At 63.1% G+C, this 95000-nt stretch carries 86 protein-coding genes, 1 tRNA gene and 1 pseudogene (1 of these 88 running past the window's edge); 32 read left to right on the top strand and 56 right to left on the bottom strand.

Annotated features, from left to right (window positions below; all coding sequences use genetic code 11):
- Nucleotides 1-548, top strand: the 3' portion of a protein-coding gene (locus tag NKI18_RS24060; RefSeq protein ID WP_352619610.1) for a M23 family metallopeptidase. 1411 nt of this gene lie to the left of the window's left edge; only the last 548 of its 1959 coding nucleotides appear in the window; its start codon lies off the left edge, out of view; its stop codon occupies nucleotides 546-548.
- A gap of 17 nt (nucleotides 549-565) precedes the next feature.
- On the opposite strand, the gene NKI18_RS24055 is transcribed toward NKI18_RS24060, so the two are convergent.
- Entirely contained in the window at nucleotides 566-2131 is a 1566-nt protein-coding gene (locus NKI18_RS24055) for an MFS transporter (protein ID WP_353020750.1), read from the bottom strand.
- A gap of 168 nt (nucleotides 2132-2299) precedes the next feature.
- Here NKI18_RS24055 and NKI18_RS24050 point away from each other — a divergent pair, with 168 nt between their 5' ends.
- The gene (locus NKI18_RS24050; protein WP_352619608.1) at nucleotides 2300-2716 is read left to right on the top strand and encodes a TMEM175 family protein; all 417 of its coding nucleotides are present in this window, start codon (nucleotides 2300-2302) and stop codon (nucleotides 2714-2716) included.
- 237 nt (nucleotides 2717-2953) lie between these two features.
- Here the strand turns inward: NKI18_RS24050 and NKI18_RS24045 are convergent, their stop codons facing one another.
- From NKI18_RS24045 to NKI18_RS24000, 10 genes are all read right to left on the bottom strand, one after another.
- Nucleotides 2954-4435, bottom strand: a complete 1482-nt coding sequence (locus NKI18_RS24045; protein ID WP_352619607.1) for a L,D-transpeptidase family protein — start codon at nucleotides 4433-4435, stop codon at nucleotides 2954-2956.
- Between the two features lie 238 nt (nucleotides 4436-4673).
- Complete coding sequence (locus NKI18_RS24040) at nucleotides 4674-5039, bottom strand: MmcQ/YjbR family DNA-binding protein (RefSeq protein ID WP_352456638.1); 366 nt, start codon at nucleotides 5037-5039, stop codon at nucleotides 4674-4676.
- Nucleotides 5040-5186: 147 nt separating this feature from the next.
- Nucleotides 5187-7793 carry an ATP-dependent chaperone ClpB gene (gene clpB, locus NKI18_RS24035; RefSeq protein ID WP_352619606.1) on the bottom strand — a complete coding sequence of 869 codons (2607 nt, stop codon included), beginning with the start codon at nucleotides 7791-7793 and terminating at the stop codon, nucleotides 5187-5189.
- 338 nt (nucleotides 7794-8131) lie between these two features.
- On the bottom strand, nucleotides 8132-9094 hold the full coding sequence (locus NKI18_RS24030) for a DUF4167 domain-containing protein (RefSeq protein WP_352619605.1): 963 nt from the start codon (nucleotides 9092-9094) through the stop codon (nucleotides 8132-8134).
- A 340-nt stretch (nucleotides 9095-9434) separates the two neighbouring features.
- Nucleotides 9435-10304 carry a peptide chain release factor N(5)-glutamine methyltransferase gene (gene prmC, locus NKI18_RS24025; RefSeq protein WP_352619604.1) on the bottom strand — a complete coding sequence of 290 codons (870 nt, stop codon included), beginning with the start codon at nucleotides 10302-10304 and terminating at the stop codon, nucleotides 9435-9437.
- Entirely contained in the window at nucleotides 10297-11376 is a 1080-nt protein-coding gene (gene prfA, locus NKI18_RS24020; protein ID WP_352619603.1) for a peptide chain release factor 1, read from the bottom strand. The genes prmC and prfA overlap by 8 nt, the downstream gene beginning before the upstream one ends.
- A gap of 8 nt (nucleotides 11377-11384) precedes the next feature.
- A complete protein-coding gene (gene ptsP / locus NKI18_RS24015; protein WP_352619602.1) occupies nucleotides 11385-13655 on the bottom strand; it encodes a phosphoenolpyruvate--protein phosphotransferase in 2271 nt (756 codons plus the stop codon).
- A gap of 181 nt (nucleotides 13656-13836) precedes the next feature.
- Entirely contained in the window at nucleotides 13837-15090 is a 1254-nt protein-coding gene (locus NKI18_RS24010; RefSeq protein WP_352471486.1) for an aspartate kinase, read from the bottom strand.
- Nucleotides 15091-15252: 162 nt separating this feature from the next.
- On the bottom strand, nucleotides 15253-17484 hold the full coding sequence (locus NKI18_RS24005; RefSeq protein ID WP_352619601.1) for a diguanylate cyclase: 2232 nt from the start codon (nucleotides 17482-17484) through the stop codon (nucleotides 15253-15255).
- A gap of 122 nt (nucleotides 17485-17606) precedes the next feature.
- Nucleotides 17607-18176 carry a putative glycolipid-binding domain-containing protein gene (locus tag NKI18_RS24000; RefSeq protein WP_352619600.1) on the bottom strand — a complete coding sequence of 190 codons (570 nt, stop codon included), beginning with the start codon at nucleotides 18174-18176 and terminating at the stop codon, nucleotides 17607-17609.
- A gap of 214 nt (nucleotides 18177-18390) precedes the next feature.
- Between NKI18_RS24000 and ubiG the strand changes: the two genes are divergently transcribed.
- On the top strand, nucleotides 18391-19140 hold the full coding sequence (gene ubiG, locus NKI18_RS23995) for a bifunctional 2-polyprenyl-6-hydroxyphenol methylase/3-demethylubiquinol 3-O-methyltransferase UbiG (RefSeq protein ID WP_023675148.1): 750 nt from the start codon (nucleotides 18391-18393) through the stop codon (nucleotides 19138-19140).
- A 19-nt stretch (nucleotides 19141-19159) separates the two neighbouring features.
- On the opposite strand, the gene NKI18_RS23990 is transcribed toward ubiG, so the two are convergent.
- Nucleotides 19160-20050, bottom strand: a complete 891-nt coding sequence (locus tag NKI18_RS23990; RefSeq protein WP_352619599.1) for a DMT family transporter — start codon at nucleotides 20048-20050, stop codon at nucleotides 19160-19162.
- A gap of 101 nt (nucleotides 20051-20151) precedes the next feature.
- Between NKI18_RS23990 and NKI18_RS23985 the strand changes: the two genes are divergently transcribed.
- Nucleotides 20152-20637: a MarR family winged helix-turn-helix transcriptional regulator gene (locus tag NKI18_RS23985; protein WP_352619598.1), complete on the top strand. Its 486-nt coding sequence runs from the start codon at nucleotides 20152-20154 to the stop codon at nucleotides 20635-20637.
- 39 nt (nucleotides 20638-20676) lie between these two features.
- On the opposite strand, the gene NKI18_RS23980 is transcribed toward NKI18_RS23985, so the two are convergent.
- Both NKI18_RS23980 and NKI18_RS23975 read right to left on the bottom strand, forming a co-directional pair.
- Entirely contained in the window at nucleotides 20677-21330 is a 654-nt protein-coding gene (locus tag NKI18_RS23980) for a Vgb family protein (RefSeq protein ID WP_352471321.1), read from the bottom strand.
- Between the two features lie 9 nt (nucleotides 21331-21339).
- Nucleotides 21340-22560 (bottom strand): helix-turn-helix domain-containing protein, encoded by a 1221-nt coding sequence (locus NKI18_RS23975; protein ID WP_353020742.1) that lies wholly within the window; start codon nucleotides 22558-22560, stop codon nucleotides 21340-21342.
- Nucleotides 22561-22740: 180 nt separating this feature from the next.
- Between NKI18_RS23975 and NKI18_RS23970 the strand changes: the two genes are divergently transcribed.
- A complete protein-coding gene (locus tag NKI18_RS23970; RefSeq protein ID WP_352619596.1) occupies nucleotides 22741-23523 on the top strand; it encodes an SDR family NAD(P)-dependent oxidoreductase in 783 nt (260 codons plus the stop codon).
- A 106-nt stretch (nucleotides 23524-23629) separates the two neighbouring features.
- Here the strand turns inward: NKI18_RS23970 and NKI18_RS23965 are convergent, their stop codons facing one another.
- Genes NKI18_RS23965 through NKI18_RS23950 form a run of 4 tightly spaced genes read right to left on the bottom strand, consistent with a single transcriptional unit; the run spans nucleotide 23630 to nucleotide 26036 of the window.
- Nucleotides 23630-24055: a DUF1178 family protein gene (locus tag NKI18_RS23965; RefSeq protein ID WP_352619595.1), complete on the bottom strand. Its 426-nt coding sequence runs from the start codon at nucleotides 24053-24055 to the stop codon at nucleotides 23630-23632.
- Nucleotides 24052-24918: a carbon-nitrogen hydrolase family protein gene (locus NKI18_RS23960; protein WP_352619612.1), complete on the bottom strand. Its 867-nt coding sequence runs from the start codon at nucleotides 24916-24918 to the stop codon at nucleotides 24052-24054. The genes NKI18_RS23965 and NKI18_RS23960 overlap by 4 nt, the downstream gene beginning before the upstream one ends.
- 10 nt (nucleotides 24919-24928) lie before the next feature.
- The gene (gene grxC, locus NKI18_RS23955) at nucleotides 24929-25198 is read right to left on the bottom strand and encodes a glutaredoxin 3 (protein ID WP_352619594.1); all 270 of its coding nucleotides are present in this window, start codon (nucleotides 25196-25198) and stop codon (nucleotides 24929-24931) included.
- A 37-nt stretch (nucleotides 25199-25235) separates the two neighbouring features.
- Nucleotides 25236-26036 (bottom strand): ComF family protein, encoded by an 801-nt coding sequence (locus NKI18_RS23950; protein ID WP_352619593.1) that lies wholly within the window; start codon nucleotides 26034-26036, stop codon nucleotides 25236-25238.
- Nucleotides 26037-26090: 54 nt separating this feature from the next.
- On the opposite strand from NKI18_RS23950, the gene NKI18_RS23945 reads away from it, so the two are divergent.
- Complete coding sequence (locus tag NKI18_RS23945) at nucleotides 26091-26963, top strand: methyltransferase domain-containing protein (RefSeq protein WP_352619592.1); 873 nt, start codon at nucleotides 26091-26093, stop codon at nucleotides 26961-26963.
- A 50-nt stretch (nucleotides 26964-27013) separates the two neighbouring features.
- Here NKI18_RS23945 and NKI18_RS23940 read toward each other — a convergent pair whose 3' ends face one another.
- A complete protein-coding gene (locus tag NKI18_RS23940) occupies nucleotides 27014-27193 on the bottom strand; it encodes a Flp family type IVb pilin (protein ID WP_352453066.1) in 180 nt (59 codons plus the stop codon).
- 126 nt (nucleotides 27194-27319) lie between these two features.
- Nucleotides 27320-27625, bottom strand: a complete 306-nt coding sequence (locus NKI18_RS23935; RefSeq protein ID WP_023677980.1) for a hypothetical protein — start codon at nucleotides 27623-27625, stop codon at nucleotides 27320-27322.
- Nucleotides 27626-28220: 595 nt separating this feature from the next.
- Here NKI18_RS23935 and NKI18_RS23930 point away from each other — a divergent pair.
- Nucleotides 28221-28718 carry a hypothetical protein gene (locus NKI18_RS23930; RefSeq protein ID WP_352619591.1) on the top strand — a complete coding sequence of 166 codons (498 nt, stop codon included), beginning with the start codon at nucleotides 28221-28223 and terminating at the stop codon, nucleotides 28716-28718.
- Nucleotides 28711-29439: a hypothetical protein gene (locus NKI18_RS23925; RefSeq protein ID WP_352619590.1), complete on the top strand. Its 729-nt coding sequence runs from the start codon at nucleotides 28711-28713 to the stop codon at nucleotides 29437-29439. The genes NKI18_RS23930 and NKI18_RS23925 overlap by 8 nt, the downstream gene beginning before the upstream one ends.
- A 315-nt stretch (nucleotides 29440-29754) precedes the next feature.
- Here NKI18_RS23925 and NKI18_RS23920 read toward each other — a convergent pair whose 3' ends face one another.
- From NKI18_RS23920 to argJ, 3 genes are read right to left on the bottom strand one after another with little or no spacing between them, the layout of a single operon-like run.
- Nucleotides 29755-30177 (bottom strand): (deoxy)nucleoside triphosphate pyrophosphohydrolase, encoded by a 423-nt coding sequence (locus NKI18_RS23920; protein ID WP_023677979.1) that lies wholly within the window; start codon nucleotides 30175-30177, stop codon nucleotides 29755-29757.
- On the bottom strand, nucleotides 30174-30953 hold the full coding sequence (locus NKI18_RS23915) for a GNAT family N-acetyltransferase (RefSeq protein WP_352593931.1): 780 nt from the start codon (nucleotides 30951-30953) through the stop codon (nucleotides 30174-30176). Before NKI18_RS23915 ends, NKI18_RS23920 begins: the two co-directional genes overlap by 4 nt.
- On the bottom strand, nucleotides 30953-32194 hold the full coding sequence (gene argJ, locus NKI18_RS23910) for a bifunctional glutamate N-acetyltransferase/amino-acid acetyltransferase ArgJ (protein ID WP_352619589.1): 1242 nt from the start codon (nucleotides 32192-32194) through the stop codon (nucleotides 30953-30955). Before argJ ends, NKI18_RS23915 begins: the two co-directional genes overlap by 1 nt.
- A 179-nt stretch (nucleotides 32195-32373) precedes the next feature.
- On the opposite strand from argJ, the gene NKI18_RS23905 reads away from it, so the two are divergent.
- Nucleotides 32374-33600 (top strand): caspase family protein, encoded by a 1227-nt coding sequence (locus NKI18_RS23905; RefSeq protein WP_352619588.1) that lies wholly within the window; start codon nucleotides 32374-32376, stop codon nucleotides 33598-33600.
- 3 nt (nucleotides 33601-33603) lie between these two features.
- On the opposite strand, the gene NKI18_RS23900 is transcribed toward NKI18_RS23905, so the two are convergent.
- A complete protein-coding gene (locus NKI18_RS23900; RefSeq protein WP_352456657.1) occupies nucleotides 33604-33840 on the bottom strand; it encodes a putative antibiotic biosynthesis monooxygenase in 237 nt (78 codons plus the stop codon).
- 110 nt (nucleotides 33841-33950) lie between these two features.
- Between NKI18_RS23900 and NKI18_RS23895 the strand changes: the two genes are divergently transcribed.
- The gene (locus NKI18_RS23895; RefSeq protein ID WP_352619611.1) at nucleotides 33951-34607 is read left to right on the top strand and encodes a TetR/AcrR family transcriptional regulator; all 657 of its coding nucleotides are present in this window, start codon (nucleotides 33951-33953) and stop codon (nucleotides 34605-34607) included.
- A 43-nt stretch (nucleotides 34608-34650) separates the two neighbouring features.
- Here NKI18_RS23895 and NKI18_RS23890 read toward each other — a convergent pair whose 3' ends face one another.
- Entirely contained in the window at nucleotides 34651-35568 is a 918-nt protein-coding gene (locus NKI18_RS23890; RefSeq protein ID WP_352456658.1) for a peptidylprolyl isomerase, read from the bottom strand.
- A gap of 253 nt (nucleotides 35569-35821) precedes the next feature.
- Between NKI18_RS23890 and secA the strand changes: the two genes are divergently transcribed.
- Nucleotides 35822-38554, top strand: coding sequence for a preprotein translocase subunit SecA (secA, locus tag NKI18_RS23885; RefSeq protein ID WP_023677972.1), 2733 nt, complete (start codon nucleotides 35822-35824; stop codon nucleotides 38552-38554).
- Between the two features lie 232 nt (nucleotides 38555-38786).
- On the opposite strand, the gene NKI18_RS23880 is transcribed toward secA, so the two are convergent.
- Nucleotides 38787-41441 (bottom strand): helix-turn-helix transcriptional regulator, encoded by a 2655-nt coding sequence (locus tag NKI18_RS23880; protein ID WP_352619587.1) that lies wholly within the window; start codon nucleotides 41439-41441, stop codon nucleotides 38787-38789.
- A gap of 142 nt (nucleotides 41442-41583) precedes the next feature.
- Here NKI18_RS23880 and NKI18_RS23875 point away from each other — a divergent pair, with 142 nt between their 5' ends.
- The 3 genes from NKI18_RS23875 (at nucleotide 41584) to NKI18_RS23865 (ending at nucleotide 42808) form a co-directional block, all read left to right on the top strand.
- Nucleotides 41584-41856, top strand: a complete 273-nt coding sequence (locus NKI18_RS23875; RefSeq protein ID WP_352619586.1) for a DUF4242 domain-containing protein — start codon at nucleotides 41584-41586, stop codon at nucleotides 41854-41856.
- 67 nt (nucleotides 41857-41923) lie between these two features.
- A complete protein-coding gene (locus NKI18_RS23870; protein WP_352619585.1) occupies nucleotides 41924-42145 on the top strand; it encodes a hypothetical protein in 222 nt (73 codons plus the stop codon).
- A 162-nt stretch (nucleotides 42146-42307) separates the two neighbouring features.
- Nucleotides 42308-42808 carry a hypothetical protein gene (locus NKI18_RS23865; protein ID WP_352619584.1) on the top strand — a complete coding sequence of 167 codons (501 nt, stop codon included), beginning with the start codon at nucleotides 42308-42310 and terminating at the stop codon, nucleotides 42806-42808.
- Between the two features lie 209 nt (nucleotides 42809-43017).
- Here NKI18_RS23865 and NKI18_RS23860 read toward each other — a convergent pair whose 3' ends face one another.
- Nucleotides 43018-43878, bottom strand: a complete 861-nt coding sequence (locus tag NKI18_RS23860) for a restriction endonuclease (RefSeq protein ID WP_353020731.1) — start codon at nucleotides 43876-43878, stop codon at nucleotides 43018-43020.
- A 13-nt stretch (nucleotides 43879-43891) separates the two neighbouring features.
- Complete coding sequence (locus NKI18_RS23855; protein ID WP_352619582.1) at nucleotides 43892-44146, bottom strand: hypothetical protein; 255 nt, start codon at nucleotides 44144-44146, stop codon at nucleotides 43892-43894.
- 219 nt (nucleotides 44147-44365) lie between these two features.
- Here NKI18_RS23855 and NKI18_RS23850 point away from each other — a divergent pair.
- The 4 genes and pseudogenes from NKI18_RS23850 to NKI18_RS23835 form a co-directional block, all read left to right on the top strand.
- Nucleotides 44366-46778 (top strand): annotated as a pseudogene (locus NKI18_RS23850) (class I SAM-dependent DNA methyltransferase); the annotation flags it as partial.
- 69 nt (nucleotides 46779-46847) lie between these two features.
- Nucleotides 46848-47153 (top strand): type IIL restriction-modification enzyme MmeI, encoded by a 306-nt coding sequence (locus tag NKI18_RS23845; protein ID WP_353020753.1) that lies wholly within the window; start codon nucleotides 46848-46850, stop codon nucleotides 47151-47153.
- Between the two features lie 217 nt (nucleotides 47154-47370).
- Nucleotides 47371-48771 (top strand): lipopolysaccharide biosynthesis protein, encoded by a 1401-nt coding sequence (locus tag NKI18_RS23840; RefSeq protein WP_352619579.1) that lies wholly within the window; start codon nucleotides 47371-47373, stop codon nucleotides 48769-48771.
- Nucleotides 48771-50051, top strand: a complete 1281-nt coding sequence (locus NKI18_RS23835) for a GNAT family N-acetyltransferase (protein WP_353020728.1) — start codon at nucleotides 48771-48773, stop codon at nucleotides 50049-50051. The genes NKI18_RS23840 and NKI18_RS23835 overlap by 1 nt, the downstream gene beginning before the upstream one ends.
- A gap of 10 nt (nucleotides 50052-50061) precedes the next feature.
- On the opposite strand, the gene NKI18_RS23830 is transcribed toward NKI18_RS23835, so the two are convergent.
- The gene (locus tag NKI18_RS23830) at nucleotides 50062-50385 is read right to left on the bottom strand and encodes a hypothetical protein (RefSeq protein WP_352525213.1); all 324 of its coding nucleotides are present in this window, start codon (nucleotides 50383-50385) and stop codon (nucleotides 50062-50064) included.
- Between the two features lie 421 nt (nucleotides 50386-50806).
- Here NKI18_RS23830 and NKI18_RS23825 point away from each other — a divergent pair, with 421 nt between their 5' ends.
- The 3 genes from NKI18_RS23825 to NKI18_RS23815 all read left to right on the top strand — a co-directional run bounded on the left by NKI18_RS23825 (nucleotide 50807) and on the right by NKI18_RS23815 (nucleotide 52486).
- Nucleotides 50807-51412 carry a hypothetical protein gene (locus tag NKI18_RS23825; RefSeq protein ID WP_502897562.1) on the top strand — a complete coding sequence of 202 codons (606 nt, stop codon included), beginning with the start codon at nucleotides 50807-50809 and terminating at the stop codon, nucleotides 51410-51412.
- Between the two features lie 208 nt (nucleotides 51413-51620).
- Nucleotides 51621-52097 carry a hypothetical protein gene (locus NKI18_RS23820; protein ID WP_352619577.1) on the top strand — a complete coding sequence of 159 codons (477 nt, stop codon included), beginning with the start codon at nucleotides 51621-51623 and terminating at the stop codon, nucleotides 52095-52097.
- A gap of 182 nt (nucleotides 52098-52279) precedes the next feature.
- Entirely contained in the window at nucleotides 52280-52486 is a 207-nt protein-coding gene (locus tag NKI18_RS23815) for a sugar phosphorylase (protein ID WP_352619576.1), read from the top strand.
- A 93-nt stretch (nucleotides 52487-52579) separates the two neighbouring features.
- Here the strand turns inward: NKI18_RS23815 and NKI18_RS23810 are convergent, their stop codons facing one another.
- Both NKI18_RS23810 and NKI18_RS23805 read right to left on the bottom strand, forming a co-directional pair.
- Nucleotides 52580-53317: an SDR family NAD(P)-dependent oxidoreductase gene (locus NKI18_RS23810; RefSeq protein WP_352456666.1), complete on the bottom strand. Its 738-nt coding sequence runs from the start codon at nucleotides 53315-53317 to the stop codon at nucleotides 52580-52582.
- A gap of 149 nt (nucleotides 53318-53466) precedes the next feature.
- Nucleotides 53467-54285: an antibiotic biosynthesis monooxygenase gene (locus NKI18_RS23805; RefSeq protein ID WP_352619575.1), complete on the bottom strand. Its 819-nt coding sequence runs from the start codon at nucleotides 54283-54285 to the stop codon at nucleotides 53467-53469.
- 150 nt (nucleotides 54286-54435) lie between these two features.
- Here NKI18_RS23805 and NKI18_RS23800 point away from each other — a divergent pair, with 150 nt between their 5' ends.
- On the top strand, nucleotides 54436-54867 hold the full coding sequence (locus tag NKI18_RS23800) for a winged helix-turn-helix transcriptional regulator (RefSeq protein WP_352619574.1): 432 nt from the start codon (nucleotides 54436-54438) through the stop codon (nucleotides 54865-54867).
- 855 nt (nucleotides 54868-55722) lie between these two features.
- Here NKI18_RS23800 and ssuD read toward each other — a convergent pair.
- The 10 genes from ssuD to NKI18_RS23750 all read right to left on the bottom strand — a co-directional run bounded on the left by ssuD (nucleotide 55723) and on the right by NKI18_RS23750 (nucleotide 65539).
- Nucleotides 55723-56871, bottom strand: a complete 1149-nt coding sequence (gene ssuD, locus NKI18_RS23795; protein WP_352619573.1) for an FMNH2-dependent alkanesulfonate monooxygenase — start codon at nucleotides 56869-56871, stop codon at nucleotides 55723-55725.
- A gap of 42 nt (nucleotides 56872-56913) precedes the next feature.
- Nucleotides 56914-57762 (bottom strand): ABC transporter permease subunit, encoded by an 849-nt coding sequence (locus NKI18_RS23790; protein WP_352619572.1) that lies wholly within the window; start codon nucleotides 57760-57762, stop codon nucleotides 56914-56916.
- A complete protein-coding gene (locus tag NKI18_RS23785) occupies nucleotides 57759-58553 on the bottom strand; it encodes a taurine ABC transporter ATP-binding protein (protein WP_352619571.1) in 795 nt (264 codons plus the stop codon). The genes NKI18_RS23790 and NKI18_RS23785 overlap by 4 nt, the downstream gene beginning before the upstream one ends.
- Before the next feature lie 69 nt (nucleotides 58554-58622).
- The gene (gene tauA / locus NKI18_RS23780; RefSeq protein WP_352619570.1) at nucleotides 58623-59630 is read right to left on the bottom strand and encodes a taurine ABC transporter substrate-binding protein; all 1008 of its coding nucleotides are present in this window, start codon (nucleotides 59628-59630) and stop codon (nucleotides 58623-58625) included.
- A 258-nt stretch (nucleotides 59631-59888) separates the two neighbouring features.
- Nucleotides 59889-60479 (bottom strand): FMN reductase, encoded by a 591-nt coding sequence (gene msuE, locus NKI18_RS23775; RefSeq protein WP_352619569.1) that lies wholly within the window; start codon nucleotides 60477-60479, stop codon nucleotides 59889-59891.
- Nucleotides 60480-60552: 73 nt separating this feature from the next.
- Nucleotides 60553-61608 (bottom strand): aldo/keto reductase, encoded by a 1056-nt coding sequence (locus NKI18_RS23770; RefSeq protein WP_352619568.1) that lies wholly within the window; start codon nucleotides 61606-61608, stop codon nucleotides 60553-60555.
- Between the two features lie 20 nt (nucleotides 61609-61628).
- Nucleotides 61629-62576 (bottom strand): ABC transporter ATP-binding protein, encoded by a 948-nt coding sequence (locus NKI18_RS23765; protein ID WP_352619567.1) that lies wholly within the window; start codon nucleotides 62574-62576, stop codon nucleotides 61629-61631.
- Nucleotides 62554-63552 carry an ABC transporter ATP-binding protein gene (locus NKI18_RS23760; protein ID WP_353020720.1) on the bottom strand — a complete coding sequence of 333 codons (999 nt, stop codon included), beginning with the start codon at nucleotides 63550-63552 and terminating at the stop codon, nucleotides 62554-62556. Before NKI18_RS23760 ends, NKI18_RS23765 begins: the two co-directional genes overlap by 23 nt.
- 2 nt (nucleotides 63553-63554) lie before the next feature.
- Nucleotides 63555-64553, bottom strand: a complete 999-nt coding sequence (locus tag NKI18_RS23755) for an ABC transporter permease (RefSeq protein WP_352471358.1) — start codon at nucleotides 64551-64553, stop codon at nucleotides 63555-63557.
- The gene (locus NKI18_RS23750) at nucleotides 64553-65539 is read right to left on the bottom strand and encodes an ABC transporter permease (RefSeq protein ID WP_352619565.1); all 987 of its coding nucleotides are present in this window, start codon (nucleotides 65537-65539) and stop codon (nucleotides 64553-64555) included. Before NKI18_RS23750 ends, NKI18_RS23755 begins: the two co-directional genes overlap by 1 nt.
- A 316-nt stretch (nucleotides 65540-65855) precedes the next feature.
- Here NKI18_RS23750 and NKI18_RS23745 point away from each other — a divergent pair, with 316 nt between their 5' ends.
- The 5 genes from NKI18_RS23745 to NKI18_RS23725 are packed head-to-tail and all read left to right on the top strand — an operon-like array spanning nucleotide 65856 to nucleotide 72262.
- Entirely contained in the window at nucleotides 65856-67466 is a 1611-nt protein-coding gene (locus NKI18_RS23745) for an ABC transporter substrate-binding protein (protein ID WP_352619564.1), read from the top strand.
- A 60-nt stretch (nucleotides 67467-67526) separates the two neighbouring features.
- Complete coding sequence (locus NKI18_RS23740) at nucleotides 67527-68711, top strand: LLM class flavin-dependent oxidoreductase (protein ID WP_352619563.1); 1185 nt, start codon at nucleotides 67527-67529, stop codon at nucleotides 68709-68711.
- A gap of 9 nt (nucleotides 68712-68720) precedes the next feature.
- On the top strand, nucleotides 68721-69758 hold the full coding sequence (locus NKI18_RS23735; RefSeq protein WP_352619562.1) for an ABC transporter substrate-binding protein: 1038 nt from the start codon (nucleotides 68721-68723) through the stop codon (nucleotides 69756-69758).
- Nucleotides 69759-69773: 15 nt separating this feature from the next.
- Nucleotides 69774-70994 carry an acyl-CoA dehydrogenase family protein gene (locus tag NKI18_RS23730; protein WP_352619561.1) on the top strand — a complete coding sequence of 407 codons (1221 nt, stop codon included), beginning with the start codon at nucleotides 69774-69776 and terminating at the stop codon, nucleotides 70992-70994.
- Between the two features lie 5 nt (nucleotides 70995-70999).
- Nucleotides 71000-72262, top strand: coding sequence for an FAD-dependent oxidoreductase (locus tag NKI18_RS23725; RefSeq protein ID WP_352619560.1), 1263 nt, complete (start codon nucleotides 71000-71002; stop codon nucleotides 72260-72262).
- A gap of 35 nt (nucleotides 72263-72297) precedes the next feature.
- On the opposite strand, the gene NKI18_RS23720 is transcribed toward NKI18_RS23725, so the two are convergent.
- Nucleotides 72298-73389: a rhodanese-like domain-containing protein gene (locus tag NKI18_RS23720; protein WP_353020714.1), complete on the bottom strand. Its 1092-nt coding sequence runs from the start codon at nucleotides 73387-73389 to the stop codon at nucleotides 72298-72300.
- Nucleotides 73386-74744, bottom strand: a complete 1359-nt coding sequence (locus tag NKI18_RS23715; RefSeq protein WP_352619558.1) for an LLM class flavin-dependent oxidoreductase — start codon at nucleotides 74742-74744, stop codon at nucleotides 73386-73388. The genes NKI18_RS23720 and NKI18_RS23715 overlap by 4 nt, the downstream gene beginning before the upstream one ends.
- 184 nt (nucleotides 74745-74928) lie before the next feature.
- On the opposite strand from NKI18_RS23715, the gene NKI18_RS23710 reads away from it, so the two are divergent.
- A complete protein-coding gene (locus NKI18_RS23710; protein WP_352619557.1) occupies nucleotides 74929-76371 on the top strand; it encodes an FAD/NAD(P)-binding protein in 1443 nt (480 codons plus the stop codon).
- An 84-nt stretch (nucleotides 76372-76455) separates the two neighbouring features.
- Here NKI18_RS23710 and NKI18_RS23705 read toward each other — a convergent pair whose 3' ends face one another.
- The gene (locus NKI18_RS23705) at nucleotides 76456-78051 is read right to left on the bottom strand and encodes an ABC transporter substrate-binding protein (protein ID WP_352619556.1); all 1596 of its coding nucleotides are present in this window, start codon (nucleotides 78049-78051) and stop codon (nucleotides 76456-76458) included.
- Nucleotides 78052-78145: 94 nt separating this feature from the next.
- Nucleotides 78146-79741 carry an ABC transporter substrate-binding protein gene (locus NKI18_RS23700; RefSeq protein WP_353020708.1) on the bottom strand — a complete coding sequence of 532 codons (1596 nt, stop codon included), beginning with the start codon at nucleotides 79739-79741 and terminating at the stop codon, nucleotides 78146-78148.
- 342 nt (nucleotides 79742-80083) lie between these two features.
- Between NKI18_RS23700 and gcvA the strand changes: the two genes are divergently transcribed.
- Nucleotides 80084-81094: a transcriptional regulator GcvA gene (gcvA, locus tag NKI18_RS23695; protein ID WP_352619554.1), complete on the top strand. Its 1011-nt coding sequence runs from the start codon at nucleotides 80084-80086 to the stop codon at nucleotides 81092-81094.
- 31 nt (nucleotides 81095-81125) lie between these two features.
- Here the strand turns inward: gcvA and NKI18_RS23690 are convergent, their stop codons facing one another.
- From NKI18_RS23690 to NKI18_RS23650, 9 genes are all read right to left on the bottom strand, one after another.
- Entirely contained in the window at nucleotides 81126-81986 is an 861-nt protein-coding gene (locus NKI18_RS23690) for an NADPH-dependent oxidoreductase (RefSeq protein WP_352619553.1), read from the bottom strand.
- A 68-nt stretch (nucleotides 81987-82054) separates the two neighbouring features.
- Complete coding sequence (locus tag NKI18_RS23685; RefSeq protein WP_352619552.1) at nucleotides 82055-83131, bottom strand: LLM class flavin-dependent oxidoreductase; 1077 nt, start codon at nucleotides 83129-83131, stop codon at nucleotides 82055-82057.
- Between the two features lie 73 nt (nucleotides 83132-83204).
- Nucleotides 83205-84560, bottom strand: a complete 1356-nt coding sequence (locus NKI18_RS23680; protein ID WP_352619551.1) for an LLM class flavin-dependent oxidoreductase — start codon at nucleotides 84558-84560, stop codon at nucleotides 83205-83207.
- On the bottom strand, nucleotides 84557-85738 hold the full coding sequence (locus NKI18_RS23675) for an acyl-CoA dehydrogenase family protein (RefSeq protein ID WP_352619550.1): 1182 nt from the start codon (nucleotides 85736-85738) through the stop codon (nucleotides 84557-84559). The genes NKI18_RS23680 and NKI18_RS23675 overlap by 4 nt, the downstream gene beginning before the upstream one ends.
- Nucleotides 85739-85742: 4 nt before the next feature.
- On the bottom strand, nucleotides 85743-86084 hold the full coding sequence (locus NKI18_RS23670) for a DUF3088 domain-containing protein (RefSeq protein ID WP_352619549.1): 342 nt from the start codon (nucleotides 86082-86084) through the stop codon (nucleotides 85743-85745).
- A 7-nt stretch (nucleotides 86085-86091) separates the two neighbouring features.
- Nucleotides 86092-87447: an LLM class flavin-dependent oxidoreductase gene (locus tag NKI18_RS23665; protein WP_352619548.1), complete on the bottom strand. Its 1356-nt coding sequence runs from the start codon at nucleotides 87445-87447 to the stop codon at nucleotides 86092-86094.
- Between the two features lie 13 nt (nucleotides 87448-87460).
- Nucleotides 87461-88636, bottom strand: a complete 1176-nt coding sequence (locus tag NKI18_RS23660) for an acyl-CoA dehydrogenase family protein (protein WP_352619547.1) — start codon at nucleotides 88634-88636, stop codon at nucleotides 87461-87463.
- 24 nt (nucleotides 88637-88660) lie between these two features.
- Nucleotides 88661-90100 carry a SidA/IucD/PvdA family monooxygenase gene (locus tag NKI18_RS23655; protein WP_352619546.1) on the bottom strand — a complete coding sequence of 480 codons (1440 nt, stop codon included), beginning with the start codon at nucleotides 90098-90100 and terminating at the stop codon, nucleotides 88661-88663.
- Between the two features lie 644 nt (nucleotides 90101-90744).
- Nucleotides 90745-90829 (bottom strand) — tRNA-Leu (locus tag NKI18_RS23650).
- Nucleotides 90830-91286: 457 nt separating this feature from the next.
- On the opposite strand from NKI18_RS23650, the gene NKI18_RS23645 reads away from it, so the two are divergent.
- Nucleotides 91287-91874: a YqaA family protein gene (locus NKI18_RS23645; protein ID WP_023677958.1), complete on the top strand. Its 588-nt coding sequence runs from the start codon at nucleotides 91287-91289 to the stop codon at nucleotides 91872-91874.
- Nucleotides 91875-91903: 29 nt separating this feature from the next.
- Complete coding sequence (locus tag NKI18_RS23640; RefSeq protein ID WP_352570543.1) at nucleotides 91904-92422, top strand: disulfide bond formation protein B; 519 nt, start codon at nucleotides 91904-91906, stop codon at nucleotides 92420-92422.
- A gap of 150 nt (nucleotides 92423-92572) precedes the next feature.
- On the opposite strand, the gene NKI18_RS23635 is transcribed toward NKI18_RS23640, so the two are convergent.
- Together NKI18_RS23635 and NKI18_RS23630 are read right to left on the bottom strand one after the other, a co-directional pair.
- Entirely contained in the window at nucleotides 92573-93130 is a 558-nt protein-coding gene (locus tag NKI18_RS23635) for an HNH endonuclease (protein ID WP_023677956.1), read from the bottom strand.
- 129 nt (nucleotides 93131-93259) lie between these two features.
- Complete coding sequence (locus NKI18_RS23630) at nucleotides 93260-93901, bottom strand: DNA-3-methyladenine glycosylase family protein (RefSeq protein WP_353020700.1); 642 nt, start codon at nucleotides 93899-93901, stop codon at nucleotides 93260-93262.
- Nucleotides 93902-94023: 122 nt separating this feature from the next.
- On the opposite strand from NKI18_RS23630, the gene gluQRS reads away from it, so the two are divergent.
- A complete protein-coding gene (gene gluQRS, locus NKI18_RS23625; protein ID WP_352619544.1) occupies nucleotides 94024-94899 on the top strand; it encodes a tRNA glutamyl-Q(34) synthetase GluQRS in 876 nt (291 codons plus the stop codon).
- Nucleotides 94900-95000: the final 101 nt, after the last annotated feature.

Raw genomic sequence — 95000 nt, 5'->3', positions numbered from 1 at the left:
TCGACGAAAACGGCAGCAGCGCCGAGCAGTTTCTGCTGCGCAATCCCTTGCCCAATGGCCGGTTTACGTCCGGGTTCGGTGCCAGGCGTCATCCCATTTTGGGGTATGTGAAAATGCACACCGGCACCGACTGGGCAGCTCCCGTGGGATCGCCGATCATTGCCGCGGGCAACGGCGTCGTCGAAAAAGCCGGCTGGGCCGGTGGCTATGGCAAGCAGATCATCTTGCGTCACGCCAATGGCTACGAGACGTCCTACAATCACCAGAGCGCCTTTGCCAAAGGCATCGAGCCGGGTGTTCGCGTTCGCCAGGGTCAGGTTATCGGCTATCTCGGCTCAACCGGCCTCTCCACCGGTCCGCATCTTCATTACGAACTGATCGTCAACGGCACAAAGGTCGATTCGATGCGCGTCCGCCTACCGGTCGGCAAGACGCTGAAGGGCGACGACCTCGTCGCCTTCAAGCGCGAGCGCGAACGCATCGACGACCTGCTCAAGCAGGAAGACAGCAATCAGTTGAAGGTCGCGAGCGCCAAGATCGAAGGCTGAGCCGACGTTTTTCGTCGTCAGCCCTGCTGATTCGCCGTGTCGCGCGCCCATGGCAGCCGCTCGCCGGAAACCGTCGTCCACGCGGTGATTGCCGAAAACAGGCAAAGCAGCGCGGTCACCGCGGCAACGGCGGCGAATGCCGCGTCGCTGGCGGCAAGTCGTGCCGCATCGAGGCCGGGCGCCAGGCCGGCTGGCGGCGGTTCGCCGAAACCCGGAATGCCGGAGCCGGCAGCGGTGCCGAGCACGCCAGCATAGACCCAGGCCGCCAGCGATCCCATCGCCGCCACGGCAATCAGGCCGCCGATGCGCGAGACGGCGTTGTTGATGCCCGAGGCCGCACCCGTATCCTTGTCCTCGACCGCCGTCATGACTGCGGTCGACAGCGGCGATACCACCACCGCCATGCCGAACCCCATCAGAGCCATCAGCGGGAATACCCCGATCCAGAAATTGTGGATGCCCCAATAGGCCAGCAAGGCAAGTCCGGCAAAGGCAAGAGCCACAACCAGACTGCCGCTGGCGATCGGAAAGCGAGGCCCGATGCGGTCGGACCACTGGCCGACCGGTCCGGACAACACTGCGATCAATGCCGACAGCGGCAGGAAGATGAAACCGACCTCGGCCGCGCTCAGCCCCCATCCGGCGATCATGAGCATCGGCAGATAGAACAGATTGGCCGACAGCGCGAAATAAAGGAAGAAGGTCGCCACATTGGCGCCCGCGAACGCGCCGATTCGAAACAACGACAGCTCGATCATCGGCTCGCGCCGCCGGCGCTCGAAGACGATGAACACGACGAGCAAAACCGCACCGGCGGCAATACTCGGGCCGGACATCAGCCCCTCCCCGTCGCCGCTCATCGAGGTCAGACCGTAAGCGAGAGCTCCGAACGCCAATATGGCGAGTGCAGCGCCGCCGAGATCGAGGCCGCGCTTTTCCGCCGGCGCGTCGGCAGGGACCTTGGCCAGCAGAAGATAGACCGAGATAAGGCCGAGCGGCAGATTGATGGCGAAGATCGCCCGCCAGATGCCGTCGCCGAACGCCGACAGCACGAAGCCGCCCAGCACCGGGCCGAGCGCCGTCGTCAGTGCTGATGCTGCGGCCCAGATGCCGATCGCCCGGCCGCGTTCCTTTTTCGGATAGGCTTTGGCGATAATGGCCAGGCTGCCCGGCACCATGATGGCCGCTCCGACACCCTGGATAGCCCGAAACGCAATAAGCACCGTCGGGTTAGGCGCCAGCGCGCAGGCAAGCGAGGCGGCAATGAACAGGACGATGCCGGCGACGAAGGAGTGGCGCAGGCCGAAGCGATCGCCGGCGGCGCCGCCGACGAGAATGAGGGCTGAGAGTGTCAATGCGTAGGCATTGGAAATCCATTGTGCCTCGGCGAGGCTGGCGCCGAGGTCGACGCGGATCGCCGGCGTCGCAATGGCCAGGACCGACCCGTCGATGAAGCCGAGCGCAGAAGCCAGGATCGCGGCGATCAGCACGAACCGCCGCTGCGCCTGCGGACAGAACGTATCGGCGGGAAGTGAGCCGGTCAGGGGAACGGCGCCGGTACCGACTTTGGTTGGCGTGTGCATGCCGCCTTACCTAGATCGCCGGCGCGCTGGCGACAACCGGCCAGCACGCTGTTCTCGTTGAAACCAGGCCCAACCTGGCCACACAGCCAGGATCACGCCGCTCAGGGTGCAAACGGCAAGTGCCGTGCTAAGCTTCTCGCAGCGCTACAGGCAAGGGGGAAATACCGCATGAAACGACCGCTCGAACCCTCGGCGGAAGGACGCGGGCGCGTCGTCGGCATCACCGACGGCGTGTTCGCCATCGCGCTCACCCTGATCGTTCTCGAGATCAGGGTGCCGGCGCATGAAACGGTGCATTCCGAACGCGAGTTGATCACAGCGATCACAGCACTGGCGCCGCGCTTCCTGACCTATGCGCTCAGCTTCCTGACGCTGACCATCTTCTGGTTCGGCCAGCAGGCGCAACACGGGCTGATTGCAAAATCCGACCGGCGGCTTGCCACGCTGAACCTCTGCTTCCTCGGCTTCATCGCCTTGCTGCCGTTCTCGACCGACCTTCTCGCCGACTTCCTCGAATTCAGGACTGCGGTGCTCGTCTACTGGTTCAATCTTTTGATGCTCGGACTGACGCTGCTCGCCAGTTGACGCTACGCGGACAAAAACGGATTTCTGGCCGAAGGTGTCGACGCGGAGACCACCCGAACGGTCTATCTGCGCATCGTCAAGGCACAGATCCTGTGGGCCGTCGGCGCTGCACTCTGCCTGATCAGCCCGTTGCTCAGCGTCGGCTTCATCCTGGTGGTGCAGCTGATCTATGCCGCAGCGCTGCGCGCGCCACTGCTGCGCAAGGTCATCGGGTAATTCGGGCGAAGGCGTTGCGCTTTAGTCGACGAACTCCACGATAACGCCGGGCGTCACGATCTTGGCAAGCTCGCGCGCGTCCCAATTGGTCAGCCGCACGCAGCCATGGCTTTCGGTCTTGCCGATCTTGGACGGATCCGGCGTGCCGTGAATGCCGTAGGTCGGCTTGTCCAGCGCAATCCAGACCGAGCCGACCGGGCCGTTCGGCCCCGGCGGGATGGTCAGGATCCTGTCGTTTTCGCCCTGCTTGAAATTGATGTTCGGGTTGTAGGTGTAGTTCGGGTCCAATGCGACACGCGACACCGCATGTGTGCCGGACGGCGACGGCGTGTCGGACGAGCCGATAGTCGCCGGATAGGCTGCGACCAGCTTGCCCGCCGCATCATAGGCGCGGACCTGCTTATTGGACTTGTCGGCGATGATGCGCGCCACCGGCGTCGCCACCAGCCTGCCGAAATTGGCGACCTTGATGATGGTGCCCGGACGATTGAAATTGGCGTCCGGATTGAGCTTGTTCAGATAGGTTTCATCCATATGGAAGCGCTCGGCCAGCGCTTCGGGTACCGACGTGTAGCCCATCCGATCGAGCTGCGCCTTTTGGCTGTAGTCCTCCGGTATCGAGGCGACATAGGGACCGGCCGCATCCTCGGGCGTGATCGTATAGGAGGCGAAGGCATCGCCGCCGGATTGCGCCAGGGCCGCCTGGATGCCGATTGCGTCGGTCGATTTCAGATTGCTGCCGGTGATCTCATTATAGGCGGCGAGCGCCTTGTCGACATTCGAGCCGAAGCGTCCGTCGATGACGCCGGGCGATGCACCGGCACGGTCGAGCAGCACCTGCAGTGCCGCCACGTCCTCGCGGGCGCCGAGCGCAAGCGACGGGTCGACCGCCGTCTTGCCGCCAGTGCTTGGCGGCGGGGCTGTGTCTGGCGGTAAGGCCGCCTGCTCGTTCGGCACCGTCGGCTCGACCGGCTCGATCGAGGCCTCGTTGAGCGGCTGGCGCTCGATGGTGCGCGGCTTTACCGGCTGCGCTGCCTCCGGATAACCGTTGCCGTAGCCGTCATCCCGTGGCGCTTCGGGGAAGGCTTCCACCGAATTGTCGCCATAGGGGTCGTACTCGTCAGCCGGCGGTATGATGACCCTGCCCTCGTCTTCCATCTGCCTGCGGCGATAGCGCGCCATGTCCTGCGGGTCGTCGAGATAATAGGGGTCGTCCTCGACCGGTCCGAGGTTGCGCAAGCGCTCGCGGCGCAAGGCGCGGCGGTCGAGCCTGGTCTGCGGCGGCTGGATGGCGATGACCTTGCCGGTCTCCGCATCGACGATGACGCGGTTTCCCCTGGCATCGTAGTAGATATCGAGATTGCCGTTCTGGGCGACAAGAATGCCGCCGCCATTGGCGGCACGAACCACCCGTGGCGCGGTATCCACTATTGGCGAGGCCATCGCATTCGACGCCAGCAGCCCGGCAGCAAGCGCTGAAAGGGTGAAGATGGTGCGCAACATGATGGCCAAATTCTCCGGTCCGTAATTGCCGCCGCCGGCATTGTCTCTTCAAAGCGCCGCGCGTCTTTTTCGACGCGCAAAGGACGCTCTAACGCTTTAAATCTCCGCATCGTGCTTTGCGAAAATCAAAACTCGATTTCGGGCCGATGTGGTAGGCGAACCCCTTCGCCAGCAAATCAGTTGCCAACGATAAGGTTCCAATATGAACCGGGCATGAAGATGGCGGATTTCTGACCGATTAACCGGCAGCGAGTCCCAATTCCTTGCGTGCCTGCTTCGTCAGCTTCAGCACGACAAGACGGTGGCTTTCGCGCAAATAATCCTTCAGCGCGCCATCATCCATGCTTTCGCCGGTCTGGCGCTGGATCCATTTCATGCCGCGTGAGGCAAGATAGGGCGCGGGCCGAAGGCCCGGCTGCTCCCTCAGCACGTCATAGGCGATGTCGGAGCATTTGAAGGTAACGAACGGCTCCTTGCCCTCACTCCAGCCGCCGATCGCGAAGACCTTGCCGCCGACCTTCCAGACATGGGCGCCGCCCCACTGCACGACATGGGTCGCCGAAGGCAGCGAGGCGCAGAAGCTGTTATAGTCGTCCAGCGTCATCTGCGCCCCGCCAGTGATGTTGGACCATGAACCGAAGGCCGGCGTAACAAAAGGGTATGCCGGTTTTTCGGAAAGGATCATGGTCGAGATTGAAGACAGGAATTCCATCCCGATTCGATCGGGATGGAACAGGCTCTTGGCTTGAGCTCAGGCGGCTGCCTCGGTTGCCACGACCGCGGGCTTCGAGCGGAAGTTCAAGCGGTCGGAGCCGGCGGTGACCTTGACGGTTGAGCCGTCGAGGATCTCGCCGAGCAGGATCTTTTCCGCCAGGGGGTCCTGCAATTCCTTCTGCATCACCCGCTTCAGCGGCCGCGCGCCATAGGCCGGGTCGTAACCCTTGGCCGCCAGCCAGTCGATCGCCTCCTGATCGAGCGAAAGCGCGATCTTGCGGTCGACAAGCAGGTTTTCCAGGCGCTTGAGCTGGATCTCGACGATACGACCCATATCCTGCCGGCGCAGCCGGTGGAACAGGATTACCTCGTCGATGCGGTTGAGGAATTCCGGCCGGAACGAAGCCCTGACGACATTCATCACCTCGTCGCGCACGACGTCGACATCCTGGTCCTCTCCGAGATTGACCAGATATTCGCCGCCGAGGTTCGATGTCATGATGATCAGCGTGTTGCGGAAATCGACCGTGCGGCCCTGCCCATCGGTCAGCCGGCCGTCGTCGAGCACCTGCAGCAGCACGTTGAAGACATCAGGATGCGCCTTCTCGATCTCGTCGAACAGCACGACCTGATAGGGCCGCCGCCGTATCGCTTCGGTCAGCGCGCCGCCTTCCTCGTAGCCGACATAGCCGGGAGGCGCGCCGATCAGCCGGGCGACCGAATGCTTCTCCATGAACTCCGACATGTCGATGCGCACCATCGCGCTCTCGTCGTCGAACAGGAAGCTGGCCAGCGCCTTCGTCAGTTCGGTCTTGCCGACGCCCGTCGGCCCGAGGAACATGAACGAGCCGAGCGGCCGGTTCGGGTCCTGCAGGCCGGCGCGCGCACGGCGCACCGCTTTCGACACCGCCTGCACCGCCTCGCCCTGGCCGACGACGCGCTTGCCGACCTCGTCTTCCATGCGCAACAGCTTGTCGCGCTCGCCTTCCAGCATCTTGTCGACCGGGATCCCCGTCCAGCGCGACACAATATGGGCGACGTGATCGGGGCCGACCACTTCCTCGACCATGCCGGCCTTGCCATCCCTGGCTTCAGCCTGCTTCAGCTGCTTTTCGAGTTCCGGGATCTTGCCATAGGCAAGTTCGCCGGCGCGCTGGAATTCGCCCTTGCGCTGGGCAATGGCAAGTTCGTTGCGCGCCTCGTCGAGCTGCTTCTTGAGGTCGGCGGCAAGCCCGAGCTTCTGCTTCTCGGCCTGCCATTTCGAGGTCAGCTCGGTCGATTCCTCCTCGAGGTTCGAGAGTTCCTTCTCAAGCCGGGCGAGCCGGTCCTTCGAGGCATCGTCCTTCTCGACCTTGAGCGCCTCGCGCTCGATCTTGAGCTGCATGATGCGGCGGTCGATCTCGTCCAGCGCCTCGGGCTTCGAATCGACCTGCATGCGGAGCCGCGAGGCGGCCTCGTCGACCAGGTCGATCGCCTTGTCCGGCAGGAAGCGGTCAGCGATGTAGCGGTTGGACAGGGTTGCGGCCGCGACCAGTGCCGAATCCGAGATGCGCACCTTGTGGTGCTGCTCGTATTTCTCTTTCAGGCCGCGCAGGATCGAGACAGTGTCTTCGACCGTCGGCTCATTGACGAAGACCGGCTGGAAGCGGCGGGCAAGGGCCGCATCCTTCTCGACATGCTTGCGGTATTCGTCGAGCGTGGTGGCGCCGACACAATGCAGTTCGCCGCGGGCCAGCGCCGGCTTCAGCAGGTTCGACGCATCCATGGCGCCATCCGCCTTGCCGGCGCCGACCAGCGTGTGCATCTCGTCGATGAACAGGATGATGCCGCCGGCGGCAGACGTGACTTCGGAAAGTACCGCCTTCAGCCGCTCCTCGAACTCGCCGCGGTACTTGGCGCCGGCGATCAGCGACCCCATGTCGAGCGCCATCAGCTGCTTGTCCTTGAGCGATTCCGGCACATCGCCATTGACGATGCGCAGCGCCAGCCCTTCGGCGATCGCCGTCTTGCCGACGCCGGGTTCGCCGATCAGCACTGGGTTGTTCTTGGTGCGGCGCGACAGCACCTGGATGGTGCGGCGGATTTCGTCGTCGCGGCCGATGACCGGATCGAGCTTGCCCGCGCGGGCGTCCGCCGTCAGGTCGCGCGCGTATTTCTTCAGTGCGTCGTAGCCCTGCTCGGCGCTTGCCGAATCGGCAGTGCGACCTTTGCGTACGTCGTTGATGACTTGGTTCAGCGCCTGCGGCGTGACACCGGCCTTGGCTAGGATGTCGGCGGTCTTGGCCGATTTTTCCATGGCCAGCGCCTGCAATAGCCGTTCGACGGTGACGAAGCTGTCACTGGCCTTCTTGGCCAGTTCCTCGGCGGTCGAAAACACCTTTGCCAGCGGCTGCGCCAGATAGAGCTGGCCATTGCCGCCCTCGACCTTGGGCATTGCCTCCAGTGCCGTTTCGACGCCGAGCTTGACGTCACGGACATTGCCGCCGGCGCGCTCGATCAGCGACGCAGCCAGGCCCTCGTCGTCATCGACAAGGACCTTGAGGATATGCTCGGGGGTGAATTGCTGGTGGCTGCGGGAAAGCGCCATGGTTTGCGCGGACTGGATAAAGCCGCGCACGCGCTCGGAATATTTTTCAAGATTCATGCCTGTCTCCTTCCGTCACCGGCCCGCTTCGCGGCACCGGATCAGATTGCGGTGACGGACCCGCCCGTTCGAGCCGGATCCTGTTCACGCAAGATATGGGACGCAAACCACGGACCCTCAAGACTCGACACTGGCGAACGCATAATATTCCGAGCGCGCAAAACAAAAACGGCGGAGATTTCTCTCCGCCGTCTATGCATGTCGCGCAAAAGTGTGCAGCGGTTTTGCGATAACGACATGCATCAAAACAGAACCTAAAGCGCGTCGCATGAGGCCGGTCGAACGCGACGCGCTTTTGGGCTAAAGGATGCGCTAAGGTCGGCTGAACGCTTTTTCGATCAATTCTCGACGTCTGCGATCACAGCTTGACCGCCGGGGCCCTCAGCCGGCGCTGCATCGACATTGCCAGCGTCGGTATTGCCAGTCTCGGCATTGCTTGTCTCGGCACTGCTTGTCTCGGCACTGTCACGGCCGGCGTTGTCGTTGCCGCCATTTGCCTGTTCGACATCGAGCCGCGGACGGCGCGGACGCCTGGGGCGGCGTGCCGGGCTGTTTTCGGCCGCGGCTTCGTTGAGCTCGGCCTGGGCGGCGAGACCCGCTGGCGAAAGGTTTTCGAATTGCGGTGCGGGCTCGCTCACAAAGACCGGCTCAGCGGCCGGCACGGGCTCCGCCTGCGCCGGCGTCTCGTCGCGCCGTGGCTGTTCGACGCGTTGGCCACCCTGCTGCTCGCCGCGCGCGCCATACTCGCCGCGCTGGCCGTTCTGGCCGTAACCGCCATTGGGGCGACGGTCGCGGTGGCGTCCGCCATTGTTGTCGCGGCCGTCACGGTTGTCGCGGCCGCCCCGATTGTCGCGGCTGTTTTCCTGGTTCAGCGCCAGCTCGGCCGGCGTGCCATCGATGACCGGCTGCGGGCCGGCCCCGTGATTGACCGCCGAACCCGACGTCTCGTTGGCATTGTTGTTGCCGGCATTGTCGAACTCGTCGCGATCCTCGTCGCCGTCATCGTCGAAATCGTCGCGATTCTGCTGGGCGTTCTGGATCGGCATCTGCGCCTGAGCGGCTGCGATGATGCGGTTATAGTGCTCTGCATGCTGGAGATAGTTTTCCGCCATCACCCGGTCGCCGGAGCTTTGCGCGTCACGGGCAAGGGTTGCGTACTTCTCGGCAATCTGCTGAGCCGACCCGCGGATCTTCACGTCCGGGCCGTTGCTCTCGTAGTTGCGCGTCAGGGGATTCGGCCCCTTACGGTTGTTGTTGTTATTGTTGTTGCCGCCGCCGCCACTGTTGTTGCGACCGCGCATGCGCCTGTTTTGCTGTTGTGGCCTCATTAGACTCTCTTCACTTTGAAATTTTCGAAAAACTCTTCACGAACGGAGGCGCTCATGCGACCAGCCGTTTCGTTCCTTCACCGGCGTTCGCCCGCATCAATTGCGTTGGCGCCACGTGCCATCCTGTTCCGGTTACTTCACTTGCCGGACGATTCCCGCACGAAGCTTGGGCGTCGTTTGCGCAAGAAGGCAGCTATTTCCAAGGAAAACCGAATCGCTAAGAGCACTGCCTGCTTCGTCTCATCCGGTTAACGCGACCCTAGCCGCATTCCCCGGTATTGCCAAGCGCTTTTTTCGCACTGCATCACGGCTTTCACCGTTCGAACACAAGAACTCTGTCGTTTCCGCCGAGATCACGAAACACCCCGACCGAACGGTACCCGGCCGCGGAGAATATCTCCGTAACCTGTTGGTGCTGCGTATGGCCGATCTCGACCGCAATCCTGCCTTGGAGTTCCAAATACGCTGCCGCTCCCGCGGCGATCTTCCTGTAGGGGCTCAGACCGTCCACACCGCCATCGAGGGCCTGGCGTGGATCGAAACCGCGGACCTCGTCCTGCAGATTTCCAATGTCGTCTGAGGGTATATAGGGAGGGTTTGCGACAATTACATGGTACCGGCCAGAAACTTTTTCAAACCAGTCGGATTTGAGCGGCGTGAACCGGCCGGCGAGCCCCAATTCCCCGGCATTACGCATGGCTGTGGCCAGCGCCTCCTGCGAAATGTCACCGCCGGTGGCGGTCGCGGCCGGAACGGCGCTGAGCAGCGCCAGCGCGATGGCACCGGTACCGGTCCCTAGATCGAGGATGCGGCAGCCGCCCTCGCGTGCCGCCATTGCCTTGACGAAGGGCAGTATAGCCTCGACCAGCGTTTCGGTATCCGGCCGCGGCTCCAGCGTTTGCGGCGAAAGCGAAAGGCGCAAGCCGTAGAATTCGCGGTAGCCAAGGATCCGGTGTACCGGCTCGCCGGCGATGCGCCGCCGCAAGGCGGCTTCGATTACCGCCGTCACGTCCGCATCGACAGCGCGCCCGGGATCGGCGATGGCCTGCGTGCGACTGGTGCCGGAAAAATGCTCGACGATCAACCTGGCATCGAGCGCCGGATCCGCGACACCGGCTGCGGTGAGCCGGTTTCGCGCCTCCCGCAGCAGCGGCGCCAGCGTGGCGGGCAGGCTGTCAGCCATCGATGCCGATATCGGCGAGCAGCTTCGACTGGTGATCGGCGATCAGCGCGTCGATGATCTCGTCGAGTTCGCCCATCATCATCCGGTCGAGCTTATAGAGCGTCAGGTTGATACGATGATCGGTGACGCGACCCTGCGGAAAATTATAGGTGCGGATGCGTTCCGAGCGGTCGCCCGAGCCGACCTGCGACTTGCGCGATTCGGAACGTTCCTCGTCCGCCTTGCTGCGCTCGAGGTCGTAGAGCCTGGCGCGCAGGATCTGCATGGCCTTCGCCCGGTTCTGGTGCTGCGACTTTTCCGCTTGCACCACCATGATGCCGGTCGGCAGATGGGTGATGCGCACGGCCGAATCGGTGGTGTTGACGTGCTGGCCGCCGGAACCCGAGGCGCGCATCGTGTCGATGCGGATGTCATCGGCCCTGATGTCGATGTCGACCTCTTCGGCTTCCGGCAGCACCGCGACCGTCGCCGCCGAGGTATGAATGCGTCCGCCCGCCTCGGTCGTCGGCACGCGCTGCACCCGGTGCACGCCGGATTCGAACTTCAGATGGGCAAAGACGCCCTTGCCCGAAACGGTGGCGATGATTTCCTTGTAGCCGCCGACCTCACCCTCGCTGGCCGACACCGTCTCGAAACGCCAGCCATGCGCCGCGGCATAGCGCTCGTACATGCGAAACAGGTCGCCGGCGAAAAGCGCCGCCTCGTCGCCGCCGGTGCCGGCGCGGATCTCGAGGATGGCGTTCTTGTCGTCGGCGGCATCCTTGGGCAACAGCAGGATCTGGATGTCCTTCTGCAGCGCCTCGATGTGATGCTTGACCCCTGGCAGATCGGCCTCGGCCAAGGCCCGCATCTCGGCGTCGGTGCCCTTGTCGGCGAGCATCGCCTCCAGATCGGCCTGTTCGCGCTCGGCGGCGCGCATCGCCCTGATCTTTGCCACCATCTCCTGGATGTCGGCATATTCGGAGGCCATCCTGACATAGGCGTCCGCCGCCGGCCCGGCCGACATCTGCGCTTCGAGCATGTCGAAACGCTTGACGACTTGATCCATACGGTCGCGGGGCAGGTTGATCATGGCGAAGTCTATAGCGGTATAGAGCGGTCGTCGGCAAAGGCTTGCAGCAGCGCCCGCATCGGCAGGCCATGCCCCGGCGCCATCAGATTGTCGTCGAAGAACGCTTCCAGTTCGCTGAGCGGCAGTTCCGTCAGCATCGCCTTGACCGGGCCGATCGATGCCGGCGACATCGAGATCGAGCGATAGCCAAGGCCGATCAGCGCCATCGCCGAGATCGGCTTGCCGGCAAGTTCGCCGCACAAGGTCACCGGCGTCTGGTTGCGCGCCCCGGCGTCGGCAATCTGCTTCAGGACACGCAGGAACGGCGTCGAGAGCGGGTCGAAGCGGTCGGACAATTGGGTGTTGCCGCGATCCACCGCCATGACGAACTGGAACAGGTCGTTCGAGCCGACCGAGACGAAATCGACCGCCTTCATCAGTTCGTCGAGCTGGAACAGCAACGACGGCACCTCCAGCATCGCCCCAAGCTTCAGGCTGGTCGGCAAATGATGGGCAAAGCGCGACAGATGCCGCACCTCGCGATCGATGATCTCGCGCGCCTGCGCGATCTCGCCGAGTTCCGTCACCATTGGCAGCATCAGCTTCAGTTCGCGCCCGCCGCACGCCTTGAGCAGCGCGCGGATCTGGGTGCGCAGCAATCCGGGCCGGTCGAGCGTCAGGCGGATGGCCCGCCAGCCGAGCGCCGGATTTTCCTCCTGGATCGAGCCCTTGAAATAGGGCAGCACCTTGTCGCCGCCAATATCGATGGTGCGGAACGTCACCGGCTTGTCGCGCGCCGCCTCGAGCACGTCACGGTACAAGCGCTCCTGGGCTTCCGCGCGCGGAAAGGTCGAGGCGACCATGAATTGCAGCTCGGTGCGGAACAGGCCGATGCCGGCCGCGCCCGCTTCGGCCAGTTGCGGCAGGTCGACCGCCAGCCCGGCATTCATCAGAAGGTCGACCTGGACACCGTCCTTAGTCACCGACGGCTTCTTGCGCAGCTCGCGGTAGACCTCCTGCCGCCGCGCCCGGAAACGCACTTTCTCGGCATAGGCCGCCTCGAGGTCGGGCTGCGGGCGCAGATGGATAGCGCCTTCCTCGCCGTCGACGATGATGGCATCGCCGTTTTCCGCCATGGAAACGGCGCCCTTCATCTGGCCGGCGACCGGAATGCCCATGGCCCGCGCCACGATGACGACATGGCTGGTCGCCGCGCCGTCCTCCAGCACCAGCCCGCGCAGCTTGTCCCTGGGATAATCGAGCAGCTCCGCAGCACCCATGGAGCGGGCGACGATGATGGCGTCCTTGGGCAGCGAGGCCGCGACGTCCTCCGGCCCGCGCCCCATCAGCTGCCGCAGCAGCCGATTGGCGAGATCGTCGAAATCGCTCATCCGTTCGCGCAGATACGGATCGGTCATGTGCAGCATGCGGGCACGCATGTCGCTCTGCACCTTTTCGACCGCCGCTTCGGCCGTCAGGCCGTTGCGGATCGCCTCTTCGAGCCGGCGCACCCAGCCGCGGTCGTTGGCGAACATGCGATAGGCTTCGAGCACCTGGCGATGCTCGCCCTCGAAGGCGACGTCACGGCGCTCCAGCATGTCGTCGATGGAGAGCCGGAGCGAGCCGAGGGAGGCGTCGAGCCGCCTGACCTCTTCCTCGCTGTCCTCGTTGAAAAGATTGGTGACGACGATGCGCGGCTCGTGCAGCACCACATGGCCGAGACCGACGCCTTCGTTGAAGGACAGGCCGGTAAAGCTTACCGGGCGGCGCAGATCGAGCTCGAGGCCGGGCCTTGTCAGCCGCTCCAGATCGCCGGTGGCGATCATCTCGGCGATCACCATCGCCGTTGTTTCCAGCGCCTCGACCTCGTCGTCGCGATAATGGCGCATGGTCTTGTTCTGCACGACCAGGACGCCGAGTGTCCGCCCTGCCCGCAGCACCGGCACGCCGAGGAAGGAATTATAGATTTCTTCCCCTGTCTCCGGCAGGTAGGCGAAGGCAGGATGCTCCTGTGCATTGGAGAGGTTGAGCGGCCGCGCCGAGGCCGCGATCGTGCCGACCAGGCCTTGGCCCAGCCTGAGCTGCGCCAGGTGGACGGCGTTCGGGTTCAGGCCTTCGGTGGCGTAGAGTTCGAGCACCGAATCGGCGCGCAGCACATAGAGCGAGCAGACCTCGGCAACCATGTTGGAGGCGATGTCGCGCACGATTCGGTCAAGCCGCTCCTGCGGCTCCAGCGGCTCTTGCATGAGCTCGCGGAGCCGTTTCAGCAAAACGCGCGGGCCACTGGCCGAATCACGCATCGCGGCTTCTTCTCCAATAGCGTTTCAACCGGTGCAGGTTGCCCTGCACAGCGGCACAAACGCAACAACTCAATTAGAGCGCCATCGTCCAATTGGACGCATAAAGACCGCTCCAAGATTTTCGATCCGCTGCATCCTGCCTTCCGAAAATCGATTCCGATTTTCGGGCCGATGCAGTCTGCTACTGCTTATCCAGACCGTACACGGAATGCAAAGTGCGAACTGCTAGTTCCGTATAGGGACCGTCGATCAGGATCGAAATCTTGATTTCGGACGTCGTGATGGCGCGGATGTTGATCGCGCGGTCGGCCAGCGCCTTGAAGGCGGTGGCGGCGACGCCGGCATGGCTGCGCATGCCGATGCCGATGACCGAGACCTTCGACATGCCGGCTTCCGACTGCACCACGTCGTAGCCGATCGTCGCCTTCAGCCGCTCGAGCACGGCGAGCGCCTTGTCGACGTCGCCGGATGGCACGGTGAAGGTCATGTCGGTGAACTTGCCGTCCTCGGAAATGTTCTGGACGATCATGTCGACGTTGATGTTGGCCTCGGCCAGCGGCCCGAAAATGCCGGCGGCGACGCCCGGCCGGTCGCCGACGCGGCGCAGCGAAATCTGCGCTTCATCCTTGGCATAGGCAATTCCGGTGACGACCTGCTGTTCCACGATCTCTTCCTCGTCGCAAATAAGCGTTCCCGGCGGATTGAGCAAATCCCCCATTCCGGGTGCGTCGGGATCGTCGAAGGACGACCGCACAAACGTACGCACCCTGTGCACCATGGCAAGCTCGACCGAGCGCACCTGCAGGACCTTGGCCCCGAGCGAGGCCATTTCGAGCATTTCCTCGAAGGAAATCTTGGCCAGCCGCCGCGCCTTCGGCTCGATGCGCGGATCGGTCGTGTAGACCCCGTCGACATCGGTGTAGATATCGCAGCGGTCGGCCTTGACCGCTGCCGCGATGGCGACAGCGCTGGTATCGGAACCGCCGCGGCCGAGCGTTGCGATCCGGTTGTCCGGCCCGATGCCTTGGAAACCGGCGACCACCGCCACCTGGCCTTCGCCGAAGCGCTTGATCAGGAATCCGCCGTCGATATCGAGAATGCGCGCCGCGCCATGCGCGTTGTCGGTCTTGATCGGGATCTGCCAGCCTTGCCAGGAGCGGGCATGCACGCCGATATTCTGCAGCGCGATCGCCAGCAAGCCGGCAGTGACCTGCTCGCCGGACGCGACCACGGCGTCATATTCACGCGCATCGTGCATCGGCGAGGCCTCGCGCGTCCATTGCACGAGCTCGTTGGTCTTGCCGGACATCGCCGAGACCACGACGGCGACCTCATGGCCGGCGTCGACCTCGCGTTTGACATGACGCGCCACATTGCGGATGCGGGCGATGTCGGCGACGGAGGTTCCGCCGAATTTCATCACGATGCGCGCCATAGAAGCGAAATGCCTTTGACTGGATGCCGGACCGGAGGCCGAAAAGCGGAAAAATGCGCCAAGCTGTGGCCGGGCGCTCAATGCGCGGCCTCCTTAGCCAAATGATCGCGGTTTCGCAAGGCGGTGAGGATTCCGTCGCCTTGCCCGTCCATCAACCAGATTTCAAGCCACGCTCTTGGTGAGTTTTGGCTTTTGCTGCTCGACACGGGCGAGACCCGCTCCGGCGATGACGCGGTCACGGCCCTCAGCCTTTGCCTGATACAAAGCGCGATCCGCGGCATTGACGATCTCCGCCCATGAGGCGCCGAGCTCCGGGAAGGCGGCGACCCCGAACGACGCGGTGATGGTGCCGAGCGTGCGGCCGCGGTGCGTGACATGCAGCTGCTTGATCGCCTTTCGCAGAGCTTCGGCGCGATCGGCGCCATCGGCCAGTGACGTTCCAGGCATCATCAAGGCAAATTCCTCGCCGCCGTAGCGCGAAACCACGTCGCTTTCCCTGACATGGTCGACCAGCGTGGCGGCCACCTGCTTGAGGACGAGATCCCCCGCTTCGTGGCCGAACGTATCGTTGAACTGCTTGAAATGATCGACATCGAGCATGATCAACGTCAGCGGCTGCTCGGCACGTTCCAGGCGCCTGAGCTCGCGGCTGCTGGTCTCCTCAAGGTAGCGGCGATTGTAGAGCCCGGTGTTGGGATCCCGGATCGACTGCTGCCGCAACGTCTCGCGCAGACGCAGATTGCCAAGCGCCAACGCCAGCGTATCGACGACGCCACGCAGTATCTGCTGCCGTTCGGCAAGCCACTCCGGCTTGTCAACGGCATTCGGCTCGCACAGATGCAGGATGCCAAGTGTCTCTCCCTGCGCTGCTAGAGGCATACAGACATAACCGCGGCCGCCATTTTCGGTGATGTGGTTGCAGCGCGGCGTCAGCATGCCTGGACCGGCGATGTGCTCCTGGCCGCGCCGCAGCGCCCAACAACCTTCCGGTCCGAACTGGCCGACGCTCGACCGGATGGTGCCCCAATGCGCCATCTCCTCCACGAGGTTGCGCGACGCACTGGTCAGGTGAACGGTTCCGCTCAATCCGCCGAAGAAATCAGGCATGGCGGAGCCGACGACGGAAAATGCCTCGTGAAAAGTGACGCAGGCCTGAAGCAGTTCGCCGAGCTTGACCAGGCGAGTCGTGGCCTCCGATGTCTCTTTCAGTTCACGATTGAGCCTCGCCAGTTCTTCGGCACGATCGTGCACCGCCCGCTCGGCACTGCGCAGGTCGCTGATGTCGCTGAGCGTCAGCACGATGCCGCCATCGGCGCGGTTGAGCGGATTGCAGCTGACGACCACGGGCAAGGAGGTCCCATCCGGTTTTGCCAGCCTCACCTCATTCTGGTGGCGGCGGCCGGTGGTCATGGCCAGTTCGACCGGAGATGTTCCCGACGCGGGCTTGTCTCCCGACGGCCCCCTGATATCCAGGGCCGACTGCCAGTCCTGCCCCACGACCTTGTCGCTGCGCCGCCCGATGATCTCGGCTGCCGCCGGATTGACGGACACGACCTGACCCTTGCCGTCGATGACGGCGATGCCTTCGGCAACGGTCTGGACGATGTCTTCGATGTAGGCCTTCTGATCGACAAGTTGAGCGCGCGAGGCTTCGATTTCGGAGGCCATAGTGTCGAACCCTTGCGCCAACTGTCCGAACTCGTCATCGGAGGTGCGGCCGATACGTGCCCCGGCGTCGCCGCGCGCCAGCGATTCGATGCCGCGGTTGAGACCAGCAAGGCCTTTACTGAAGCCTCGCAACAACAGGAAGGCGGAGGCCGCCGCGATCAGCACGGCTGCCGCGGTACACGGGCCCACAAGCCACAGCATATCGTTCGTGCGCTGCTGTGCGGCACGCAGCAGCGGCGTGTACTCGAACAGGACGGCGCCGACGATCTTGCCGGGTGCATCCTCGATCGGCACCGCAACCAGGTCAATCGGATCGGCCACGTCGGCACTGGCCTCGACGAAGTTGCGCGGCACGCCGTCGTCAATCGTCCGGGCGATTTCATTGCCGGGATCGTAGTCGAACGTCGTGCCGATATTTTGCTCTTCTCCCGGAACGTCGGCGAAAATAACCTTGTTTTTGTCTACGATGACGAGATCGCGTTTCGAGCGGCCGTGCTGCAAAGTCACGAATTCGCGGAGCGCATCGGGTCTCTCGAATAATGAACGCGGCGCGTCCGATGCCCTGAAGGCAATAGTTTCGGCCAACTGCCGTGCGACGCTTGTCGCCTCGGCCAGCGCCACGGATTTGGTCAGCGATATCTGCGAGACGATCGCAACGCCGCCGACCAGGCCGATCAAGGCCACGGCGCTGAACAATGTCGCGACTATCTGGGTTCTTATGCGCACCGGGCTGCCCCTACTCGGACAGCAATCTAAATGCCAAACACTGACCCAACGTTAAGAAACCGCCAATATCGTAAATTTGCCGTTAAGCCACACCGGCCAGCTGCACTCCCAACGCGGGCGGTTCAGCCCGTCCGCACGATGGCCTGCCACAGCCGCGGATAGTCGAGGACGAAACCGAGCGGCGAGACCTCCAGTGTCTCGTGGTAGCCGAACATCGGGGCGGCATAGGCGTAATGTGCAGCATCGACGCGCTGATAGGTTTGCTCGAGGCGAACGAGCCTGAGTTCGGGAAATGTCAGATAGGCTGCCGGCGCGGGCGTCGCCATACCGACATCGAGGGCAAAACGGCGAAGCGCCAAAAGGTTTGTGGCGGGCGTGAAGCCGAGATCGACATCGATGAGACCGTCTACTTCCGCTTGATGCTCGCCGTTCAGCGTCCATTGGCGCTCGGTCAGCCGGTCGATCCTGTAATGCAGCTCTTGCGTGCCGAGAAAGCCGTCGGCGCGCGCCGATCGTGTATGCCAATCGGCGTCGCAGTCCGCCTCGTAGGCGATGCTGCACGGCTCGCCGTCCTGGACGAAAAGCGCGTGTCCCCTGAGGTTCCACCCGGAACTCGCTTCCGACAGAAGGCAAGCGTCGTGGCCTTCCTGGTCAAGCCGGCGCCAAAGAATGGAAGCAACCGCTCGCATCATTGCGCACTCCTCCGAACCCGATGTCTCTGCTTCGTCCGCCAAAGCCTAGGCGTTTCCTTCCGGCACACCATCAACTGACACGTGCTGACACAAATGCAGCCGGCAAAAGGCGGCGCCGGAAGGCATCGCGCCCATCGCACCACCGGCGGTGAATTTCGCGCCTTGACATTCGCAGCCTCGCGCCCGACTTCCTAGCGTCCGAGGAGACCACGCCATGCCAGAGCCCCGACGATCGACGATCGATGCCGGAGAGGTGGAACGCTTTTCCGCCCTTGCCGCCGAATGGTGGAACCCGAACGGCAAGTTCCGCCCGTTGCACAAGTTCAACCCGATCCGGCTTGCCTATATCCGCGACCAGGTGGCGGCCCGCTTCGGCCGCGATCCGCGTGCGGCACGGCCGTTCGAAGGCCTGCGCTTCCTTGACATCGGCTGCGGCGGCGGGCTTTTGTGCGAGCCGATGGCGCGGCTTGGCGCCGAAGTGGTCGGCGCCGATGCCTCCGCCACCAACATCGAAGTGGCCAAGCTGCATGCGGCGGAAGTCGGCGTGAGCGTGGATTATCGCGCCACGACCGCGGAAGACCTTGCCGATGCCGGCGAAAAATTCGATGTCATCCTCAACATGGAAGTGGTCGAGCATGTCGCCAATGTCGATCTGTTCCTGGCCAAATGCGGCGAGATGGTCAAGCCTGGCGGCATCATGTTCGTCGCCACCATCAACCGCACGCTGAAGGCCCTGGGCCTGGCCATCATCGGCGCCGAATATGTGCTGCGTTGGCTGCCACGCGGCACCCACCAGTTCGGCAAGCTGGTGCGCCCCGAGGAACTGGAAAAGGCGCTTGCCGGCGCCGGCCTGACCGTCATCGACCGCACCGGCGTCACCTACAACCCGCTCGCCGACCGCTGGCAGCGCTCGAAGGACATGGACGTCAACTACATGGTGCTGGCGGAGAAGGCATCCGTCTGAAGCTTACGCCTTCTGGCCTCTATAGCCTCTGGCTTTGCGCCTTGGTGGTGATGAACACGCCGGCGGTGATGATGACGGCACCGGCCCAGGTCAGCAGTTGATAGCGCTCGCCGAGGAAGAGGGTCCCGGCAAACAGCCCGACCGCCGCCGCGACGTAGCCGATCTGGCTGAGATAGACCGGGCCGCCGACCGCTTGCAGGCGGAAGAAGAAGGCGAACATCGCCGAGGCTGATGCCACCTGTGCCGCAGCAACCAGCGGCACGCCGCCGAGCGAGCCGAATGCATTGCCGCCAAGCAGGACCAGAATGCCGGCAAACAGCATCAAGGCTGCTGCCAGATGGCTGCCGACGGCGAGCTCGATCGGGCCGGTGCCTTCGGGCCAGTCGACGGTGCGGTAAATGTTGCCGGCGGCGAGGCTGACCGGGATGAGCAGGCCCATCGCAACCCAGAAAAATTCGGCCGGCTGGCCCGCTTCGCCGCGCGTCACCGCCACCATGACTGCGCCGACAAAACCGACGACTATGCCGACGATGCCCAGCATGGTCGGGCGCCTGACGCCGAGCAGCATCGAGAACACCAGCGTGACGACCGGCGACAGCGTGAACATGATGCCGCTGTAGCCGGCGCCCAGATGCGGAATGGCCGAAAACATCAGCAGATTGGGGATTGCATATGAGACGGCCGCGGTGACGAAGAAATAGCGCAGCCTGTGCGGCGTAAGCCGCATGCGCTTCCCGTTGAGCAGCAATGCGCATAAAAGCACGCCGCCGGCACCAAGCGAGATGACGAAGGCCCAGACCATGGCGGCCACGCCGGCCGCCGTCGCGATCTTGCCGAACGGCAGCGTCAGGCCGAGCAGTCCACCGGTGACAACCAGAAGGCCAAGCGCCGAGTCCCAGAGAAATTTCATCGCACCGTCCCGTCGCTCGTTCGCGGCACTTGGCCAATATCGCAAGCTGAGGTAAGATAAGGTAAAGATTCTTCACGTCAAGATACATAACGGTGAGAGACATGGATCGCGCAGCAAAAGCGATCGGGCAATGGAAAAGGGAACGGCCGGATCTCGATGTCTCGCCGATGGCCGTGCTCGGACGGTTGAACGAGGCCGCCTCGCTGATCGCACGAGAGCGGCTGGCGCCGCTGTTTGCAAGTTACGGGCTGCAATCCGGAGAATTCGATGTGCTGGCGACGCTGCGTCGTTCCGGGCCGCCATACGCGCTGACGCCGACGGCTCTCTACGAGGCGACGATGGTGACGTCGGGCGCGATGACCAACCGCCTCGATCGGCTCGAGAAATCCGGCCTGATCAAGCGCGGGCCGCACCCCGACGATCGCCGCGGCATTGTCGTGCAGCTGACTAAAAAGGGTCTGGCGTTGATTGACGAGGCGGTTACCGCTCACGTCGCCAACGAGCACCAGATACTTTCTGGATTAGCACGCCCGGAGCAGATCATGCTCGCACGCCTGCTCGAAAAACTGATAGCGAGCCTGAACTAACCGAACCGGCCAAGGGCCGGGCCGAGGGGATGGAAAAACTCAGATCCTGGTCGCCGAGCCTCGTTTGGGCCGGCGAACAGCTCTGATCTTGCCGCTGTTTCCGCCGCCACAGAAAAACTGGTCGCCGCCATCGGATTCGAGCCCCGACACGCCTGTTCCCGGCGGCATATCTAGCTTCTCAAGGACCTTTCCCGTTTCAGGATCGATCCGCCTGACATCGCTCTCCTCACCCTCCCAGGTGCCATGCCACAGCTCGCCGTCGACCCAGCTGACGCCGGTGACGACGCGGTTGGAAACGATGGTGCGAAGGATTGCCCCTGTCTCGGGATCGACCTGATGAATCTTTCGGCCCCGATGCTGCCCGACCCAGAGTGTTCCTTCGGCCCAGGCGAGCCCGGAATCACCGCCATTGCCGGGCGCCGGGATCGTGGCCAGGACCTGGCCATTCTTCGGATCGATCTTCTGGATACGATCCTCGGCGATCTGATAGAGGTGCTGGCCGTCGAAGGCCGTTCCGGCGTGTGCCGCGACATCGATCGAGCGCACCACTTTGCCGCTCGCCGGATCGAAGGCGTTCAATCTGTCGCCTGAGGCAAACCAGACATGCTCACCGTCGAAGGTAACGCCGTCCACGTGGTCGACACCCGGAAAGGGTCCATATTCTCGAAGGATTTCGGCTGCGGATCGTTCCATGATTCCATCCTAGTAGCCCGGCAGTGGGCCGGGGAGTAACAAGATTGTCGGGAAACCCGTCAGCGGCGGGGTCATCCAGCGACGCGCCCGTCCGCGGCCGAACGACTGCACCTTGCCGGCCTGGGCGAGCTGCTCGAGCGCTCGCTGCACGGTACGCGAACTGGCTCCAAGCGCAATCGCCAGGGCCGAACTCGACCAAGACTCGCCGTCGGCTAGGAAGGCGAGCACGGCGGCATGCTCTTCTTCGACGGGCGGCGCCAGCACGACGACCTCACCTGCGCGGCGCGGGGCCAGCGCAAAGCCCCGCTTCGTCGCGCTCACATCCGCCAAGCTCCGAAGCTCCGCGCGAAGCCGCCCGACTTCGACGCGCAATCGTGCGCGATGTGATTCGTCCGCGTCCTTTCCGCGGAAAGCGCGCGCAATGAGCGTCGATCTTGCCACGTCCCCCGGCCAGGCTTCGGCCAGCGCGCGGGCCAGCGCGAACAGCACCGGGCGGGTCGCCAGCGAGACGACGTTGTCTGCGACCCGCACGACATTGCGGCATGCATCCACCACGAGCGCCCCCGACGCCAGGAGCGCTTCGACTTCATCGAGCAGGAGGGGCCGTTCCCCGCCACGCGCGACAAGGCGCGCGGCCGGCGTGTCCAGCACCAGCGATGCGCTCTCCACCTCCGCGATCAGCGCGGGGATGCCGGACGCGCGCGCCGCCCGCGCCGCCAGGCCAAGCGCGGCGCGCGCAGGGCCGGTCCGCAAGCGGCGGATGGCGATGCCGGCGACAGCCAGCTCGTGGGCGGCCCGCGATGCCGGCGGCAGCGGCGAGGGATCGAAGCCGTCCAGCCTGCGCTCGGCTTCGTCGAGATGGCCGATCAGCAGCAGGCGCCGAACGTCGAGGTTGCGCGCATGCGCGGCATTGACGCGGTCGCCATGCTTTTCAAGCGTCGCCCGTGCGGCGTCGAGTGCCTTGGCCGGCCAGGTAAGGTCCCGCGAGACGAGCGCGATCTCGGCCTCGGCGACGATACACCGCGCGCGGGCCACAGCCTCCCTCGGGCTGAATGCGTGCGCCGCCCTCTTGAGAAGAACCTTCGCCCGAACCAGGTCGCCAAGCTGCGCCATCGCGATACCGCGCAACGCCAGTGCCGGCGCATCGTCGCGCAGCGCAACCCGCTTCAAGGCGCCGAGCGGATCGCCCGCCGCGAGCGCATGCGCCGCGGCCGTGATCAGCGAGTCCATCGGAATCCCGTCACACTTGTCACTCCCATGGCTTCGACATCCGGCGCTAAGTCCATCTCACCAACCAGTCGTATCGACAACGGCGACTGTAGCCAACCTGAGTTGCGGCGCGCCAACCTTGAGTCGCGGCTAGACTGTGCACTGAGCTCGAACGCAACGATAAGCACTAGGAGAGACGCAATGAAGATCGAAGGTTCAACCATCCTGGTGACTGGAGCCAATCGGGGCATCGGTCGGGCACTGGTCGAGGAAGCCCTGAGCAGAGGCGTAAAGCGCGTCTATGCTGCAACCCGCCAAGCCATGGCCCACCCGGACCGGCGTGTGACGTCCCTGACCATGGATGTGACCAACGCTGCGCAGATCCGGGAGGCGGTCGAGAAGATCGATGCTCTCGATATCCTCATCAACAACGCCGGCGTATCGCCCTTCGATGACCTCAGCGACCGTCGTGTGCTCGAACAACAGCTCGCCGTAAACCTCTTCGGCTCGTATGACGTTACCCGGGCTCTGCTGCCGTTGCTGGCCCGGTCGCGGGGAGCCATCGTCAACATTCTGTCGCTGGCCTCGATTGCGGCCGTGCCGTTCAGTCCGGCTTACTCGATCTCGAAGGCGGCCTCGTTCTCGCTGTCGCAGTCGTTGCGCACCCTTTTGGCCGGACGGGGTATCAGCGTCCACAGGGTCCTTCCCGGCCCGGTGGACACGGACATGACACGGGGCCTGGACATCGCGAAAGCCTCTCCGGAGTCTGTCGCGCGGGCAATCCTGAACGGCGTGGAGAACGGCGAAGAGGAAATCTTCCCCGATCCCATGTCGGAATCCCTGGCGGAGGGCTGGCGCAGCAGTGCAGTCAAGGCGCTTGAACGCCAGTTTGCAGCCTATGCGGAAGCAAGCCCGTCAGGCAGTGGGCATGAAAGAAGCAGCGAAACGATTGCCCGCGAGCCCCATCCTTGCTGCTCGGCCTAGACGCCTGTGCGGGGGTGGCGGCATCGCCGCCCTTCGGCGCCGCCCCGACCTTCACGGCGCTGCCTGGCGAAGAGATGCCTCGCTATGTACGGAGCAGGTTGACGGATCAGTTGCGGTCGTCGGGGAAACTTGGAATAGGCATGAACTCGACGCCATCCTCGGCCAGGCTCTTGGCCTCGTCCAGCGTCGCCTCGCCATAGATGCCGCGCGGATCGCTTTCGCCGAAATGGATCTTGCGCGCTTCCTCGGCAAATTTGTCGCCGACATAGTCGGCATTCTCGCGCACCTTGTCGGCCATGGCCTTGAGCTGCGCCAGCGCCTGCTTTTGCGCCTCGCCCATGGCCAGCGCGATGCTTTCGCGCTTGCGCCCGGTGGAGACGGCAGGCGCCATCAGCGCCTTCTCGACCTTGTGCGAGCCGCAGGCCGGGCAATCGACGAAACCGCGCCTCTTCTGTGTGTCGAAATCGTCGTTGCTGCGGAACCAGGCCTCGAATTGGTGCTCGTGCTCGCAGATCAGGGAAAAGCGGATCAAGAGGCGGCACCCCTGAGCGGCATTGCCTCCGCCGAACCGGCGTTTACCGCAAAATCGCGTGCGTTCTTGAGGTTCGGTATCTTCTTGCGCGCGGCGACGGACTGCGCCGGGTCGATCTCGGCGACGATCACCGCCGGCTCGTCATGCGCCGCCTCGGCGATGACGCGGCCCCAGGGATCGACGATCAGCGAATGGCCATAGGTTTCGCGGCCGTCCTCGTGCACGCCGCCTTGCGCGGCGGCGACGACATAGGCGCCGTTCTCGATGGCGCGCGCCCTGAGCAGCACATGCCAATGCGCTTCGCCGGTCTGGCGGGTGAAGGCGGCGGGCACCGAAAGCAGATCGGCGCCGGCCAGCGCCTCGGCACGGAACAGCTGCGGAAAGCGCAGATCGTAGCAGACGGCAAAGCCGAGCTTCGCGCCCTCGATTTCGGTGACGACAGCCTCGGTGCCCGGCTCATAAGCGGCGGATTCGCGCCAGCTCTCGCCATTGTCGAGATCGACGTCGAACATGTGGATCTTGTCATAGACGGCAAGGATTGCGCCGTCCGGCCCGAACAAAAGCGCGCGGTTGGCGAGCTTGCCGTCGGCGCGCAGAATGGCGGTCGAGCCGATATGCAGGAAGATGCCGAGCTCCTTGGCCAGCTTCCGCGAAATCGAGACGACGATGTCCTTGTCTTCGGACGTGAACGAAGCGGCCCGCGCCTGGCTGTCGCGGATCAGCGCGCCGGTCATTTCCGGGGTCTGGATGTAGCTCGCGCCAAGGCCTGCCGCCTCGCGCACCAGCCGTTCCAGATCGACCGCATTGCGCTCCGGGCTGGTTCCCGAACGCATCTGGATCGCCGCCGCCTTGAAAGCACCCATCGTCATGTCCCTATCTGGTCGAGCCGTTGGCGAGCAATCTGTCCAGCCGTCCTTCCGCCTCCAATTCGTGGAGATCGTCGGAGCCGCCGACATGCGTGTCGCCGATGAATATCTGCGGAAAGGTGGAACGGCCGTGGGCCCGGGAAATCATTTCCCGGCGCAGTTCCGGCGAGAAGGAGGCGTCGTGCTCGGTATAGGCGATACCCTTCCTGTCGAGCAGCCGCTTGGCCGCGGTGCAATAGCCGCACATCATCCGCGTGTAGATCGTCACATCGACCATCGGTCAGCAACCCTGCCTCGTTCCGCTGTCATCTAGGCTATATAGGCGCCGATTCGTCGGCCCGAAAGTCCCCCGGCAGCACACGCGCGAAGGTCAGTACGTCGACCGCGCCGGCACCGCCCTTCTTCAATGCCCTGGCGACCGCGCGGACGGTGGCGCCGGTGGTGTAGACATCGTCGATCAGCAGCACCCGGCGGCCGGCGATTTCGATCTCCGCCTCATCAGGCACTTTGAATGCGGCGCGAACATTTTCCTCGCGCTCCCGCCGCTCCAGCCCGACCTGCTGGCGCGTGAGTTTTACGCGCTTGATGGCTGATGGCGCGAAAGGCCGATCGCCGAGCTGCGCCACCGCCCGCGCCAGTTCCGCCGACTGGTTGAACTGCCGCCTGAAGAAGCGTCGCCAGTGCAGCGGCACCGGCACGACCACATCGGCCTCGGCGATGAGCTCGGCACCGGCGCGAAGCATCCAGCGCGCCATCCACGGCGCCAGATCGGTGCGGTCCTGGTATTTCAGCCCTTGCACCATCTGGCGGGCAACGCCGGAATAGGCGACCGCCGCCCGCGCGCGTTCGAACGGCGGCGGGTCGGCTATCGCCTCCGCCGAAAGGAACCCTTCACCCATACTGTGGGTGAACGGCGTGCCCATCACCGGGCACCATGGCCGTTCCAGCAACCTGAGTTTCGGCCAGCAGGCGCCGCACAACACGCCGGGCTGCGAGACATGGCGGCGGCAGCCGGCACAGACCGGCGGGAACAAGAGGCGCGCTGGCCAGCCCAATGCCTTGCGGGCAATGCTCTTGATCGCAATACGCTTGATCTCTGGCATGGGATCGGCCACGTGGTTGGTCCTCCGCATCACTATATCAGAGAGCGAAGCACAAGGACCTGCCCATTGCAGCCTGTAATTGACACCTCGCTCTGGCTGGCGCGCAAGCGCCGGGCACTGACCCGTCCCATCGCCGGCGCGGATTTCCTCATGCGGCGGGCGGCCGAGGATCTTGCCGACCGGCTCGCCGCCGTCGAACGCAGGTTCGGCAAGGCGGCCTCACTGTTTTGCCAGACGCCGGCAGCAGCAGAGGTGCTCGCCGAAAGCGGCAAGGTGACGGAAAACGTGCGCGTCGAGGCCGACGCCGCTTTCCTGGGCGGCCAGCCAGGACTGTTGGCGCCGTTGGAAACCGTGCCATTCGAACCGGAAAGCCTCGACCTCGCAGTCTCGCTGCTGTCGCTGCAGGCGATGAACGACATTCCCGGCATGCTGGTGCAGATCCGCCGGGCGCTGAAGCCGGACGGGCTTTTCCTCGGCGCCTTCGCCGGCACAGGCACGCTCTCCGAACTGCGCGAAAGCCTGCTTGCCGCCGAGACCGAGCTCTATGGCGGCGCCAGCCCGCGTGTGATCCCGTTCACCGACGTCCGCGACGCCGGCGCGCTGCTGCAGCGCGCCGGCCTGGCACTGCCGGTTGCCGACGTCGAGACGATCACGGTGCGCTACGATTCGCTATTTGGCCTGGTCGCCGACCTGCGCGCCATGGGCGAGACCAGCGCGCTTGTCGACCGCAGCAGGCGGCCGGGCACGCGAGCGCTGTTCGCGCGCGCCGCCGAAATCTATGCGGAGCGGTTTTCGGATGCCGATGGCCGCGTCAGGGCGAGTTTCTCGGTGGTCTGGATGTCAGGCTGGGCGCCCGATGCCTCTCAGCAAAAGCCGCTGAAGCCGGGCTCCGCAAAAATATCGCTGAAGACAATCCTGGAAAACCCCGGCGGCCCCTGAGCGGATCCTTGCGCAAAAGCTAAGCGTATCCCACGCAAAAGCTAAGCGGGTCACTGTGCAAAAGCGTTGGCAAGCTTGCTGCTGTTGTCGCTGAACAACCACTGGATGGCGCCGGCAGCCTGGCCAATACCAGCGACAATGGCAAGCGACAGCACGGCGACGATCAAACCATATTCGATAGCCGTCGCACCCCTCTCGTCTTCTAAAAATCGTTGCAACAAGATTTTCATGGGCGCCCATCCCTCTTGCCCGAACCTAGCGCCGACCCGTTAAGAAAGGTTAATGCGACAGGCTTAACGCGCGGTGAACCAGCTGCATTCTAGGAAACAGCCGAATCCTAGAGATCTGTTGAGGAGTCAGCAGTCGCCGCTGCTTCTGCCATCGGCCCGTATAACGCAGACCGAACTGGGCAGCGGCTGCAGCACGCTCTTGCGTAGCGTATAGCTATCGCGCTGGCCGATCGAGCCGGTGCTCATCGTATCAAGCCCGTCGCGGGCAAACTGCGAGCGGGTCCGGCTGTCGAGGTAGGGCGTCGCGATCAAGGCCAGAGCCACCGCGGCCGAGCCGAACAAGAGAGCGATGCGCAATATTCCCATGCCGGCATTGGCGGCGCCAGGAAGGCGGTCGGGCCAAGGCGAGTCCCAGTCCTTTTCAAGGCTCATGCAAATCGCTCCCCAGCGGTGGAATCGGCGTAACCGCCTAGCGTCAATTTTTCACGGTCAGATAAATCTTGTATTAACGCTTCATCGTAATTTGCCGTTATATCTCGCTATGTTCCAAAATACTGGTTTGGTTTTCTTTTTTGCAGGACCACACGAGACCAGCCGTCTTTGAGATCGGAATCTGCCGAGGCTGGTAATTGATTTCGAAAGCGACGGTCGGCTCAGGGTCCTGTCCATCCCAGATATGCTTCCAGCGTTGCCAAGAGCGTATCTCGGACATGACCGTGGCAATAGCCACCATGCTGATTCTTGTTTCAAACGAAGGCCTAGGTCTCGCCCCGAACAGGCTCGCAAGTACCTAGGTCAAGGAGCCTGCCAAGCCGCGCCTCTTGCCAGTTCAATGGCAAGCAGATGCAGACTGAACGTCGGGTCGTTTGCGCCGGATTTGCTGATGAAACAACGCATCCGTTCAGTTCTGCAAATTGCTTAGTTCAATCGAAAGTGACTGTAGCGAGGGCGGAATTCCAACCTAGTTTGACTACCGCTCAATGTTTGGTAGTTTTCTTCTGGGGCGATTCAACCAAAGGGTTTGGGCATGTCAGCTAAAGTGCGGATCAAAGCAGGTCCGGTAGAATTTGAGTACGAAGGCGAGACTGAACTGTCGATCAGCGACATCAAAGACCTGTTTTCGCACATCGAAACTCTGTTTACGGTCCCTACACTGGCGTCTGGTGGAGCAGCCGTCGCTGAAGACGGTAGTAGCAGCGAAGGCAACGAGGCTCCTCCACCGCCTAAGGGCGCCAACAAACTGCATGTGAATAGTATCGCAGCAAAAATCGGCGCGAAGACAGGCCCAGATGTGGCTCTTGCAGCAGCAGCCTATCTACAACTCATGGCAGAGCAGGACACATTTTCTCGGCAAGAGCTTTCGGCAACAATGAAAGCTGCAACAAAATACTACAATGCGAATATGACAGGTAATTTAACCAAAATATTAGAGGGACTTGTTGGAAGCAAATTCAATCAAGTTGGCTCTGATCAATATTCCTTGACGTCATCCGAGCATGACAAGTTGGAAGCTGCTCTTGCTTGACCAAAACGGCCTAAAAGAGTGGCTGCATCGCAAGCTCAGCCGACTGGATAAGCTGCTTCTGGTCCTTGCCTCATTTGACACGCCAACAGACTTGAATGGCATCCGCGACCGTGCCGCCAAGGCTGGCTTCAAGGTTCCACAAGGTTGGAACCTATCAGATATCCTGGGTCGCAGCGAGGGACGTGCGATCCGCATCCCCGACGGTTGGGAAATCACTGATTCGGGAAAAAGCCATCTAAGAAACCTCGGAGTAACAACCCTTAGTCCAGCCGCTGTGCAGGTGGCGGCTGATCTCCGAACACATCTCGAAAAAATCAAAAACCCCACAACACGAGCGTTTGCAGAAGAGGCGATGAAATGCCACGAAGCTCAGCTCTTTCGATCAGCTATCGTTATGTCATGGATTGCCGCTGTCGATGTACTTCATCATGAGGTGGTAGCCAAACACCTGGCAGTGTTCAACGCAGAAGCCCAGCGAGTGGATTCCAGATGGAAGCCCGCGCTCGATGCAGATGGCCTCGGTCGTATGGGGGAAGAGGATTTCCTTAATCGGATCGCAGCCATCGGGGTAGTCGGGAAGAATCGGAAAGAGGAATTGCTGAAGGCCTTAAAGCTTCGAAATGGCTGCGGTCATCCAAACAGCTTGAAAGTCGGATCGAACATGGCGGCGAGCCATCTTGAAACGTTATTGCTCAATGTGTTCGAGGAATATCAAGCGTAAGCCGTTGGGCGGGTTCCGCTCGTCTTGGCGCTGCGATCGTGGCCAATTGGATGAAACCGTTGTCTCCTGAAACGGTCCGGCATCTAATTCTTAGTCTGCCGCTTAGCTAGGTCCAGCGAGCCGTGGGCTTGGATTGGGGGACTTCTTCGCCCGCCACGACTTCCCCAATCTAACACGTGTTGGCTGCTGCCGCATCAAAGTCAAAATTCGGCTGCTGCTCCTAACTAGTCCTAACTATGGACCAGCTAAGTAGCCGTGAGGCCTTGGAAAGCTTTCGCACTAGCTAATGTTCGATTAACCCTGTGAAGGCGCAAATCACAGCAGATCGATGAGGAACTGGATCAGCGGGGCATCGGCCGGCGGCATTGGAAAATCGCGCATCTGGCGCGGCCGCACCCATTTCAGCACCTGGCCTTCCTTCGGCTGGGCAATGCCGCGGAATCGACGGCAGACGAACAGCGGCATCAGCAGGTGAAAATCATCGTAGGAATGGCTGGCGAAGGTGAGTGGCGCCAGGCAAGGGATGTCGGTTTCGATGCCGATCTCCTCGTACAATTCGCGGATCAGGCATTGTTCCGGCGTCTCACCGGGCTCGACCTTGCCGCCCGGAAACTCCCACAGGCCGGCGAGTTGCTTGCCTTCGGGCCGCTGCGCCAACAGCACGCGCCCGTCGGCATCGACCAGCGCGCAGGCCGCGACCAGGAGCAGGCGCTTGCCGATCGTATCCAAGCCGCTCATGCGCCGGGTGGCCGGCGATAGCGATAGCGATAGACTTCGTCGAATCCGAGCGAACGGTAGAGCGCCAGCGCCGGCGCGTTGTCCGCCTCGACCTGCAGCCAGGCTTCCCGCGCCCCGCGCAGCCGCGCCCATTTCAGCGCCGACCGGATGAGATGGCGGCCATGGCCCTGGTTGCGCACCGACCTGTCGGTGGCGATCTCGAACAGGCCGGCAAGGTCGCCGTCATGCACGCAGATCAACGTTGCCAGCGGTTCGCTGCCGGCCTCCAGCGCAAACAGCCCGGCCTCCGGCTGGATGGCGCCGATGATCTCCGACAGGCCGGGCCGCAGCGACACATCCGAGCCGCTCACCTTGAGCGCCGCGCCGATGAAACGGCTGATGTCCTTCAACGGAATCTGGTCCATGGCGTCGTCGAGCATAGCGTCCGCCAGCGGCAGCCGCATGACCAGCGACTCCGCGAATATGCTCCAGCCCTCGCCGTCGAGGTACTTTGAGAGATCCGGCCCCGACAGCGGCGAGATGCGAAAGGTCAGCGGCCTGCCATAGGCGTCGAACCGACGGCTGGCGCGGCCGATGCGCTCGGCAATGTGCTGGATGTCGCCCGGATCGAGCGGATTGACCGAATTCAGCCGCTTGGCCGGGTGGCCGGCCGTCAGCCGAACCACCCAGGTGCCGTCATAATGGACGGCGGCCGCCGGCCAGGCGCGAAAGCCGGCCGCCTCATAGCGGCGCACGATCGCCAACACGCTTGCCGGATGTCTGGAAGCCAACGCCATCAGCTCCGATAATCGCCGTTTATGGCGACATATTCCTTGGTGAGATCGCAGGTCCACACCGTCGCCTTGCCGCGGCCGATGCCGATATCGGCGCGAATGCGGATCTCGTCGCGCTTCATATACGCCGAAGTCGCCTCCTCGGAATAGGCGGCGTCGCGCTCGCCCTGATAGGCCAGGCGGTTGTCGCCGAACCAGATCGACAGAAGGTCGCGGTCGGCCGGTTCGCCGGCCTTGCCGACGGCCATGACGACGCGGCCCCAATTGGCGTCCTCGCCGGCAACTGCCGTCTTGACCAGCGGCGAATTGGCGATCGAAAGCGCGATGCGCTTGGCCGAGCGGGCCGATTTGGCCCCGGTGACGGTGACCTCGACCTGCTTGCGGGCGCCCTCGCCGTCGCGCACCACCTGTAGTGCCAGCGATTTCAGCACCTTGCCGAGGGCACGGCGGAAGGCGCCGAGGCGCGCATCCTTGGGGTCGGAAATTGCCGGCGCGCCGCGCCTGGCGGCAGCACCCGTGGCGAACATCAGCAGCGTGTCGCTGGTCGAGGTGTCGCTGTCGACGGTAACTGCGTTGAAGGTCTTGGCCGTGCCGCGCGACAGGAGGTCCTGCAGCACCGGCGCTGCGATCGGCGCATCGGTGGCGATGAAGGAAAGCATCGTCGCCATATCGGGCGCGATCATCCCGGCGCCCTTGGCGATACCGTTGATGGTGACCTCGGCATCGCCGAGCTTGACCGTCGCGGTCGCCAGTTTGGGATAGGTGTCGGTGGTCATGATCGCCTTGGCGGCTTCGGTCCACAATTCCGGCTTGCCGTCCTTGACCAGCCCGGCCAGCAGATGGCTGAACCTGCCGGCGTCGAGCGGTTCGCCGATCACGCCGGTCGAGGCCAGGAACACCTCGCCCGCTGTGCAGCCGGCCGCTTTCGCCGCCACCTCGCCCGTGAGTGCCGTCGAGGCGCGGCCCTTCTGGCCGGTAAAGGCATTGGCATTGCCGGAATTGACCACCAGCACGCGTGCTTTGCCAGCCACGAGGTTCAGCCGGCAGAAATCGACCGGCGCTGAAGGGCATTTCGACTTGGTGAACACGCCGGCGACGGTGGTGCCGGCGTCGAATACCATGGCCAGCAAGTCGGTGCGGTTCTTGTATTTTATGCCGGCCTCGGCGGTGGCGATGCGCACGCCCTCGATGGCCGGCATCTTGGCATATTTCTTCGGCGCGAGCGGCGAAACCTGTGTGGACATGGAAGACCCCGGGCGGGAAAAATCGCGAAAGGAACGCCGGTTTGCCCGATAGCACGCGCTGGCGCAAGGCGTTTCACAGCCGTTACGGGTGCCGGAAGCCTGACACCGCCTCATGCAGCAAGCAGGCTGTTGCAAATTTGTTGGCGTCGCTGCGACCGATAGCGCTATGATCCTGCCCCATGGGCAGGCTTGTGGTCTTGGCACTGGCGTTTCTGGGCTTTCTGCTGCTGCGCGCCGATGCGCAGACGGCGCGGCGCGTGGCGCTTGTGGTCGGCAACGGCAGCTACGCCGAAGCCGGCACGCTGGCCAATCCCGTCAACGATGCGCTCGACATCGCCGACAAGCTGCGCGCCATCGGCTTCGAGGTGATCGAAGGCAACGATCTCGGCAAGCGCGAGCTCGAACGCAAGATCGGCGAATTCTCAGATGCGCTGCAAGGTGCCGGTGCCGGGCTGTTCTACTATGCCGGCCACGGCCTGCAGGTCGACGGGCGCAACTTCATCGTGCCGGTCGACGCCAGGCTGGACATGCCGGTCAAGCTGCAGCTCGAGGCGGTGCCGATCGACGAGGTTCTCGACATCATGGAGCAGCAGACCAAGGTCAGCCTGGTCTTCCTCGATGCCTGCCGCAACAACCCGTTTGCCCGAAGTCTCAGCCGCAGCACCATCACGCGCTCGGCGACGGCTCTCGCCGGTCTTGCCCAGTTCGAGTCGACACGCGGCTCATTCATCGCCTTCTCGACTGCGCCCGGCGCCGTCGCAATGGACGGGACGGGGCGCAACTCGCCCTTTGCGGCGGCACTTTTGCGGCATATGGCCGAGCCCGGACAAAGCATCAACGACATGATGATCGCGGTGCGCCGCGACGTCGTTTCCGCAACGCGCGAGGCGCAGCGTCCCTGGGAGCAAGGGTCGCTGCTCGAGCGTTTCGAGTTCGTTCCGGGCGGAGACACTGCCCAGCAACCGAAACCGGCTGTCAGCCCGGCTCCCGCGTCGCAGGTGGCTGCGCTCGAACGCTCCGTCGGCGACAAGAGCGCCATCGAGCAGTTTCTGCGCGAGGACTATCTGGCGCCTGATGCCAGGAGAATGCGCGAAACCGTCAAGCGGCTTTACGGTGCGTCGGCCACCATCTACGGCACGCGCTACGACAGCGAGGCGATCGTCAAGGTCAAGACCGACTGGTTCGCGCAATGGGCATCGTGGTCGTTCGGTCTCGAGCCCGGCAGCCTTGAGGTGACTCCGCACGGCAAGGACCGTGCCGACGTGGTTTTCGCCATGCGCTACGACTATGTGCCGAAGGACAAATCGGCGCAGCGCCTGACCGGCAAGGCGCGGGTGACGCTGGAACTCGTGCTGGCCGATGGCGCGTGGCGCGTTGCGTCGGAAACGTCGCAAGCGCTGGAATGAACATCAGCGGACCGCTGGGTTGATGAACCCGCGAAACGCCCGCTGCACGCCCGGAATCAGCCCCCAGATCATGATCGAGACCATCAGCGGCGCGATGACCAGCGTGCGCTGCCAGATTTGCCATTCCTGCGTCAGCGGAAAAACCACGTACAAAATGGCAGTGATCAGCGGATACACACCGAGCAGCACCAGCAGGGCGAAGCGCAGGCGCGAAAAACGCGTGGCGGCGGTCGAAGTCATTGCTGTCCTCCTTATCGTTACGGAACGTTTCGTTACATATAAAACGGATCGTTCCGTTTCGTCAAGAGTTGTATATGATGGCTGCTGAAATCGCGGGTAAGGAAGAAAAGATGGGCGAAATCACCGATCCCGGGCGCAAGTCGGCTGGCGCACGGCGCAGCCCGGAAAGCGCCGATGCCATTCTCGATGCCGCCGAGGCGGTGCTGGTCGAAGCCGGCTATTCCGGCTTCTCGATCGAGGCGGTGGCGCGCCGCGCACGCGCCGGAAAACCGACGATCTATCGCTGGTGGCCAAGCAAAGCCGCCTTGCTGCTCGACGTTTATCAACGGCAAAAGCGCGTCGATAATCCCGACACTGGGAAGCTGGAGGAGGATCTCGTCGGCTTCCTGAAGAGCTTGTTCGCGCACTGGCGCGACACATCGTCGGGCAGCGTGTTCAGATCGCTGATTGCCGAGGCGCAGTCGGACGAAAAAGCCGCCGCCGCCCTCGCCGAATACGCAAGAGGGCGTCGCATCCACACCGGCCAGATGGTCGAACGCGCCAAGGCAAGGGGAGAGATAGCTGCCGACGTCGATGCCACTGTCGTCGCCGACCTGATCGCCTCGTTCGCCTGGACGCATCTTCTGACGAACCGCCTGGACGAGGACGAAGCGACGCTGCGCAGGGCGGTCGGCTATGTCTTGAAAGGCACCGTCGCTGACGATGCCGGCGACGCCACGGCGGTCCGGCGGCGGCGTCGCCGCATCATCGCTCGCCCTACCAAATAGAAGCGACAGGGCGGCAGCGCGCCCTGTCGTAGCCCAATCTGGCCTATTTGGCGCTTTCCAGCGCGTCGACCGTCTTCTTCAGGTTCGCATCGGGGATGTCGACCTTGGCGTTGGCGCGCAGCGACTTGACCAGCGCGAAATACTTGTCGCGGATGACCGCCTGGCGCGCCTGGTCCTTGACCTGGTCGAACGCCGGCGGCTGCTTGGTGCGCTTGTCCTCGACCTTGATGACATGCCAGCCGAACTGTGACTGCACCGGCTGGTCGGTATATTTGCCGACCGCCAGCGCAAACACCGCCTTGTCGAATTCCGGCACCATCTGGCCAGGTCCGAACCAGCCGAGATCGCCGCCGCTGGTCTTGCCGCTCGGATCGCTGGTGTGCTCGTTGGCAAGCTTCTGGAAGTCGGCGCCGCCGTCGAGCTGCTTGATGATGGCGTCTGCCTCTTCCTTCGTCTTCACGAGGATGTGACGGGCGTGCACCTCATTGGTGGGCGGCGTGTTGGCGATTTCCTGGTCGTAGCGGGCGCGGACCTCGGCATCGGTAACCTTGTCGACGACGCCCTTCTCGACCATTTCGCCATGCAGCGCGCGCTGCTGCAGGAAGGCCATGCGGCGCTGGAAGTCGGGATCCTTGTCGAGGCCGGTGGTCACCGCCTGAGCCGCCATCACGCGGATTTCGATCGCCGCCGACAGCGCCGCGGCGCGGCGCTGCTCGGGCGGAAGCTGCGCGAACTGCTGTGACAGCTCGCCCTCGGCAAGCCCAAGGTCTGCCTCGGTCAGCGTCTGGCCGTTGATGGTGGCGACCACGGCGTTCGGATCGACCGGCTTGGCCGCCGGAGCGGGTGCTGCCGGCTGGGCAGGGGCGGCTTCCTGCGCCATCAGCGGCGACAGCGAGAGGGCCGATAGCCCGAATGCCAGACCAAGGCTGGCGAGCGACGCGCGGCGGAACAATACTGACATTACGATTATCTCCAAAGCGGGGTAGCTAGAGCGGAATGGCTTCCAGACCAGCAGGATTGTGGCGGAATTTGGCGCGGTCGACAGGGCGAGCGCGGCGTTGACATCGAATGAGCCCCCTCTTATCTGTCCAACGACTTTGCGTCCAGAACCGTTTTCCGGGCGCTTTTTGCGTTTGTCCGCGTTCACGCGCATTTGATGGGGGCCGGCCGGCGCCCGTCGCAATGACTTGGAATGCTATCGAAAGGGCCATTGGATGGTCAGTCTCGGCGGTCTCGCCCGTAAGGTTTTCGGCTCCTCCAACGATCGTCGGGTCAAATCGACCCGGCCGCGCGTCGAGGCGATCAATGCCATGGAAAACGAGATGCGGGCGCTTTCCGACGCCGAGCTTCAGGCCCGCACGGACAAATTCCGCCAGGACATCGCCAACGGCGCCAGCCTGGACGACCTCCTGGTGCCGGCCTTCGCCACCGTGCGCGAGGCCGCCCGCCGCGTGCTCGGCATGCGGCCGTTCGACGTGCAGCTGATCGGCGGCATGGTGCTGCACAATGGCGGCATTGCCGAGATGCGCACCGGCGAAGGCAAGACGCTGGTGGCGACGCTGCCGGTCTACCTCAACGCGCTCGCCGGCAACGGCGTCCATGTCGTCACCGTCAACGACTATTTGGCCACGCGCGACTCCGAATGGATGGGCCGCGTCTACAAATTCCTCGGCCTTAAGGTCGGCGTCATCGTCCACGGCCTGTCCGACGAGGAGCGCCGCGTCGCCTACGCCGCCGATGTCACCTACGCCACCAACAACGAGCTCGGCTTCGACTATCTGCGCGACAACATGAAATACGAGCGCGCCCAGATGGTGCAGCGCGGTCACAGCTACGCCATCGTCGACGAGGTCGATTCCATCCTGGTCGACGAAGCCCGCACGCCGCTGATCATTTCCGGTCCGCTCGAGGACCGTTCGGAAATGTACAACACCATCGACACCTTCATCATCCAGCTGCAGCCGCAGGACTACGAGATCGACGAGAAGCAGAAGACGTCGATCTTCACCGAGGAAGGCACCGAAAAGCTGGAGAACATGCTGCGCGATGCCGGCCTGCTCAAGGGCGAGTCGCTCTACGACGTCGAGAACGTCGCCATCGTCCACCACGTCAACAACGCGCTGAAGGCGCACCGGCTGTTCCAGCGGGACAAGGACTATATCGTGCGCAACGGCGAGATCGTCATCATCGACGAGTTCACCGGCCGCATGATGCCCGGCCGCCGCTATTCGGAGGGCCTGCACCAGGCGCTCGAAGCCAAGGAGCATGTGGCGATCCAGCCGGAGAACCAGACGCTCGCCTCGGTCACTTTCCAGAACTATTTCCGCCTCTACAAGAAGCTCGCCGGCATGACCGGCACGGCGCTGACCGAGGCCGAAGAATTCGCCAACATCTACAATCTCGACGTCACCGAGATCCCGACCAACCTGCCGGTCATCCGCATTGACGAAGACGACGAGGTCTACCGGACGGTCGAGGAGAAATACAAGGCGATCGTCAAGGAGATCAAGGAAGCCCGCGCCAAGGGCCAGCCGACGCTGGTCGGCACGACTTCCATCGAGAAGTCCGAGCAGCTGGCCGAACGCCTGCGCAAGGAAGGCTTTAAGGATTTCGAGGTGCTGAACGCCCGCCACCACGAGCGCGAGGCGGCGATCGTCGCCCAGGCTGGCAAGCCCGGCGCCATCACCATCGCCACCAACATGGCCGGCCGCGGCACCGACATCCAGCTCGGCGGCAACGCCGACATGCGCATCGCCGAGGAGCTTGGCGACATGCCGGCCGGCCCCGAGCGCGAGGCCAGGGAAAAGGAAATCCGCGACGACATTGCCCGGCTGAAGGAAAAGGCGCTCGCCGCCGGCGGTCTTTACGTGCTCGCCACCGAACGCCATGAATCGCGCCGCATCGACAATCAGTTGCGCGGCCGCTCGGGCCGCCAGGGCGACCCGGGTCGCTCGAAATTCTTCCTGTCGCTGCAGGATGATCTGATGCGCATCTTCGGTTCCGAGCGCATGGACGGCATGCTGCAGAAGCTCGGCCTCAAGGAAGACGAGGCGATCATCCATCCGTGGATCAACAAGGCGCTGGAAAAGGCGCAGAAGAAGGTCGAGGCGCGCAACTTCGACATCCGCAAGAACCTGTTGAAATATGACGACGTCTCGAACGACCAGCGCAAGGTAGTGTTCGAGCAGCGCATCGAGCTGATGGACGGCGAGGGTCTGTCCGAGACCATCACAGAGATGCGCGAAGGCGTCATCGAGGAGATCGTCGCCAAGAACATTCCCGAAAACGCCTATGCCGAGCAGTGGAACGTCGCCGGGCTCAAGGCCGAGATCGCCGAATTCCTCAATCTCGATCTGCCGGTCGAGAACTGGGTCAAGGAAGAAGGCATCGCCGAGGACGACATCCGCGAGCGCGTCAGCCAGGCCGCCGAGGCCGCCGCCAAGGAACGCGCCGAGCGCTTCGGCCCCGACGTGATGACCTATGTCGAGCGCTCGGTGGTGCTGCAGACGCTCGACCATCTGTGGCGCGAGCACATCGTCAATCTCGACCATCTGCGCTCGGTCGTCGGCTTCCGCGGCTATGCCCAGCGCGATCCGCTGCAGGAGTACAAGGGCGAAGCGTTCGAGCTGTTCCAGGCGATGCTGGGCAATCTGCGCCAGGCCGTCACCGCGCAGCTGATGCGCGTCGAGCTGGTCCGCCAGGCGGCCGATGCGCCGCCGCCCGAGGCGCCCGACATGTTCGGCAGCCACATCGACGGCTTCACCGGCGAGGACGATTTCGAAGGCGGCGAGACGGCCGTGCTGGTCCGCCAGGAGACCAACGCCATCGTCGCCCCCGAAGACCGCGACCCGAAGAACCCGGCCACCTGGGGCAAGGTCGGCCGCAACGAGGCCTGCCCGTGTGGGTCGGGCAAGAAATACAAGCATTGCCATGGGGCGTTTGCGTAGGCGGCGCGATTTCGGCTCATTTGGTAGCTCTGCGGGACAGCGCCCCCCTCTGTCCTGCCGGACATCTCCCCCACTTGGGGGGAGATCGGACGTCACATTGGCCTTCGCCAATCACCAAGGTTAAAGAAATAGTCGCAAGCGGCGAAGCTGCCAATCTCCCCACCCGAGGGGGAGATGGCCGGCAGGCCAGAGGGGGGCGCGAAGGGTCGCCGGCCTTTGATTTATTCGCTTCTCAAATCAGCCCTGAATCGCGTGCCGCGGCCGTCGCCTCACCCCGCGAAACCGCTTCCAGCTTGCCCAGAACCGCCGAGACGTGGTGATCGACCGTCTTCGGCGAAATTGTCAGCTGCTCGGCGATCCGCTTGTTGGAGAAGCCGCGCTCGATCAGTTGCAGCACCTCCATCTGGCGCTGGGTCAGGCCGGCACGATTGGCACGCGTCGTTTGGCGCGGCCCCCTTGCAATACGGTTGACCCCATTGCGCCGCATGGTGTCGCGCAGGTGAACGGCGACGGGCCTGGCGCCGAGGCTCTCAAAAATCTCCAGTGCCGAGCGCTGCGCGGTCTCATCGCCCTCTGCCAACGCCAGCCCGCGTTCGTAGGGCGCGTTCATCTCGGCCCATAGTTCTGCCGCCGCCTGCCAGTCGCCGGCGAGCAGCAGCCGGTAGGGCGCGGCCATGCCGATGGTGTCGCCGGGATCGAAGTCCGGCGCCAGCTTCTGCCGCCACATCGCCAGCTCGCCGAAGACCGCCCGTGTCGTCGACAGGCTCTCGGCCAGCGCGATCAGGCCGAACGCCTCCTCCCGGTCGCCCTGGCCAAGCCATGCCCGCTCGGCCATCAGTGCCGCATAGGGCGCCAGCCGCTGCAATTCCAATCCCTTGTCCAGGAACTGCGTCATTTCGGCAAACAGCGGCTCGGCGGACGGGTCGCCGCGCCGTATCCGCAGCTTTGCCAGGGCCACCACGGCGGGATAGCGGACCAGCATCGTCGCCTGATCGTTGGCGATCACCTCGAGCGCCTCGCCGGCAGCCCCTTCCCATTGCCCCTGGCGCAGCAGCAACTGGGCCAGCACGCCGCGCATATAGTCGCGCCAGGTGACGAGGTCGTTTTCGACGCAATAGTTGATGCCGCGATCGAGGAACGACCGCGCGTCAGCGAAGCCGAGCTGGTTCATCTCGCTGCAGGCGCTGTTGGTGAAGGCGCGCGCCGCATGTTCCTGAAAATTCTGCTCCAGCGCGATCTCCAGGCTGCGGGCAAGGTGCAGCCGTCCGTTTGCCAGATCCAGCCACTGCTCGGCGCTGCCGACATTGTTGAGCGCGTGGCAGACGATGTCGGGCCGGTTCAGCTGTTCGGCGAGCGCAATCGCCTTGTTGCCGAGCCGCAGCGTGTCGTCGAGCCTTTCCGCCAGCATCGCCAGTTGCGAGAGGTTGGAATAGGCCATGGCGAGTTCCGGCCCGGCCGGCGCGGTCTCCAGCAGCTGAACCGCCTGCTCGCCAAGCGCATCGGCAGCCATGCGGTCGCCAAGCAGGTAGGCAAAGCGCGACAGCCACCTGAGGCAATCCCCTTCCTTCGCCGTATTCCCCTGGGCCTGATGCAGCCGGCGCGCCTGGTCCTGCGCGGCGATGGCCTCGTCGATCTTGCCGATGAGGTGGCACTCGAAGGCATATTTCTCATGGAGCGCCGTGCGCTCCTCCACCGGCAGGCTGTCGGCCTGCCGCAACACGGCTTCATAGAAGCCGGCCGCATCGCGATGGGCGCCGACGCGGGAGGCCTCGCGCGCCGCAACCGGGGCCAGTTCGCGCACTGCCTGCAGATTGTGCGCCTCCACCGCGTGATGCACGAGGCGGCCGGTGGAGACCTCACTGTTTTCGAGCAGGGCAGCCAGCGCGCGCTGGTTGAACTGCCGCCTGTGGCTCGTCGTCAACATCGCCTCGATGGCGCGGCGGGCGATCTCGTGGCGGAACGCATAGCCATCGCCCAGATCCTCCAGCAAGCCGTTGGCGACGCATTCGGCAAGCTGGCCGGCGCTGGCGACGCCGCACAGGCCCTGCAACGCCCAGGCGTCGGCCCGGCGTGGGAACACCGACACCGCGTCGAGCATCGCGCGGGCGCCGGCCGACAGGCGCTCGGCCCGCGCCAGAACCGCGTCGCGCACGCTTGCCGGCAGCGCCGTTTTTTCCTCGCATCCGCTGCACAACAGTTCGGTGACGAAAAAGGCGTTGCCCGCCGTCGCCCGGTAGATGGCATCGCCATCACGCCCCGCCGCCTCGGCCAGCGACAGCACCGCTGCCTCGCTGAGCAGCGGCACGTCGATGCGCGCGACGCTGCCTGCCGGTATCTCGCCGAGCGCGCGGCGCACCCGCATCTGTCCCTCGCTGCGATCGGTGCGCGCCGTCAGCAGCAGCAAGAGATGCCTGTTGGCGATGCGCCGGCCGAGAAAGCGGACGAAATCGAGCGTCGCATCATCGGCCCAGTGCAAGTCCTCGATCACCAGCAGGGTCGGCTGCGCCTTCGTCTCGAAGATTTCGAGTGCATCCGAAAACAGCGGCAGCCTCTGTCCTTGCCGATAATCGATCGCCTGCGGCAGCGCCCATTGCGCGTCCCGCGCCAGATCGTAAAGCGGCCCGAGCGGATCGGGTATCGACAGATCCTCGCAGGCGCTGCGGAATATGCGCGTGGCTTGCGCAGTCCGGTCGATGAAGGCCTCGACAAGCGCGGTCTTGCCGGCCCCGGCCTCGCCAGCAAGCACCGCGACGCAGCCACGGCCGCGCCCGGCATCCGCCAGCAGCCCGTCGAGTCGCTCCAGCTGTGTCTGCCGTTCCAGAAGCATCATTCGCTCACGCAGATCGAGTTCGCCGAAAAGGCGGACCCGCGATGGACCCGCCAACATATCCCCCGTCCATAACGCTGCCAACATAGGGAATCGTCCCGCCAAAAATGGGGAAAGGCTCCGATGTGCGCTCTTGCCGGGCGTGATCAATGTCGAGCCGCGCTCAAACCGGGCGTGACCCACTGGAGAAAGGAAGGCTTCCATGCCTCGCTATCTGATCGAACGCACATTCCCGGACGGCCTCAACGTGCCGATGAACGATGCCGGCGCCGACGCGCTGGGCGGTGTCGTCATGCGCAATGCCGAAAAGGGCGTTACCTGGCTGCAGTCCTACGTGTCGCCGGACAAGAAGCGCAGCTTCTGCATCTACGACGCGCCCTCGCCCGAGGCGATCCGCAGCACCGCCCAGAAGAATTCGCTGCCTGTCGACAAGATCACGGAGGTGCGGGTTCTTGACCCCTACTTTTACCGTTGATGGCAGGCAAACCCCAAGTGGCGGACAAAAGGATGAGTATCAAACTGCCATTCGCGGCAATTGCGACGTGCCTGATGGCATGCCGGTCGGCGAACCGGCGCCTGTCGTGGGAAACCCCGGCGGTTCGCTGCTTGGCCGTCTATGGCGGATCGCGGCGGCGCTGCCTTCGCGTCTGCTGGGCAGGCGGCGCCGGCTGCCCCCGCAAGACGATTATCTGAGGCAGGACATCGGACTGCCCGAACACGAGGGGCGGCGCGAATACTGGGAATATTATTGGTGGGACCATTAGTACGCCGCGCCGTTTGGACGGGCTGAAACAAGCCGTGCAACCGGCCGCATCATTGCGGCCGACATGAAAACAGGACGAGCGACCTGTTTCGCAAAATTCCAACGGACGCCGCAGCGTTGAGCAGACCCGATCGGTGCGCGTCCTCAAACAACCGGAGAGAACATGAACATCAATCTTTGCACCGGGCGCCTTGCCGCCCTGGCCATCCTGTCGATCGCCGCCACCGCGGCCCAGGCAAAGGACGGCAATCCTCTGGCCGACATGGTACGCGCGGCCAACAGCCGCTTCGAGAATGTGGCGGCCGCGACCGCCGAAGGCTACGCGCCGATTCCCTGCGCCAGCGGCATCACCGGCGGCGCCATGGGCATCCACTATGTCAATCCCGGCTACCTCAAGGACGACGCGGTCGATGTCGCCAAGCCCGAAGCGGTGATGTACGAGCCGATGGCCGACGGCACGCTAAAACTGATCGCCGTCGAATACATCACCTCGAAAGGCCCGGCCTCGCTCGACGGGCATCTGTTCAACTTCAACAGTGCGCCCAACCGCTATGGCCTCGGCCCGTTCTACGAGCTGCATGTCTGGGCCTGGAAGGGCAACCCAACCGGCGCGTTCGCCGACATGAACCCGAATGTGTCGTGCGACGCGATGAAGGGGATGTAGGCGACACTCTTCCTTCTCCTCGTCACTATACGGGGAGAAGGTGCCCGAAGGGCGGATGAGGGGCAGCGCGGACGTCCGCGGTTGGCCAATCTCCCTACCTGAGGGGGGTGAGAAGCGGTCCGCGCAGCGGACGAAAAGCCAATTGCTTGGCTTTTCGAGCTTCGAACGCCGGCAGGCCAGAGGGGGCACTGTCCCGCTGGCGTGACCAGCTAAAACCCGGCAAACGCCGCTTCGTCCACAGTCACCTCCTCGACCATCTTCACCCTGACGCCGATCTTCTGCTCCTTGAGCAGGTCGCATAATCCGTCGCCGTCGATCAGGTCGATGGCTGGTGCTCCGTCGCGCACGGCCTCTCGCCGAGCATCCGCCGTAAAAGTACCGGTGGTGATAATCAGGCCCTTGTCCGCCCGTCCTACCATGGCGCCGCGAAAGTCTCGCACAACGCCTGCCCCGACAGAGCCTTTCCAACGCTTGGACTGGAACAGCACGTGGAATGAAAGCAGGTTGAGCCGCAATACGCCGGTACCGTCGATGCCGCCGTCGCCGCTCCTCCCGGTCACTTCGACCTTGATAAAACCCGCCTCTCGGAGGAGCCGCTGGCACAAGCGCTCGAAGGCTGCTGGGTCCAGCGCCAAGAGAATGTCGAGCAATTGCTCGCGCCAATCCTTTAAGGCGATTTCCGCTGCTTCCGCCTCAACTTCTACCCGCTCAGGGGTGACGACAACCTTCGCCTTGCGCAAAGCGGCATCCGCTCGCCTGACGCGCCTTACGATCTCGTCCGGATTGAGTGACAACGCTGCACGGCCTTCCGCAGTCAGGGCCCACACGCCGCGCTCGCTATTATTCGTGAGGCCCGCATTCTTCAGCCAGCTCCGCGCCCAGGCACAACGATAGTCGAATTTCGACCTTGCCCCATCGCCAACCAGCACCGCCCGCGCCGCGTCGGATATGTTCATCAACACGGCCGTCTTGTCATCAATCTCTTCGATCGAGGCCGAGCCACCGAGCGTGTCCAGGGCTCTGAGAACCGGCACGAAGAACTCTGCGAAAGGTGGAACGAGCACTTTCATTGGTCTCCCGCCCTTACGCTGCCTTAAGCCGTTCCAACTCCAACTCAAAGGCAACTCGCAAGACCTCGCCCTCTTCCGGCGGAAGCAACAGCGTTAGTTCCGGAAACAGCTTTTTCCAGCTAGCTGTCTCGGCTTCGCTCCACGGTAGCCGCTCAGCTTTGCCGGCAAGCCGAAGCAGTCGATTGAGGTGCTTGCGGATATAGGCGACGTTAGGGGCGCGAGGCTCGGTGACGGCGTGTTCGGTCTCGAAAAGCGAAAGCTGATCCATGCCGACTATCTAGGCGTTCGATAGGTCATTTGACGAGCGGTTTCAGGCATCGCGGCGGCGCATATGATCGTTTTCAACAAGAAGCGCCAGCGTTCGCGAATAGCCAATCTCCCCACCCGAGGGAGAGATGGCCGGCAGGCCAGGGGGCGGCGCCCGCGCAAGCCTTGCCATCGTCTTTTGAACAGTGTCCATTGCCCAAAAGACTCGCGGGGGGAATGAATGCGCCTTTCATGGAATGAAATACGGGTGCGGGCGAAGAAATTCGCCGAGAAATGGCAAAACGCTCACTACGAGAAGGGTGAGACTCAGACCTTCTACAACGAGTTCTTCGAAATATTCGGCGTCGAACGTCGCCGCGTCGCGCGTTACGAGGAACTGATCAAGAAACTCGATAATCGCCACGGCTTCATCGACCTTTTCTGGCCACGCGTTCTCCTAGTTGAGCAGAAGAGCGCTGGGCGCGATCTATTGAAAGCGGGAGCGCAGGCCGGAGAATATTTCGATGCCATCAAGAATTCGGAAAAGCCGCGCCATCAACTTCTGTGTGATTTCCAGAATTTCGAGCTTCTCGACCGCGACACACGTGAGCAAGCGACTTTCAAGCTCGCCGACCTGCATCAGAATGTCGAGCATTTCGGCTTTATCCTCGGTATCGAAAAGCGCACCTTCAAGGACCAAGACCCGGTCAACATCAAGGCATCCGAACTCATGGGCGCCATTCACGATGCGCTGGAGGAATCGGGCTATGCTGGCCACGACCTCGAACGGTATCTAGTACGCCTCGTCTTCATTCTGTTTGCGGATGACACCGGTATCTTCGAGCCGCGCGACATTCTGCTCGATTTAATGGAATCGCGCACAAGCGACGACGGCTCGGACATCGGGCTGTGGCTCCACCGTTTGTTCGAGGTGTTGAATACACCGGAGGATATGCGTCAGAGGAACCTCGACGACGATTTGAAGAAATTCCCTTATGTGAACGGCGACCTTTTCGCCACGCATTTGCCGATCGCCGATTTCAACTCGTCCATGCGAGAGACCTTTATAGAGGCCTGCCGCTTCAACTGGTCATCTGTCTCGCCAGCGATCTTCGGCTCGCTGTTTCAATCAGTCATGAACGCTGACGAGCGGCGCAAGAAGGGTGCACACTACACGACCGAAAAGAACATAATGAAGGTCATTGGACCGCTATTCCTTGATGATCTGAAGGCCGAGTTCAACCGCATCAACTCCCGTAAGGATTCGCGCCGTAAGGGCGAACTCGAAGCGTTTCGCCGACGCCTCGGTACTCTCACCTTTCTCGATCCGGCCTGCGGCTGCGGCAATTTCCTCATCATCGCTTATCGCGAGTTGCGGCAACTCGAAATGGAGGTGTTGCGCGCGCTCAACCCTGCCGGCCAGTTGGACATAGGCATTGTCACGATCTCCGAAATCGATGTCGATCAGTTTTACGGCATTGAATTCGAGGAGTTTCCGGCTCGCATCGCCGAAGTCGCGATGTGGATGATGGACCACATCATGAACAATAGGCTTAGCTTGGAGTTCGGCCAGACCTTTATTCGCATCCCACTCAGGAAATCGCCGCATATCCGGCATGCCGACGCACTGGAGTTCGACTGGAACAATCTTTTGCCGGCGGACAAGTGCTCTTACGTTTTCGGTAACCCGCCGTTCATCGGGGCAAAATTCCAGTCTGAAACGCGTCCGAGCCATCGCCAAGCTCGGCGGCTCCGGCGGCACGCTGGACTATGTTGCCGCGTGGTTCTTAAAAGCCGGTGCTTATGTCCGGGAGGGTAAAGGCAAAATAGCCTTCGTCTCAACCAATTCCATAACCCAAGGCGAGCAGGTGGCACAGTTTTGGCCGCTGATACTCGATCGCTACAAACTCGAAATCGCCTTCGCTCACCGGACCTTCGTCTGGGGTTCGGAAGCCCGCGGCGTGGCACATGTCCATGTTGTCATCATCGGATTGACCAAAGCCGGAACATCAACTCAGAAACACATATTCGACTACAAGAACGGTGGAGCAGAACCACAACAATTCTCCGCTACAAATATCAGCCCTTACCTGCTGGACGCGCCCAACGTTATCGTTCGAAGCCAAACTCGACCGATCGCCCCTTCAATTCCACGATTAGTGAATGGTAGTGTCGCGGCTGACGGTGGCAACTTGCTTATGACCGAAGATGAGCGCGCCGAGGTAATACAACTTGATCCGCTCTCAAGCGCCTACATACGTCCGTTCGTGGGTGGGGAAGATCTTATTCAAGAGAAAAAGAGATACTGCTTTTGGCTGGTCGACTGTCCACCGGATCAGTTACGTCAAATGCCGGCGGTGATAGAACGCCTGCGATTGGTGCGAAGAATGCGAGAGGCGAGCTCCAAGGCTGCGACCAGAAACAAAGCACGAATTCCATCGCTGTTTACGGAGAACAGGCAACCTAAGAGCGGCGAATATCTAGCTATTCCTCGTACATCGTCCGAAAGGCGAGACATTCTACCTATAGGTTTTCTGCCGAACACCACAATAGCTGCAAATGACTTGCAAATTGTGCCCAACTCCAAATTGTTTCATTTTGGTATCCTGTCCAGCCTGATGCACGTTGCGTGGATAAAGATCACTGCTGGGCGACTGAAAAGTGATTATCGCTACTCGGCTTTGTACACATATAACACTTTTCCCTGGCCTGAGATAACCACGATGCAAGAGCAAAAAATCTCAGAATTGGCGCAGGACATCCTTGACACCCGGATAATTTTTTCCAGTTCTACACTCGCCGATCTCTACGATCCCGATCTGATGCCGCCAAAACTTCGTAAAGCACATCAGGCACTAGACCTCGCCGTCGACCGGCTTTATCGCAAAGCGCCTTTTGCTTCAGAACGCGAGCGGGCCGAGCATCTCTTCGGCCTTTATGAAAAGATGGTTGCTCCAATCGAGGCCGCCGCAAAGGCAACGGTGAGAAAGAAACGCGCAGCCACTGCCGAGTCCAAGGCCCGCCGATAGAGAGGCGCTGCGCCCTTCGCGTTTCCTTTGCTCTTTGCAAAGACAGAGCACGGCAAGCGGCGGCGCAAATTTTCGAAAGCCCGCGCCGCCCCTCATCCGCCTGCCGGCACCTTCTCCCCGTATGGAGACGGGGCGAAGGTCTCCCCACCCAACCGTTTCTTAATGTGTCTCCGCTACACCCAACCCCTGTAAATTGGCGGAAAACGGAGAGTATTGGGTGCGCTTTTCCGCGGCGACGACAGCCGGGCGGTTCCTGCCGCAGCGCCTTGCGCTGCGCATCAGGCCGCTGCTTGGCCTGATCGATGCCGTCCTGTTCAGCGCCGGCGCGCGCGGCGAGGCCGGCCGCATGTCGCTGATCGCCTTTTCGGTCCGCATCGTCAGCGCCGTCATCGCCTTCGTCAGCCAGGTTTTGATGGCGCGCTGGATGGACTCGTTCGAATACGGCATTTTCGTGCTCGTGTGGGTGACGATGGTCATCGTCGGCAATCTCGCCTGCCTCGGCTTCCACACCTCCGTCATCCGCTTCATCCCGGAATATCGCGAGCGCGGCATGCTGGCCGAATTGCGCGGCATCGTGCGGGCCAGCCGGCTGTTCGTGCTGGTTGCCTCGACGCTGATCGCCGGCCTCGGCGCGCTCGGCGTCTGGCTGCTGTCGGCCTATATCGAAAACTACTATGTCGTGCCGTTCATCCTCGGCATCATCTGCCTGCCGATGATCGCCATGTCCGACCTTCTGCAAGGGCTGGCGCGGGCCAATTCCTGGGCGCTGTTTGCGCTGTCGCCGACCTTTCTGGTGCGGCCGCTGCTGATCCTGGCGTTCATGGCGCTGATGCTGCTGGCGGGCTATGCGCCGGACGCCAGAACGGCGATCTTCGCCGCGATCGCCGCTACCTACGCCACGACGCTCGGTCAGCTTATCGGCGTGACGTCGCGCATCGACAAAAGGATTCCGGCCGGGCCGATGAAATTGCATTTCGGCCAATGGTTCATCGTCTCGCTGCCGATCTTCCTGGTCGAGAGCTTCTTCTTCCTGCTCACCAATGCCGACGTGCTGATGGTCGGCGCCTATCTCGATCCCAACGACGTCGCCGTCTATTTCGCCACAGTCAAGACGCTGGCGCTGGTGCATTTCGTCTATTTCGCGGTCAAGGCCGGCGTTGCGCAGCGCTATGCGCAATTCACACATGGCGAGCCGCAAAAGCTCGCCGCCTTTGCCCGCGAAACCGTTTCGTGGACCTTCTGGCCGTCGCTGGCGATGGCGCTGCTCGTGCTGGCCCTGGGCGAGCCGATGCTGACCCTGTTCGGCCCGGAATTTTCCGCCGGCTATCCGCTGCTGTTCCTGCTGGTGTTCGGCGTCGTCGCGCGGGCCGCCGTCGGCCCTTGCGAAAGCCTGCTCACCATGAGCGGCAACCAGAATATCTGTGCCGCTGTCTATGCCATGACGCTGGCCTTCAACATCGCGCTTAGCGTCGTGCTGATCCCGCTCTTCGGTCTGTGGGGCGCGGCGATGGCCACCGTCTTCGCCATGATCTTCGAGGCCGGCGCGCTGTCCTTCACGGTCTGGCGCAAGCTCGGCATCGTCATGGCCATTTTCGTGCCCGCCAAAGGAGCCGCCTGATGGCTGCCGTCCCCTTGCTCGAGGAAACCAGCGGCGGCCCGGCCGGCGCCATGGTGTCCGGCCTTGCCGGGCTTGCCCGCGAAGCCGATCCCGCCCATGTCGAGATCCTTGCCAACAACCGGCCCGAGCGCAAGCTTGCCATCTATCCGGCCTCGGCCGGTTTCGACCTGGTCGAGGAGCTCGACTATCTCTGCACCCGCACGATCGAGCCCAACGTCTTCTTCAATCCGCGCTTCCTGGCGCCGGCCATGCCCAGGCTGGAGGATCGCGAGGTGCGGCTGGCCGTCATCCGCGACGGCGACCAGTATCGCAACCGGCTGCGCCTGCTGGTGCCGTTCTCGGTCGAGCGGCCGGCGGTGCCGCTCGGGGTTGCAGTCATGCGCACCTGGTCGAGCCCGTTCGGCCCGATCGGCACGCCGCTGGTCGACCGCGACGATCCGATCGGCGTGATCGAGGATTTCTTCTCGATGCTGTCGCGGCCGCATCTCAAGCTGCCGAAAGTCTTCGTGCTGCCCGACATAAAGCTGGACGGCCCGGTGGCCAGCCTGCTCGCCAGCGTCGCCGAAACGCGCGGCCTGACGCTGGTCACCACCGGCAAGGCCGACCGCCCGGTGCTCGAAAGCGAGCTCGACGGCGAGGAATATCTGAAAGCTTCGCTGCGCGCGCACCATTATCGCGAGTTCCGCCGCCTGAAGCGCCGCCTCGCCGACCTCGGCCGGCTGGAGCATGTCGTGGCGCGCGGGCCGGACGAGATCCGCCATGCCATCGAAAGTTTCCTGACGCTGGAGGCCGCTGGCTGGAAAGGCCGCGAGCGCACCGCCATGGCCATCGACCGCTACCGCGCCGCCTTCGCCCGCGAAGCGGTGCACCGGCTGGCCGAGCAGGATCTCTGCCGCATCCATTCGCTGACGCTCGACGGCCGCACCATCGCCTGCCTGGTCGTCTTCGTCGAGGCCGGCGTCGCCTACACCTGGAAGACCGCCTATGACGAGACGCTCGCCGCCTATTCGCCGGGCACGCTGCTGATGATCGAGGTGACCAGGCAGCATCTCGACGACCCCAACATCATGATGACCGATTCCTGCGCCGTGCCCGACCATCCGGTGATGAGCCGGCTGTGGAGCGAACGCAAGCCGATGGGCACGCTGGTGATCGGGCTGACGCCGGACGCCGACCGCCCCGCCCGCCAGGCGGCGTCGCAGCTTCACCTCTACCGCGAAACCCGCAACATGGCGCGCCTGCTGCGCAACCGGATGAGGAGCCTGCTGCGCCGCCGGTAGGAGTATTCGCCTAAATCGCGTCTGCCGGCGCGAAGAAGCAGTTTTCGTGTTCTTCGGTCGGATGAAGGCAGATGTGAAAATTGTCGTCGCCGGACGGAATTACGCTATCGTAGGGGACAAAATATCGGTCCTGATGAGTGACCTTCTGGTGGTCGCCTGGCCGCAAAACGATCACATAGCCATCTGGCCGCGGTGTGACGGTTATGCTGGGAATCTTGCCGCACTCTCCTGTCAGCGGATCGCCGTGACAGCAGGCCGGTGGATAGGTCCAACCGCCATCGGAACTATGCGCAAATGCCGAAACACTCCCAAGTGCTGCAGCCGTGGCGATCACGCCTGCCAAGCTGGCCTCCATCCATCGTTTTCCGACCGCGTGCACCCGAACGGCTCCAAACGCCAATGACACTTGCGGCAATCATATATCATTAGCGTACACTAATATAGTGAAGCGGGCGTTTCCCAATACCCTTTCGAGGCGTAGGCAATGCTGCTTCCCGGCTGCGGCCAAATCAATGTCCAGCAAAATAACGCCGAGGCCCACCTGTTCTGGTTTCTGTCCGTCTGGGGTCTTCCCGCGCCATGGGCTGGGCCTGCTTGGGCGTAGGTCGTCAGGGTTAATTCTCCCGATCAGCGGAAAGGATTAGCATCGACGCAGTCCCAACCGGGATGAGGCGATCAATTACGGCCGCGCGTCCAGCATCACTGCCGCCTCGGTCCTGCACGGCCAGAAGAAAAAAATCTGGGAGGAATGCATGATGAAAACAACTCACCTCAGGCGTGTCGGTATCCTCACCTTGGCAGGTCTCATTGGCGCGTGTCTGAACGCCGCCACTCCTCGGGCGGCCGAACCCGACAAAGCCGAGATCGATGCCCTGCGTAAATCGCTGTCCAGGTATGAAGACTACAAGGTTGCCATTCGCGAGCTTTATCTATCGACGGTAGGATGCGTCTTCTACAGCGGCGAAAAGGTAGAGGGGGCGATGGACTACCCGAAGGGCGCGATGGGCATCCATTTCGTCAACGTCACGACTGTCGGCCCGACCGCGGATCCGACACGCCCCAATGTGCTGATCTATGAGCCGGTCGGCGGCGAATTGCGCCTGGTCGGCGCGGAATGGCTCGTGCCCTTGACGCCGGACACAAAGGAGCCGCCGAAGCTCTTCGGCCAGACATTCCAGGGGCCGATGGAGGGGCATTACCCGCTCATCCCGAAGGAATTCCACCACTACGACCTTCACGCCTGGCTGTTCAAGGACAACCCGCTCGGAATGTTCAGCCCGACGAACCCGGACGTGAAATGCGACAACTATCCGTTTCCGATGCCTGAGCAGCCGACCAAGATGGTGCCGGGGCCGATGTAATAGCGGCTCAGGGTACGATCCGTAGCTTGCGAGGAAAGGCAGCCGGACCTCAAAGGCGTTATCCCGGAGGACGCTTCTGGGATAACGTCCAACCAAAAGTCCGTGCCCGGAACTTCGGACTCGTTTTGCCGTTTTGGCAATCACACGACACTGCCGCGAATTCACAAAGGCGTTCCAAGGAGCCGACCGCGAAACGACGGAGGACCAAGTGAAAAGTCTGATCCAGACAGGATTGTCCGCAGCCGTTTCGGGTACGATCGTCAGCTTCGCCACGACAGCTGCATTGGCCCTGCTTGCCAGGCGGGAAGGCAAAGGCGCCCTGCAGCCCACGAATGCGACCAGCCACTGGCTCTACGGCGAACAGGCCGCGTCCGTGCGGCGCGGTGACGTGGCGCACACGCTCGTCGGCTATGGCACGCATCACGCTTCCTCCATCTTCTGGGCATTCCTTTTCGAACTATGGCTCGCCTCGAGGCCGCCGCGTCCGTCGCTTCTGATATTTCGCGATGCGTTGGCGGCAGCGGCCATTGCCGCGGCGACAGATTATGGCTTCGTGCCGAAGCGGTTGACGCCAGGTTGGGAGACGGTGCTGCCGAAGCGATCTATCGCGGCGACTTTTGCGGTGATGGCGGTCGGTCTAGCGATGGGCGGCATGATCAACAAGGGATTGCGCCGGCAGCATTAGGGACAGGGATTTGAGACAGATGCTTCGCACGGCGCGTTCACATCATCGCGACGGGCGGATCGCCGCGCTCGTCCCATTCTGCGGCATCTCCACCTCATCGGGAACCTTTCTCAAGGGACATGGTTCCGAATGTGCGGCGAAAGCGTGCTGCTCATTCCTGCTATCGCCAAGGAGATTCGACCATGAAGCTTCGCGAGTTGTTGGATCAAGTAAAGGACCTGCCGCCGGACACCTTGGTCTGTGCCGCCGAAATCGATGAAGCCTTTGCAGTCAACGTTGTTGGCGTTGAAGCTGTCGGGAGCGCCAGAATCCAAAGCCGCAAACCGGATGGCACCGAAGCTGTCGAACTCGCCAACGGGACCGACAAAGTCATCGTGATCCGCTGGTGAAAACCGGGGAAGGTTGCGTTCAACAGCATGACGTTCCGCTCCACTGTGGGGCGCTGAATTGCAAATGCTGGCAGCCTATCGATGGCCAGTCGCCTATGGCTTGGTGGGCATGGCTTGGACAAAAGCCGCCATTTGGCGTTCGAGCGCTTTGAACGCGCTGCCGCGCCAGCTCTCGGCCATGGATGCCGATTTTGGATCAGGGAAGATTTCCTCTTCCCCTCGCGCCATGCCGTCCAGGATGCCTTTCGCGACGCTCTCCGCGGAGCTCTTCGGTATATCGGCGTCTCTGCTCATGTCGGTGTCTATGGGACCGGACAGGACTGCATGAACGCTCACGCCACGAGCGCCGGCGAGAGCACGCAGCGATTGCGTCATGGAAAACGCGGCGGCCTTCGATAGTGAGTAAGACGGAATAATCGGGAAGGGAACGAGAGCCGCTTCCGACAGGATGTTGACCACGGCGCCGCGCGAATGCGTGAGCAGCGGCAGGAATGCGTGGGTTACGCCATGCACGCCGAGCAGGTTGACGGCGAGGTGTCGCTCGAGCGCAGCACGATCGCCAAGATCGTCGTAGAGCCCGATGCCGGCGTTGTTGATGAGGATATCGAGAGACCCGATCCGCTCGACAGCCGCCCCAATCTGCACCGCATCGGTCACGTCCAGGATCAGCGGCGTGACGCGCCGATCCGCGTGGGCGAGCGGTTTGCGCGCGCCGGCATAGACGCGCTTGGCACCCCGCCTCAATATTTCCTCGACCAGCGCCTTGCCGAGGCCGCGATTGGCCCCGGTCACGAGAACGGCTTTGTTTGTGACTTCCATCGATTTCGGCACGGCGATCTCTCCTCCTCTTGCATAAATGCAACCCATTCGTTCTTGCATCATGCAAGTAGGCTATGGTTTTCTGTTCCCACGCTTGGACGCCGCCTCCCCCGTTGCATTGCTCCAGGGCAGCCGGCGCCGTGACCAGGCGAACCTTGCAATTAGGACCCGACTTCCAACGTCGTGTAGGAGATCGGCGAAGGCCGCTCCAGGAAGGCGCCGGTTATGGCCGAAACGAAATTCTTCGCGTCCGCCGAGCGTAGAAAAGCGTCGCGCTCCTGCTTCGATGCCCAGCGCTCGACGCAGATGGTAACGTGGGGCTCTGCCTCCGAGCGAAAGACGCTATAGTCGATGCACCCGCTTTGCTTGCGGGCCGCCCCCGCCACGTCCCGCAGGGCATTCCGCACCTTGCTTTCGATGCCGGGCTTCGCCGCTGCCGTCGTCATGACGATCATCCCGGCGCCATCGCCTGCCGCCTTGCGCTCGACGGCGCCGAGGTCCTCGTTTTGCGGCACAACCGTTGGGTTGGCGTTCTCTTCGCCCTTGTTGGGTTGCCCCTTGCCCGTCGAAATCAGGTCGCGGAGACTCGCGACATAGAAGCGCCACGAGTCATGGCAGACATCGTAGCATTCTTCACTCGGCTTCAGCCCGACATGGGTGAAACGCAGTTCGGTCCCCTTATCAGTCGGCGCGATCTCGAAGACCACGTCCGTGCCGGTCCACTCGGTCGCATCCTTGACGAAGTTGAAGTAGTTCTGGACGACGTGCCAGACGACCTTCTTGCCAGGCACAAGCTCCGTGACCTTGAATGTGCCGCGGTGGATATCCTTGAAATGATAGTAGAATATCGCACCGAGCTTATTGGTGTCGCCATCTATATCTTCCGACCACCAGGCTCGCGGATTGACAACCGCGGCAAAAACCTCTTCGGGGCTTTGCTTAACGACGAATGACGTCGTGTAATCTTCTTCCTTTTTCATAACATATCTCCTGTCTGGATCTGATTGGTTGATGGACACCCGAAATCTCGGGCGATGAAGTGGAGCGACACCCTCTCGACCTCTGTCGCTTGCATCATGCAAGCATGATGCATACTTGCATGATGCAAGTCAATAGGGTATGTTCACACCATGCTTGGTCGTCTCTATGAAAAACAAAACTGCTCGGCCTCACGCGCCCTGGAGCTGGTCGGCGAGCGCTGGAGCCTGTTGATCCTGCGCGACGCGATATTCGGCGGCTGCACGCGCTTTTCGCAATTCCAGAAGAGCCTGGGGATCGCCACCAACATCCTGGCCAAGCGCCTCGAGGATTTCGTCGAGGCCGGCCTGATGGACCATCGCCCGGGTGCCGCCGGCGAGCAGGCCGACTACGTCCTGACCCGGAAGGGGCTGGAATTCAAAACGGTCATTATCGCGCTGACCGAGTGGGGCGACAAATGGGTGCGGCCCGGACCCATCTTCTACTGCGACCAATCCGACGGCAAGCCGGTCGAGGTGCAATTGCGTCGCGCCGGCAATGGCAAGCGGGCCGACTTCGCCGACGTCGTGGCGGCCCTGCGCTAGGCACGGCGGCGGGTCCGGCCCGCAGCACGATCCAAGACGAAGCTGTTTCGCATCGTGCCATAATGTTACCGCATATCTCACCTCCCGAGGTTGCATCTGTGGGCCGGGTCTGGTGGGTAGTTCGCGGGAGGAAACATGTCGATCGACTTTGCGGCAACGTCTTTTTGCGGGACCGTGGCACGCCTGATCGCGTGCGGTGAGGAACGCCAGATTGCGCTTGGGGCTGGTCCGCGCACCGTTCAGCGGAAGCTTGGGCAGCTTGCGGCAACAGGCAAGACGCAACCATTCGGTGGCCGTCGAGGGCGTCGTGGACGATCCCACCCACGCCATTAGGTTCAATAAGAAGTGGGTGGGAATTTAAAAATGGTGCCCCTAGCCGGGATCGAACCAGCACTCCTTGCGGAACTCGATTTTGAGAGGCCGGATATGCCTTATCCTAACTTTATCCGGCGGTATCCAATTGTACGATAACCGATTGTTGCCACTAGCTTTTTCGGCCAGTCCAATCATCCATACCTAACCGGACATACGCCACGGTTTGATTTCTGGCTGCACCCATCCTGCACCTGAAATCAATGTCGAGGTCTCTCCATTCGTTTGCCCTTCGATCTTCGATCCAAACCTGCCGATGTCAAAGCACACTTATTACCTGGGGTGGAAGCGCATCCTCGAACGGGCGGGCGTGCCACATACCGGCGGCGCCCGGCCCCTCAGACGCGACAAGCGTTAGCTAGGACGCTCCTTGCTCTCGGTCGACTTCCCGAAAGCCGTGTCATTGGACCTGGCCGCAGCCTCGCTCCGATCGCCGTCGCGAAGCGACATGACATCGCTCTGGCCGACTCTGTCGGCAGGACGTCACGAAGCGGACGCTGCGACTTTGGGGCGTCCGAACTCGACGTCCCGGCTGCGCTCCTGGGGTGCGGCTTCGCCACTCAGGCCGAGTTTGGGGAAAAGCAATTCAGCGACGTTGAACGCCTCTTCCAGATGCGGATAGCCGGACGCGATGATGGTTTCGATGCCGATCTCCTGATACTCGCGAATGCGCGCGGCAACATTGTCGGGATTGCCGACCAAGGCCGTTCCCGCACCGCCACGCACCAGCCCCGGTCCCGCCCATAGATTCGGGCCGACGACCAGCCGGTCGCGTCGACCTTGATGCAGCGCCGACATGCGCTTTTGGCCAACGGATTCCGAGATGTGGACAAATCCGTTCTGGGCTTCGGCGATCAGGTCATCGGTGACGTGGCTGATCAGCCGGTCGGCGGCTGCCCAGGCCTCATCCTCCGTTTCGCGTACGATCAGATGAATGCGAAGCCCGAAGCGCATCATGCGGCCTTGCGCCACTGCGGCTTCCCTGACGCGGGCGATCTTTTCGGCAAGCTGGTCCACCGGTTCACCCCAGCTCAGATAGGTGTCCACGTGCTTGGCGGCGATCGCGATGCCGGCGTCGGAAGAGCCGCCGAACCAGAGTGGCGGATGCGGCCGCTGAACCGGCGGGAAGGAAATGTCGGTGCCGTGGGCGGAAAGATATTTGCCGTCGAAATCCGCCGGCTCACCCGAAAGGATTCGCCGCCAGATCGTCAGGAACTCGTCGGTCTGTGCATAGCGCTCGTCATGACTGAGCTTGTTGCCGTCGCCGGCGAGATCGGCCGGGTCGGCTCCAGTGACGACATTGAGCAGGACACGACCACCGGAAATGCGGTCCAGAGTGGCCGCATGACGCGCAAACAGCGCCGGTGTTCCGCTGCCCGGCCGAAGTGCCACGAGGAACTTCAGCCGTTCGGTGAGCGGGATCAGCCCGGCCGCTACGATCCAGGCGTCTTCACAACGCGTTCCTGTCGGCAGGAGCACACCCTTGAAGCCAAGCCGGTCCGCAGCCTGGGCGATCTCCCTGAGATAGCCGAAGGTTGCCGGGCGGTGCCGCTCGTCCGTGCCGAGATACGGTCCATCGCCATGGGTCGGCAGATACCAGTAGAGGTCAAGCGGACGGGTGTTGCTGGACATCGGATTGTTTCCTTCAGCGATTGCGGAATGTCTAGGCAAGCGTCAGATCTTGCCCTTCCAGGGGATGAGGCGATGCTCCAGCCAGCGCATGCCGCTAGTAAAGGCGAAGGCAAGGATGGCGATGACGATGAGGCCGACGAAGACGACGTCGGTGGCGAGGAAATTGGCCGCCGACATGATCATGTAGCCAAGGCCCGACTGGGCCGCGATCAGCTCGGCCGCTACGAGCGTGGACAATCCGGCGCCGATGGCAATCTTCAGGCCGGTCATGATTTCCGGCAACGCGGACGGCAGGATGATGCTGGTGAAAAGTTGCAGCCGGCTCGCACCGAGCGACAGCGCGGCATTGATGCGTTCGGCCGGCACCGACCGGACGCCGGCCTGTGCGGCAAAACAGATCGGGGCGAAGGTCGACAGCGACAGGAGCACGATCTTGGAAGTTTCGCCGATGCCCAGCCAGATGATCAGCAGCGGCAGGTAGGCCAAAGGCGGCAGACCCCAGTAGAGATCGATCGGAACGCTGAAGATGCCCTTGACCCACCGATTGAGTCCCATCAGCAGGCCGAGCGGAATGCCCAGGAAAATGCCGACACCGAGCGCCGCGGCGATGCGGCCGAGGCTGGCGAGTGTGTGCTCGAGGAGCGTACCGTTGGCATACCCATCGGCCCAGACGGCGCTGAACTGGGTCAGTACCTCGGCGGGCGACGGCAGGAACAGCGGCGACGCCCAGCCGAAGCGCGTGGTCAAAAACCACAAGGCGATGAGCGACGCCAGCGTGACCAGGCTGATGCCGAGCGTGCTTGTCGAAGCGGACCGGCGCGTCTTGGGAGACGGCGCGCGCTGAGCTATCGAGGACGAAAAAGAGGTTCCGGAATTGGCGGCGAGCGTCATTGCAAGGTTCCTGTGCGGGCGCCTTCCGGCTGGTGGATCAGCGAGCGGATTTCCTGGCGCAGTTCGATGAAACGCCGGTGGGACTGGATCGGCCCGATGTCGCCGCTCTCAGCGAAGTCGCGAACGAAGTCGGCGTCGAACCGGGCAACGATGCGGCCTGGTCGAGGCGACATCACAACGATGGTGGTGCCGAGCGTGAGGGCTTCCTCGATCGAATGGGTAATGAACAGGATCTGCTTGCCGGTCTTGGCCCAGACCGAGGCCAGAAGCTGCTGCATCGTCTCGCGCGTCAGGCTGTCGAGGGCGCCGAACGGCTCGTCCATCAGCAGGATCTTCGGATCGGTGGCCAGCGCCCGCGCGATGCCGACTCGCTGGCGCATGCCGCCGGACAGTTCATAGGGCGGCTTTTCGGCGAAATCGGCGAGCCCGACCAGTTCCAGCAGACGCCTCGATCGCTCATGGCGTTCGCCGCGCCGCACGCCCCGGTATTTCAGGCCGAGAGCGACATTGTCCAGCACATTGGCCCAGGGCAGCAAGGTATCTTTCTGGAAGACGACGCCACGATCGCCGCCGGGCGCGACAATTTCTTTTCCGTCCAGTGTGATCGTGCCTTCGGTGAGCGGCAGGAAGCCGGCGATCGCGTTGAGCAATGTCGACTTGCCGCATCCGGAAGCACCAACCGCGACAACGATGGAATCTGGAGCGATATCGAGCGAGACGTGATCAAGCGCGTGCACGTCCTGGCCATCCGAGGCCGGAAAGGTCACGCTGGCATCGCGGATTCGAAGCATGGTGGGCCTCCAAGCAGTCTGGCTGGCGAGAATTCCGCCAGCCGGAACCTGAATGTCGTCAGGTGATTTCTAGTTCGAGGCCTTGGCAGCGCCTGCGTATTCCGGATCGGCGAACGCGGCGTAGCTGTCCTTGATGGCGGTGATCTTGTGCTGGTCCTCCAGGAAGCCCGCAGTGTCCTTGAGGATTTTCGCAACGGCGCTCTTCTCACCACCGCCCAGCCATTTGTCGGACATCTGCTCGTCGAGCGGCGGAACCACTGTTGTCTTCAACTGCTCCGAATTCTCGGCCGCCGTGCCGCCCTGCAATTTGGCGATCAGCTTGGCGCTCTCTGAGTCCGGTCCCCATGCGGCCGGGTTGCTCAGGTAGGCCGTGTTGTAGCCGTCGATCAGCCGGACATACTGGCCGAGGAAGTCGGGATTGGCCTTGGCGAACTCGCCGGTCACGACCAGCGCGCTGAAGGTCGGCGCGCCACGGTCGGCGACCTGGCCGGCTGTGAGCAGAACCTTGCCGTCCTTTTTGAGTTCAGAGAGTGCCGGATCCCAGACGAAGGCCCCGTCAATGTCGCCGCGCTTCCAGGCAGCGACGATTTCGGGCTGCGGAATGGCGATGACCTGGGTTTCCTTCTCCGAAATGCCTTCCTGCTTGAGGACGGCGAGAAGCTGGTAATGATCCGTCGATACCGGCGCGGCCGCGAGCTTCTTGCCCCGCAGGTCGGCCGGCGACTTGACATCGGGCCGCACCACCAGGGCTTCTCCGTCACGGGAGACCGAGGAGATGTAGAAGGCCTTCACGTCGATGCCCCTGCTGACGGCTGCGGCGAACGGGCTTGATCCGACATCGCCGATCTGGACGTCGCCGGATGCGATGGCAGCAAAGATGTCAGCACCGGAATTGAAGCGGCGGTATTCGATGTTCCAGCCGGTTTTCTTGGCAAGATCGCCGTTGGCAATGCCGAGATTGTAGGGATTGGCCCCGGTCTGGTAGGCGATGACGACTTTCTTGTCGTCGGCATGCGCTGCAGCGGATGTGGCCGCTATGGCAAGCCCGACAAGGGCGGCGGAAATAAGTTTTCGCATGGAGCCTTAATCCTTTTGAACAGAGGGCAAACCCCTCGACTGCCCGCCCTATTCAAAGAGCGTTGGATTAACGTCCACTGATATTATAGACTTAGATAGCAATAGAATTCTTAAAATCAGCTCGCGCTTAAAAAAGAATTCGGATTTAGACGGCACGCTGTCGCCCGCGGGATTATTCAGGCGCAAAATGCGGAGTGCTTACGGGCCGCGCCTTGGCTACATATCGCCTATCAGGCACTTGCCTTGGCACTTTATCCGTCAGGCCGAAGCCGCCCGGACCGGTTGGCTCTTCGGCTGGCGCGGTGAAAGCAGGGCAACGAATTGATCCACGGCCTGCCCGGCCCGCGCCAGAACCAGCGAATCTACGAGCTTGCCGTCGGCAAAGTCGCTGTCACTGCCATAGACGGCGCTCGGCACCGTCAGGGCGGAGTAAAAGCCAAACAGCGGGCGAAGCTGATGTTCGACTACCAGCGCGTGGCGCTGGCCACCACCCGTCGCGCCGATCAGGACCGGCCGGTCGACGAGCGCCAGTGGATCGATGAGGTCGAACAGATGCTTGAACAGGCCAGCATAGGAGCCGTTGTAGACCGGCGTCGTGACGATCAGCGCGTCGGCCTGTTCGACCGCGTTTACCACATTCAGCGCCTCCGGCGTCAATTCCCTTCGCGTAAACGCAGCACCCAGACCACGGCCGGCATCGACAAGATCGAGGAAATTTACTGTGACAGACAATCTTTCGCGCAGCGCCTCGCCGAGATGATGCGCCAGCGTCCGCGACTTCGACGGCCTGTGGGTGTTGCCCGAAAGCACGACGATGTTCTGGCGCAGCCGTTCGACGTGGAAATTCATGGGCTCTCTCATCTGTCCAAAGCAATGGGAAACGCGGGCGGGGCCGCCGGCCCCGCCATTTCGTCGGCGACCGTCAGGCGGCGCGCAGAGGCCGTGTCAGCGGGATCGGCGCGGCCGGCTCCGAACGCGGCACGCGGCCTTCGACCGGATGGCTCGGATCATTGAACCCATGCGTTGAGGCATGGCCGGCGGTGACGAGGCGGTCGACAAAGGCCTCGTCCTCGGCGCTCAGCCTGAAGTCCAGCGCCTTCGCATAGCTGTCCCACTGTTCCTCGGTGCGCGGGCCGGCGATCGCCGCCGTGATCAGCCGGTTGTTCAACACCCAGGCCAGCGCGAAATCGGCGGCCGAGATGCCGCGTGACTTTGCGTGCGCCGCGATCTGCCTGGCGATCTCGATCGATTCCGGGCGCCACTCGGTCTCGGCGATGCGCTTGTCGCCACGGCCGGCCCGCGTGTCGGCGGCAGGCGCCTGGTTCGGCTCGTATTTGCCGGTCAGCACGCCGCGCGCCAGCGGGCTGTAGGAGACGACGCCAAGACCGTAATAGGCGGCCGCCGGCAGCTGTTCGGCCTCGGCGGTGCGGTTGACGATGTTATAGAGCGGCTGGCTGGCCACCGGCCGGTCGATGCCGAGTTCATCGGCCAGATGCGCGACTTCGGCGATGCGCCAGCCACGAAAGTTGGAGACGCCGAAATAGCGCAGCTTGCCCTGGCGGATCAGGTCGGCGATCGCCCGCACCGGCTCTTCCAGCGGCGCATCGAAGACGGCGCGGTGGAAGTAGAACAGGTCGATATAGTCTGTTCCCAGGCGCCGCAGGCTGTTCTCGACCGTCTGGATCACCCATTTGCGCGAATGGCCGCCGAGATTAGGCCCCTTGTCATGCGAGTTGACGAACTTGGTCGCCACGACCCAATGATCGCGCGTCGCCTTGATGCCGCGACCGACGACTTCCTCGGACTTGCCGTTGTGGTAGACGTCGGCGGTGTCAATGAAGTTGATGCCTTGCTCGCGCGCCTTGTCGATGATGCGATGCGCGACCGTCTCCTCGGTCGGCCCGCCGAACATCATCGTGCCCAGGCTGAGCGGCGAAACCTTCAGGGCGCTGCGGCCAAGATAGCGGTAATCGGACATTTTTCTGCTCCGTTGAACTTTCAATTGAGGGTTGGTTCGGCGTAGTGGCAGGCGACGTGGTGTCCGGGCGAGATCGCCCGGAATGCCGGCTCCTGCGAACGGCATAGATCCGTCGCCAGCGGGCAGCGCGTGTGAAAGCGGCAACCGTTCGGGATGTTCTGCGGGCTCGGCAGATCGCCATGGATCGGCGCGGCCTGGCGGCGCCGCGACGGGTCCGGCACGGCATCCATCAGCGCGCGCGTGTAGGGATGCTGGGGCGAGGTCCACAGCGTCGCATTGTCGGCGCTTTCGACAATGCGTCCGAGATACATAACCAGCACCCGGTCGGCGAAATAGCGGACGACCGACAGATCGTGCGAGATGAACAGATAGGACAGCCCGAGTTGCCGCTTCATGTCGACCAGCAGGTTGAGGATCTGCGCCTGGATCGAGAGATCGAGCGCCGACACCGGCTCGTCGCAGACGACCAGTTCCGGATTGAGGATGAGCGCGCGGGCAATGCCGATGCGCTGGCGCTGGCCGCCGGAAAATTCATGCGGGTAGCGGCCGAGAGCATCTACAGGTAATCCTACACGCTGGACTATGTCCTCGACAATTTTCCGCCGCTCGGCCTTGTTGCCAACGCCATGGACCTTCAGTGGTGCTGTCAGGATGTCGCCGATCATGTGGCGCGGATTAAGCGACGCGAACGGATCCTGAAAAATCATCTGGATGTTGCGGCGTGCCGCCTTCAGCCGGCGGGCGTCGAGAACGGTGATGTCGGTACCGTTGAACTCGATCCTGCCGCTAGTCGGGTCGACCAGCCGCATGATGGTCTTGCCTAGCGTCGATTTTCCGCAACCGCTTTCGCCGACGAGACCAACCGTCTCGCCGCGTCCGACTTCGAGGGATACGCCATCGACGGCGCGCAGCGCGCCGCCCTGGGCGTGGAAATGGGTGGAAAGGTCAGAGACCGAGAGCAGCGCCATGCGCAACCTCCGGAATGAAGCTGTAGGGGCAGGCGACTAGACGATCCTCGCTCACCTCGACGAGGGCGGGTACGAAATGGGCACAACTGTCGCGCGCCACCGCGCAGCGCGGCCGGAACGGGCAGCCCTTTTCGCCGGCGGCCGAGACGATGCTGCCGGGAATCTCCGTCAGCCTGGCGTCGCGGTAGTGGAGATTGGTCTTCAGCCTTGGCGAAGCGGCCAGCAGGCCGCGCGTATAGGGGTGAAAGGGTGTTCTGAACAGTGCGTCCGGCAGCGCCTGTTCAACCTTGCGGCCGGCATACATGACGACGACCTTGTCGGCCCATTGTGCGACGACACCAAGATCGTGGGTGATGAGCACGACAGCCATCGATAGTTCGCGGCGCAGCGTATCGAGCAGGTCGAGCACCTGCGCCTGGATGGTCACGTCGAGCGCCGTCGTCGGTTCGTCGGCAATCAGCAGGCGCGGTCGGCAGGCAACGGCGATGGCAATCATGACGCGCTGGCGCATGCCGCCGGAAAGCTGGTGCGGATAGTCGTCGATGCGCCGCTGCGGATCGGGAATGCGAACCAGATTGAGAAGCTCGATGGCACGGTTCCGCGCTGCCTTGCCGCGTATGCCTTCGTGCAGCGTCAGCACCTCGGTGATCTGCCGGCCGATGGTCAGCACCGGATTGAGCGACGTCATCGGCTCCTGGAAGATCATGGCGATCTCGCGTCCGCGCAGGCTCCGCATAGCCTTCTGGTCGAGACCGAGCAGGTCCTTGCCGGCGAATTCGATCCTGCCATTGGGGATTTTCGCCGAGCGCGGCAGAAGCTGCATCAGGGCGAGCGCGGTCAGCGACTTGCCGGAGCCTGATTCACCAACGATCGCCAGCGTCTCGCCCTCACCGACCTCGAAGCTCAGCCGGCTGACCGGCTCGGCGGTCGGGAAGCGAACCGTCAGATTGTCGATCCTGAGCAAAGGAGCGGCCATCTCTATCGCTCCTGTGAGAAGCGCGGGTTGAGCGCGTCGTTGAGGCCGTCACCGATCAGGTTCAGCGCCAGCACGGTAAAGACGATCGCAAGTCCCGGCAGCGCTGTCAGATACCAAGCGGTGCGGATCAATTCCCTGCCCGCTCCGATCATCGAGCCCCAGCTGACGACGTTGGGATCGCCGAGGCCCATGAAGGACAGCGCCGATTCCATCAGGATCGCGGTCGCCACCATCACCGACGAGGTCACGATCAACGGCGGCAGCGCATTGGGCAGGATCTCGCGGAAGATAATGCGGACATGGCCGTAGCCGAGGCTGCGGGCGGCCATGACGAAATCCTTCTCGCGGATGGCCCGGAATTCGGCGCGGGTCAACCGCGCCACCGTCGGCCAGGTGATGACGGCAATCGCCACTGTCACGACAGGCGCGGTCGGCTGCGCGATCGCCACCATGACGACCAGAAGCACGAAGCTCGGTATGGTCTGAAAGATCTCGATCAGGCGCACCAGCAGGTCGTCGATCCAGCCGCCGAAGTAGCCGGCGGCGGCGCCGACCAGGATGCCGAAGCTGAGGCCGAGCGCGGTCGCCACCAGGCCGACGAACAGCGAAATCCGCGCGCCATGCAGAATGCCGGAAAGCACATCGCGGCCCATGGAGTCCGTGCCCAGTGGGAAGGCTGGGTTCTGGCCCGGCCACAGGAAGGGCCGCGCCACCATCGATAGCGGATCGGCCGGATAGAGGACTGGTGCCAGCAGTGCGGCCAGCACGACCAACGACAGGAACACCACGCCGAACATGGCGTTGGGATTGCGCAGGAAAACCTTCAGCGCACGCCCGCCAGCGGCTATCGGCACCGACGCTGCCGAAGCGGAGCGTGCGTCGGGCGCGTGGAGATTGCTCCAGCTCTTTGCCTCGGGTTCAGGCGGTGCCGCGGGCCCGCGGGCATCGGCATGGAGACGGCGGGAACGGGCATCGCCCGCGGCGAAATCGGTGGAAGCCATCAGCGTACTCCGATGCGGGGATCGAGCCAGGCGTGCAGAAGATCGACGGTCGCGTTGGCGATGATGACCAGCAGCGACGACAACAGAAGGATGCCGAGCAGCACGGTGAAATCGCGGCCCATGACCGCTTCGAAGGCGAGACGCCCGAGGCCGGGCCAGGAATAGACAGTCTCGACAACCACGGCGCCGCCGAGCATGCCGCCGACATGCATGCCGGCCATGGTGGTAATGGGGATCAGCGCGTTGCGCAGGACATGGCGAATGGTGATGATGGCCGGCGGCAGGCCCTTGGCTGCGGCGGTGCGCACGTAGTCCTGCGACTGGACCTCCAGCATCGCCGCTCGTGTCAGCCGCGCATAGATCGCCACGTAGAACAGCGCCAGCGACAGTGCCGGCAGGATCATGTAGCGCGCCCTGTCCCAGAGCCCGGCAAGGCCGGTCAGGTTGCTGCCGATGGTTCCCGAGCCGCCGCTCGGCAGCCAGCCGAGCTTGACCGAAAACAGCACGATCAGCATCAAGCCGATCCAGAAACCCGGGATTGAATAGAACAGCAGCGAAATAACGGAGAGCACACGATCCGGCAGGCGCCCGGCAAACACCGCCATCACCGATCCAAGGGCGAGGCCGAGCACAATGGCGACGGCCAGAGCCACCGCCATCAGCACCAGCGTGCCGGGCAGCCGCTGGCCGATCAGGTCGGCGACCGGCATGCCGTAGCGTGGCGAAAAGCCGAGGCTGAAATGTGCGAGATTGTAGAGATAGTTGAACAGTTGGACGAGAAGCGGATTGTCGAGCCCGAAGCGCTGGCGAAGCGCCGCCATCGTTTCGACAGTGGCCGAGCCAGCCTCGCCGGCCATAACATCGGCGGCATCGCCGGGCGCGAGCTGCATCAGGAAGAAGTTCAGGATGACGATGCCCAGAACGGTCGGCACCGCCTGGATGGCGGTGCGCCGGAAGGTTCTGCCAATGCGCGTCAGGGTCGACATCGTTTTCGCTATCCCGGCTGTGGCTGACGATGCGGGTTTGCTGTTTCCCGGAGAGTTCCGTGCTTTTTAGTTGACAAGATTTATAGACATTGTCAAACCTGATTTAAGAAATTTTATCCTGCAAATGGTTACATTGCAGAATAGAATTTTATTTCATGCTACAAAATTAGCTGTTTGAAGTATGAAATCTTAAGCGCGAGAGCAGGTTGGCCAAATCTTTCCGCAAACGGGCCCGCTCTTGGAACAACGGATTTTCAACTCGGTGGAGCCGACGATCGGCCGATCGGGGCCGGCAGCAAAAAAGGACCAGGGCGCGATGTCTCATTTCCTCATTCCGAACCGCCGCATGTTCCTCGGCATCTCGGCAGGCGCGCTCGGAGCGACCCTGTTGCCTGCATCGCGCAGCGTCTACGCCGCCGAGCCGAAACAGGGTGGAACGGCGACGCTGGTGCTCTCGGCTGAGCCGCCTGTGCTGACGACCATCGCCCACACGGCATTCAATTCGGTCTACGTCTCGGCCAAGACCACCGAGGGCCTGCTGACCTATGATTTCGATCTCACGCCGCGCCCATCCCTGGCCAGACAATGGTCAGTCAGTGACGATGGGCTGCAATACACCTTCAAGCTGCGCGAAGGCGTGAAGTGGCATGATGGCCAGCCGTTCACCGCCGCCGACGTCGCCTATTCGATCACCACGATCAGAGAGGTTCATCCGCGCGGCCGCAACACCTTCCTCAACCTTGTAGACATCCAGACGCCGGATCCACTGACCGTGACGCTGGTTCTGTCGAGGCCGGCGCCTTACCTGATCACGGCCTTGGCCGCGGCCGAAACGCCGATCGTGCCGAAGCACCTCTATGACGGCACAAAGGCAGCCGAAAACCCGGTCAACGTCGCGCCGGTCGGCACCGGCCCTTTCGTCTTCAAGGAATGGGTCCGCGGCAGCCACATCGTCTACGAACGCAACCCTGACTACTGGGACGCACCGCGCCCCTATCTCGACCGGTTGATCGTGCGCTTCATCCCGGACGCTTCGGCGCGCGCGCTGGCGCTGGAGACCGGCGAGATCGATCTGGCGCCGGCAACGCCGATTCCGTACAGCGATTTGCAGCGCTTCGAAACGCTGCCGCATATCCGTTTCGAGAAACAGGGCTACCAATATTCCAATGGCATCAGCCGGGTCGAGTTCAACCTGGAGAAAGCCTATTTCCAGGATGTTCGCGTCCGCCGCGCCTTCGCCCACGTCATCGACCGCAACGTCATCCGCGAGACGATCAACTATGGCTATGGCGAAACCATTCCAGGCCCGATCAACCCCAATCTGAAGAAGTGGTTCATCGCCGACCTGAAGACCTATCCGGTCGACACGGCCGCCGCCGATAAACTGCTCGATGAAGCAGGCTTGCCGCGCGACGCCAACGGTACCCGGCTCAAGCTTGTCCACGACTATGTCCCGAGCGGCGAAACCTACAAGCGCGGCGCCGACTACATCAAGCAGGCATTGGCCGCGGTCGGGATCGAGGTCACCGTGCGCAGCCAGGATTTCGCCACCTACACCAAGCGCATCTACACCGACCGCGACTTCGACTTCACCTTCAACGGCATGAGCAATCTGTTCGACCCGACGGTAGGCGTACAGCGCCTCTACTGGTCTAAGAATTTCAAACCCGGCGTGCCGTTCTCCAACGGTTCGAAATACAGAAATGCCAAGGTCGACGAACTTCTTGAAGCGGCCGCCGTCGAGGTCGACCACGAAAAGCGCTTCGAGCAATGGGCCGCGATCCAGCAGATTCTGGTCGAGGACCTGCCCGACATCGGCATCGTCAGCCAACCGGAAATCACCCTCTACAACAGGCGCATAGCCGGTCACACGGTGGGCGCCGAGGGCAATGCCGGCTCCCTCGCAACCGCCCATATCGTCGCCTGAGCCCTGACCCGTGCGCGGTCCTTCGCACGGGTTCCCTTCCTCCACCCGAGAAAGTTCGCCATGACGCTCGCCCACAAGCCTGGTTCCATCGTCGGCACGCCCTTCTTCAAGGCGCCGACCGACTATCCGGACAGCCCGCTGTCGAAAGCGCTTCAGCAGCCGGTGCTGCTCGGGCTGTTCCTGCCGATCCAGGCCGGTGGCTGGACCAACTCGACGCTGCCGCGCTCGACCGACTGGCGCTTCGACTACAATCGCGATCTGACGTTGAAGGCCGAGGAGCTTGGCTTTGACCTCGTCTTCGCGCTCAGCCAGTGGCTGCCCAAGGGCGGTTATGGCGGTGTCTTCAACGGCCAGGCGCTGGACAGTTTCGTGTCCGTGGCGGCGATGGCCGCGATTACCAAGAAGATCATGCTGATTTCGACCATGCATGTTCTCTACGGTCCCTGGCATCCGCTGCATCTGGCGAAATTCGGCGCCACGCTCGACCACATCTCCGGCGGCCGCTGGGGCATCAACGTCGTCACCGGCCATCGCGCCGTCGAACATGAAATGTTCGGCTGGAACCGTATCGAGCACGACCGCCGCTACGAACTCGCCGCCGAATTCGTCGAGGTGCTGCAGCAGCTGTGGCAGGATGACGAGAATTTCTCTTTCTCCGGAGAATCGAGCTGGAAGCTCAATGGCGGCTTCGTCACGCCCAAGCCGAATTACGGCCGGCCGATCCTGGTCAATGCCACCGGCTCCGACGCCGGCATTTCCTTTGCCGGCCGTTATTCCGACATCGTCTTCGTCACCAGCCCGGCCGGCTCCGATATCGCCAGCGCGCTGGAAGCGCTGCCGGCGCATACGAAGAAGGTGAAGGACGCAGCCCTCGGCGTCGGCCGCACCGTGCGCACGCTGCTCAACCCGCTGGTCATCAGCAGGCCGACCGAGAAGGAGGCCTGGGCGGTCGCCGATGAGATCGTCGCCCATGCCGACAGCCGCACGCCGAAAGGCTTCCAGACCTTCAACAGCGATGCCCAGGCCTGGAAAGGACGCGAGGGCCGCGACGATCCCTACGCCAAGGTCGGCGGCAACATCTATCTCATCGGCACGCCCGAACAGATCGTCGAGCAGTTCGTCAAGTTGAAGGACTCCGGCATCGACGGCCTGCAGCTCTCCTTCTTCGACTTCAAGCCGGACCTCGAATTCTTCGGCGAGAACATTCTGCCGCTGATGAAGCAGGCCGGCCTGCGCAACGCCTGAGGAGCCATCATGACCGCGACTGGGATCTCCGAAATCTGGTACACACGCTGCCCGGTGCCGACGCCTGTCGGGCTCGCCGCACAGCTCGGGCTTCTCGACGAGACCTTTCGCAAGGAGGGGATCGAATTGAAGTCGATCACAGATTCACCCAACCGCGATATCCGCCAGAGCCATTTCAACCACACGCTCGACTGGTCGTTCCGCCACGGCGGCAACGTGCCGCCGATCCGTGCGCGGTCCGAAGGGCGCAAGACACGTCTCGTCGGCATCACCTGGACCGACGAGTTCCAGGCTATCATCACCTTGCCCAGCACCGGCATCAGAACAACCCAGGACCTGAAAGGCCGCCGCTTCGGCATCGCCCGGCGCCCCGAAGGCATTGTCGATTTCATGCGGGCGACGGCGTTGAAGGGACTGGTCTCGGCGCTTTCGCTTGAAAGGCTCAGCCATGACGATGTCGAGATCGTCGACATCGCGCTGGCCGACAGCGTGCTCGACAGCCAGGAGGGACCATCGCTGTTCGGGCTCAAGCGCAAGCAGGCCTATGGCGAGGAGGCAGCAGCCCTGATCCGTGGCGAGGTCGACGCCATCTATGTCAAAGGCACGGCCGGCATCAATGTCGCCAATCTGATCGGCGCCATCCAGGTCGCCGAATTCGGCTTCCACCCCGACCCGAACATCCGCATCAATTCCGGTTCGCCGCGCGTTTTGACCGTCGACGATTTGCTGGCCGGAGAGCGCCCCGATCTGGTCGCACGGCTGATCGAGGTGATCCTGCACGCCAGTGCCTGGGCCGAGGCACATCCGGACGAGACGCGCCGCTTCGTCGCCCGCGAATCCGGCGCCACCGAGGAACAGGTGCTGGCGGCCAACGGCCCGGATGTCCACAAACATCTCGGCCTCGGCCTGCAGCCTGAACTCATCGCAGCGGTCACCCACTACAAGAATTTCCTGCGCGACTGGGGTTTCCTTGCCAGCGATTTCGACGTCGAGGCCTGGGTCGATCGCCGGCCGCTCGATCTGGTGAATATTCGCGCCGCCGCCTGAGAGAAAGCTAGCTTCATGACCTCGACCATTCCCGAGTTTCCGCAACTCCTCGACAGAGTGGCCGGCCTGGCCGACGACTTCGCGCTGACCGCCGCACATCACGACGCGACCGGGGAATTTCCGTTTGCCAATTTCGGCCGGCTTCACCAGGCCGGTCTGCTTGGCCTGGTCACAGCGCGCGAGCATGGCGGCCTCAGTGGCGGGCTGACGGAAGCCCAGGCGGTGATCGCCGAGATCGGCCGCGGCGAGCCGTCGACGGCGCTTGTGCTGGCCATGCATTACAACAGCCAGTATGCGCTGCGGAAATCCGGAAAATGGCCGCGCCATCTGGTTCAGCGGATTGTCGAGGCAGGCCGTCTTGGCCCTGCTTTGATCAACGCCGCGCAGGCCGAGCCGGGGATCAGCTCGCCCGCCCACGGCAAGCCGCCCGAAACCATTGCCCGGCGCGACGGCAATGTCTGGCGGATATCCGGCCACAAGAACTACGTCACCGGCATTCCCATTTTGAAATGGGTGAACTTGCTGGCGCTGACCGACGAGCCGCAGCCGCGCCTTGTCTCGTTTCTGGTGCCGACCAATGCGCCGGGATTGCGCGTCGAAAGGACATGGAACGCGGCCGGCATGCGGGCCACCGCCAGCGACGATGTCATTCTGGACAATGTCGCGGTGCCTGCCGAAGACATCACCGAGGCGCAGCCGGCATCCGAGCCGCTGAGGCGCGAGGAAGGCGCGACGGCGTTCTTCTTTTCGCTGATCGGCGCTGTCTACCACGGTGCCGCCCGTGCTGCCCGTGACCGGCTTGTCTCCTTTGTCAGCACGCACGCGCCGGCAAGTCTTGGTGCGCCGCTGTCGACCGTGCCGCACATCCAGGCAGGGCTCGGTGAGATCGAGGTCAGGCTTGCGAGCAGCACGCGGCTGCTGCGTTCGCTCGCCGAAGATGTCGACGCCGGCCGGCCTGTGGGCACCGACGGCATGACGGTCAGGCATGTCGTCATCGACAATGCCGTTGCCGTCACCTCGCTGGCGCTGGAGCTTGCCGGCAATCCAGGCCTTAACAGAGATTTCCAGCTTGAGCGCCACCACCGTGATGCGCTGACCGCCCGTTCCCACGCACCGCAGAACCACATGATCCGCACGATCGCCGCCAAGGCGACGCTCAGCCGCCATACCGCCCGGCAGCTGGCCGAGACACCGGCTATTGCCGCTGGCAAGCCCAAGCTCGCGGCGGTCGGTTGAGCGCCATGACAACAGAACATGTCGAAGTCGCCATCATCGGCGGAGGCCCCGGCGGCCTGACACTGGCGCAAGGCCTGAAGAAGAACGGCATCAGTGTCGCGGTCTTCGAGAAGGACCGCGCCCGCACCGACTATGTCCAGGGTTTTCGTCTGCGCATCCGCCAGCGCGGCATCGATTCGCTGATCGCCAATTTGCCGCCGGAACTCTACGACGCTTTGGTCGCCACGCTCGGCCAGGCGCCGGATCGCAACATCCTGCTGGACGAGAATTTCAAGATCCTGGGCGAGGATGCCTGGGGCGGCGGCAACGCGCTGGGCGAGGCCGACGACACGCATATCGAAAAATCGGTAAGCCGTATCACGCTGCGCCAGGTGCTGCTCTCTGGCCTCGACGGCATCGTGCGCTATGGCAAGGTCTTTTCACGCTACGACGAGCAGCCGGATGGTTCGGTCGTCGCGCATTTCGAGGACGGTTCGGCAATCCATGCCGATGTGCTGGTCGGAGCCGACGGCGCCCGCTCGCGCGTGCGCCAGCAACTGGTGCCGCATGCGCGAAGCTTCGACACCGGCGTCAGGCGCCTGGCCGGCAAGATGACGCTGCATGCCGCAGCCCTTCACCAGATCTCGCCGCTGCTACTCGACTACAATGCCGGCGTCAGGCCAACCGAAGGTCATGGGCTTATGGTCACCAGCCACAGGGTCAATGCCGACGCATTCCGAAAGCATGGACTGATCGGGCTGGACGACGCCACCCACAAGGATTTTTCCGGTTTCCATTTCAACAACACCACCAGCTATGTCTGGTGGAACACCGCCTATGAAAAGGACGAACTTGCCACGGACGACGCGCTGGCAAAGCTCTCCGGTTCAGAACTGATTGACCTGCTGATCTCGAAGATCGCCCACTGGCACCCGGAAATCCTCAACCTCATCCGCTACACCGACCCATCGACGGTGGCGCTGCTTCATGTCCACAGCTCCGAACCTGTCGATCCCTGGCCGACGAAACCGGTGACGTTGCTTGGCGATGCCATCCACGCCATGACCTATTTTCGCGCGCTTGGCGGCAACACCGCGATCTACGACGCCGGGCTGCTGGTGCCGGAGCTGATGGCCGCCAAACGCAGCGACAAGCCGCTTCTCCAGGCGCTGTCGGAGTATGAGGCCAAGATGCTGGAGCACGGCGCCAAAGCCGTGCGGTCTTCGCTGACGGCGATGCAGAAGAACGTGCTGGCGGGCCGTCGCCGCCAATCGGAAGCCGCCGAATAGTGGCCCCGAAAAAATCGCCTGACAGTGCTCCTGCCCTACGCCGCTTCCACCAGGCTGGCCGACTGGAAGTCATACAAGAGGATCGCGATCTCGAAGCCGCGCCGCTGCAGCCAATGCGCCGTCGTCGCCGCGCGGACACCGAGCAGATCGTCGATCAGCACGACGCGCGCGCCGCGCACGGCGATGGTGCGATAGGCGATACCGAGCAACTGCCCGCCCTCAGACGCGATCGACCCCGGAATATGCGCTTCGGCGAACTCGTCGGGCGTGCGCACGTCAAGCAGGTAGGTCGTCCGCTTTTCGTCCTTCGCCCAGTTCGCGGCCGTGGCCGCATCGATGCGGGGAAAGCTGTCGCCTTCGGCAAGCTTTGCAATGTGCTTCCCGGCGAAACGCTTGGCATCCTCGCTTGCCGGACCATAGATTGCGGTCTTGCCGGTTTCGAGTGCAAGACCGGCCTCGCGCCATGCCTTGGTGCCGTCGTGCAGATAGGCGACCCGGTTAGGCACGCCGGCATCGATCAGCGTCTGCGCCCCGATGATGGCGCGCGGCAGGCCGGCGCAGGAGACGACAACCTGCGTCTCCGGTGACGGCACTAGGTCGGCGAAGCGCAGCTCCAGCTCGGCGCCCGGCACGCTGATGGCGCCCGGCACATGGTCCTTTTCGAACTCCGCCACCGTGCGGCTGTCGAGCACCACCACGTCGGCGCCTCGGCCTCTGAGCACCGCGAGCTCTTCAACGCTGACGACCGGGGTCCCCTTCTCGTCGCGGATCGCCAGCGAAAAATCGACGCCCGGCGTATCGAAGGTCGGCAGGCCTTCAACGCCGCTTTGCGTCCATTCCGGAATTCCACCGTTCAGCGAAAACAGCTGGGTACGGCCATACCCCACCAGTCGTTCGACAAGTTGCTCGGCAACGCCGCTGCCGTCGTCCGCCAGCACGGTGCGCACCGATTTGCGCGGGATGAAGCGGTCGATCTCGGCCTCGACCTGAGCCGCGGGCAGGTTGGTGGCGAACAGCGGCGATGCGTATCCGACAGTCGCGCTGTCGCGAATGTCTAGCACCGCCAGTTCTTCGCCATCCGCCAGCCATTGGCGAAACATTTTCGAATCGATCGTCCTGTCGCTCATGATGCTTTCCTCTCTTGCTGTTCAGCGGCGCCACGGATCGGACGCGCAAGGCCGAGGTTCTCGCGCAACGTCCCGCCTTCGTAAGCAGTCCGGAACAGACGCCGCCGCTGCAGCTCCGGAATGACGAGGTCGACAAAATCGGTGAGGCCCGTCGGCAGGATCGGCGGCATGACGTTGAAGCCGTCCGCCGCGCCACCGGCGAACCACTCCTCCATCATGTCGGCCACATCCTTTGGCGTGCCGACGATCTGGAAATGGTCGCGCGCGCCGGCAACGGCGAGATACAATTGGCGGATGGTCAGGTTCCGGCTCGCGGCCAATTCGGAAACGACTTTCAGGCGGCTCTTCACGGCATCGGAACTGCCCAGTTCCGGCAACGGTCCGTCGAGTGAATGGCCGGAAAGATCGACACCGCCGAGCAATCCTGAAACCAGCGCCACACCAACCACAGGATCGACCAGGCGCTGGATCGCATCGAACTTGCCCTCGGCCTCCGTGCGTGTCGGCGCGACGACCGGGAAGACACCGGGCATGATCTTCAAGCTGTCGGCGGAGCGGCCAAACGAGCCCAGCCGGCCTTTCAGTTCGCCGTAAAAGCCGCGCGCCGATTCGATGGTCGGGTGGGCGGTGAAAACCACCTCCGCCGTCCGCGCCGCCAAGTGCTGGCCGGCATCGGACGAGCCCGCCTGGACGATGACGGGATGGCCCTGCGGTGGGCGAGCGACGTTGAGCGGTCCCTTGACGCGGAAATGCCGGCCGGCATGGTTCGGGGCGTGGATGCCGCGCCGGTCGATGGCGATCCCCGAAGCCTTGTCGGCGACGAAGGCATCGTCGTCCCAGCTGTCCCAAAGCTTCTGCGCGACAGCGACGAATTCCTCGGCGCGGGCGTAACGGTCGGCATGAACGGGATGCTGGTCGAGGCTGAAATTCGCCGCCGCCGGCGCATCGGCTGAGGTGACGACATTCCAGCCTGTCCTGCCGCCGCTGAGATGATCGATCGAAGCGAACAGCCGCGCCAAGTGGAACGGCTCCCAATAGGTGGTCGAGGCGGTCGCAACGAGCCCGATCCCTTGCGTGATGGTCTGGAGCGCCGACAAAAGCGTCAGCGGCTCGAAATGCACGACATGGCCGGTGCGCTCGAAGGTCTCGATCGGCTGCTCGCCATTGCGCGCGCTGAGGCTGTCGGCAAGGAAGACCATGTCGAACAGGCCACGCTCGGCGGTGCGCGCGGCGTCCGCGTAGTGCTGAAAGCTCAGGCCCGGATTGGCGGGCACATCGGGATGCCGCCAAGCGGCGACATGATGCCCAGGTCCGCGGACGAAGGCGCCTAGCCTTATCTTTCGATCTTCAGTCATCAGCGGTTCTCGGGCTGGTCGCAAGGGCGTTCCTATCTAGCGCCTGCCAAACCCGCTGAGCGAAAGAATGCCTTTCGCCAGCTGGCAATTATTGTTTTTTGACATCGGGTTACGGGAAAGCACGATGGTCGGCGCCGAGGTGATGGGCTAGAGCCATGGACCGCCGGCGTCGCAAAGGTTCTAGATGCTTCGTACCCACTCCTCCCGGCATTCGATCATTTCCCCTCGCTCAATCATCATTGTGGGCGGCGGCTTTGCCGGCGCCGTCACTGCGATCAAGCTGTTCGATCGTTCGACCGAGCCTCTGGCGATCACGATTATCGAGCGCCGGACCCAGCTTGGTCGCGGCGTTGCCTACAGCACCTGCGATCCGCACCACCTCGTCAACGGCGCGGCGCGCATCTTCTCGCTGCATCCAGACGATCCCGATCACCTCGTTCGCTGGCTGTTGGCGAACGGGCCGGACCACGGCTGGATGCCGCCCGAGGATGTCCCGGACTCCAGCCCGCCGCGTTGGCTGTTCGGCAGTTATGTCCAGTCGGAACTGACGAGAGCGATCAGAGAAGCAGACGGGCGTTCCTCGCTGCGCCACATCAAGTCATCCGCCATCGACATGCTGACCGGTCCATCGGGCGTCTGCGTCGGCACCAGCGATGGCCAGCAACTGCTGGCCGATGAGGCGGTGCTGGCAACCGGAGTGTTCCAGAGCGAGCCATCCGCCACGGAAGCAGCCATCGTCAGCCATCCCCGCTATGTCGCCAATCCCTGGGATCCGGCGGCGCTCGACCGGTTCGCCGGCAGCAAGCAGTTGCTGCTGATAGGCTCGAGTCTCAGCATGGTCGACGTCGTTGCCAGCATGGAAGCGCGCGGCTTCAAGGGCAGCTATCGCGTGGTGTCGCGCCGGGGACAGATCGTCGAACCTCGACGCAACACGGAAGCGTGGCGCGACTTCATCGCCGGTCGTCCGCTACCGAAAACCACCAGGGCGCTTCTCGCACTGGTCAAGGCCGAACGCCGGGCAATCGAGGCCACCGGCCTGGACTGGCAAGGGCTGCCACTGACGATCCGGCCGTGGATCCTGGCCTTGTGGCAAGGCGCCACCGACAGGGAGCGCTTGAAGTTCGCACGCCATCTGCGCGCCTTCTGGGATGTCACCGCGCACCGCGCGGCGCCACCGAGCTTTGAGCGCGTGGCACTGGCGCGAAGCCAAGGCCGTTGGACGGGTGGAGCGGGACGGGTGCTGGCGCTCAATCCGGAAGCCGACGGCATTGCCGCCGAGATCCGCTGGCGCGATAGCGGCGCGGTCGAACGCCTGCGTTTCGATGGTGTCGTCAACTGCCGCGGCCATCAGGAGCACGACTGGCGGCGGATCGCCGATCCATTCGTCCAAAGCCTGCTCGAGAACGGCATCGTTAGGCCGCATGCGACCAGCTTCGGCATCGATGCCACGCGCGAAGGTCAGGTAATTTCCCGTAACGGCAGGACCCACGGCAATCTGTTTGCCGTCGGCCATCCGCTGCGCGGCGTTGCCTGGGAATCGAGTTCCATCGGCGAACAGCTGGCTCAGGCCATCGCCCTTGCCGACCTTCTGGTCAAGGCCAGCCCAAGGCTGCGTGCTCTGGCCTGAGCATGCTGCACATCAAGGCGACAGAAACACAAAAAGGGGCCGCATCGAGATGCAGCCCTTTCTCATTCCGATTGCCCTGCAGGGTCAGGCGTTCGGATCGATATAGGCGTCGGCGAAACTGGCCGACAGGCCTTCGGCACCCGGTGCGTAGTTCTTGACGGTTTTGCGGGCGATGATGATGGTCGGCGGCGCAATCAGATTGATGATCGGCAACTCGTCGGCGATGATCTCCTGGAACTTGAAGAAGAGCTGCTTGCGCTTGGCCTCGTCGAGTTCAACGGAAGCGGCTTCCAGCAGCCGGTCGACCTCCGGGTTTTCATAGTGCGCCCCGTTTGAGAACGGCAGCCCGATCTTGATGTTCTTCGACCAGTAGAGCCGCTGCGCGCCGGCACTCGGATCGAAGATATTGCCGCAGGATTCTGTCGACAGGTCCCACCTCCGGTCGGTGTAGATGGTTTTGACATAGGTGCCGAAGTCGAATTTCTGGATCTCGGCGTCGATGCCGATCTTCGCCAAGGCCTGCTTGAGGAAGTCGGCATAGCCCCACGGGTTATACGGGTTGTTGGTGAGCCTGAGTTTGAAGCGGATGCCGTCCGCTCCCCGCTTGAAGCCGGCCTCGTCGAGCAGTTTCTCCGACAGCGCCGTATCGACGGTCGCGGCTTTCACATCGGGGTCGAAATACTTCTTGTTGACGACGCTGATCGGCGTCGGCGACACCTGCCCATAGCCGTAAAACACGATGGCGTTGACCGCGTCGAGGTCGATCGCATGCGCGATTGCCTGACGGACCTTCTTCTCCTTCAGGATCGGGTTTTCGAGGTTGATGATCAGCTGGTGCAGCGGGCCGCTATAGGCGAAGACCGTGCTATCGACGACGAATTGCGGCAGCGCCTTGAACCGCTCCAGATCGGCAAACGCCACCGGGTTTGGGCCGATGTCGACCTCGCCCGTTTCCAATGCCGCGGCGCGCGCGCCGGGATCGGTGATGAAGCGGAAAATGATCCGGTCGAGATAGGGTTTGGGCGCATCCCAATAGGTCGGGTTCTTTTCAACGATGATGTGGCTGCCCTTCACCCATTCCTTCAGCACGAATGGTCCGCTGCCGATGATCTGCTCGAAAGACGGATCGTCGGCCGGCTTCAGCTTCTCGTAGATATGCTTGGGCACGACGGGTGATTCCGTCGCGGCCAGGCCCGAGATCAGCGCGGCGGACGGTTTCGACAATTTGATTTTCACCACGTGCGGGTCGGACGTGTCGATGTCGGTGACATTCTGGAAGGTGATGCGCCCGCGCGGATGGGCTTCGCGCAGCCGCGAGATCGAAAAGGCCACGTCCTGCGATGTCAAATCATTGCCGTCGCTGAATTTCACCCCCTGGCGCAGCTTGAAGATATATTCGAGCCCGTCGTCGCTGATCGACCATTCGGTGGCCAGTTGCGGCCTTGGATTGAGGTCGTAGTCGTAGGCGAGTAGCCCGTCGAAAATCTTCGGGCCGATGGTGGCCGGTCCGCCGGCGCTGGTGTTGATGGAAACGATCTGGTTGGGCTCGGGATAGTAGACGAAGTTGAGCGTGCCGCCGGCCACCGGCTTTGCCTCTTGCGCGAAGGCCCCGGCGGGAAGCGCGGTACTCGCGCCGGCCAGCAGCAGGAACTGATTGAACAGGCGACGGTTGATGGTCATGGTCGGTACTCCGCGTTTGCGCGATTGTCTTTCATGGGAGAGAAGTCGGGATCGGTGTCTCCACAACCGATCCCAGCCAAGGGAATCCAAACACCTAGGCGGTTGGCGCGAGCCAGATCTGCGCGAAGCTGTTGTTGATGCCTTGCGCGCCGGGCGCAAAATCCCGGACCTTCTTGTTGGCGACGATCTGGGCGCCGGCAGCGACCAGATCAACCGACACCACGTCGTCATGGATGATGTGCTGGAATTTGTACCAGAGCTCGCGTCGCTTGGTCTCGTCGGGCTCGATCGCGGCGGCTTCGAGGATCTGGTCAACCTCGGGATTTGCATAGTGGCTGGCGTTGGAGAAGACGAGGCCGATCTTGAAGTTCTTCGACCAGTAGGCGCGCTGGACGCCGAGCGTTGGATCGAAGGTGTTCGACAGCGATTCGACGACCAGATCCCAGGCGCGGTCGGTGTAGACGGTCTTCAGGAACGTCGACAGATCGAGCTTCAGGATCTCCGCATCGATGCCGACCGCTGCCAGCGACTGCTTGATGAAATCGGCATAGGACGCCGGCAGGAACGCGTTGTAGGCGAGCCGAAGCTTGAAGCGCTTGCCGTCGGCGCCGCGCGGATAACCGGCATCGTCGAGCAGTTTCGCCGCCAGCTTGGGATCGGGCTCACGCGCCTTGATGCTCGGGTCGTACCATTTGGGCAGGGCGGTGCTGATTGGGCTTGGCGATACCTGGGCATAGCCGTAGAGCGCAATGTCGACCAGCTTCTGCAGGTCTATCGCGTGGGCGATGGCCAGGCGCACGTCGCGCTTGGTCAGGATTTCGTTTTCGTAGTTGAAGAACAATTGCTGCTGCGGGCCGGAATAGGCGTAGGTGTTGGTGTCGACGACCAAAGCGGGGTTTGCCTTCAGCCGTTCGATGTCGGCCAGCGGCACAGGATTGGCACCGATATCGATCTCGCCGGTCTCAAGGGCCGCTGAGCGTGCTGCCGGGTCTAGGATGACGTGCAGCACGATACGGTCGAGATAGGGTCTTGGCGCATCCCAATAGTCCGGGTTGCGGTCGAAGATCAGATGGCTGCCGGGCACCCATTCCTTGAGCACGAAGGGGCCGGTGCCGATCGTCTGTTCCAGCTTGGGCTGTTCCGCCGGCTTGAACGTTTCGTAGACGTGCTTCGGCACAATCGGTGATTCCGAGCTGCTCAGTGCCGTGATCAGATAGGGCGCCGGCTTCGACAGCACGATGATAGCAGTATGCGGATCGGGCGTCTCGACCGCGGTCACGTTTTGGTAGGTGATGCGGCCGCGCGGATGCGCCTCCTTCAGCCGGAAGATGGTGAAGGCAACGTCTTCCGACGTGAAGTCCTTGCCGTCATGCCATTTGACGCCCTCGCGCAGCTTGAAGGTGTAGCGCAGGCCGTCATCGCTGATCGACCACTCCGTCGCCAGCAGCGGTTTCGGGCTGAGGTCATAGGCGAAATCAAGCAGACCTTCATTCACCTTGGGACCGATCGCCTGGCCGGTGCCCGACGAGGTGTTGATTGCAATCAGCGACGTGGGGTCGGGATAGTAGGCCCAGTTGAGCGTGCCACCCTGGACCGGCGTTCCTTCGGCAGCGAAAGAAACCCCGGGCAATGCGAAGCTCGCACCGCCAAGCAACAGCAGCTGGTTGAAATGACGACGATTGACAGACATGGCCTTGAGCTCCGGAAAACGGCTTCGATGGCATCCGGCGGCCGAACACACTCCGGCGCCTCGACGCGATGATCTCTGCCACGCCGCAAAACCGGAAGAATGATTTTCTATCGTCTGCCGAAAGCACCGCTTCGCACGACCGTTTCATTACAGGATCTGGCAAAGCTGCTCGACACCCAAATCAGCGCTCCGATCTTATTTCTACAAGAATTGTAGACATTACGATTTTTTAGATTTCCGTTCCCGCTGCCGCGACGCTGCGGCAAACGAAGTTTTCCACCGGGCACTTTGGCGCAAAGCCCGCCCTCGTCGCGCCCGGCCTGAACGTGTTGAATGCGCTCCATGGTCGATCTCAATCGCGCAAAATCAAGGAGGCTGCGGCCGACGCTGGCGAGGCTTCCGCCGCTGACATCGCTTCGCGCTTTTGTCGCAACCGCCCGCCACCTGAGCTTTACGCGGGCGGCCGAAGAACTCCATGTGACGCCTGCCGCCATCGGCCAGCAGATCCGCCTGCTCGAGGATCACCTCGGTCAACCGCTGTTCCATCGCAACCGCGGCGAGCTTCTGCTGACGTCGGCCGGCCAGGCGCTGATGCCCGGCCTCACCGAGGCTTTCGACGTCGTTGTCGAGTCGGTCGCGCGCATTTCCGGCGACGAGGAGGATGCGCCGATCAAGGTGTCGGTCGCGCCTTCCTTCGCCAGCAAATGGCTGATCCCGCGCCTCGACGCACTGCGCGACGCGGCACCCGGCCTAGAAGTGCTGGTCGACGCATCGACCAGGCTTGCCGACTTTGCCAGCGAAGACGTCGACTGCGTCATCCGCTACGGGTCGGGCGCCTATAGCGGCCTGCTGACGGAACGGCTTTTTTCGGAAGCGGTGCTGCCCGTCTGCAGCCCGGAATTTGCTCGCATGCACGGTCTCTATCGCGGGCCGGAGGGGCTGCGTGACGCACCGATCCTGCATGAGGACGGTCCGGAACGCGATCCAAGCTGCCCTGACTGGAAGGGCTGGCTGAGATCCAACGGCCTGTCTGGCCGCTTTGTCGAGGGCGGTATACGGCTTAGCCAATCGTCACTGGTGCTCGACGCGGCTGTGGCCGGCAAGGGCATCGGTCTCGGCAAATTCCGGCTGGCCGAGCCTGACCTCGCCGCGGGGCGGCTGGTCAGTCCGTTCGGCTCGCCGCAGCCGGTCGAGTTTTCCTATTATTTTGCGACGACGCCGCACAAGGCGAAGCTGGAGACGGTCGAGCGCTTTCATGGCTGGCTGAAGGCCGAGGCGCGCCAGCTCGGCGCTCTCGACTTCCCACCGCCGGCGGCGCTTCCGGCGCGCATCGCCATTATCGCGGCCGAATAGCCTCGCCGCGGTCTCGCGAGCAGGCGCACGCCTATTTGAGCTTGAAGCCCAGGGCCTTCAGCACTTCGCCCAGGCGATCACGGCCTTTCAGCGCTGCTTTGCTGCCGATGCGGTTCGAAACCAACTCTGTCCAGTCCACCACAGGCATCGCCTGCTCCTGCTGGAATGAACGAAGCCTCTGGTTGTAGGCTGCAAGATCGTCCGGATCGGGCTCTGATCGATAGCGCTCGCGGTGCAGCACCACAGCCTGCGGCAGTCTGGGTTTGATGTCAGTCGCAGCCAGGAGATCGGGATAGCCGACGGTCAGGCCGAACACCGCAACGGTTTCCGGCGGGAGGCCGAGTTCGCGCGCCACCTCCTGCGGATGATTGCGCATCGCGCCGATGTAGCAGGAGCCGAGCCCGAGCGCATCGGTCGCCACCACGGCGTTCTGTGCGGCAAGTGCGGCGTCGATCACGGCCAGCAGAAAGCTCTCCTGATAGTCTAGCCCCTCGCCCACCCGGCCGTTTGCCTCGGCAATGGCACGCAGCCGCGACAGGTCGGCCAGCCAGACCAGCAGCAGCGGCGCCTGCTCGATATGGCGATTGATCGCCGCCAGTCCGGCAAGCCGCGCCTTGCGCGCCGGATCCTCGACTGCGATGACGCTCCACGCCTGGAGATTGGAAGAAGTCGGCGCCGACTGGGCGGCGGCGACGATCAGTTCCAGCGTCCCTTCGGGCAGAGGCTTGGCGAGATAATTGCGGACCGAGCGATGCGAAAGGATCGCCTCGAGGGCTTCGTTCCCGTTTCCGGTATGCGCGCTTTCCGGCGCTCGATAACGCCGCCGTAGCGCCGCTTCACCACGCAGGTCGGCGTCGGAAGGGCGGATGCTGAAGGCGGCCGGCTGTGACATCGTCTTCCCTACTGGCAATCTGGCTTATTCGGTGTTCTGACGACCCCAGGTCATTCAAGAAGCGCGGCTTAGGCCCCGTTGCGCAAAAGCGGAAGCAACTGATCGCCCTGCCGCTTGATCTCGGAAAGATACGGCGTGTCCGAGAGCACGAAATGTGTGATGCCCAGATCCCGGTATCTGCCGAGCGAGCGGGCGACGTCGGCGGCCGAGCCGACCAGCCAGGTGGTGCCAGCGCCGCCGCCGCCATATTTGCCCGGCGCAGTATAGAGATTGTCGTCCAGCACCTCGCCACGCGCGTGCAGATCGAGCAGACGCTGCTGGCCCACCGCTACCGCCCGACCGTGATCGTTCCAGCCGGCTCCCTGGCCCTTGGCCATCTCGTCGACCTTCGCTTCTGCGTCCGCCCAGGCCTGCCTAGCGGTGTCGCGGACCAGCGTGGTGACCCGCAACCCGAACTCCAGAGGCGGGAGGTCTCGGTCGAGTTCCCTGCTCAAGGCTTTGAGCCGCTCGATCCGCTCCCGGACGCCGTCGAGCGGCTCGCCCCAGAAGAGCTGGACATCCGCCTCGCTGGCCGACACCCGCTCCGCCGCCTCCGACGCGCCGCCGAAGTAGAGCTTGGGATGGCGACGATCGCCACGGACATGGATGCGGGGCATCACGGTAGAGCCAGTGACCTGGAAGTGCTCGCCCGCAAAGGTCACGTTCTCTTCAGTCCAAAGTCTGCGAACCAGGCGCATGAACTCTCTGGTACGGGCATAGCGATGTATCTGGTCACCTTCGCTGTCGCCATACGCAGCGAGGTTGTCCTTGCCTGACACTATGTTGATACGCACGCGACCGGCGGTCAGCTGGTCGAGCGTGGCTACGGCGGATGCGAAGTGCGCCGGCCGCCAGTACCCCGGGCGGATCGCGATGAGCGGCTCGAAGGAGGTGGTCCGCGCGGCGAGGGAGGCCGCGACAGTAAAAGTGTCGGGCCGACCCCAGCCGGTACCGATCAGCGCGCCCTTCCAGCCGTGTTCCTCAAGCGCCTTCGCGTGGCTGGTCAGCGTCTCCAGGCTGTTGTGGTCCTCGACGGCCGGCTCGCCGCGGTGACCGGGATCGACCTGGTTCGGGATGTACCAAAGAAATTCGGTATCAGCGCTCATTGTCGGGCCTGTATTTTGGCCGGGCATGAGGTCAATGGCAGGACCTTCCGCTCCGTTGTATTTTGATGACCATTCAATGGGTGGCCTCATGCAGCGCTGGCGCCTTGTGCGGCTGCGGTGCAAAGCGGCTTTCGGGTCTGGCAAGCCCGAGATGGTCGCGCAGCGTGCGCCCCTCATATTCGGTGCGGAACAGGCCGCGCCGGCGCAGGATCGGCACCACCGTATCGACAAAGACCTCCAGTCCGGTCGGCAGCACGTCCGGCATCAGGTTGAAGCCGTCGGCGGCGCCGGCGACAAACCATCTTTCGATATCGTCGGCGATCTGCTCGGGCGTGCCGACGATGGTGCGGTGGCCGGTGCTGCCGTTCAGCGCCCGGATCAGCTGGCGAACCGTGAAATCGTTGCTGCGCGCGAGCGCGAGCGTGGCCTTGAAGAAGGTGTGGCCGCCGTTGGGGGGCAGTTGAATCCCTTCTGGCAGCTTCTCGTCGAGCTTCAGCCGCTCGCGATCGATGCCGAGCACGCCGGACAGCCGGCCAAGGCTGTAGTCGAGCGGGATGCGGTCCCACAGCTCTTCTTGCCGCCGCTCCGCTTCGGCCTCGGTGCTGCCGATGATGGTGGATAGGCCGGCGAGGTTGAGCGGCACGCCGCCGGTGCGGCCATAGGCGACGGCACGCGCCTTAAGTTCCCGCGCATAGCCGAGCGCTTCCTCGAAAGACTGCGATGCGGAAAACACGGCTTCGGCGTGGCGGGCGGCGAGGTCCTTGCCGTCATCGGACCCGCCGGCCTGGACGACCACCGGATGTCCTTGCGGAGAGCGCGGCACATTGTGCGGCCCATACACCGAAAAATGCGCGCCCTTGTGCTCGATGGCATGAACCTTGGCGGCATCGACGAAGCGCCCGCTGGCGACGTCGCCGATAAAGGCATCGTCCTCCCAGCTGTCCCACAATGCCTTGACGATCTCGGCGAATTCCGCCGCCCGCTCGTAACGCCGGCCATGATCGATCGCACCCGTCAGGCCGAAATTGCGGGCCGAGGCCGGGTCGGCCGTGGTCACGATGTTCCAGCCGATACGCCCGCCGCTGACGTGGTCGAGCGTCGCGAAACGACGGGCGATGTTGTAGGGTTCGTTGAAGCTGGTCGATACCGTGGCGATCAGGCCGATGCGCTCGGTCGCGGCGGCTACCGTTGCCAGCACAATCGTCGGCTCCAGAGATGTGATCGGCCGATAGTCAATGCGGTCCGAGATTGCTGCCTGATCGGCAAGAAAGATGGCGTCGAGCTTGGCGCGCTCGGCGATCTTCGCCACCTGCACATAGTGGCCGACGGTGAAGGCGGCATAGGGGTCGACGCCGTCCATCCGCCATGCCGCCGGCGAGAAGCCGGCATGCAGGATGTTGACGTTGAGATGGAGTTGCCGGCCGCTCATCGAAAGACGCCGGGCTCGGGATAGGCGCCGGTCAGGTACCAGGTGCCGACTGTGCGGGTCTTGTATTCGGCGGGGTTGTGCAAGGTGTGGATACGCGCGTTGCGCCAAAAGCGATCGAAGCCGTATTTGCGCACCGCCGAGCGCGCGCCCATCACCTCGAAGATCTCGGTCGTCACTTCGAGCGCGACATTGCCGGCCAGCACGTTGGCCGCAGCGACGGCAACGGCCGCTTCGCCGCGCTCTTCCTCGGTCAGCGCCTTGCCGCGCGCGATCGCATGATCGATCGCCGCCGCCGCGCGATCGGCCAGCACCGTTGCCGCCCGCGTCTTGACCCAGAGTTCGCCATACTGCCGCTTGATCCATGGATCGTCGATATGGCGCTCGACGCCGGAATACATCCACGGCCGCGAACTGTTGAGCGTGTAGTCTCGTGCCGCCAGCAGCGCGCCCTGGGCCGTGCCGATGAAGACATTGAGCAGCACGCTTTGCTGCTGCAGCGGGCCGATAGTGCGGATCGGCAGTGACGCGTCGACCCAACCGCGCACCAACTCGCTGTCGTGGATCCTGACGTCCTTGTAGGCGACCTTGCCGCTGCCGGTCTGCGTCTGGCCGATGCCGTCCCAGTCGTCGAGAACGGTGATGCCTTCGCGGTTCGCGGGGATCGCCGCGAAATTCCTCTCGCCGCTGACCTCGTCTTCCCACGACGTCGAAAGATAGTCGGCGACATGCGAGCCGGAAGCAAAGGGTTTGAAGCCGTTGACGATCGTCCACTCGCCATCCTTGCGGCCGAACAGCGTTTTCGAAAAACTGTTGCCGGTATTGCCCCAGAACCAGTCGCCGGCAGCCGAACGCCGCAACAGATCGGCTGAGCGCGGTTCGTCCGAATTGAGCCTGGCGGCGATCAGCGCGCTGAAATGGTAGCCGTAGATATGGCCGATCGAGCCGTCGACCTTGGCGAACTCGCGCCCGATCTTCAGCGCCGTCGAATAGGGTTCCCCGGCGCCGCCGAATTCCTTGGGGATCACGATGGTGAGCAGGCCGCTTTGCTTGAGCAGACGGATCTGTTCGGTAGGCCTGCCGCCAAGCTGGTCGCGCTCGACCGCATCGCGGGCAAAGATGTCGCGCAGCTCGACCGCCTTGGCGATCCATGGATTGGAGATGTCGGGATCGAGGGTCATCGTCTCACTCATGCAGATGCGGGAAGCCGTGGCGCTCGGCAAGCAGTGCAAGAATGCGCCTGGTGTCATCGGCGAAGACCTTGCCCTTGGCCGTCGGCAAGTCGGCGGGCGGATCGCTGCCGATGATCAGCACCGGCAGTGACTGGTGCCGTTCGCCGAGCGTGTCGATCACCTTGCCTCTCGGCCTCGAAAACGGCACGCGCTCAACGTCGAGTCTGGCGGCGAGATCGGGAAAGGCTGCGAGCAATCCCTCAACCTGGTTGCAATAGGGGCAGACGAACGTCTGGCCCGGCTGCTTTGGGTCGGCGAAACCCGGCAGGATGAGAAAGAGCGTGTCGCGCGCCATTGCCGGCCTACTCCGCAGCCGCCGCGGCATGCCGCGAAAAGCGGTTTGCCGGCCGCTTCAGGCCGAGATTGTCGCGCAAGGTGCTGCCCTCATACTCGTCGCGGAACAGCCCACGGCGGCGCAGTTCCGGCACCACCAGTTCGATGAAATCCTTCAGGCCGCCAGGCATGATCGGCGCCATGATGTTGAAGCCGCCGGCGCCGTAATTCTCGAACCGCTCTTCCATGGTGTCGGCGATCTGTTGCGGCGTGCCGACCACCTGCCAGTGGCCGCGGGCGCCTGCGATGCGCAGATAGAGCTGCCGGATCGTCAGTTTCTCGCGCCGCGCCAGATCGATCACCAGCGCTTGCCGGCTCTTGCCGGCATTGGTCTCCGGCAATTCAGGCACGGGCCCATCGAGCGGGTAAGAGCTGAGGTCGAAGCCGCCGGCCAGCGCCGAGACCAAACCGAGGCCGACTTCCGGCTGGATGAGGTCCTGCAGCTGTTCGAACTTCTCCTGCGCCTCGGCTTCGGTGCGGCCGACGACCGGGAAGATGCCAGGCAGGACCTTCAGATCATCCTCCGAGCGGCCATATTTGCCGAGCCTGCCCTTGACGTCGGCATAGAAGGCGGTGGCTTCGTCGAGCGTGATCTGCGCGGCGAAAATCGCTTCCGCGGTACGAGCCGCCAGCTCTCTGCCCGGACCCGACGCCCCGGCCTGGACCACGACCGGATGGCCTTGCGGCGTTCGCGGCGTGTTCAGGGGACCACGCACCTTGAAGTGCTGGCCCTTGTGGTTCAGCACATGCAGTTTGTCCTTGTCGAAATAGCGCCCGCTTGCTCTGTCGCGCCGGAAGGCGTCATCTTCCCAGCTGTCCCACAGGCCGAGCACGACATCGGCGAATTCCTCGGCGCGGTCGTAGCGCTCGCCATGCTGGATATGCGTCTCGTGACCGAAATTGAACGCTGCCTCCGGATCGGACGAAGTGACCAGATTCCAGCCGGCCCGCCCGCCGCTCAGATGGTCGAGCGACGCGAACTGGCGGGCCAGATTGTAGGGATCGGAAAAACTGGTCGACGCCGTGGCGATGAGGCCGATGTTCCTGGTCACAGCCGACAGTGCCGACAGCAGCGTGATCGGCTCGAACGGATAGACGCCGCTATGCGCCTTGCGGCTGGCGGCCTCCAGATCCTTCAGCCGCGCCGCCACGCCGTCGGCGAAGAAGATCGTGTCGAACTTGGCTGCTTCCGCCAGCCGGGCCAGCTCGACATAGTCGTTGAGGCTGGTCCCTTCTCCTGCCTCCGGGTGGCGCCAGGCTGCGACATGGTGGCCGGTGAAGAGAAGAAAGGCTCCAAGCTTGAGCTTGTCCTTGCGGCTGGCCATGTTCCGCGCCTCCTCAGCGATACAATCCGCCGACCGGGAATTCCCCGGTGAGCAACCAGGTGCCGATCGTGCGCTTCTTGTATTCGGCCGGATTGTGCAGCGTGTGCGTGCGCACGTTGCGCCAGAACCTGTCGTAGCCGTTGGCCTTGGTGGCTGAGCGGGCGCCCATCACCTCGAAAACCTCGCTCGACGCATCGAGGCCGATTTGTCCGGCGTAGACATTGGCGGTGGCGAGATCGATCGCCGTCTGCCCGCGCTGCTCCGGGGTCAACGCCTCGCCCTGGCCATAGGCGGCATCGAGGCTGCGTGCTGCTATATCGGCCAGTTCGGCCGCGGCGAGCGTGCGGATATAGAGGTCGCCATATTTGCGTTGCACGAACGGATCGTCGGTATGTTTCTCATAGCCGGAATAGACCCAGGGGCGCGATTGCGAGACCGTATAGTCGCGGCCTTCGCTCAGCGCTCCTTGCGCGCTGCCGACGAACAGGTTGAGCAGGACCGCCTGCTGGAACAGTGACGTCAGCGTCTGGAACGGCGTCAGCGGCACCGCTGGCGAGCCGATCAGTTCGTCGTCGCCGACATGCACGTCCTTGAACGTCACCTTGCCGCTGCCGGTCTGCCGCTGGCCGACACCATCCCAGTCATCCTCGATGACGATGCCCTCACGGTCAGCCGGGATCGCTGCCGCTAGTCGATCCTGGCCGTCCTCCCAGGCAACCTGGATGTAGTCTGCGATGTGCGACCCGGAAGAGAACGGCCTGAAGCCGCTAAGGATCCAGCCCGTGCCGTTGCGCCTGGCCGTCGACGTCTTCGACATGGCGTTGCCGGAATTGCCCCAGACCCAGTTCTCCCTTGCCGAGCGTGTCAGCAGCCGGTCCCTCTGCGCCTCCGTGCCACGGAACAGCACGCCATTGAGCGGCAGATGATGGTATCCGTAGAGATGGGCGAGCGAGCCGTCGGTGCGGGCGAATTCGCGCACGACGCGCAGCACCGACAGCCAGGGTGCGCCCTTGCCGCCATAGCGCTTGGGAATCTGCGCCGACGGCAGGCCGCTTTCCTTCAGCAGGCGGATTTGCTCGACCGGCCGCCCGCCGGCCTTGTCGCGCGCCACGGCATCCCGATCGAAGATATCGCGCAGTTCGACCGCCGTGGCGACGAACGGGTCGGAAAGGTCAGGGCTGAAGGTCATCGGCGTTTTTCCATGGAAATGCGTCTATTCCGCCGCGATGGTCCGCGCCGGCCGCCAGACGGAAGCGGCATAGGCGTCTTCGCCGAACTCGGCCGGATGGCTCCCAGTTATGCGACTCTCATGGCTGTCGAGATCGGCGAGGAAGAGATCGCGGCTGATGCGCGCGACAACGGCCGGCACATCGCGCCTGATCGACGGCACATCGCCGATCGGCAGGCCGAAACTGACAAAGCCGCCGGGATTGAAGACATGGATATTCCTCAGGAATGGCGCCTCCCTCGGCGCCTTCTCGAGAAATTCATGGCCGAGGCCGAGATAAGGATGGGCGCCGAAAAATTCATCCAGCTCTGCTTCCGGCGGCGCGTACTGGTCGCGCCATAGCCGGATGGTGGCGGCGAAATCGGCGAACTCAGGCTTGCGCGTCGGGTCGGCGAAATAGCCGGTGCCGGCGACGACGAAGTCGAACGCAAACGTCTCGCCTGCGATATCGGTGACGACCTTGCCGTCTTCGACATCCGCATTTGTCCAGGGGGCACCGAGATGGAGATGAAAATTCTGGTGCCGCACCGCCCGCTCCACCGCATCGAGCGGTGGCGTCGAACCGGCCTCGCGGAAGCGCAGCGCCTGGCGCCAGCGCACCGCATCGGGCAGCAGCGGATAATTGTCATAGGCGCCGGGATAGCCGCGCACGCGGTTGATCGGCACACTGGCAATGCTGGTGCGTCTGGCGAACAGACGCACCGATTTCGCGCCGGCCTCAAGGGCAGCTCCGGCCGCATCGAATGCCGAAGCCGCCGACCCGACGACAGCGATTGCCTTGCCGTTGAGCGAGGCAAAATCGATTGCCGCAGAACTGTGTGCGACAAAGCCCTGCGGCAAGGCGGCAAGTACCGGCGGTATCACTGGACCGCCGCTGCCGCCAAAGCCATTGGCCAGAATGATCTTGCGCGCCGTTTCGATCGAGGGCCTGCCGTCGGCTTCGAGGTGGAGGCGAAAATGCCCGCCAGCCGGCTCGATGCGAATGAGACGTGTGCCGTAACGAATGCCGATACCGAGGAACGCGCGATACCATTTCAGGTAACTCGCCCAATCCGTCCGCGCGATGCGGTCGAAACCGGCATAGGCTTCCACACCATGGCGGGCTTCATACCATGACTGAAAGCTCAGGCCTGGCAGGCCGAGTTCCGGTCCCGGCAAGCCCTTTGGCGTTCGCAGCCGGTTCATCCGTGCATGAGCGAGCCAGATGCCGGCCTTGCTTTCATCCGGTGCCGCGTCGACGACAGTGACCTTGCCAATGCCGGCACGCCTCAACGCGAAGACAAAGGTCGCCCCCGTCTGCCCACCGCCAACGATGAAGACATTGTGGTCGATGCCTTCCCGGTCCGGCACCCAGTTCTGCGGATCGGGGCCGATCAGCCGGAGCGTTTCCCGGGCGTGGTGATCTGGATCGGTCGGTAAGGCCATTTCGGTCCCGGCTGAAGTTGAGCCTCCTCAAACTCCGCCTCGGTCGGCAAACAGTCCAGAAATGTTCGCTTTGATTGGCCGGTAGTTTTTTTCACTTGCATTGCAACGACGCGCTTTCACAGCCGACGAATGGGCGGTGCGTGTGGCCTCCCTGAAGCCAGGGCATCTTTTTTGATATTGCAGCGGGCTCAAGCGCACTGGTCATTTTTATTTCTTACGGCTCACGCGCAACACGCCGACGCAGTCGGGCATTGGTGTCGAGCACATCAGCGGCGTCGCGTGGTCAGCGGGGTCAAGCTTGATCTTGGTCGACCGACATGTGTGACGTCCGCCATCTGAAAGACGGCAGATCGCGGATACACCAGCAACGGTCCTCGCAAGATAGGACAGCGCAGCTACTCAACAGGCGTCCCAAGAGGCCCGTCGGCTACTCCATCGCAGGAACGAAAACAGAAGAGTAGCGGAACTTTCGTGTGCAGTTTTTGCACACGATCTCTCATAACATACTGATTTTATGTATTGATCTGTCCCATCCATCACCGGACATTGCGGAGTATCCTGATAGAGGTGGGCGGCCGACACGATTCGAACTATGGCGCGACAGGCGAAATGACCGCCGTTCTCAAAGTTTGTTGGCCGATAGTTGGTGCGGGTGGTCGGGCTCGAACCGACACTCCTTTCGGAACTGGATTTTGAATCCAGCGCGTCTACCAGTTTCACCACACCCGCAAGGCGCTAACTCATTTACCTCTCAACGCTCTCATGCTGCACCTACGTAGAGGGTGGCAGTTCGAGAATTAAGCGGCCCTTAACTCCTAACCTATTGACCTCCAATCCTATTACCCTGCGGGCTGACGGTAGACGCATCCTGATTTTGAGTCGAGCGCGTCTACCAATTCCGCCATAGGGGCTCAGGCCGGGCGGCCTGGATGGGCGCGGACTATACGGTTGGAGGCCTGTTCGTCAACTGGCCAAATCCCGACATCTGGGCTCGCTCAAGCCTCAGCCTTTCGATTTCGTGAAGCAGCTGCCATTGTGCAGCGCGGAAAATCTTTCTAGACAGGCGGCGCATGTCATTGAAGCGCACCTTGTCCGACGAGGTTGATGCGGGGCGCTTCCAAGTCTTTGTTTGTACATGTCGTGACCCCAAGACCGCTACCGGTTTGGGCGTGCATTAGGAGTGCCGATGCTTCGCGGACTTTACGACTGGACCTTGTCGCTGGCGGCGAGCAAATCCGCCGAATGGTGGCTGGCCTTCATCGCCTTCGTCGAGAGTTCGGTGTTCCTGGTGCCGGCCGACGTCCTCTATCTGCCGATGGCGCTGTCGCGGCCGGATCGCGCCTATCGTTACGCGCTGGTCGCCACCGTCGCCTCGGTGCTGGGCGGCATCGCCGGCTGGTTCATCGGCCATTATGCCTATGATGCGGTGGCGCGGCCGATCCTCGAATTTTATGGCAAATATGACGAGTTCGAAGCGATGCGCGTCTCATCGGGTGTCGGCTTCATCATCCTGATGCTGGTCACCTCCGGCCTCGCCCATCTGCCGCCGATCAAGGTTGTGACGATCCTGTCGGGCGTCATCGGTGTTCCTTTGCTGCTGTTCATCGTGCTCGCAATCGTGGCGCGCGGTGCTCGCTTCCTGTTTCTCGCGTGGCTGTTGCGCCGCTATGGCGAGCCGATCCGCCACTTCATCGAAAAGCGCCTTGGCCAGATTGCAGGCGCCGCCGCCGCTGCCCTGATTTTGCTCTATATCGTCGTCAAATACGCCGTCTGAACGGCATCGAACCGAATGGACTGAGTCCGATGACAGCGACAGTGAATGCCGATACCGGACGCCAGCGGCTGCGCACCGCCCTGTTTCTCGCTGTCGCCATGGCCGCCACGGTCGGCTCGGCGCTGGCCTTCCAGTATCTCGGCGGCTACATCCCCTGCAAGCTCTGCCTCGAGCAGCGCACCCCTTACTACGTCGGCGTGCCCTTGATGCTGCTGGCGGTGCTTGCGTCGGCTCTTCACGCGCCAGCCTGGGTAAGCCGTGGCCTGCTGGCTATTGGCGGCCTGCTGATGCTCTACGGCGTCTATCTCGGCGTTTATCACTCCGGCGTCGAATGGGCGTGGTGGCCAGGCCCGACCGATTGCACTGCAGCCGCCGGGCCGGTGGACACCGGCGGCAAGGGCGTGCTCGATGCGCTCGACAAATTCGTCCCGCCCTCCTGCGACAAGGCGGCGCTCCGCATCCTCGGCCTGTCGCTGGCCGGCTGGAACGCCATCGCCAGCTTTGTCCTGGCAGTCGTAGCCTTCCGCAGCGCCTTCGCCCGCGACTGATTTAGCGCGACACGAGATCATCCAAGAATTCGGCAGGCTGAGTCGGGTGGAGTGATTGTCGAGAACCGAAGCGGAGCGGACATTGGTCCGTGAGCATCGGAAGCGCAGAAAATCGCTTCAGACGGCCAGCCTCCGAATTATCGGATGATCTCACGGCTCGAGTTCGACATCCCAGTACAGATAATCCATCCAGCTTTCGTGTAGATGGTTGGGCGGGAACAGCCGGCCGTTATTATGCAAATCATGCACCGTCGGCTGGTAGGGCTTCTGCAGCGGCCACATCTTGGCGTGGGCCGGCATCATGCCGCCCTTCCTCAGATTGCAGGGCGAGCAGGCAGCGACGACATTCTCCCAGGTCGTGGCGCCGCCGCGATGGCGAGGAATGACATGGTCGAACGTCAGATCGTCCGGCGTGCCGCAATATTGGCATTGGAAACGGTCACGCAGGAAGACGTTGAAACGGGTAAACGCCGGATGCCTCGACGGTTTCACGTAAGCCTTCAGGCTGACGACGCTCGGCAGCTTCATCGAAAAGGTCGGTGAAGAGACGGCGTGTTCGTATTCGGCGACGATGTTCACCCTCTCGAGGAACACCGCCTTGATGGCATCCTGCCAGGACCAGAGCGACAGGGGGTAATAGCTGAGCGGACGGTAATCCGCATTCAGCACCAGCGCTGGAAGCCCATCCGGAGATACGGCAACCGTCACGTCGTTGACCTCCTTCACCCTAGAACCGGTCGACGCGGATACTGTAAGCCCGACATGACAGGGATGTGAAGCGGATTGTCGATCATGCCGGGTCTCAAAAACGCATGATTTCAATGCTTTTTTGCGGATTCAGGCCGGAGGCGCGGCATCCCTGCCCTTCAATTCGCGATAATAAGCCCAGAAAAGCCGCGATGCGACACCGCGCCACGGGCTCCATGATTCGGCAAGCCGGATCAGCATTTTCTCCGGCGGACGCGGGTCGATGCCGAGCGCATGGCCGACCGCGCTCTGCAATGCTACGTCGCGCGCCGGAAAAATATCTGGGTGTCCGGCGGCAAACAAAAGGTAGACTTCAGCCGTCCACGAGCCGATGCCCGGCACCTTGATCATGGCCGCGATCGCCTCGCTTGCATCGAGCCGGCACAGGTGATCGAGGTCGAGTCCCTCGGCCACCGCCCGGGCGACGGCAACCAGGCCGCGCTGCTTGGGCCGCGACAGCCCGGCCTCGCGAAAGATCGCCTCGTCGGCGGCAAGTATCGCCTGCGGCGTCAGCGGATCGAGCAGTCTCGTCAGCCGGCCGAAGATGGCATCGGCGCTCGCGCGGGACACTTGTTGTGAAACGACGATCGAGGCAAGGCTCCTGAACCCCGGCTCCGACAGCCTGAGCGGCACCTCGCCGGCCATGCCGCGCACTTTTTCCAGGCGTGGGTCGAGTAAGCATAGCCTATCCAGCCCTTGCGCAATGTCGTCGAGACTGGCGATGCGTTGCATGTCTGCTTGTTCCAAAATCAAAAGTGCCGCACGCTTCGTCACGTGTCCCTCTGGACGCACGACGCCACCGGCGCAAAGTAGCAATTGGCGAAAGCGCCACACAACCCGATTGCCGCCGGACAATGACACTGCTGACATTCCGCTTCGCGCCGAGCCCGAACGGCGAACTGCATCTCGGCCATGCCTATTCGGCGCTGCTCAATCAGAAATTGGCAAAGGCGGCGGGCGGACGCCTGCTGCTGCGCATCGAGGATATCGACACGACGCGCTGCACGCCGGAATTCGAGGCAGGCATTTTTCGCGACCTGAAATGGCTGGGGCTTGGCTGGGAGGAACCGGTGCGCCGCCAGTCCGAGCATTTTGCCGAATATCGGGCGATGCTCGAGCGGCTGATCAAGGAAGAACTTGTCTACCCGGCCTTCATGAGCAGAAGTGATATCCGCGCCTTCATCGCCGACAGCGAGAAGCGTGGCCGCGACTGGCCGCGCGACCCGGACGGCGTGCCGCTCTATCCCGCCGCCGACAAGGCGTTGACGGCGAGCGAACGCAAGCGGCGCGTTGCCGAAAATGTGCCATTTGCCTGGCGGCTGGACGTCGATGCTGCAATAGCGCGCGCCGGCAAGGACCTGTCATGGGCCGAATACACGGACGAGACGCTCTCCGCGACGCGTCGTGTCGAAGCCCATCCGCAGGATTGGGGCGACGTGGTCGTGGCGCGCCGCGAAATCCCGACCAGTTATCACCTCGCCGTCACCATAGACGACGCGCTGCAGGGCGTCAGCCATGTCGTGCGCGGCCAGGACCTTTATTCCGCGACCAGCGTGCAGCGGCTGCTTCAGCAACTGCTTGGCCTGCCGCAGCCGGCCTATTTTCACCATCGCCTGATCCTCGGCCCGGACGGACGAAAACTGTCGAAGAGCCTTGGCAATACCGGCCTTGCCGCCCAGCGTAAGGCGGGCGCATCGCCCGCCGATCTCAAGCGGCTGGTCGGTCTCTAGACTAGAGCGGTTCCTGATTTGACGGAATCGAAGGGGATTCCGGATCAGTCGGTTTTGTGATTCAAGATGCTGGCTGGAGTGGAGGCCAGCATCGGATGACG

The sequence above is a fragment of the Mesorhizobium sp. M0800 genome (assembly GCF_040320095.1).
Lineage (GTDB): Bacteria > Pseudomonadota > Alphaproteobacteria > Rhizobiales > Rhizobiaceae > Mesorhizobium.
The sequence above is the reverse complement of the archived record's forward strand: the minus strand, read 5'-3'. Positions and strand labels throughout refer to the sequence as shown.

Coding starts and splice junctions, on each gene's coding strand:
- NKI18_RS23940 (WP_352453066.1), bottom strand. CDS start 27,193: ATGAAAATCTTGTTGCAACGATTTTTAGAAGACGAGAGGGGTGCGACG.
- gluQRS (WP_352619544.1), top strand. CDS start 94,024: ATGACACTGCTGACATTCCGCTTCGCGCCGAGCCCGAACGGCGAACTG.
- NKI18_RS23755 (WP_352471358.1), bottom strand. CDS start 64,553: ATGGCTTCCACCGATTTCGCCGCGGGCGATGCCCGTTCCCGCCGTCTC.
- NKI18_RS23860 (WP_353020731.1), bottom strand. CDS start 43,878: ATGAAAGTGCTCGTTCCACCTTTCGCAGAGTTCTTCGTGCCGGTTCTC.
- NKI18_RS23990 (WP_352619599.1), bottom strand. CDS start 20,050: ATGAAATTTCTCTGGGACTCGGCGCTTGGCCTTCTGGTTGTCACCGGT.
- NKI18_RS23685 (WP_352619552.1), bottom strand. CDS start 83,131: ATGAGCGCTGATACCGAATTTCTTTGGTACATCCCGAACCAGGTCGAT.
- NKI18_RS23980 (WP_352471321.1), bottom strand. CDS start 21,330: ATGGAACGATCCGCAGCCGAAATCCTTCGAGAATATGGACCCTTTCCG.
- NKI18_RS23875 (WP_352619586.1), top strand. CDS start 41,584: ATGCCTCGCTATCTGATCGAACGCACATTCCCGGACGGCCTCAACGTG.
- NKI18_RS24000 (WP_352619600.1), bottom strand. CDS start 18,176: ATGATGCGAGCGGTTGCTTCCATTCTTTGGCGCCGGCTTGACCAGGAA.
- NKI18_RS23725 (WP_352619560.1), top strand. CDS start 71,000: ATGACAACAGAACATGTCGAAGTCGCCATCATCGGCGGAGGCCCCGGC.
- clpB (WP_352619606.1), bottom strand. CDS start 7,793: ATGAATCTTGAAAAATATTCCGAGCGCGTGCGCGGCTTTATCCAGTCC.
- NKI18_RS23760 (WP_353020720.1), bottom strand. CDS start 63,552: ATGGCCGCTCCTTTGCTCAGGATCGACAATCTGACGGTTCGCTTCCCG.
- NKI18_RS23975 (WP_353020742.1), bottom strand. CDS start 22,560: ATGGACTCGCTGATCACGGCCGCGGCGCATGCGCTCGCGGCGGGCGAT.
- NKI18_RS23720 (WP_353020714.1), bottom strand. CDS start 73,389: ATGAGCGACAGGACGATCGATTCGAAAATGTTTCGCCAATGGCTGGCG.
- NKI18_RS23900 (WP_352456657.1), bottom strand. CDS start 33,840: ATGACTTCGACCGCCGCCACGCGTTTTTCGCGCCTGCGCTTCGCCCTG.
- tauA (WP_352619570.1), bottom strand. CDS start 59,630: ATGCGAAAACTTATTTCCGCCGCCCTTGTCGGGCTTGCCATAGCGGCC.
- NKI18_RS24010 (WP_352471486.1), bottom strand. CDS start 15,090: ATGGCGCGCATCGTGATGAAATTCGGCGGAACCTCCGTCGCCGACATC.
- NKI18_RS23905 (WP_352619588.1), top strand. CDS start 32,374: ATGGGCAGGCTTGTGGTCTTGGCACTGGCGTTTCTGGGCTTTCTGCTG.
- msuE (WP_352619569.1), bottom strand. CDS start 60,479: ATGAATTTCCACGTCGAACGGCTGCGCCAGAACATCGTCGTGCTTTCG.
- NKI18_RS23715 (WP_352619558.1), bottom strand. CDS start 74,744: ATGACTGAAGATCGAAAGATAAGGCTAGGCGCCTTCGTCCGCGGACCT.
- NKI18_RS23790 (WP_352619572.1), bottom strand. CDS start 57,762: ATGACGCTCGCCGCCAATTCCGGAACCTCTTTTTCGTCCTCGATAGCT.
- ptsP (WP_352619602.1), bottom strand. CDS start 13,655: ATGCGTGATTCGGCCAGTGGCCCGCGCGTTTTGCTGAAACGGCTCCGC.
- NKI18_RS23750 (WP_352619565.1), bottom strand. CDS start 65,539: ATGTCGACCCTGACGCGCATTGGCAGAACCTTCCGGCGCACCGCCATC.
- NKI18_RS23985 (WP_352619598.1), top strand. CDS start 20,152: ATGGATCGCGCAGCAAAAGCGATCGGGCAATGGAAAAGGGAACGGCCG.
- NKI18_RS23700 (WP_353020708.1), bottom strand. CDS start 79,741: ATGTCTGTCAATCGTCGTCATTTCAACCAGCTGCTGTTGCTTGGCGGT.
- NKI18_RS23675 (WP_352619550.1), bottom strand. CDS start 85,738: ATGACCCTCGATCCCGACATCTCCAATCCATGGATCGCCAAGGCGGTC.
- NKI18_RS23735 (WP_352619562.1), top strand. CDS start 68,721: ATGACCGCGACTGGGATCTCCGAAATCTGGTACACACGCTGCCCGGTG.
- NKI18_RS23865 (WP_352619584.1), top strand. CDS start 42,308: ATGAACATCAATCTTTGCACCGGGCGCCTTGCCGCCCTGGCCATCCTG.
- NKI18_RS23785 (WP_352619571.1), bottom strand. CDS start 58,553: ATGCTTCGAATCCGCGATGCCAGCGTGACCTTTCCGGCCTCGGATGGC.
- NKI18_RS24050 (WP_352619608.1), top strand. CDS start 2,300: ATGAAACGACCGCTCGAACCCTCGGCGGAAGGACGCGGGCGCGTCGTC.
- NKI18_RS24040 (WP_352456638.1), bottom strand. CDS start 5,039: ATGACGCTGGACGACTATAACAGCTTCTGCGCCTCGCTGCCTTCGGCG.
- NKI18_RS23920 (WP_023677979.1), bottom strand. CDS start 30,177: ATGAGCGGCTTGGATACGATCGGCAAGCGCCTGCTCCTGGTCGCGGCC.
- prfA (WP_352619603.1), bottom strand. CDS start 11,376: ATGATCAACCTGCCCCGCGACCGTATGGATCAAGTCGTCAAGCGTTTC.
- NKI18_RS23670 (WP_352619549.1), bottom strand. CDS start 86,084: ATGGCGCGCGACACGCTCTTTCTCATCCTGCCGGGTTTCGCCGACCCA.
- grxC (WP_352619594.1), bottom strand. CDS start 25,198: ATGGTCGATGTGACGATCTACACGCGGATGATGTGCGGCTATTGCACC.
- NKI18_RS23730 (WP_352619561.1), top strand. CDS start 69,774: ATGACCTCGACCATTCCCGAGTTTCCGCAACTCCTCGACAGAGTGGCC.
- NKI18_RS23710 (WP_352619557.1), top strand. CDS start 74,929: ATGCTTCGTACCCACTCCTCCCGGCATTCGATCATTTCCCCTCGCTCA.
- NKI18_RS23770 (WP_352619568.1), bottom strand. CDS start 61,608: ATGTCCGATTACCGCTATCTTGGCCGCAGCGCCCTGAAGGTTTCGCCG.
- ssuD (WP_352619573.1), bottom strand. CDS start 56,871: ATGTCCAGCAACACCCGTCCGCTTGACCTCTACTGGTATCTGCCGACC.
- NKI18_RS23645 (WP_023677958.1), top strand. CDS start 91,287: ATGCTTCGCGGACTTTACGACTGGACCTTGTCGCTGGCGGCGAGCAAA.
- NKI18_RS23745 (WP_352619564.1), top strand. CDS start 65,856: ATGTCTCATTTCCTCATTCCGAACCGCCGCATGTTCCTCGGCATCTCG.
- NKI18_RS23640 (WP_352570543.1), top strand. CDS start 91,904: ATGACAGCGACAGTGAATGCCGATACCGGACGCCAGCGGCTGCGCACC.
- NKI18_RS23960 (WP_352619612.1), bottom strand. CDS start 24,918: ATGGGTGCTTTCAAGGCGGCGGCGATCCAGATGCGTTCGGGAACCAGC.
- NKI18_RS23655 (WP_352619546.1), bottom strand. CDS start 90,100: ATGGCCTTACCGACCGATCCAGATCACCACGCCCGGGAAACGCTCCGG.
- NKI18_RS24030 (WP_352619605.1), bottom strand. CDS start 9,094: ATGCGCGGTCGCAACAACAGTGGCGGCGGCGGCAACAACAATAACAAC.
- secA (WP_023677972.1), top strand. CDS start 35,822: ATGGTCAGTCTCGGCGGTCTCGCCCGTAAGGTTTTCGGCTCCTCCAAC.
- NKI18_RS23825 (WP_502897562.1), top strand. CDS start 50,807: ATGAAAACAACTCACCTCAGGCGTGTCGGTATCCTCACCTTGGCAGGT.
- NKI18_RS23930 (WP_352619591.1), top strand. CDS start 28,221: ATGTCAGCTAAAGTGCGGATCAAAGCAGGTCCGGTAGAATTTGAGTAC.
- gcvA (WP_352619554.1), top strand. CDS start 80,084: ATGGTCGATCTCAATCGCGCAAAATCAAGGAGGCTGCGGCCGACGCTG.
- NKI18_RS23915 (WP_352593931.1), bottom strand. CDS start 30,953: ATGGCGTTGGCTTCCAGACATCCGGCAAGCGTGTTGGCGATCGTGCGC.
- NKI18_RS23800 (WP_352619574.1), top strand. CDS start 54,436: ATGCTTGGTCGTCTCTATGAAAAACAAAACTGCTCGGCCTCACGCGCC.
- NKI18_RS23705 (WP_352619556.1), bottom strand. CDS start 78,051: ATGACCATCAACCGTCGCCTGTTCAATCAGTTCCTGCTGCTGGCCGGC.
- NKI18_RS24045 (WP_352619607.1), bottom strand. CDS start 4,435: ATGTTGCGCACCATCTTCACCCTTTCAGCGCTTGCTGCCGGGCTGCTG.
- NKI18_RS23630 (WP_353020700.1), bottom strand. CDS start 93,901: ATGCAACGCATCGCCAGTCTCGACGACATTGCGCAAGGGCTGGATAGG.
- prmC (WP_352619604.1), bottom strand. CDS start 10,304: ATGGCTGACAGCCTGCCCGCCACGCTGGCGCCGCTGCTGCGGGAGGCG.
- NKI18_RS23660 (WP_352619547.1), bottom strand. CDS start 88,636: ATGACCTTCAGCCCTGACCTTTCCGACCCGTTCGTCGCCACGGCGGTC.
- NKI18_RS23665 (WP_352619548.1), bottom strand. CDS start 87,447: ATGGCCAGCCGCAAGGACAAGCTCAAGCTTGGAGCCTTTCTTCTCTTC.
- NKI18_RS23680 (WP_352619551.1), bottom strand. CDS start 84,560: ATGAGCGGCCGGCAACTCCATCTCAACGTCAACATCCTGCATGCCGGC.
- NKI18_RS23845 (WP_353020753.1), top strand. CDS start 46,848: ATGCAAGAGCAAAAAATCTCAGAATTGGCGCAGGACATCCTTGACACC.
- NKI18_RS23935 (WP_023677980.1), bottom strand. CDS start 27,625: ATGAGCCTTGAAAAGGACTGGGACTCGCCTTGGCCCGACCGCCTTCCT.
- NKI18_RS23740 (WP_352619563.1), top strand. CDS start 67,527: ATGACGCTCGCCCACAAGCCTGGTTCCATCGTCGGCACGCCCTTCTTC.
- NKI18_RS23970 (WP_352619596.1), top strand. CDS start 22,741: ATGAAGATCGAAGGTTCAACCATCCTGGTGACTGGAGCCAATCGGGGC.
- NKI18_RS23890 (WP_352456658.1), bottom strand. CDS start 35,568: ATGTCAGTATTGTTCCGCCGCGCGTCGCTCGCCAGCCTTGGTCTGGCA.
- NKI18_RS23690 (WP_352619553.1), bottom strand. CDS start 81,986: ATGTCACAGCCGGCCGCCTTCAGCATCCGCCCTTCCGACGCCGACCTG.
- NKI18_RS23805 (WP_352619575.1), bottom strand. CDS start 54,285: ATGAAAAAGGAAGAAGATTACACGACGTCATTCGTCGTTAAGCAAAGC.
- ubiG (WP_023675148.1), top strand. CDS start 18,391: ATGCCAGAGCCCCGACGATCGACGATCGATGCCGGAGAGGTGGAACGC.
- NKI18_RS23880 (WP_352619587.1), bottom strand. CDS start 41,441: ATGTTGGCGGGTCCATCGCGGGTCCGCCTTTTCGGCGAACTCGATCTG.
- NKI18_RS24055 (WP_353020750.1), bottom strand. CDS start 2,131: ATGCACACGCCAACCAAAGTCGGTACCGGCGCCGTTCCCCTGACCGGC.
- NKI18_RS23895 (WP_352619611.1), top strand. CDS start 33,951: ATGGGCGAAATCACCGATCCCGGGCGCAAGTCGGCTGGCGCACGGCGC.
- NKI18_RS23815 (WP_352619576.1), top strand. CDS start 52,280: ATGAAGCTTCGCGAGTTGTTGGATCAAGTAAAGGACCTGCCGCCGGAC.
- NKI18_RS23765 (WP_352619567.1), bottom strand. CDS start 62,576: ATGGCGCTGCTCTCGGTCTCTGACCTTTCCACCCATTTCCACGCCCAG.
- NKI18_RS23835 (WP_353020728.1), top strand. CDS start 48,771: ATGGCTGCCGTCCCCTTGCTCGAGGAAACCAGCGGCGGCCCGGCCGGC.
- argJ (WP_352619589.1), bottom strand. CDS start 32,194: ATGTCCACACAGGTTTCGCCGCTCGCGCCGAAGAAATATGCCAAGATG.
- NKI18_RS23855 (WP_352619582.1), bottom strand. CDS start 44,146: ATGGATCAGCTTTCGCTTTTCGAGACCGAACACGCCGTCACCGAGCCT.